At 59.7% G+C, this 95,942-nt stretch carries 104 protein-coding genes and 7 pseudogenes (1 of these 111 running past the window's edge); 62 read left to right on the top strand and 49 right to left on the bottom strand.

Annotation, left to right across the window (positions count from 1 at the left end; all coding sequences use genetic code 11):
• Window positions 1-127, bottom strand: a pseudogene (locus tag DDE77_RS19895) (IS3 family transposase); the annotation flags it as partial.
• 112 nt (window positions 128-239) lie between these two features.
• Here DDE77_RS19895 and istA point away from each other — a divergent pair.
• From istA to DDE77_RS19880, 5 genes and pseudogenes are all read left to right on the top strand, one after another.
• Window positions 240-1,737: pseudogene (gene istA / locus DDE77_RS11160) on the top strand (IS21 family transposase).
• Window positions 1,737-2,465 (top strand): IS21-like element helper ATPase IstB, encoded by a 729-nt coding sequence (istB, locus tag DDE77_RS11155; RefSeq protein ID WP_108397535.1) that lies wholly within the window; start codon window positions 1,737-1,739, stop codon window positions 2,463-2,465. Before istA ends, istB begins: the two are co-directional and overlap by 1 nt.
• A gap of 160 nt (window positions 2,466-2,625) precedes the next feature.
• The gene (locus DDE77_RS20290) at window positions 2,626-3,075 is read left to right on the top strand and encodes a ParB/Srx family N-terminal domain-containing protein (RefSeq protein WP_483863847.1); all 450 of its coding nucleotides are present in this window, start codon (window positions 2,626-2,628) and stop codon (window positions 3,073-3,075) included.
• Between the two features lie 275 nt (window positions 3,076-3,350).
• Window positions 3,351-3,518, top strand: coding sequence for a hypothetical protein (locus tag DDE77_RS19885; protein ID WP_245895168.1), 168 nt, complete (start codon window positions 3,351-3,353; stop codon window positions 3,516-3,518).
• Between the two features lie 138 nt (window positions 3,519-3,656).
• The gene (locus DDE77_RS19880) at window positions 3,657-3,902 is read left to right on the top strand and encodes a DNA methyltransferase (RefSeq protein WP_245895167.1); all 246 of its coding nucleotides are present in this window, start codon (window positions 3,657-3,659) and stop codon (window positions 3,900-3,902) included.
• Window positions 3,903-4,450: 548 nt separating this feature from the next.
• Here DDE77_RS19880 and otnC read toward each other — a convergent pair.
• The 12 genes from otnC to DDE77_RS11085 form a co-directional block, all read right to left on the bottom strand.
• Window positions 4,451-5,089 carry a 3-oxo-tetronate 4-phosphate decarboxylase gene (gene otnC / locus DDE77_RS11140; RefSeq protein WP_108397534.1) on the bottom strand — a complete coding sequence of 213 codons (639 nt, stop codon included), beginning with the start codon at window positions 5,087-5,089 and terminating at the stop codon, window positions 4,451-4,453.
• On the bottom strand, window positions 5,086-6,351 hold the full coding sequence (gene otnK, locus DDE77_RS11135) for a 3-oxo-tetronate kinase (RefSeq protein WP_108397533.1): 1,266 nt from the start codon (window positions 6,349-6,351) through the stop codon (window positions 5,086-5,088). Before otnK ends, otnC begins: the two co-directional genes overlap by 4 nt.
• Window positions 6,352-6,478: 127 nt before the next feature.
• Window positions 6,479-7,534, bottom strand: a complete 1,056-nt coding sequence (locus DDE77_RS11130) for a hypothetical protein (RefSeq protein WP_108397532.1) — start codon at window positions 7,532-7,534, stop codon at window positions 6,479-6,481.
• Window positions 7,535-7,594: 60 nt separating this feature from the next.
• On the bottom strand, window positions 7,595-8,551 hold the full coding sequence (locus DDE77_RS11125) for an aldose epimerase family protein (RefSeq protein ID WP_108397531.1): 957 nt from the start codon (window positions 8,549-8,551) through the stop codon (window positions 7,595-7,597).
• Window positions 8,552-8,554: 3 nt separating this feature from the next.
• Entirely contained in the window at window positions 8,555-9,628 is a 1,074-nt protein-coding gene (locus DDE77_RS11120) for an ABC transporter ATP-binding protein (RefSeq protein WP_108397530.1), read from the bottom strand.
• 29 nt (window positions 9,629-9,657) lie between these two features.
• A complete protein-coding gene (locus DDE77_RS11115; RefSeq protein ID WP_108397529.1) occupies window positions 9,658-10,761 on the bottom strand; it encodes a hypothetical protein in 1,104 nt (367 codons plus the stop codon).
• Window position 10,762: 1 nt separating this feature from the next.
• A complete protein-coding gene (locus DDE77_RS11110) occupies window positions 10,763-11,608 on the bottom strand; it encodes a sugar phosphate isomerase/epimerase family protein (RefSeq protein WP_108397528.1) in 846 nt (281 codons plus the stop codon).
• A complete protein-coding gene (locus tag DDE77_RS11105) occupies window positions 11,608-12,567 on the bottom strand; it encodes a sugar phosphate isomerase/epimerase family protein (RefSeq protein ID WP_108397527.1) in 960 nt (319 codons plus the stop codon). The genes DDE77_RS11110 and DDE77_RS11105 overlap by 1 nt, the downstream gene beginning before the upstream one ends.
• A 30-nt stretch (window positions 12,568-12,597) precedes the next feature.
• Window positions 12,598-13,500, bottom strand: coding sequence for a carbohydrate ABC transporter permease (locus DDE77_RS11100; RefSeq protein WP_108397526.1), 903 nt, complete (start codon window positions 13,498-13,500; stop codon window positions 12,598-12,600).
• Entirely contained in the window at window positions 13,500-14,351 is an 852-nt protein-coding gene (locus DDE77_RS11095; RefSeq protein WP_210204373.1) for a carbohydrate ABC transporter permease, read from the bottom strand. Before DDE77_RS11095 ends, DDE77_RS11100 begins: the two co-directional genes overlap by 1 nt.
• A 115-nt stretch (window positions 14,352-14,466) precedes the next feature.
• On the bottom strand, window positions 14,467-15,810 hold the full coding sequence (locus tag DDE77_RS11090; RefSeq protein ID WP_108397524.1) for an extracellular solute-binding protein: 1,344 nt from the start codon (window positions 15,808-15,810) through the stop codon (window positions 14,467-14,469).
• A gap of 37 nt (window positions 15,811-15,847) precedes the next feature.
• On the bottom strand, window positions 15,848-16,501 hold the full coding sequence (locus tag DDE77_RS11085) for a GntR family transcriptional regulator (RefSeq protein ID WP_170116506.1): 654 nt from the start codon (window positions 16,499-16,501) through the stop codon (window positions 15,848-15,850).
• Between the two features lie 338 nt (window positions 16,502-16,839).
• On the opposite strand from DDE77_RS11085, the gene DDE77_RS11080 reads away from it, so the two are divergent.
• From DDE77_RS11080 to DDE77_RS19870, 5 genes and pseudogenes are all read left to right on the top strand, one after another.
• Window positions 16,840-17,838: an SMP-30/gluconolactonase/LRE family protein gene (locus DDE77_RS11080; RefSeq protein ID WP_157959785.1), complete on the top strand. Its 999-nt coding sequence runs from the start codon at window positions 16,840-16,842 to the stop codon at window positions 17,836-17,838.
• Window positions 17,838-18,947: an isocitrate/isopropylmalate dehydrogenase family protein gene (locus DDE77_RS11075; RefSeq protein ID WP_108397521.1), complete on the top strand. Its 1,110-nt coding sequence runs from the start codon at window positions 17,838-17,840 to the stop codon at window positions 18,945-18,947. Before DDE77_RS11080 ends, DDE77_RS11075 begins: the two co-directional genes overlap by 1 nt.
• Window positions 18,948-18,949: 2 nt before the next feature.
• Window positions 18,950-19,972 carry a Gfo/Idh/MocA family protein gene (locus DDE77_RS11070; RefSeq protein WP_108397520.1) on the top strand — a complete coding sequence of 341 codons (1,023 nt, stop codon included), beginning with the start codon at window positions 18,950-18,952 and terminating at the stop codon, window positions 19,970-19,972.
• Window positions 19,932-20,180, top strand: a pseudogene (locus DDE77_RS20075) (GntR family transcriptional regulator); the annotation flags it as partial. The gene DDE77_RS11070 and the pseudogene DDE77_RS20075, both read left to right, overlap by 41 nt.
• A gap of 33 nt (window positions 20,181-20,213) precedes the next feature.
• Complete coding sequence (locus tag DDE77_RS19870; protein ID WP_245895176.1) at window positions 20,214-20,651, top strand: GntR family transcriptional regulator; 438 nt, start codon at window positions 20,214-20,216, stop codon at window positions 20,649-20,651.
• Here DDE77_RS19870 and DDE77_RS11060 read toward each other — a convergent pair.
• The 3 genes from DDE77_RS11060 to DDE77_RS11050 all read right to left on the bottom strand — a co-directional run bounded on the left by DDE77_RS11060 (window position 20,638) and on the right by DDE77_RS11050 (window position 22,475).
• On the bottom strand, window positions 20,638-20,946 hold the full coding sequence (locus tag DDE77_RS11060; RefSeq protein ID WP_245895165.1) for a putative quinol monooxygenase: 309 nt from the start codon (window positions 20,944-20,946) through the stop codon (window positions 20,638-20,640). The genes DDE77_RS19870 and DDE77_RS11060 overlap by 14 nt on opposite strands.
• Window positions 20,939-21,976 (bottom strand): hypothetical protein, encoded by a 1,038-nt coding sequence (locus DDE77_RS11055; protein ID WP_108397518.1) that lies wholly within the window; start codon window positions 21,974-21,976, stop codon window positions 20,939-20,941. Before DDE77_RS11055 ends, DDE77_RS11060 begins: the two co-directional genes overlap by 8 nt.
• Window positions 21,977-22,274: 298 nt before the next feature.
• Window positions 22,275-22,475 (bottom strand): hypothetical protein, encoded by a 201-nt coding sequence (locus DDE77_RS11050; protein ID WP_108397517.1) that lies wholly within the window; start codon window positions 22,473-22,475, stop codon window positions 22,275-22,277.
• 498 nt (window positions 22,476-22,973) lie between these two features.
• On the opposite strand from DDE77_RS11050, the gene DDE77_RS11045 reads away from it, so the two are divergent.
• From DDE77_RS11045 to DDE77_RS11015, 7 genes are all read left to right on the top strand, one after another.
• Window positions 22,974-23,375: a lysozyme inhibitor LprI family protein gene (locus tag DDE77_RS11045; RefSeq protein WP_157959784.1), complete on the top strand. Its 402-nt coding sequence runs from the start codon at window positions 22,974-22,976 to the stop codon at window positions 23,373-23,375.
• Window positions 23,375-24,325, top strand: coding sequence for a DUF3137 domain-containing protein (locus tag DDE77_RS11040; protein WP_108397515.1), 951 nt, complete (start codon window positions 23,375-23,377; stop codon window positions 24,323-24,325). The genes DDE77_RS11045 and DDE77_RS11040 overlap by 1 nt, the downstream gene beginning before the upstream one ends.
• A gap of 166 nt (window positions 24,326-24,491) precedes the next feature.
• The gene (locus tag DDE77_RS11035) at window positions 24,492-24,896 is read left to right on the top strand and encodes a hypothetical protein (protein ID WP_108397514.1); all 405 of its coding nucleotides are present in this window, start codon (window positions 24,492-24,494) and stop codon (window positions 24,894-24,896) included.
• Between the two features lie 69 nt (window positions 24,897-24,965).
• Window positions 24,966-25,274, top strand: a complete 309-nt coding sequence (locus DDE77_RS11030; protein ID WP_157959783.1) for a hypothetical protein — start codon at window positions 24,966-24,968, stop codon at window positions 25,272-25,274.
• Between the two features lie 43 nt (window positions 25,275-25,317).
• Window positions 25,318-25,914, top strand: a complete 597-nt coding sequence (locus tag DDE77_RS11025; RefSeq protein WP_108397512.1) for a hypothetical protein — start codon at window positions 25,318-25,320, stop codon at window positions 25,912-25,914.
• Window positions 25,915-26,188: 274 nt separating this feature from the next.
• Window positions 26,189-26,773, top strand: coding sequence for a hypothetical protein (locus DDE77_RS11020; protein WP_245895164.1), 585 nt, complete (start codon window positions 26,189-26,191; stop codon window positions 26,771-26,773).
• Window positions 26,770-27,495 carry a DUF5336 domain-containing protein gene (locus tag DDE77_RS11015; protein ID WP_108397511.1) on the top strand — a complete coding sequence of 242 codons (726 nt, stop codon included), beginning with the start codon at window positions 26,770-26,772 and terminating at the stop codon, window positions 27,493-27,495. Before DDE77_RS11020 ends, DDE77_RS11015 begins: the two co-directional genes overlap by 4 nt.
• On the opposite strand, the gene DDE77_RS11010 is transcribed toward DDE77_RS11015, so the two are convergent.
• Window positions 27,492-27,974: a hypothetical protein gene (locus DDE77_RS11010; protein ID WP_108397510.1), complete on the bottom strand. Its 483-nt coding sequence runs from the start codon at window positions 27,972-27,974 to the stop codon at window positions 27,492-27,494. The two genes, DDE77_RS11015 and DDE77_RS11010, sit on opposite strands and share 4 nt — an antisense overlap.
• Before the next feature lie 169 nt (window positions 27,975-28,143).
• On the opposite strand from DDE77_RS11010, the gene DDE77_RS11005 reads away from it, so the two are divergent.
• On the top strand, window positions 28,144-28,689 hold the full coding sequence (locus DDE77_RS11005) for a hypothetical protein (RefSeq protein WP_157959782.1): 546 nt from the start codon (window positions 28,144-28,146) through the stop codon (window positions 28,687-28,689).
• An 18-nt stretch (window positions 28,690-28,707) separates the two neighbouring features.
• Here the strand turns inward: DDE77_RS11005 and DDE77_RS11000 are convergent, their stop codons facing one another.
• Window positions 28,708-29,061 carry a hypothetical protein gene (locus DDE77_RS11000; RefSeq protein ID WP_157959781.1) on the bottom strand — a complete coding sequence of 118 codons (354 nt, stop codon included), beginning with the start codon at window positions 29,059-29,061 and terminating at the stop codon, window positions 28,708-28,710.
• A gap of 199 nt (window positions 29,062-29,260) precedes the next feature.
• On the opposite strand from DDE77_RS11000, the gene DDE77_RS10995 reads away from it, so the two are divergent.
• Both DDE77_RS10995 and DDE77_RS10990 read left to right on the top strand, forming a co-directional pair.
• Window positions 29,261-30,913 (top strand): hypothetical protein, encoded by a 1,653-nt coding sequence (locus DDE77_RS10995; protein WP_157959780.1) that lies wholly within the window; start codon window positions 29,261-29,263, stop codon window positions 30,911-30,913.
• The gene (locus DDE77_RS10990) at window positions 30,910-31,785 is read left to right on the top strand and encodes a hypothetical protein (RefSeq protein WP_157959779.1); all 876 of its coding nucleotides are present in this window, start codon (window positions 30,910-30,912) and stop codon (window positions 31,783-31,785) included. The genes DDE77_RS10995 and DDE77_RS10990 overlap by 4 nt, the downstream gene beginning before the upstream one ends.
• A gap of 5 nt (window positions 31,786-31,790) precedes the next feature.
• Here the strand turns inward: DDE77_RS10990 and DDE77_RS10985 are convergent, their stop codons facing one another.
• Together DDE77_RS10985 and DDE77_RS10980 are read right to left on the bottom strand one after the other, a co-directional pair.
• Window positions 31,791-32,498 carry a hypothetical protein gene (locus tag DDE77_RS10985; protein WP_108397505.1) on the bottom strand — a complete coding sequence of 236 codons (708 nt, stop codon included), beginning with the start codon at window positions 32,496-32,498 and terminating at the stop codon, window positions 31,791-31,793.
• Window positions 32,495-33,040, bottom strand: a complete 546-nt coding sequence (locus DDE77_RS10980) for an RNA polymerase sigma factor (protein WP_108397504.1) — start codon at window positions 33,038-33,040, stop codon at window positions 32,495-32,497. The genes DDE77_RS10985 and DDE77_RS10980 overlap by 4 nt, the downstream gene beginning before the upstream one ends.
• A gap of 258 nt (window positions 33,041-33,298) precedes the next feature.
• On the opposite strand from DDE77_RS10980, the gene DDE77_RS10975 reads away from it, so the two are divergent.
• The 8 genes from DDE77_RS10975 to DDE77_RS19450 all read left to right on the top strand — a co-directional run bounded on the left by DDE77_RS10975 (window position 33,299) and on the right by DDE77_RS19450 (window position 39,870).
• Entirely contained in the window at window positions 33,299-34,243 is a 945-nt protein-coding gene (locus DDE77_RS10975) for a hypothetical protein (RefSeq protein ID WP_108397503.1), read from the top strand.
• Window positions 34,244-34,333: 90 nt separating this feature from the next.
• The gene (locus DDE77_RS10970; RefSeq protein ID WP_108397502.1) at window positions 34,334-35,011 is read left to right on the top strand and encodes an ankyrin repeat domain-containing protein; all 678 of its coding nucleotides are present in this window, start codon (window positions 34,334-34,336) and stop codon (window positions 35,009-35,011) included.
• 270 nt (window positions 35,012-35,281) lie between these two features.
• Entirely contained in the window at window positions 35,282-35,755 is a 474-nt protein-coding gene (locus tag DDE77_RS10965; protein ID WP_157959777.1) for an SH3 domain-containing protein, read from the top strand.
• 167 nt (window positions 35,756-35,922) lie between these two features.
• On the top strand, window positions 35,923-36,135 hold the full coding sequence (locus tag DDE77_RS10960) for a hypothetical protein (RefSeq protein WP_108397500.1): 213 nt from the start codon (window positions 35,923-35,925) through the stop codon (window positions 36,133-36,135).
• A gap of 100 nt (window positions 36,136-36,235) precedes the next feature.
• Window positions 36,236-37,219 carry an HWE histidine kinase domain-containing protein gene (locus DDE77_RS10955; RefSeq protein ID WP_108397559.1) on the top strand — a complete coding sequence of 328 codons (984 nt, stop codon included), beginning with the start codon at window positions 36,236-36,238 and terminating at the stop codon, window positions 37,217-37,219.
• Between the two features lie 14 nt (window positions 37,220-37,233).
• The gene (locus DDE77_RS10950) at window positions 37,234-37,593 is read left to right on the top strand and encodes a response regulator (RefSeq protein ID WP_108397499.1); all 360 of its coding nucleotides are present in this window, start codon (window positions 37,234-37,236) and stop codon (window positions 37,591-37,593) included.
• 87 nt (window positions 37,594-37,680) lie between these two features.
• The gene (locus DDE77_RS10945) at window positions 37,681-39,609 is read left to right on the top strand and encodes a hybrid sensor histidine kinase/response regulator (protein ID WP_108397498.1); all 1,929 of its coding nucleotides are present in this window, start codon (window positions 37,681-37,683) and stop codon (window positions 39,607-39,609) included.
• 84 nt (window positions 39,610-39,693) lie between these two features.
• The gene (locus tag DDE77_RS19450; RefSeq protein WP_157959776.1) at window positions 39,694-39,870 is read left to right on the top strand and encodes a hypothetical protein; all 177 of its coding nucleotides are present in this window, start codon (window positions 39,694-39,696) and stop codon (window positions 39,868-39,870) included.
• A 56-nt stretch (window positions 39,871-39,926) separates the two neighbouring features.
• On the opposite strand, the gene DDE77_RS10940 is transcribed toward DDE77_RS19450, so the two are convergent.
• The 6 genes from DDE77_RS10940 to DDE77_RS19445 all read right to left on the bottom strand — a co-directional run bounded on the left by DDE77_RS10940 (window position 39,927) and on the right by DDE77_RS19445 (window position 43,676).
• A complete protein-coding gene (locus tag DDE77_RS10940; RefSeq protein WP_108397497.1) occupies window positions 39,927-40,235 on the bottom strand; it encodes a hypothetical protein in 309 nt (102 codons plus the stop codon).
• A gap of 150 nt (window positions 40,236-40,385) precedes the next feature.
• On the bottom strand, window positions 40,386-41,246 hold the full coding sequence (locus DDE77_RS10935; protein WP_157959775.1) for a carbohydrate kinase family protein: 861 nt from the start codon (window positions 41,244-41,246) through the stop codon (window positions 40,386-40,388).
• A gap of 156 nt (window positions 41,247-41,402) precedes the next feature.
• A complete protein-coding gene (locus DDE77_RS10930) occupies window positions 41,403-41,636 on the bottom strand; it encodes a hypothetical protein (protein WP_108397495.1) in 234 nt (77 codons plus the stop codon).
• A gap of 27 nt (window positions 41,637-41,663) precedes the next feature.
• Window positions 41,664-41,849, bottom strand: coding sequence for a hypothetical protein (locus tag DDE77_RS10925; protein WP_108397494.1), 186 nt, complete (start codon window positions 41,847-41,849; stop codon window positions 41,664-41,666).
• Between the two features lie 68 nt (window positions 41,850-41,917).
• Window positions 41,918-42,973, bottom strand: coding sequence for a glycoside hydrolase family 43 protein (locus tag DDE77_RS10920; protein WP_108397493.1), 1,056 nt, complete (start codon window positions 42,971-42,973; stop codon window positions 41,918-41,920).
• 199 nt (window positions 42,974-43,172) lie between these two features.
• Window positions 43,173-43,676: an SH3 domain-containing protein gene (locus DDE77_RS19445; RefSeq protein ID WP_170116505.1), complete on the bottom strand. Its 504-nt coding sequence runs from the start codon at window positions 43,674-43,676 to the stop codon at window positions 43,173-43,175.
• Between the two features lie 121 nt (window positions 43,677-43,797).
• On the opposite strand from DDE77_RS19445, the gene DDE77_RS10910 reads away from it, so the two are divergent.
• The 6 genes from DDE77_RS10910 to DDE77_RS10885 all read left to right on the top strand — a co-directional run bounded on the left by DDE77_RS10910 (window position 43,798) and on the right by DDE77_RS10885 (window position 47,394).
• Complete coding sequence (locus DDE77_RS10910; RefSeq protein WP_245895163.1) at window positions 43,798-44,397, top strand: DUF72 domain-containing protein; 600 nt, start codon at window positions 43,798-43,800, stop codon at window positions 44,395-44,397.
• A 43-nt stretch (window positions 44,398-44,440) separates the two neighbouring features.
• A complete protein-coding gene (locus DDE77_RS10905) occupies window positions 44,441-44,677 on the top strand; it encodes a hypothetical protein (protein ID WP_108397491.1) in 237 nt (78 codons plus the stop codon).
• Window positions 44,678-44,795: 118 nt separating this feature from the next.
• Window positions 44,796-44,972: a hypothetical protein gene (locus DDE77_RS10900; protein ID WP_157959773.1), complete on the top strand. Its 177-nt coding sequence runs from the start codon at window positions 44,796-44,798 to the stop codon at window positions 44,970-44,972.
• A gap of 120 nt (window positions 44,973-45,092) precedes the next feature.
• Window positions 45,093-45,749, top strand: coding sequence for a 5-oxoprolinase subunit B family protein (locus tag DDE77_RS10895; RefSeq protein WP_108397489.1), 657 nt, complete (start codon window positions 45,093-45,095; stop codon window positions 45,747-45,749).
• A complete protein-coding gene (locus tag DDE77_RS10890) occupies window positions 45,746-46,636 on the top strand; it encodes a 5-oxoprolinase subunit C family protein (protein WP_108397488.1) in 891 nt (296 codons plus the stop codon). Before DDE77_RS10895 ends, DDE77_RS10890 begins: the two co-directional genes overlap by 4 nt.
• Window positions 46,633-47,394 carry a 5-oxoprolinase subunit PxpA gene (locus DDE77_RS10885; protein WP_108397487.1) on the top strand — a complete coding sequence of 254 codons (762 nt, stop codon included), beginning with the start codon at window positions 46,633-46,635 and terminating at the stop codon, window positions 47,392-47,394. Before DDE77_RS10890 ends, DDE77_RS10885 begins: the two co-directional genes overlap by 4 nt.
• Here the strand turns inward: DDE77_RS10885 and DDE77_RS10880 are convergent.
• Window positions 47,391-48,185 (bottom strand): ion channel, encoded by a 795-nt coding sequence (locus DDE77_RS10880; RefSeq protein WP_170116504.1) that lies wholly within the window; start codon window positions 48,183-48,185, stop codon window positions 47,391-47,393. The two genes, DDE77_RS10885 and DDE77_RS10880, sit on opposite strands and share 4 nt — an antisense overlap.
• A gap of 183 nt (window positions 48,186-48,368) precedes the next feature.
• Between DDE77_RS10880 and DDE77_RS10875 the strand changes: the two genes are divergently transcribed.
• Both DDE77_RS10875 and DDE77_RS10870 read left to right on the top strand, forming a co-directional pair.
• Complete coding sequence (locus DDE77_RS10875; RefSeq protein WP_108397485.1) at window positions 48,369-49,112, top strand: glycosyltransferase family 2 protein; 744 nt, start codon at window positions 48,369-48,371, stop codon at window positions 49,110-49,112.
• A gap of 83 nt (window positions 49,113-49,195) precedes the next feature.
• Window positions 49,196-49,768, top strand: a complete 573-nt coding sequence (locus tag DDE77_RS10870) for a DUF2076 domain-containing protein (RefSeq protein WP_108397484.1) — start codon at window positions 49,196-49,198, stop codon at window positions 49,766-49,768.
• 2 nt (window positions 49,769-49,770) lie between these two features.
• Here the strand turns inward: DDE77_RS10870 and DDE77_RS10865 are convergent.
• Together DDE77_RS10865 and DDE77_RS10860 are read right to left on the bottom strand one after the other, a co-directional pair.
• A pseudogene (locus DDE77_RS10865) lies at window positions 49,771-50,133 on the bottom strand (cell wall hydrolase); the annotation flags it as partial.
• Between the two features lie 206 nt (window positions 50,134-50,339).
• Entirely contained in the window at window positions 50,340-50,666 is a 327-nt protein-coding gene (locus DDE77_RS10860; protein ID WP_108397483.1) for a hypothetical protein, read from the bottom strand.
• A 165-nt stretch (window positions 50,667-50,831) separates the two neighbouring features.
• On the opposite strand from DDE77_RS10860, the gene DDE77_RS10855 reads away from it, so the two are divergent.
• Entirely contained in the window at window positions 50,832-51,161 is a 330-nt protein-coding gene (locus DDE77_RS10855; protein ID WP_108397482.1) for a hypothetical protein, read from the top strand.
• On the opposite strand, the gene DDE77_RS10850 is transcribed toward DDE77_RS10855, so the two are convergent.
• Window positions 51,158-51,751 (bottom strand): 5'-methylthioadenosine/S-adenosylhomocysteine nucleosidase, encoded by a 594-nt coding sequence (locus DDE77_RS10850; protein ID WP_108397481.1) that lies wholly within the window; start codon window positions 51,749-51,751, stop codon window positions 51,158-51,160. The genes DDE77_RS10855 and DDE77_RS10850 overlap by 4 nt on opposite strands.
• A gap of 128 nt (window positions 51,752-51,879) precedes the next feature.
• On the opposite strand from DDE77_RS10850, the gene DDE77_RS10845 reads away from it, so the two are divergent.
• Window positions 51,880-52,179, top strand: coding sequence for a hypothetical protein (locus DDE77_RS10845; RefSeq protein ID WP_157959772.1), 300 nt, complete (start codon window positions 51,880-51,882; stop codon window positions 52,177-52,179).
• Here the strand turns inward: DDE77_RS10845 and DDE77_RS10840 are convergent.
• Complete coding sequence (locus DDE77_RS10840; RefSeq protein WP_108397479.1) at window positions 52,176-52,346, bottom strand: DUF2934 domain-containing protein; 171 nt, start codon at window positions 52,344-52,346, stop codon at window positions 52,176-52,178. The genes DDE77_RS10845 and DDE77_RS10840 overlap by 4 nt on opposite strands.
• Before the next feature lie 92 nt (window positions 52,347-52,438).
• Entirely contained in the window at window positions 52,439-53,662 is a 1,224-nt protein-coding gene (locus tag DDE77_RS10835) for an MFS transporter (protein WP_108397478.1), read from the bottom strand.
• Window positions 53,663-53,822: 160 nt separating this feature from the next.
• On the opposite strand from DDE77_RS10835, the gene DDE77_RS10830 reads away from it, so the two are divergent.
• From DDE77_RS10830 to DDE77_RS10820, 3 genes are read left to right on the top strand one after another with little or no spacing between them, the layout of a single operon-like run.
• Window positions 53,823-54,239, top strand: coding sequence for a GFA family protein (locus DDE77_RS10830; protein WP_108397477.1), 417 nt, complete (start codon window positions 53,823-53,825; stop codon window positions 54,237-54,239).
• Window positions 54,236-54,736 (top strand): transcription elongation factor GreA, encoded by a 501-nt coding sequence (greA, locus tag DDE77_RS10825; RefSeq protein ID WP_108397476.1) that lies wholly within the window; start codon window positions 54,236-54,238, stop codon window positions 54,734-54,736. Before DDE77_RS10830 ends, greA begins: the two co-directional genes overlap by 4 nt.
• On the top strand, window positions 54,729-55,310 hold the full coding sequence (locus tag DDE77_RS10820) for an SOS response-associated peptidase (RefSeq protein WP_108397475.1): 582 nt from the start codon (window positions 54,729-54,731) through the stop codon (window positions 55,308-55,310). Before greA ends, DDE77_RS10820 begins: the two co-directional genes overlap by 8 nt.
• 3 nt (window positions 55,311-55,313) lie before the next feature.
• Here DDE77_RS10820 and DDE77_RS10815 read toward each other — a convergent pair whose 3' ends face one another.
• Window positions 55,314-55,823, bottom strand: a complete 510-nt coding sequence (locus tag DDE77_RS10815) for an AAA family ATPase (RefSeq protein ID WP_108397474.1) — start codon at window positions 55,821-55,823, stop codon at window positions 55,314-55,316.
• An 880-nt stretch (window positions 55,824-56,703) separates the two neighbouring features.
• Between DDE77_RS10815 and DDE77_RS10810 the strand changes: the two genes are divergently transcribed.
• Window positions 56,704-57,129 (top strand): VOC family protein, encoded by a 426-nt coding sequence (locus DDE77_RS10810; protein ID WP_108397557.1) that lies wholly within the window; start codon window positions 56,704-56,706, stop codon window positions 57,127-57,129.
• Window positions 57,130-57,542: 413 nt separating this feature from the next.
• Here the strand turns inward: DDE77_RS10810 and DDE77_RS10805 are convergent, their stop codons facing one another.
• The 6 genes from DDE77_RS10805 to DDE77_RS10780 all read right to left on the bottom strand — a co-directional run bounded on the left by DDE77_RS10805 (window position 57,543) and on the right by DDE77_RS10780 (window position 63,562).
• Entirely contained in the window at window positions 57,543-57,731 is a 189-nt protein-coding gene (locus DDE77_RS10805; RefSeq protein ID WP_108397473.1) for a hypothetical protein, read from the bottom strand.
• 403 nt (window positions 57,732-58,134) lie between these two features.
• Window positions 58,135-58,380, bottom strand: coding sequence for a DUF6894 family protein (locus DDE77_RS10800; RefSeq protein WP_108397472.1), 246 nt, complete (start codon window positions 58,378-58,380; stop codon window positions 58,135-58,137).
• Between the two features lie 643 nt (window positions 58,381-59,023).
• Window positions 59,024-59,815, bottom strand: a complete 792-nt coding sequence (locus tag DDE77_RS10795) for an alpha/beta hydrolase (RefSeq protein WP_108397471.1) — start codon at window positions 59,813-59,815, stop codon at window positions 59,024-59,026.
• Window positions 59,815-61,287 carry an NAD-dependent succinate-semialdehyde dehydrogenase gene (locus DDE77_RS10790; protein ID WP_108397470.1) on the bottom strand — a complete coding sequence of 491 codons (1,473 nt, stop codon included), beginning with the start codon at window positions 61,285-61,287 and terminating at the stop codon, window positions 59,815-59,817. The genes DDE77_RS10795 and DDE77_RS10790 overlap by 1 nt, the downstream gene beginning before the upstream one ends.
• Window positions 61,288-61,304: 17 nt before the next feature.
• On the bottom strand, window positions 61,305-62,522 hold the full coding sequence (locus DDE77_RS10785; RefSeq protein WP_108397556.1) for an iron-containing alcohol dehydrogenase: 1,218 nt from the start codon (window positions 62,520-62,522) through the stop codon (window positions 61,305-61,307).
• Window positions 62,519-63,562 carry an Ldh family oxidoreductase gene (locus DDE77_RS10780; protein ID WP_108397469.1) on the bottom strand — a complete coding sequence of 348 codons (1,044 nt, stop codon included), beginning with the start codon at window positions 63,560-63,562 and terminating at the stop codon, window positions 62,519-62,521. Before DDE77_RS10780 ends, DDE77_RS10785 begins: the two co-directional genes overlap by 4 nt.
• 75 nt (window positions 63,563-63,637) lie before the next feature.
• Here DDE77_RS10780 and DDE77_RS10775 point away from each other — a divergent pair, with 75 nt between their 5' ends.
• Genes DDE77_RS10775 through DDE77_RS10755 form a run of 5 tightly spaced genes read left to right on the top strand, consistent with a single transcriptional unit; the run spans window position 63,638 to window position 68,570 of the window.
• Window positions 63,638-64,342 (top strand): GntR family transcriptional regulator, encoded by a 705-nt coding sequence (locus DDE77_RS10775; RefSeq protein ID WP_108397555.1) that lies wholly within the window; start codon window positions 63,638-63,640, stop codon window positions 64,340-64,342.
• Complete coding sequence (locus DDE77_RS10770) at window positions 64,339-65,904, top strand: sugar ABC transporter ATP-binding protein (protein WP_108397468.1); 1,566 nt, start codon at window positions 64,339-64,341, stop codon at window positions 65,902-65,904. The genes DDE77_RS10775 and DDE77_RS10770 overlap by 4 nt, the downstream gene beginning before the upstream one ends.
• The gene (locus tag DDE77_RS10765; RefSeq protein ID WP_108397467.1) at window positions 65,901-66,896 is read left to right on the top strand and encodes an ABC transporter permease; all 996 of its coding nucleotides are present in this window, start codon (window positions 65,901-65,903) and stop codon (window positions 66,894-66,896) included. The genes DDE77_RS10770 and DDE77_RS10765 overlap by 4 nt, the downstream gene beginning before the upstream one ends.
• 52 nt (window positions 66,897-66,948) lie before the next feature.
• Window positions 66,949-67,899: a substrate-binding domain-containing protein gene (locus DDE77_RS10760; protein ID WP_108397466.1), complete on the top strand. Its 951-nt coding sequence runs from the start codon at window positions 66,949-66,951 to the stop codon at window positions 67,897-67,899.
• Window positions 67,900-67,958: 59 nt separating this feature from the next.
• On the top strand, window positions 67,959-68,570 hold the full coding sequence (locus DDE77_RS10755; RefSeq protein ID WP_108397465.1) for a DJ-1/PfpI family protein: 612 nt from the start codon (window positions 67,959-67,961) through the stop codon (window positions 68,568-68,570).
• 273 nt (window positions 68,571-68,843) lie between these two features.
• Here the strand turns inward: DDE77_RS10755 and DDE77_RS10750 are convergent.
• A pseudogene (locus tag DDE77_RS10750) lies at window positions 68,844-69,188 on the bottom strand (tyrosine-type recombinase/integrase); the annotation flags it as partial.
• On the opposite strand from DDE77_RS10750, the pseudogene DDE77_RS10745 reads away from it, so the two are divergent.
• Window positions 69,148-69,547 (top strand): annotated as a pseudogene (locus DDE77_RS10745) (carboxyl transferase domain-containing protein); the annotation flags it as partial. The pseudogenes DDE77_RS10750 and DDE77_RS10745 sit on opposite strands and share 41 nt — an antisense overlap.
• 239 nt (window positions 69,548-69,786) lie before the next feature.
• Here the strand turns inward: DDE77_RS10745 and DDE77_RS10740 are convergent.
• Window positions 69,787-69,936 (bottom strand): annotated as a pseudogene (locus DDE77_RS10740) (VOC family protein); the annotation flags it as partial.
• A 273-nt stretch (window positions 69,937-70,209) separates the two neighbouring features.
• A complete protein-coding gene (locus tag DDE77_RS10735) occupies window positions 70,210-70,788 on the bottom strand; it encodes a carboxymuconolactone decarboxylase family protein (protein WP_108397554.1) in 579 nt (192 codons plus the stop codon).
• A gap of 332 nt (window positions 70,789-71,120) precedes the next feature.
• On the opposite strand from DDE77_RS10735, the gene DDE77_RS10730 reads away from it, so the two are divergent.
• On the top strand, window positions 71,121-71,513 hold the full coding sequence (locus DDE77_RS10730) for a PepSY domain-containing protein (protein ID WP_108397464.1): 393 nt from the start codon (window positions 71,121-71,123) through the stop codon (window positions 71,511-71,513).
• 277 nt (window positions 71,514-71,790) lie between these two features.
• The gene (locus DDE77_RS10725) at window positions 71,791-72,036 is read left to right on the top strand and encodes a hypothetical protein (protein ID WP_170116503.1); all 246 of its coding nucleotides are present in this window, start codon (window positions 71,791-71,793) and stop codon (window positions 72,034-72,036) included.
• Between the two features lie 271 nt (window positions 72,037-72,307).
• On the opposite strand, the gene DDE77_RS10720 is transcribed toward DDE77_RS10725, so the two are convergent.
• Window positions 72,308-76,021: a vitamin B12-dependent ribonucleotide reductase gene (locus DDE77_RS10720; protein ID WP_108397462.1), complete on the bottom strand. Its 3,714-nt coding sequence runs from the start codon at window positions 76,019-76,021 to the stop codon at window positions 72,308-72,310.
• 701 nt (window positions 76,022-76,722) lie between these two features.
• On the opposite strand from DDE77_RS10720, the gene DDE77_RS10715 reads away from it, so the two are divergent.
• Entirely contained in the window at window positions 76,723-77,106 is a 384-nt protein-coding gene (locus DDE77_RS10715; protein WP_108397461.1) for an NADH:ubiquinone oxidoreductase subunit NDUFA12, read from the top strand.
• Window positions 77,107-77,117: 11 nt separating this feature from the next.
• Window positions 77,118-77,525 (top strand): DUF2155 domain-containing protein, encoded by a 408-nt coding sequence (locus DDE77_RS10710; RefSeq protein ID WP_425430742.1) that lies wholly within the window; start codon window positions 77,118-77,120, stop codon window positions 77,523-77,525.
• Between the two features lie 390 nt (window positions 77,526-77,915).
• On the opposite strand, the gene uvrA is transcribed toward DDE77_RS10710, so the two are convergent.
• Window positions 77,916-80,810: an excinuclease ABC subunit UvrA gene (uvrA, locus tag DDE77_RS10705; protein ID WP_108397460.1), complete on the bottom strand. Its 2,895-nt coding sequence runs from the start codon at window positions 80,808-80,810 to the stop codon at window positions 77,916-77,918.
• A 469-nt stretch (window positions 80,811-81,279) separates the two neighbouring features.
• Here uvrA and ssb point away from each other — a divergent pair, with 469 nt between their 5' ends.
• On the top strand, window positions 81,280-81,792 hold the full coding sequence (gene ssb, locus DDE77_RS10700) for a single-stranded DNA-binding protein (RefSeq protein WP_108397459.1): 513 nt from the start codon (window positions 81,280-81,282) through the stop codon (window positions 81,790-81,792).
• A 132-nt stretch (window positions 81,793-81,924) separates the two neighbouring features.
• Here ssb and DDE77_RS10695 read toward each other — a convergent pair whose 3' ends face one another.
• From DDE77_RS10695 to DDE77_RS10685, 3 genes are all read right to left on the bottom strand, one after another.
• Window positions 81,925-82,455, bottom strand: coding sequence for a hypothetical protein (locus DDE77_RS10695; protein ID WP_108397458.1), 531 nt, complete (start codon window positions 82,453-82,455; stop codon window positions 81,925-81,927).
• Between the two features lie 182 nt (window positions 82,456-82,637).
• Window positions 82,638-85,025: an efflux RND transporter permease subunit gene (locus DDE77_RS10690; protein WP_108397457.1), complete on the bottom strand. Its 2,388-nt coding sequence runs from the start codon at window positions 85,023-85,025 to the stop codon at window positions 82,638-82,640.
• Window positions 85,026-85,174: 149 nt separating this feature from the next.
• Window positions 85,175-86,059: an NAD(P)H-binding protein gene (locus DDE77_RS10685; protein ID WP_108397456.1), complete on the bottom strand. Its 885-nt coding sequence runs from the start codon at window positions 86,057-86,059 to the stop codon at window positions 85,175-85,177.
• A gap of 139 nt (window positions 86,060-86,198) precedes the next feature.
• Between DDE77_RS10685 and DDE77_RS10680 the strand changes: the two genes are divergently transcribed.
• A complete protein-coding gene (locus DDE77_RS10680; RefSeq protein ID WP_108397455.1) occupies window positions 86,199-86,603 on the top strand; it encodes a winged helix-turn-helix transcriptional regulator in 405 nt (134 codons plus the stop codon).
• Window positions 86,604-86,840: 237 nt separating this feature from the next.
• Window positions 86,841-89,600 carry a DNA gyrase subunit A gene (gene gyrA / locus DDE77_RS10675; protein WP_281261300.1) on the top strand — a complete coding sequence of 920 codons (2,760 nt, stop codon included), beginning with the start codon at window positions 86,841-86,843 and terminating at the stop codon, window positions 89,598-89,600.
• A gap of 29 nt (window positions 89,601-89,629) precedes the next feature.
• On the opposite strand, the gene DDE77_RS10670 is transcribed toward gyrA, so the two are convergent.
• Window positions 89,630-90,115, bottom strand: coding sequence for a DUF805 domain-containing protein (locus DDE77_RS10670; RefSeq protein ID WP_108397454.1), 486 nt, complete (start codon window positions 90,113-90,115; stop codon window positions 89,630-89,632).
• A gap of 166 nt (window positions 90,116-90,281) precedes the next feature.
• Between DDE77_RS10670 and coaD the strand changes: the two genes are divergently transcribed.
• The 4 genes from coaD (at window position 90,282) to DDE77_RS10650 (ending at window position 92,545) form a co-directional block, all read left to right on the top strand.
• Complete coding sequence (gene coaD, locus DDE77_RS10665) at window positions 90,282-90,776, top strand: pantetheine-phosphate adenylyltransferase (RefSeq protein WP_245895162.1); 495 nt, start codon at window positions 90,282-90,284, stop codon at window positions 90,774-90,776.
• A complete protein-coding gene (locus DDE77_RS10660; RefSeq protein ID WP_108397453.1) occupies window positions 90,773-91,324 on the top strand; it encodes a peptidylprolyl isomerase in 552 nt (183 codons plus the stop codon). The genes coaD and DDE77_RS10660 overlap by 4 nt, the downstream gene beginning before the upstream one ends.
• 206 nt (window positions 91,325-91,530) lie before the next feature.
• The gene (locus DDE77_RS10655; protein WP_108397452.1) at window positions 91,531-92,010 is read left to right on the top strand and encodes a peptidylprolyl isomerase; all 480 of its coding nucleotides are present in this window, start codon (window positions 91,531-91,533) and stop codon (window positions 92,008-92,010) included.
• A gap of 85 nt (window positions 92,011-92,095) precedes the next feature.
• A complete protein-coding gene (locus tag DDE77_RS10650; RefSeq protein WP_108397451.1) occupies window positions 92,096-92,545 on the top strand; it encodes a DMT family transporter in 450 nt (149 codons plus the stop codon).
• Window positions 92,546-92,759: 214 nt separating this feature from the next.
• Here the strand turns inward: DDE77_RS10650 and uvsE are convergent, their stop codons facing one another.
• Window positions 92,760-93,794 (bottom strand): UV DNA damage repair endonuclease UvsE, encoded by a 1,035-nt coding sequence (gene uvsE, locus DDE77_RS10645; RefSeq protein ID WP_108397450.1) that lies wholly within the window; start codon window positions 93,792-93,794, stop codon window positions 92,760-92,762.
• Window positions 93,795-93,900: 106 nt separating this feature from the next.
• Here uvsE and queA point away from each other — a divergent pair, with 106 nt between their 5' ends.
• The 3 genes in view from queA to tgt are tightly spaced (at most 41 nt apart) and all read left to right on the top strand, a layout consistent with a single transcriptional unit that may run on beyond the window.
• Complete coding sequence (queA, locus tag DDE77_RS10640; RefSeq protein WP_108397449.1) at window positions 93,901-94,989, top strand: tRNA preQ1(34) S-adenosylmethionine ribosyltransferase-isomerase QueA; 1,089 nt, start codon at window positions 93,901-93,903, stop codon at window positions 94,987-94,989.
• Complete coding sequence (locus DDE77_RS10635; RefSeq protein ID WP_108397448.1) at window positions 94,986-95,612, top strand: exopolysaccharide biosynthesis protein; 627 nt, start codon at window positions 94,986-94,988, stop codon at window positions 95,610-95,612. The genes queA and DDE77_RS10635 overlap by 4 nt, the downstream gene beginning before the upstream one ends.
• 41 nt (window positions 95,613-95,653) lie before the next feature.
• On the top strand, window positions 95,654-95,942 hold the beginning of the coding sequence (tgt, locus tag DDE77_RS10630; RefSeq protein WP_108397447.1) for a tRNA guanosine(34) transglycosylase Tgt. Its footprint extends 863 nt past the window's final position; 289 of the gene's 1,152 nt are visible here — the first part of the coding sequence; its start codon is at window positions 95,654-95,656; its stop codon lies beyond the right edge, outside the window.

Below are 95,942 nucleotides of genomic sequence, written 5' to 3'. Positions count from 1 at the left end.
AGGTTGGATCTGGAGACGCCTAATGTTCTTGCTACGGCACTCATTGGGTATCGTCCTCGGGATTGCTCCACGACAGCAACGGCGAGGTCCGTTTTTTTGGGCGCGCGAGATCAAGGGCTTCCTTGAGTGTGTTTCGGCGTGCAAAATTGACCCCGTTATGGGGGTAATCGGCGTCTAATTTTGACCCCTTGGATTTGTTGATCAGACTGCCTGTTTTGGATTTGACGGGCGGTTGGGGGATGAAGGGCGTGGATACGATTGCACGGGTTCGTCGGGCATATTTCGTGCAAGGCAAGTCCATCAAGCAGATCGAGCGGGAGCTGCATGTTGCGCGCAACACGGTGCGCAAGATCATCCGGTCGGGTGAGACGCACTTTTCCTATGAACGAGAGAAGCAGCCGTTGCCGCGGATCGGTCCGTGGCAGGCTGAGTTGAACCGACTGCTGCTAGCCAACGAGGGGAAGGCCGCACGCGAGCGGCTGACGCTGATCCGGGTGTTCGAGGAACTGGCGGGCCTCGGCTACGAGGGTAGCTATGATGCGGTCCGGCGTTATGCCCGGAGCTGGAGCCAGGATCGCTCGGCCAATGTGGCTTCGGCGTTTGTGCCGCTGAGCTTTGCGCCTGGAGAAGCCTACCAGTTCGACTGGAGCCACGAGATCGTGCTGCTCAATGGCACGACGGTGACGATCAAGGTCGCCCATGTGCGGCTGTGCCATAGCCGGATGATGTTCGTTAGGGCCTGTCCGCGCGAGACCCAGGAGATGGTGTTCGACGCTCATGATCGGGCGTTTGCCTTCTTCAAGGGTGCCTGCACGCGCGGCATCTACGACAACATGAAGACGGCGGTCGAGACCATTTTCGTGGGCAAGGAGCGGGCCTACAATCGGCGCTTCCTGCAGATGTGCGGCCATCATCTGGTTGACCCCGTCGCCTGCACGCCAGCCTCGGGTTGGGAGAAGGGTCAGGTCGAGAACCAGGTCGGCCTGGTGCGGGAGCGCTTCTTTACGCCGCGTCTTCGGTTCCGGAGCTATGACGAGCTTAATGCCTGGCTGCTGGACAAGACCATTGCCTATGCCCGGGCACACCGGCATCCCGAGTTCCGCGACCGAACCATCTGGGAGGTGTTCGAATCCGAGCGGCCTGGTGACCTATGCCGGTGCCTTCGACGGCTTCCATGCTGTGACCGCCTCGGTCAGCAAGACCTGCCTGGTGCGGTTCGACAACAACAGATACTCGGTGGCAGCTCATGCTGTTGGCCGGCCGGTCGAGATCCGGGCCTATGCCGACCGCATCGAGTTGCGCCAGGATGGCCTCGTGGTGGGCGAGCATGCCCGCTCCTTCGGGCGTGACCAGACCATCTACGATCCCTGGCATTACGTCCCGGTACTGGCGCGCAAGCCGGGTGCCTGGCGCAATGGCGCGCCCTTCAAGGACTGGGTGCTGCCGGCCAGTATCGAGAAGATCCGGCGCCGGCTGCGCTCTGCAGACGATGGCGACCGGCAGATGGTGAGCATCCTCACCGCCGTGCTCAGCGATGGCCTGCCGGCGGTCGAGACCGCTTGTGCCGAAGCGGTGCGCGAGGGGGTCTGTTCCGCCGATATCGTGCTCAACATCCTGGCCCGGCAACGCGAACCCCGCAGCCCGGTCACCATCCTGAACACCCCACAGGCCCTTACGCTCCGCATCGAGCCGACGGCCGATTGTTCCCGCTATGACAGCCTGAGGAGGGCAATATGATGGAACGCTCCGAGATCCTGGCCACGATGAACGCGCTCAAGCTCTATGGCATGAAGAGTGCCTATGACGAGATCATCGCCACGGCCATAAAGCGTGAACATCAGCCCGAACGGATCGTCTCGGACCTGCTCACCTCCGAGATCGCCGAGAAGCAGGCGCGGTCCATCAAATACCAGATGACCATTGCCAAGCTGCCCCTGGCCAAGGACGTCGATGACTTCGTGTTCGACGATACCGGTATCAATGAGACCCTGGTGCGCGACCTGGCCGCCGGCAACTTCCTGACGACACAGCGCAACATCGTGCTGGTCGGGGGTACCGGAACAGGCAAGACCCATCTGGCCATCGCCATTGCTCGGGCCTGTATCCGCAATGGTGCGCGGGGCCGCTTCTTCAACGTCCTCGATCTGGTCAACAGGCTCGAGACCGAGACCCGGGCTGGCAAGCAAGGCCGCCTGGCCGAGTATATGGGCCGCAAGGACTTCATCATCCTCGATGAACTGGGCTATCTGCCCTTCGCCCAGTCAGGCGGCCAGTTGCTCTTCCATCTGGTCAGCCGCCTCTATGAGCAGACCTCGGTCATCGTCACCACCAATCTCACCTTCGGGGAATGGCCCTCAGTCTTCGGCGACGCCAAGATGACCACGGCGCTGCTCGACCGACTGACGCACCACTGCGATATCGTCGAGACCGGCAACGACAGCTGGCGCTTCAAGAACCGAGCCTGACCATCTCGCCTCGCGGGCCGAACGCCTGCGCAACCCTGACCAGCTCCGACGTCCGGCCCGCCCCCACAAAGATCACCAGGGGGTCAATATTGGATGCCGATAGGGGGTCAACGTTCCGTGCCGATTGACAGCCATTTAGCTGTCGTGTTAGACTCAACACATCACGCACACATATCCAAATAGCGCTGCCTGGCCTGCTGATCGCGTCGAGCGCCGCCTCGTCTCAGAGCTGCTCCCGTATGCACGAAATGCTCGGACCCACTCATCGGCGCAGGTCGCCAAGATTGCTGCCGCCAGCGAGGAGGGGGGCTGGACCAATCCGGTTCTGGTGGATGAGGGCGGCAGTATCATCGCTGGACATGGTCGGGTGCTGGCGGCCAAGAAGCTCGGGCTCACGGAAATTCCGGTGATGGTCGCATCCGGTTGGACCGAAGCGCAACGGCGCGCCTACGTGCTGGCCGACAATCGCCTGGCGCTTGATGCGAGCTGGGACGAAGACTTGCTCCGAAGCGAACTGGCGGACTTAGGTGAACTTGGTTTCGACCTGCCGCTGACTGGGTTCTCAGACGCAGAGCTTGGCAAGTTGATCCCGCGCGTAGAGGGAGGGTGATGCCGACCACATCCCGGCTGTACCTGTTGAGCCTGTCACCCGTGCTGGCGATCTGTGGATCCTGGGTGATCATCGCATCATCTGCGGCGACAGCACTGAACCAAACACCGTCGATCAGCTTCTTGATGGTGCCAAACCACACTTGATGGCGAACGGATCCTCCGTATGGCGTGGAGTACGATCCGGAGTGGCGCAACCGGGCAGGGGTGTCCACCACAGAGCGTCTGGGCAAAGTATAGAACGATCATCGGGCAGACTGGCGGGAAGCCTGGGCCTTGTTCCCGGGTGAAGTCGCCTATGTCTGGCATGCCGGCATCTACGCCACCATAGTAGCGGAGAGCCTGCTTGCCTCAGGGTTCACCCTGCGCTCACAGATCATCTGGGCCAAGCCGCGTCTGGTGCTCAGCAGCGGGCACTACCATTGTCAGCATGAACCCTGCTGATATGCAGTGCGCGAAGGCGGCCAGGGGCACTGGCAAGGGGCACGGGATCAGACGACCATTTGAGCCATAGATGGTGCTGGTGAGGACTTGGACACCAGCCATTCCACGCAGAAGCCGGTGGAGTGCATGCGGCGGCCAATGCAGAACAACAGCAAGCCTGGCGATGCAGTGTACGAGCCGTTCAATGGATCAGGTACCACCATCATTGCTGCGGAGCTGGAGAACCGCCGCTGCTATGCCGCAGAGCTGTCACCTGAGTATGTCGATGTGACCGTACTGCGCTGGCAGGCATTCACGGGCCGAGAAGCAAAGCTCAGCACCGGTCAGACCTTTGCCCAAGTCGCTGAAGGGCGTGGTGTAGAAACGGATGAGAGAGAGGCATGACAACCCGGGGCCGTCCATCCTATGAACCCACGGATAAGGAGCGTCGAGTGGTCGAGATGATGGCCGACTGGTCGATACCAGAGGAACGTGTCGCCAAGGTACTCGGCATTATCCCAAGACCTTGCGCAAGCAAATTGCCAAGGAGCTAGAGGTGGGTCATGCCAAGCTCGAGGCGCAGTTGGCGCAAAACTTGCTCCCGATTGCACGAGGTCATGACCGGCAGTCGCTCATCGCGACCATCTTCGCCCTGAAGTCACGCTTTGGCTGGGTAGAGGAGCTGCCCCCCGCTCGCGAGCAGCCGTTGGGCAAAAAAGAAGCGATGCTCGAGACAGCACAACGAGCGGTCAGCGGCAGTTCTAAGTTCGCACCACCTTGGCCGCCACCGTACTATCGTCACGGCAGAGCGTCTGACGAGGAAACGAACTAGCGCATCGGACGGCCCACGCGGCTTCGAAATGCCATCGTTTCGACAAGGAGCAGGACTTTGCCGTCGCAGAAGCTGGTTGATCGACTTAGTGCCGGTCGACCCGCAGATGTACCCTGATCGGCTAACAAGTCGGAGGGAAGCGCTGTTTGAGTTCTGTTACCTCAGCCGCGGTCAATGGGCGGTAGTCTTGTTCGCGCAGTAGTAAGAAGATTCTTGCCGTTTCTTCTAGCTCTTCGGCAGCGTAAACTGCGTCCTCCAGAGATGCTCCAGCAACCACAGACCCATGGTTAGCGAGCAGCACTGCATGATGCCGGGCTGCCAATTCTCGCACAGCATTTGCGAGCTTCGGATCTCCTGGCGGGAAGTACGGAACCAGCGGCAGCTTGCCAACCCGCATAACGTGATAGGCCGTCAAGGGTGGCAGAACGTTGCTGTGATCCAGTCCACAAAGGCAGCTCACGGCGACCGAATGAGTGGAATGAAGATGCACAATCGCCTTTGTACGCGGTCGCTCGCTGTACATGGCCATGTGCAGGAACGCTTCTTTGGTGGGCGCATCACCCGAAACATGGTGCCCAGCTTCATCCAACCGCGAAATGCGCGCGGGATCTATGGCCCCCATTGAAGACCCGGTTGGGGTCATCAACCAGCCATCATCGAGCCGAACGCTGATATTGCCAGTGGAGCCAAAGGTCAGGCCTCGTTGATAGATTGAACGCGCGAACCACGCGATTTGCTCGCGCTCTCGTGTATCGGTCATGGCAATAGGTCCAACGCATGCTCGAAAAACATGGGGCCTCCGAAATTTCCGCTCTTGAGGGACAGGGCCACAGGGCGTTCACCAATGGACTGTGTCCAAGGAACACCCGGCGCAATCAGCTGCCCTATTCGCAGCGCCTTGACGTCAAGGGCGGAAACCACAGCGCCAGATGTTTCGCCGCCGGCCACCACAAAGCGGCCAACACCCTGCTGGCGAAGGCCAAGGGCGATGTCGCTGATGGCCTGTTCCATCAGCGCGCCTGCGCGTTCACGACCATAGCGCGCTTGAGCTGCGGCAACAGCTTCGGGGTCTGCCGAACCATAGATCACTATAGGTGATTGTTCCGGCTGGGCTACCGCCCATTCTAGCGCGCTAGAGGCGACACTTTCACCGCGAGCAATGGCGTCGATGTCAAGTCGGTACGACGGCCAGAGGTCATGGGCACGTTGCAGCTGTTGGCGAGTAGCCTGGGAACAGCTGCCCGCAAGTATCGCCGCGCGTCCGGTTCCAGAGACGGTCTGGGGTGCAGCGTCGGATCGCAGCTTCCCGGCACGACGGAAATTGGCGGGCAACCCCATTGCGATGGCTGAACCGCCGGTTATGAGGGGATGATCATGAATGGCTTGGCCGAGCCCACGGAGGTCTTGGTCGGAGATGGCGTCAGTCACGGCATACCCGAACCCCGTATCACGTAAGCGTTCAAATTCCGCGCGAATAGCGGCAACGTCCTTGCCAACAATATCGTAGCGAACGAGGCCGACCTGATGCACCGATTGAGCCGCCATCAGAGCGACCAGATTGGAGCGACGCATGGGCGTTAGTGGGTGATCCTTCATCGGCGAGTCTTGCAATAATTGATCGCCGACAAACAAATGCCCTCGGAAGACCGTCCGCCCATTCGCCGGAAAAGCCGGGCAAACCACCGCGAGGTTTGAGCCAAGCGCTCGGCCAAGCGCATCCGCCACTGGCCCGATATTGCCTGCATCCGTTGAGTCAAAGGTCGAGCAGTACTTGAACAGAATCTGCTCCGCGCCGGCTGAGCGCAACGCCGAAAGCGATGCTAAAGATTCCTCCACGGCATCCTTTACTGGCGCCGTGCGTGTCTTGAGCGCAACGACGACCGCTGCAGCATCTCCTGCCAGCGAGATTGTTTCCGGGTTGGGTACGCCAATGAGCTGCACGACGGGCATGCCCTCGCGCGCAATGATGCTAGCAAGATCAGTCGCGCCTGTGAAATCGTCGGCGATAGCTCCCAAGAGCATGGTAGATCTCTCCCGCTTCAACTGGCGATCTGGGCGCCGGCTAAGAACATGTTTTCGAAAGCCAGCCAGCATGGTGTCTCATGTGCACGCCGGGCGTCTTTGCTAGATCGGCTGGTTCAAGCTGCGGTCACGCACCCGTCACCTCCTTGAGCCGCGAGAAGAATGCCCGTTTATGCGGCGTGTTGATCCCCCAGTTGATCGGCACAGTTTGAAACCCACTCAGCTCATCGAAGGAGTTTTCGCGCTCGCGTTCAAGCCAGTCGCACTTGGTCTGGGTTTCCCCACAGCCATAGCCTTGGTCGTAGTAACCCCAGCTGACACCGGCGTTCAGCGCAGCCTCGAAGCTGGCTACGTCAACACTGTCCTCGTTGCAGCAGATTGGACGCGGGTTGGCTGATATGTCCTCGTCGTTCTTGAACCCTACCAGTTCACGATAGAATTCATCGGCGTAGCTGTCGTTGCCGTGTGGCATGAGGAAATCACAGTACTTGTGCCATTCACCGTTTGGTTTGTGCTTCACGGGGTGGATCGATGTGCTGATAAGGAGCCGGCGTCCGTTCAGCGTCGTCGAGCGTGCCACATCCAAGAGTTCGTGAATGCGGCGTGACGACAGGATGTCTCGCTTCTGCTGGATCTCATTCTTGACATCGACCAGAATGTTGCGGTGCCCGGATTGGAGTAGCCAAGCCGTCAGGTTCTCCACCGCGGCGCGAACAGCGTTGTCATTATCGAAGCGCTGCTGCTTCCAATAAAAATAGTTGACGAAAACAACCATCCCTTGTTCGTCAGCGGCTTTGAGAATTTTAGCCAACCGATCAAGGTAGGGTTGCTTCAACGATCCATCCGGCCGAAAGGCGGTGTTGATGTAGTTCTCGAAAACCTCGGGGTAGTACATCGCGCCACCACCCTGCATACCAACGGTTACCCCCAGGAGGCCGTGTGCGCGATAGACGGGCAACATGTCGCAGAAGTCCTGCGTGTTCCGGTCTGGATCCCATACGCCGGTATCGGGATAGGACCAGTTGCGTCGGGTCGCCGGATTTTCGTCGTCGAATACCGCCTGGATCATGCGGCTATTCAGGAGCAGGCCCTCGATACGGCGCCCTTGGTGCTCTCGGCCCTGATAAGTCAGCTCGCCGTTGATCCGCCAATCGGTGCCGTCGATTTCAACTGTCGTGCTCAAAAACTCTTCCTATGGAGGATCTAGGTTCTGCGAAATTCGGCCACCGGTTCCAACGTGGCGTCAGAATGCGAAACGATATTCGGTTGTTTGTCGGTATGTCTGGTTAGCGGTGAGAATGGCGGACGGGAAGTGAGCGTGGTTCGGACTGTCCGGCCAATTTTGTGCTTCAAGGCACAGGCCGTGACCAGGGCCATAAAGTCGTCCATCTAGTCCTCTTTTACCGGGTTGTAGCTTGTAGCCGTCATAGAGATGCAAGCCAGCCTGAGTGGTCCAGACTTCCATCACGGGGCCGTCAGGCATGGATAAGCAAGCCGCAAAGGCCGGGCGATCGCGTGTTGAGGGGGCAAGGCAGTAGGTGTTGTTGAATCCTGGCGTTGGGCGATCATGACCGATCGGACGTTCGGCACGAAAATCGTATGGCGTGTTGGCGACCACAGCAATCTCGCCCGTTGGAATGAGGTCAGGCCTGGCAGGAAGATAGGTTTCGGCGGCAATCTCGAGACGATGGTCTGCAATATCGCCTCGGCCGGAGAAGTCGAAGTAGGGGTGGTGGCAAAGGTTCACTACCGTTTCCCTGTCGGCCTTTGCCTCGAACTCCAACCGGAGAGTTGCGTCGCCCGTAACACTATACCGGGCAGTCATCGCACAATTGCCCGGGTAGCCCTCGTGTCCATGGGGGCTCAGCAGGCTGAACGTGATGCTGCTTGGCGTTACCTCAGCCACGTGCCAGTCTTGTCGCGCAGTGCCCGTCGGGCCACCATGCAAATGATGCTCGCCCCCATTGCGCGGCAGGGTGAGAACGCTCTCCAATAGTTGCACGTGTCCCTTGGCTATGCGGTTGGCGTGACGCCCGATGACCGCGCCGGCATAATGGTCGCTATTCCGATAATCGTCGATGGTCTCGAAGCCGAGAACAAGCGAATAGGGCCATCGGGCGAGACGTAGATCCGTGAGGATTGCACCGTAGGATGTTAATCGAGCAGAGAGCTGTTCATTGCTGATGACGTAGCTGTCCATGGTTCACAGGCGCTTGCCTGTCGCCTTGCTGAAGAGATGTACGTGGAGAGGATCGATAGAAAGCATGATCCGCTCGCCAGGATTGACGTCTAGGCGCGCGCGGAAGAGTGCCAAGAATGCATGTCCTGCCGTGGTGACGTTAAGCAGGGTTTCCGTGCCAGTAGGCTCCACAACAATCACTTCGGCTTCCAGCGTCGATACTGAGTTGGGTCCGGCAATTGACAAGTGCTCGGGGCGGAATCCAAGCACCACTTCTTCGCCCGGCTTCGCCGGTGAAGCTTGGCTAAGGGGCAGGGCAAAGCCGCCGCTTACGAAGGTCGGCGCCCCATTGACCTCTTCGATCTGCCCTTCGAGCATGTTCATGGAGGGGGATCCGATGAAACGAGCTACGAAAAGGTTGGCTGGACGATCAAAGAGCTCCAGCGGAGCCCCCATCTGTTCAACGTTCCCGTCATGCATCACAACGATCCGGTCTGCCATTGTCATGGCCTCGACCTGGTCATGGGTCACATAAACAGTGGTGGTCTTGAGCCGCTGGTGCAGTGCCTTGATCTCGGATCGCATCTGCACTCGCAACTGGGCATCAAGGTTTGACAGCGGTTCGTCGAACAAGAACACCGCCGGATCGCGAACAATAGCGCGCCCCATGGCAACACGCTGGCGCTGCCCGCCAGAAAGTTGTGCCGGCTTGCGGAACAGAAGAGGGCGAAGTCCCAAGATGTCGGCGGCCTCACTGACTTTTTGTTCGATCTCGGCCTTGCTGCGGCCCGCAATCTTAAGGGAGAAGCCCATGTTCTCCGCTACGCTCATATGTGGGTAGAGCGCGTAGCTTTGGAACACCATGGCGATGTCCCGCTTCTTGGGTGGCAGGTCATTGACGACCATGTTGCCGATGGCGATGTCCCCTGACGTAATAGACTCCAGGCCTGCAATCATTCGCAGCAAAGTGGACTTTCCGCAGCCCGAAGGTCCGACAAGGATGACAAACTCGCCGTCGGGGATGTCGATGGACACACCGTGCAGAACTTCAAGTGACCCGTATGCTTTGCGGGCCTCGCGGATTTCAATGGAAGCCATGTTGTCGATCCTTGTCGGAGTAAGTGGGGTTAGCCCGCAGAGCCGGTGATCTCGGCTACCCGATTGAAGAACGCTTCTTTCTCGGGCGTAGAAATCCCCCAGTTCACCGGAGGTGATTGGAAGCCATCACGATAGTTGTTCTTGCCCTGGTCGTAGTAGCCCCACGGCACGTAATGGGGGAACGCCGCATCCATGTTGGCAACCAGCGTGGAATCTTCGTTGATGCAAATGGGCCGTGGGTTGTCGGTAAACAACTTGCTGGCCTTGATGGAGCGAATGACCTTGTCGATGCCGTCGGGATCAAGTCCATTGCCGTGGAACAGGATGAAGTCGCATGCTGCGAGCAGCTCTGTGACCTTGGTGCGACCAATGCGCTCGACAAGTTCGTTGCTGACAGGGTCACCATTTCCGCGGCGTTCTGGGAGGGGAACGCCTGCCTCCTGCCTGTAGGGCCAATTGGTAGTGCTGGCGGCTACCAGCAAGCGGCGGCCGTCCCGCTGCCTGGTCTTCACCAGGTTGACGAGTTCGTGCACACGAGAAGGCGTTAGAATTTCGTGTTCATAGAGCGGCACATCGCATTCGTTGTTGATCTCGACCATGACATTCTCGAGACCTGTGTCGAGCAGCCAGTCAGTGGCATTCTCGACGCCGCGGATGATCGCGGCCTCGTCGGCCATGTTCTCGTCCTGACCGAAATAATAATAACCCAACATGACGACGATCCTCTGGTCGTCGCATGCGCGTAGTACCTTCTCCAGCCGTTCAAGATACTTTGGCTTGAGGTCGCCCTGCGGCGTGAAGGCCGAGTTGATCCATGGCTGGGTCATCTCTGTGCCGGTGATCGGCATGCCACCTTGCAGATTCAGCGTAACAGCGCGGATGCCCTTGGCGTAGTAAGTCGGCAGTGCGGCGATAAACTCTTCCACGTTGCGATCCGCATCCCACCGCCCGGTGTCGGGATAGGCCCACTGCTGGATAGATTCGCTGTTCTCGTCGTCGAAAATTGCCTGTACCATGCGGGTGTTGAACAACAAACCCTCCACAGGCTTGCCCTGGAAAGTACGCCCTTTGTAGGTGGGCTCTCCGTTGATCAAGAACTTCTCGCCCGCGATGGTGACGCGCGTCTTGGACATCTCACACTCCCTTGTTGTTGTTTGAATTAATCATTGGGTGACGCACGGCCAGCTCTTTGGCCGCTGCTACACTTTGTTCGAGCCACGCCAGTTCCATTGCCTTGGTTGCAGCAAAGTCCCCTTGCCAAGGCAGCCAATGCTCAAGAATGGTGTTCACCTGCCGGCTGTGGCGTTCAAGTGCGTCGAACACGGTCGCCGGATCGAAGCGGCCCTGGCCAAGAGGGGTACCCACAAAGCTGCCGCCCACCCCGTGCGGATCAAGGGCAATGCGAAAGTCCTTGAGGTGCAAATTGACCGCAAATGGCGCGAGCAGGTCGATGGTGGTTAGAGGCCATTCCTGGCACGCTATGGAGTTAGCGACGTCCAAGCAGACGCCCAGAGTGTCGTTCGCAACGCTGGCAATGATATGAACCAAGCGCGGTGAGGGGAGATGGAAGTGGTTCTCGACCGCCAGGGTGACGCCTGCCGAACGGCATTCGTCCAGGAGGCGAGTGAACATCACTGCTATGGCGTCGTCCGATGCTGCCGACTCCTCAGCCGTCGGGGCGATACGCAGTAGCGAAACATCGAGCCTACGCGCGAGCTCCAAGTATTGACGCACAAGAGCCGGATCGCAGCCTGTCATTCCAAGTTCAAGAGTGATGCCGAGATCGCGAGATTGGCCCGCCAGGTCTTCGATTTCACGCTTGCCCAGTGTGTGAAGCGGCAAATTGTCTGCGAACTGCACAAGCTTAACGCCAAGCCTTGCCGCATGATCAAGGATATCGGCAGCCGAAATTGGTTGCTCGGGAACGCGATCCTTGATGCCGACGTGCCAGCGAAACGCGTAGCTACCGATCCCTAGCATCAGAGCAGTGCCCCGATGAGCTTGTTGAATGCACGGGCCGGGACGCCTTCGTCCTTGAGAGCGCTTAGTTCGTCGAAGCCGATCTTCTGGATCAGCTTGCCGATGTTTTCCATGATCTCGAAGGTGGCGGCGACAGCTTCCGCATTGTCGCCTGACCGTGTGAAAACGTCATAGGCAAACCAGCCATCCCACCCGAGCTTTTCAACATAGTAAAGCGTTTCGAGCGTTTCCCAGAAATTGACTGAGCCGGGGAGCATGTCCCAGTCTGCACCGCGATCGTTGTCATTGAAGTGAACATAGAAGAGCCGTCCGGCTGCGTGGGCGATGCACAGTTCGGCCGCTGGCGTCTCGCCAGCGATGAGGGCATGTCCGACGTCCATGGTAACGCCGAGATTGGGGGCGCCAACAACATCGCAGAAATGGAGCGTTCGACCCATGTTAGGGAGGACTATGCGGTTTCGAACTTCATAGGCCTTGTATTCAATGCTGATCTTGACGTCCGAACGGTAGGCGGTCGCTTCACGGAAGCACTCGGTAAGCCATTCCCACTGCTTGGCGTAGTCGACCTGAAACGCGTAGTCCCAGCCATCAATCAAGGGGCAGACCGACAGCATGTTAGCGCCCAGGTCCGCGGCCATGTCCATCCCGGACTTGAGGTACTCGACTGATCGTTGCCGGACAGCTGCGTCAGGATTGGTGAATGAGCCGTTCCGGAAGATGTCCTCGCCTTTGACGTTCACGTTCACGGCCGAGACAGCGAAACCGGATTTTTTAACGAGACCAACGTTTTCGCCCTTGTGGCCGAGATCTTGCGGATAAACGGGTTCTACGCCGTCCGTTCGAGCAATCGTGCGGGCAACATCCAAGCGCTCAGCTAAGCTGCGGGGCTTTTGATATTCATGGAACCGGTCGGCATATCGTCCGAGAGTGCCGAGCAGGATGGAATTGCGGAAGGCCATTGAAAAGAATCCTCGTGTGAAAGCAAGCAATCAGGTCTTGACTGAGCCAGCCGTGAGGCCGCCCACCAGCCAGCGCTGGACAAAGACGAAGACGACGAGAGCAGGGACAGTTGCCACGACGCACGCGGCCATGAAGGCATTGACATATTGGACGCCACCACCCTCCTGGGCGAAGTCGCCGATGCCGACCTGAATGGTCTTCATCTCACCCTGGTTGAGCAGCAGGCTGGCCCAAAGGAAGTCATTCCAGGCGTTAAGGAATGTGAAGATCGCGACGGCGGCAATGCCAGGCAGGCAGACTGGTAATATGACCCGCCAGAAGGCTTCAAAGTAGCCGCACCCGTCAATGAGGGCTGCTTCTTCAAGTTCGGGTGGCGCAGCGGATTCGAAGTAGCCACGCAACATGAGCACAGCAAAGGGCAGGGAGAAGCCTACGTAGGCGAGGATCAAGCCAACATAGCTGTTCAGCAATCCCATGTTCTGGATGAAGAAATAGATCGGGAACACGCGGGTGATTGCTGGGATGAGGTTGGTCAGCAGGATCAAGCCGAGGATGATGGTCGCGCCTGGGAAACGGAACCGAGCAAGCACGTAGGCGGCGGAGCAGGCGATGATGGTTGAGATGCCCGCGGCCGTCACAGAAACGAACAAGGAGTTCAGCACGTACCGCCACATCGGGATCAGCCGGTTGGCATTGGTGTAGGGGTGCGCGGTTGTTTCGGTTGGAAACCAGATCGGTGGTAGAACGCGGATTTCCTGGTTCGGCTGGAAGGAAGTCTTCAGCATCCAATAAACTGGCAGCAGGATGTAAAAGAGCAGTGCGATGGTGATCGCGATCACCAGGACGCGAGTGAACACATCACTCTTGTTGGCGAAGCTCAGTCGCTGAAAAAAGCCAGGTCGGCTGAGAGCGTTGGGTACGGCAATGGTCATCACGCGACCCTTTTCAGTTGGGAGCGCAGATAAAAAATCGAGATGAAGCCGGTCATGATGAAGATCATGCCACTCGCAGCAGAGGCGAGATCAAAGCGGTAGAAGGAAAAGGCCTGCTGGTATGAGTAGACGGCCATGATGTTGGTCAGGTTCTGTGGCCCACCGCCCGTCATGATGTAGTTGATCTCGAACGATCCCAATCCACCAATCACGAGCAAGGTTATGAGGATGGCCAAGACGGGGCGCAGCATCGGCAAGGTGACGTACCAGAACTTTTGCCAAAGGCTTGCGCCATCTACCTCGGCGGCTTCGTAGAGGCTGCGAGGGATCGACTGCAGGGCGGCAAGCAGAAAGATGACAGCGAAGGGCAGGCCATTCCAAACGCGCACTGCGACGATGGACATCATCGGGATGCTGAACGGCCCCCAAGTGGCGGAGTCCGTCAGCCAGCGAATATTGCTCGTGATAAGGCCGGCATCTTGCAGCAGGAAATTGATAGGGCTGCGATCAGTGTTTAGGAGCCACATCCAGATCGCGGAAGCGACCGCCGGGGGCACAAACCATGGTACGCAGACGAGCATGCGCATTGCCGTCCGGCCGCGATAGTTGGCGTTTAGAACCTGCGAGAGTAGAAGCCCAAAGCCGAGCGTAGCTGCAACCGCCAAGATGGTGAAGATGATGGTGTTGAACAGGGTTTGTACAAAACGCGGGTCCGAGAACACTTCGACATAATTGTCGAGCCCAACAAACGGCGTTCCAAATTGATTGATCCGCAGCAAATCGTATTCAACAAAGCTCATCCATAGCGAGAAGAGCATCGGGTAAATGCCCAACGCGGTGGTGATAAGCATGGCTGGCGCCACCATAAGGTAGCAAAAGAGGTACTTCTGTCTTGTCATGTCGCACCGATCAGGAAAGCGGTCGAAAGCGGCTGGGAGAGAAGTTCTCCCAGCCTTGCACCGAAGCTCAGCTGGCGTTGGCGCGGTCGAGTTCGGTTTGCATCCGAGCTTGTGCTTCGGTCACGGCCGCATCGATGTCTCCCCCACCAATCACGGTGTTGTAGACCAGGTCGTAGAGCACGGCCCCCGGCTCAGGCGAAGCGATGGCGTTCCACACCGCGCTTGGATGCTGCGAGGTGTGACCATAGTTGAGCGTTTCGGCCATGACTGCTTGCCAAGGCTTTTGGGTCCAGAGTTCCGAGGTCATGACCGACCGGCGCGGGCTGGCGGCACCGGTTACCTCGCTGATGCGCTCCATATTTTCTGGAGTGGACAGGAACTTGATCCAGTCGATGCAAGCGTCGACGTCCTTAGAGCCATAGAGAACGCCCCAATAACCAGCTCCCGAAAACGAGTCCCGTTCGCCCGTTGGTCCCGCCGGGTTGATCTCCAGCGCCCAAGTACCTTCTAGCTCGGGATAGTCACGGTCGAACTGTGAAGGCCAGGAATTATTCGTGCTCCCGACAATCGCCACCGTCCCAGACGTGAAGTCAGCGAGAGGATCGGCACTTTTCTCGAAGATCTCAGGTGAAGTGATTTTGTGTACGTGGACGAGGTCCTGCATGAACTTGAGCGTCGTGCGCATGGCATCATTGTCGATCGTTGCCGTGCGACCGTCCTCGGTCATCATCGCGCCGCCGGCTTGCCAATAGTATGGCATGAGGGTCTGGCCCGGATTGTTGTTGGCGCCGAGGGCAAAGCCCCACCGTGTGACATTCCCGTTTGCGTCGCGCTGGGTCAGCTTGAGGCCCTGCTCGACAATTTGCTCCCAATTGTCAGGGGGCGCATCGATGCCTGCCTCTTGCAAGAAGTCGGTACGGTACATCATAGGGCGAATGTCTACCCGCCATGGAATTCCGTAGAACTCGCCATTGCGGTGGACGTCGACAAGCGCGCCTTCGTAGAAGTCCTCCTCTAAGGTTGGCCACTGATCCTTGTACTGGGTGATTGGCATGGGACCGAACCGTCCGGCGCCGATGCCTGAAAAGGAGTGTAACCAGTACATGTCTGCACAGTCCGGCGCCGCGCCACCTTGTGCAACGGTCAACCAAGTATTGAACGCGACTGACCAGTTGATAACCTCAACCGAGACATTGATCCCGGATTGCTCGCGGAATTCCGACGTCAGGGTGTCGAACATATCCTGGTAGGCGAGGAGGTCACCCTGGGGTTGAGTCCAGAACGTAATGTCCTGCGCGTAGCCGCCCATGGCAGTGGTCGTGGTCAGCGCTGTTGCTAGAGCAAGGCTTGCTGCGCGGCGTGCGAGCAAGCGGAAAGGTGTCTTGGTAGTGTCGGCGGGTCGATGTGTCATAGTCTCCTCCCTTTTGGAAATCTGACAGTGCAGTTGGCTAGACGGCTTTATTCTCCGCACGAGCGCGCATGAGTGCGATCGTCTTTCGAATGTGAGTGAGCATTGCCTGCTCAGCTTTGTCGGCGTCCCGGGCTTCGAGCGCCTCAATTATTTCGATATGCTCCTGCAGTGTTTCAGCAGGGGGACGCAGCAGGCCTTGTGCCAGCGAAAGGCGCAACACGTCGCGCACGGCGTCGAGCTGACGCGTCAGGAAATCATTGCTCAGAAGCGTTGTTAGATAGTGGTGGAACTCCCGATCGGCCTCACGGTATGCGGACCAATCCTTGCTGTTGGGCTCTGGCATTGCGCTGGTGATCAATGAGCGAAGGTAAAGAGTGTGGCGCTGCTCAATTATTGACGCAACAAGCCGGCACGTGAGCCCCTCGAGAACCGCGCGCACTTCGAACAAGTCCGCGACCCTCTCAGGGCCAAACGACACCACTGTCGCTTCCCCACGCGGAGAGATCGTCACAAAGCCATCCCGCTCTAGACCGGCGATTGCGCTGCGCAGCGGAGTTCGGCTTACGCCCAATCGTTGGGCGAGTTCTTCCTGAACGAGCTTCTGGCCAGCGGCGATCTCCCCCTTCAAGATCAGGTCTCGTAGGGCTTTGTACCCATATTCTTCAAGCGTTTGAGCGCCCGTCGCAGACATATCGCAGTCTCCAATGCTTGGCTCTAGATCGCTTAAGAAGCATTTCCAGGCAGCAGCGTATACAGTGTATACAGTGGATACACAACTTGCGTCAATCGAGTTGCGGAACATTGGGCTGGCACTCACACAATGAGCTACATCCCGAACTATGCATGCATTAATTAATGCGTCAATGTGCTTCTATGGGTTGCAAAGCGCAAAAAACACGGCCAATCTCGTGTAGGGCTGCCGTCGAACGTTGCAGGAGTCGATTGACGCGCCCTAGGAGCGGCTGGATAACGCTGCAACTACGTATACGTTGTGAAGAGGGTGTTATGGGGGCAGGAACAGAGATCGTCTTGCTGGATCCAGCAAGGCTAAGTCGTATCGGCAACGGCTTGCGCCGGCCTGAATGTGTACTGTCGCACCGCTCTGGCTACCTCTTCTGTTCCGATTGGCGCGATAGCGGCGGGGTGTCCGTAATCAGTCCGGCTGGTGAGGTACGGCGACTCGCTATTGCTGACCGTCAGCTAGAATTGCGGCCGAACGGGATTGCCTTGGAACCGGATGGTTCTTTTATTTTGGCTCACTTGGGTACGACCGAGGGTGGCGCCTTTAGGCTCTATCCTGATGGATCCGTCGAGCCAGTGCTGACTTCGGTGGAAGACCTTCCGTTACCACCCAGCAATTTCCCGATCCGTGATGCCCATGGGCGCCTCTGGCTAACAGTCTCGACTCGTAAGTCACCTAGGTCGGACGACTATCGATCCTCTGCCAGTAGCGGCTTTATCGTCGTCCTGGATAAGAACGGGCCTCGTGTTGCCGCCGACAAACTCGGCTACACCAACGAGATCGCCTTTTCCGCAGACGGCCGGCACCTGTTCGTCAATGAAACATTCGCACGTCGACTAACCCGCTTCGATGTGGCGGCAGATGGCGAACTCAGCAATGCAACGCTGGTCTGGCAATTCAGCACCGGTGATTATCCGGACGGCCTCGTTCTTGACGAGCAAGGCGGCTTTTGGATCACGAGCATAGTTTCCAACCGCGTTATCCGGGTTTCCCCTGATGGCAGTTCCGCCGATCGGATCTTAGAAGACGCTGATCCAGGACACCTAGCTTGGACGGAAGCTGCCTACGTCTCGGGTAGCATGGGCCGTCCTCATTTAGACCAGCAGCCTGCGCCAACCCTGCGGAACATCTCTTCGCTCGCTTTTGGCGGACCTGAGCTCAAAACAGCCTATCTCGGCTGTCTACTCGGTCAAGAGCTGTTTGCTTTTACGTCGCCTTACGCTGGCCTGAGGCCGCTGCACTTCGATTTCGACATTTCCCCTATCCTGCAAGCTCTGGATTTCTGATGCCTAACATCCCATCCTTCAACATTGCTGTTCTCCCCGGAGATGGCATCGGAGCCGAGGTTATCTCACCTTGCCTCAGCGTGCTACAAGAGGCCATCGATAGGGCAGGTGGCGGGTTCGAGTTAACGTTCAACGAACTGCCTGCTGGTGCAGGTGAATATCAGCGCAACGGGGTTGCATTGCCCCAAGAAACAATGAGTGCTTGCCGGGAAGCCGATGCGATCTTGCTGGGTGCCATGGGTTGGCCTGAGGTGCGTTATCCGGATGGTACGGAGATAGCACCGCAGCTGGATCTACGAACCGAGCTCAAGCTTTTCGCCGGTGTGCGTCCGGCTCGCCTATTGCCAAGAATCAGCCCCGTCTTAGCCGATCCGCGCGCAGCAGCACTTGACTTCGTCATCATTCGCGAAAGTATCGAGGGTCTGTTTGCCTTGCGCGATGAAGGTGTTGTTACCGCGGACCGCGAGGCGCGGGACACAATGGTGATAACAAGAGATGTATGCGAGCCGCTATTTGACTTCTCATTTGATTATACAAGAAAGCGGGTTCAACGCGGCGGTAGCAATCGGCTGACCTGTGTTGACAAGGCTAATGTCTTCGCCAGCATGGCGTTCTTTCGAAAGATCTTCGATGAGCGGCATGAGGTTAACAGTGACGTGCAGGCTGACCATGCTTACGTTGATGCCACCGCGCTCAACCTGGTCCGCAGGCCCTGGGACTTCGACGTGATCGTCACTGAAAACATGTTTGGTGACATCTTGTCTGATTTGGCCGCCGGATTGATTGGCGGAATGGGTTTTGCACCATCGGCCGATATCGGCCTCGACCACGCTGTTTTCCAGCCCTGCCATGGATCAGCGCCGGACATCGCGGGCAAGGGGATGGCGAATCCAACCGCCACATTCTTGTCTGGCGCTATGATGTTGGAATGGCTGGCTGATAGACACAATTGTGCCCCGGCGAACAGTGCCGCCCAGATCCTCCGCAATGCTGTAGATGATGCATTCCGATCTGGTATCCGCCCGTTTGAGGTTGGTGGTCGAGATGGCACCGAGGCAGTCGCCTTGGCAGTTGCTGACGCGATCGGCGCGACTGCGAAGAGCGCCTAGCCGTGCTCAAGCTTTGTACTTTGGGCGCTGGGTACTTCAGTCAGTTCCACTACCGAGCTTGGCAGAGGATCAACGAGGTGCAACTGGTCGGTATATGCGACCGTGACGCGAACGCAGCGAACCGGGTTGGAGCAGGATTTCCATCGTCACGGACCTATGTCGAGCTCGAGGCGATGCTCGACACAGAACAACCCGATGTACTGGATGTCATTGTCCCGCCATCAGGGCATCTTCCGGCTATCCGGGCAGCTGCCGCTCGCGGCATTCATGTAATCTGCCAGAAGCCGTTCTGTGGAGCGCTAGCTGATGCGGAAGTAGCTGCAACGGTGGCGGCGCAGGCAAACATCACCTTGATCGTTCATGAGAACTTCCGCTTTCAACCTTGGTACAGCAAGCTGCACCAAATCCTTTCTAGCGGCGTGCTCGGCGAAGTCTACGGCGCCACATTTCGGCTCAGGCCAGGAGATGGGCAAGGAGATGAGGCCTATCTCGCGCGTCAACCCTATTTCAGGGACATGCCTCGCTTCATGGTTCACGAGACAGGCATACACTACGTGGATGTTTTTCGGTACCTGTTTGGGGAAGTGAAAGCTGTGACTGCCCGCCTCCGACGCATCAATCCAGTCATCGCTGGGGAAGACGCTGGGCTTGTTGTCTTGGAGATGATGGATGGCATAACAGCGGTGTTGGACGCTAACAGGCTTGCTGATCATCCGGCCAGCAACCGTCGGCGAACTTTGGGTGAGATGCTCGTCGAGACTGAGGCGGGAGCTGTCGCAATCACTGGCAACGGCGAGATATATCTCCGCAAGCACGGCGAGAATCTTGCCGAGCAAATCGATTATGAATGGCAAGATGTAGATTTCGGCGGAGATTGCGTCTATCGCACGCAAGTGGCTGCTATAAGGGCGTTGCTGGGGCAGGGCCCCCTGGTCAACACGGCAGCACAATATTTGGCAAACCTGTGCGTTGAAGAGGCGATTTATGAGTCCCACGAGCAGGGTCGAAGAATTGCCCTCAACTGATCAAACGTCATTGTCGGCTGATCGAGCTAATCAGGCCGACATCGCATATAACGCTCTCAAGCGGCTAATATTGGACGGAGCACTGCCGGCAGGCGCGCAGATGCTTGAGCAAGAGGCCGCGGTCCGTCTGAACATGAGCCGTACACCAGTACGAGAGGCAATGGTTCGACTGCGGCAGGAGGGGATGGTTGAGATCCGGCCTCGACACGGCATGCGTGTGCTGCCAGTGTCAGCACGCGATATGGCAGACATCTACGATGTTTTAACAGCGCTGGAGGGAATCGCAGCCGAAACCATTGCGAGGAACGGTGTCGCTGCCCGTCCTTTGGCTGCACTACGTTCCGCAGTTGCTGACATGGGCAAAGCGTTGGAAGCAGGTGACCTCAACCGATGGGCTGAGGCTGACGAGCACTTCCACTCTCAACTCGTGCAACTCAGCGGCAATTCCCGCCTGATCCAAATGGTAGCTCAACTTTGGGATCAAGCGCACCGCGCCCGCATGTTGACCTTGAAGTTGCGGCCTACCCCTACCAATTCAGTGACTGAGCACGCTGCACTAGTCGACGCCATCGCCAGTGGTGATCCTGTGGAGGCGCGCCGGATCCACGAAGATCATCGACGGCGCGCCGGTAAGATGCTTGTCGAACTATTGGAGCGCTTAGGCCTCACTCAGCTCTGAGCCGGTAGCGTCGAACATTTTTGCTCAAGATCAAGCCTGAAGTTCTCGCATCAAAGGATTTGTAGTGGGCTGACGCCAGGTGGGCTGAGAACGCGGCTTCATCGTCGTAGATCTCGTACAAAAAGATCCGGTTTGCGTCAGAAATGTCCACGCAAACATCGAACAGCCGGCATCCTGGTTCCTCTCTTAAGGAAGCCGCGGCGTTTTCGGCCATCAGCTTCATAAAGAGTGCTCGATCGCCGCCGATGACCAGGTCAACGGCGACGACCAACTTCTCATTTACCGCATTAGGCACCGGTAACTTCTTTCAGCAACTTGAAGAATGCCTTCTTGCGCACGCTGCTGATTGTCCAATCTACGGGAAGTGACTGGAACCCGTCTTCATACCGCTCACGGTTCATTCGGTAGTCGAAATAGCCCCATGAAACATCCTCACCAATCGCAGCCACAAAATTGTTGTCTGGCTTGTCGAAGTCAAAGTGATCATCTTCGTTGATCATAACAGGCATGGGCCGGTGATACTCCTGCGCCCTGTTCGCGCGTATCATTAATCGAACGCTGTCCGGATGATGCGTTCCGTTCCCGTGGAGCAGCAAGAAATCGGCGCTCGACATAATCTTTTGGTTGACAGGTTTTGGATGAGCTAGGCTCGTAGACACCATCAGCCGCTTGCTTGGCGTGTTGAACTTTCCGGCTGAATGCTCCTGCGCTAGCTTTATCAACTCATCCCCACGCGCGGCTTCAATATTGGGTTGAGCAAACGGGAGATCGACCTCATTGCCAATTTCAAGAAGTACATTGCGAGCGTCGTGTTCTGCGAGCCAATCGACGATGTTGATCACCGCCTTCCGTACCGCCTCCTCGCTAGTAAAGATGCGCGTCTGCTTCCAGTAGAAAAGCCCAAGAATTACTACCATGCCGAGCCGATCGCACTCATCGATCACTTGCTTGAGGCGGTCCAGCCAGGGCCGCTTGAGACTTCCATCGCCATTGAAGCCTGTAAGTACCCAGGGCTGGACCACACTGTAGCCCTGCGGGCTACCTGCCTGCATGTTAATCCCAATAGCGTCGAGGCCATGCGCGCGATAATCCTTCAGCGCAGACAGGAACTCACGGAGGTTGCGTTCAGCGCTAAACTCCTCACCGTCTGGATACATCCAAACTCCGCGGGTGCTCGGATTTTCGTCGTCTGACAAAGCCTGCACCATCCGCGAATTAAACAGGTGGCCCTCGATGGAGTGCCCATTCCACTCTCTGGATGCGTGAGTGGGCGAGCCATTAATCAGGAACTTAGTTCCCTCGATAGAGACGACAGTTCTGGTCACGACGATTCCCCTACTGAATGCAACAACGTATACGTTAAGGGATTTGACGAGTCTAGAATAGCCTAATTACCGCTGAGGCTAACTAGAACGACGTGAACATCACACCGGCGTCTAAAACAGTCACGAGCAGCTACCGGCTAGAAAAGTGTTGGAAGGTGGAGAATGTTGGATTTCAGTTCCTCTTTCTCCGCCACTCACTTAGCAGCGAACATTCTCAGAGCCGTAGGGCAGGGGTTTGAACCCCAGCTCTCGCGGGCCTTTGCGGCTGGACTTGGTGACTGCCGAAGGCGCGGTGACCTCAGGCTTCCTGCGGATCGATGCTTTCGACCGCCCGTTCCATGATGGCCACTTCGGTCTTCGCTTGACTGTAGCCGCCGGCTTGCCGGCGGACGACTACAAACCCGTCCTGTGCCAAATCAGCAGCAAGAGTGCCGAGGGATCGCTCGTCTTCAACAATCGAAGCACGGCCAGAGCGAAACGTGATCTTGTAAAGGTTCATGGTGTGCCTCGGTGTGCGTGGCCAGCAGCAGACGGCGTCTGCGCTTTGCCCGATGTTGGCTTCAAAGAAAAGCGCCCGCCTCGTGTGGAAACAAGGGGGCGCAGAATGCATGGGACGGAGGCCCTTAGGTTTGAATACGCCCGCTGGACGATATCCGCAATCATCCGCTCGGGGACTGGTTAACCCGTAAGCTGCTCGGTCCAGTTACCCCCGTGATCCAATTATGCCCTGTATGGACGATCGTGATCAGAACAACAGTGGGCGTCCATCGGTGACCAGCATGCGCATCGGCCACGCTGCCAACGTTGCCATGCACAATCCGGCTCCATAGGCGTGCAGCGCTCGCCAAGCCATCGGGCTCGGAGAAGTTGGGCAGCGGCGAGCCAGGCGAAATTCACGGGACTGGGGGCGAATTTGCTGTGCACCAAGCATGCAGCAGCGGCATGCGTCCTACTCTTGTGGAGGCTCCGAGCGCCGTGGATGCCCAGGGAACATTTCATGAAAATCTTTGCTGCCGCCGTGATCATCCTGTTCCTTGCTGGCCTTGGCTCCTCCCTGCGTGCTGCCGACAGCGAGCACGACGCCTGTATGGCAGAAAGCGGCGGCGTGACAGTCGCCATGCTGGACTGCATCGGCACAGCTATTGATCGCGTGCAAGCCGAATTGGACACCATGCTCGGGCAACACCGCCCGCAGCTGACGCCCGAACAAGCAAGCGCCGTGAAGGCGGCACAGCACGATTGGCAGGTCTATCGGCAATCGAGTTGCGACACCGAAGCGAAGCTGTGGGGCGACGGCAGCTTTACGGCTGTGGTACATTCTGATTGCTGGCTGGAACTGACCCGCGAGCGGCTAGAATGGCTGCAGATTGTGTTGGCCGATGGGGACCAGGGTGTTTGATGTCGCAACCAGGTGCAGGAACTGAAAGATTAGACCAGACGACACGGCAGGCAGAGCGAACGCCGGCAAGTGGGCTGCAGCGCAAGGAGATCGAGGCCCTTCTGCGCGTGGCGGAGCCGCGTCGCATACAGGCCCTGTCCGCCAGCCTCAATCTGGCGGGCGGCACTTTCCTTGTCCTGCTTGGACATCTGGAAGGGATGGTTCTCCCGCCAGTTGTCGCGGCGCTCGGCGCTTGGGGCGTGTGGCGGCTGGCTCAACGGCTCTGGCGCGATCTTGCTATTGCCGTATTGGCGCCGGCGATTGGCGAACGGTGGGGACAAGTCGGTTTTGCCAGCGGCTGGGGCGCGGTCGAGATCGATAAATGGCTCGGTGACCTGTTCAGCGACAAAGGCATGCGTGTCGTCGCGTGGCAGAGCCATGGCCGTTATCGCGAGATCGGTTATCGCTTGACCGAGTCCACGATCTGGCGGCGGGGCCAGTCAGGACAGCGCATCACCCATGTCATGCAGGTGGAGATCGCAGTCCCACGATCATTTTCTGGATATTTGCACTTGATGCCCCAGGCAGGCTTTGCCAGCAAGGTGGACAATCTGCTTCGGCAGGTGACGGGCAGTTCGGAGCAAAGGCAGCAGATCGATCCTGAGTTCGATGCTGTCTTCGACACCATTGCCAGCCAGAATGCCTCTATCGACACCTTGCTGACGCCTGAGTTTCGTCGCGCCATGCTGGCCCTGGCTGCGCGCCATCCGCAAACATATCTGACCGCGCGCTTTGAACATGGCTGGTTTAGCCTACGCTTGCCTATTCCCCATCTGGTCTTTGCCGGGACCAGCCTTATCAGGCCGCTACCCGACATGGCGGACGATGCGGATGCTCTTTGGTGGGATCTGACCGTACCGCACCGGTTGATTGATGCGTTGGCAGGCAATCACGACGGCGCTTTGCGCTAAGGCACCTCGCCTGTTGTTCGCGATCGACGACCATCTCTTTGTCGCAGGCGGGGGATCGTGATTGGGCTAGGGCGGCAAATACCGAGACACATAAACTCGTCTCTCCACCAACAACAGCGCCCAATCGCGCGTCTCACCTGAAAAGACAACTCAAGGGAGTAGAACCATGCGCCTTACTGCCGCCGCTGCCATCTTGCTGATGGCCAGTGTTCCCGTCCTTACTCAAGGCGTCGAGCCGCTACGGAATTCTCTAGCGAAATTGCCGGGTACGGTGCTGAACACCCCCGCTGCGATCCAGTTCAGCTTCGTGGACATGGCGGCGCTCCATGAGTTGGCCGGCGCCGAGGGGCTCAACCGGACCGTGCTGGCGCGCGCTATGGTCGGCGGCATGGTCCCGCCCTATAATACGCTGCAGACGCACGCCGCCGACGCCTGGAACGAGAAGTCATTTGTTGACCCTAAGGACCTGCGCTACCTTGCAGGCTTCGGCGACGCTCCCACGTTCCAGGCCTTGTTCGATGCCTACCTTCGCCGTGACTTCACAGTCGTGCAGATCGGCAGGGCGTCGTGACCGCGGGCGGCGCGTTCTGGCGGTCCAGCCGAGCGTCGCCGACGGGGGGGTGGGCGTGGCCAGTCCCGGTTGGTCCAAACGCTGCTGGTCCTGCCGCCACTGCTGGCGGCGATGGCAGCGATGCCGTTGCTGCTGATGTGGATCATGGGCGCGTCAGCCTTTGCCGGCACAGTGGATGAGGCTATCTTCGGCGTCGGCCTCTCCGCGCTAATCCTTTATCCGTCCGCCTGTCTTGCCCTCGCCACGCTGCAGGGGCTGAGCGCCTGGATGAAATGGCCATTGGTGAACCTGTTCCACTCCCTCATCTGGCTGTGCCTAGCAGCCTCTATCGGCACCATGAGCTACATACTGATGGTACTCGATCCCTTCGGGGTCTGAGAGCGCCCGCCCGTCCGCCTTCGCATTCTAAGGAGAATCTAAGATGAACCCGCTGCGCGTCGCCGCTGCCGCTTTGGTGCTGGTGTCCGTCTCGGAGGCCGCTGCCTCCGAGCTTATTGCCGAGCAGATCGACAGGGTTGCTCCGCTTGTTGCGACCGGAGAATTGCAGCAATTAGGCGGCCCAGCGGCCGCATCCGAAATCGTCGCAAGCCTTGCTGGTCGCTGGTTCACGCTGAACAACACCATTCGGAATTGGAAACTGGAAGATCGCGCGTCCCGGGAAAGCCTGGCGCGCAGCATCGAGCGGCTGTGCGCTGACGACTGGGAGAACATAGTCACCTATTCCGTGACCGGCCCTGATCGAGTCCATATCGATCAGCGCTCACCAACAGGCGAGGACCACGGTTCGTTCGACCTGGTGGCCGTCGATGGTGGACGCATGTTCAGCACCGTCCTTGAGGAGGACTACATCCTCTCCATTTATGGGCTGGAAGATGCGCCCCAGGATCAGCAGCAGAAAGCACTGGCCGAAATGAAAGCCGCGCTCGAGGCCGGTCAGGAGATTTGGCTCCCGGGGGCGGATGTCATGGTCATCAGAACCGCAGACGAGATCGAGGTCTGGGGCCGCTGCCCGGAGTAGTGGTTGCCTGCGCTTGAATAGCCTAACCCCGGAATAGCGCATGCGACGTCATAGCAGCCCCGGTACGCTTTTTACGCGATGAGGCAATCAGATAGCTGGCAAGATTTCGGAACGCAGTGCGAACATGGCCTCGTCTCCTCGGGAGCGTCCATATTGAGACGCAATGCCGACCCCCTCTATTGGTCCTGCTGGGAAAAGAAAGAAAAGACCTGGCCTTGGCCAATACTATGGCGCCAGATTGCGTCTTATTCACAGAACCAGCTTGGAGGCCATCTTGCGACCAATCCCCACAACCATCTGTGCTGCGGCTATTGCCGCCTTGATGTTGATGCCCAGCTCTGCTCAGTCCGACCTGCTCAATGTGCCCGGCCCGATTTTCTTCCAAGGCGAGGACTACGCTCTGGCGTGGACCTCGCAACCATCTGAAAACTACTTCAAGCAGGAATATGTGCCGGCAGGCCAGCAGGTCGAGACCTACCAGGACATGATCCTGGTCGAGGCCGTCAGCGGTGCTCTTACCCCGATGGATGCAGCCACATCGCAGATCCAGTCGCTCGAATCCCGCAAGGGCGTGGACCCGGTGCTCAACTACGACCTGATGCGAAACGACGCGACAGGGGAGGTGCTGCTTGATTTTCTGATCAGCGATCTTGAGGCTGATCCGGTGATCGTGGAGTGGAATGCCTACCGCTATCAGGCACTCGGGGATGGAGAAGGGGTCGCCCTCGTCGGTATCAGCCGTCGCGGTTATGGCCAGGAGGGCGCCACGAGCTTCATGAGCGGCCTCGGTGCCATGCGCAGCGAGGCGATAAACGCACTGGCCAACTTGTCCTTTCCTGCAGTGAGTATCGCTCCATGACTTCAGCCTTCTCTCTTCGGAGCCTCAAAACCCCGATTATCGCACTCGCCCTGGGGCTGGTGCCCTTCTTCTTGTTTGTCGGCAGTTCGCAGACCGTGACGGTCAATGGGACGGTGGTCCGGGATGAGCAGTTCAATTTCCTTGGTGCGATTCTGGCGCTTGCCGGCATGGTCCTGGCCGGTCGAACCTTGCTCGCCCGAGGCCACGAGGCGCTGGCGGGCAAGGCTGTCGCGGGTCTGGCCGTGCTGGTCTGCCTGCTGCAGCTGGCGGCATCCTTCGACCTGGTGCGGCCGGCGGACTGGTTCAACCCCGATTCGGATCTGCCGCCACTGGCCTACTCCAGCCTCAGCGAGGCCAACCGCAACCTGGTCGCAAACATTGTCGAACGTGGCGACGTGGAAGATGTCGCACGCGACCTTCGGGCCCGCAGCCGGTCAGCGCTCGACCTGGCGCACCGGCACATGGCCTATGCCGATGTCTGTCACGATGGTCGCTACCGGGTCGACTATGACGAGATAAAGGAGCTGTTTGCCGTGCTGCCGCAGGAGCAGCAGGCAGAAATTCTCGCCAATGCCGAAGAAGTGCGCCGGCCCAATCCTACGGCCGAAGACTGCTCGGCGCGCATGACGAGCTTTTCCATGGTGGAAATGGTGGATGACATCAACCGACAGAAGGACATGATGGCGGTCCTGCGAGACGGCTATTTGGAGCTGACGCGCTAACGCTCCGCACCAGCTTTGATCTCACCGATCTCATTTGCCAGCGCGTAGAAATGCTGGCGGATTTCTTCGCAACGCCCGAGCAAGTTCCTGTCGCGCCGGCGATCAAAGGCAGAACCCAGGGTCTCGATGATCTCGCCCGTTCTGGTCTGATAGCTGTAATAGCGAAAGCCGCGGCAATAGCCGGTGCCTTCGACGGGACGGTCGCAGCTCAGATAGGTGTTGCCCTCCACATAGGCCGGGCGGACGCCGCAGCGGAAGCCATTGGCGTTCAACACGGCGGCCTGCTGCTCGAAACCGGCCTCGATCGGCACGAAGCGGGCAAAGACCTCGGTCAGCTTGTTCTCGTTGGCTTCCTCAAGCAGCGCCTCCACCAGTTCGCCCGTGGCGAGAGGCTCCTCGTGCAGAACCAAGCCATAGAACCCCGCGCCGACGAGCCCGACGCCCGCCACGGCCACTATGGTCAGCACTGTCTTGCGCATCGCCGCTGTTCCTTTTGACGTTTCCTGATCATTTGACGATCGCCAGAACCGATAATTGGTCTTTATCGAACACCAGCACGATTGCATGGCCAAGGCCAAGTTTTGACTAGACCCAGTCGTCTATTGGGTAGCGAACCACTCCTCCCGCCCGTGCAAGGACAGGACCAGCATGACCACATCATACCACTTCAATTGGCCAATCATTCGTGCCGGGATCGCCAGCCTCGGAATGGCCCTTTGTTTGCCCATAATTCCTACTTCTGCCCAGACAGGGTTGGAGCAGCGAGAAAGCCATCACGCCGCGGCCGTCTTCGCAGAGAAGGTGGAAGCACTTATCGCTGACCTGCCAGTCGAACGCGAGCGCTTCGACGTCCGGATAAATCGCTGCCAGGGTGCACGGGGCGAGATGCGCGGCGACATCTATGCGGTGTGGGTTGGCGTCCGCCTCTCGGCCGGAAAGGGTGATGCGGCTGGCGTGCTCACTAATGTGGTGGCTGATTGGCGGCAGCGTGGCTGGGAAATCTTTAGGGATCGCGTGCTGGACAATGGCGGCGTCAACATCGCGGCCGTGGATCCCGCAAGCGGGGAGAGCCATAGCCTCGATTCCGGCTTCAAACGCGATCCTCACCGCTACATCGTCGGCTATTTCAGCACGCCCTGTCTCCAGGACCCCTCCGGCGCAGCCCCGTTCGGTTCCGTGCAGCTGGAACAGTAAGTTGGTGGAAACTCAAGCTTAGCAAGGCCCGAGGATCTCGGCTACTTCAAGAACACCTTGCCGGAAGCGCCCGCTGATCAGCGTGCAATGCTCGCGGTAATTTTCGCGAATATGGGCACGATCCTCGCTCACGCCACGCAGGGGAGGGGGCATGTCGCCGCTCCAAAGCGTCTTATGCGGAGCGATAGGTTGATCGGCGGGCATGACCCCGTTCCAGGGGCAAGGCTCCTGGTAACAAAGGATGTTGGTCTTCCCGACCTTTAATTCGGTAAAGCCGCCAATCTGGGCGGAAGCAAAGCCGTCCGCCAGGGCCGCCGGGGCGGTGAAGAGGCAGCAGACCGCCGCGAAAAGGGTGAGGAGGTGACGTGTCATGGCGCAAATCCCTGAAGGTTCCGATGCAAGTAAGACGAGTTGGCTCGGGTCAGTATTGGCCAGGACGCGGCTATATCTTTTCGCTTTCGAGCCCAAGAGCAGGGGGAAGAGCAGCGTCATAAGGTTGTCTATTTGAAGAAACCGATGAAGACTCGACGCGCGCGAAAGACAGCTCGATAAACGCCGGGAGGGATGCACATTGTCCGTATCTACAACTTTCCCCTGCTACTCGGCCGCATTGGTGCGGCACCAGCGGAAGCCTACGATCCGGATTGCCAGCGCTGCGCTCGCCCTACTCTTCGCGCTCGGGCCTGCACAGGCGGATGACGCCACGGAATACGCCGAGTTGATGGGGAATACCGTAACATCCGTCACTAAGGCACGGGCTATTGTGGATGTCTGCGACGAGAGCTTCCCCGACGGCAGGGTAGCGCGAAGCGACTTTATGGCGGGCTGGGCGCATGTGGTGGACCTGCAGGCATATGACCGAGTCCTGGCCGCCGCCATCGCCGCTTACGACGGCCTTGGCGCGGAGCTCGACGCCTATGCGGTGAGCGCTCGGGAAGAAGTCGCCATCGCAATCCAAGCAGATGCCTCGCCGTGCCACGATCTGGCGCAGGAACTGAATGAGGAGATGTTTGACCTCGCCAGCTCCATTCGCAGCCTCGTCCGGGATGCCGAGGACTTCGGCATCAAGCTTGCCGAAGCCCCCGCGCCCACCTTTAAAGCCCACGAGCTTGGAGTCATGCCCCTCGCGACGCTATGGACACGCTCCCTCGCAGTGATGGAAGCCGTCGGCACCAGGGTCGGCGCCGAGGACAACCGTCATCTCAGGGAGGCGCGCGAAGAATATCTTCTCCGATGGCTGGAAGCTCAGGGCGAATTGCATCTGCGCGGTCGCATCGTCTCGAAAGACGAGTTGCGCGAGTGGCGTGGTGACTGGCAGTCGAGCCTCGAGGCGAGCTGCAGCGACTTCGCCACGGAACAGGACAAAGACCTGTTCGCTGCCGGCCTCGGTACCGATGTGGTGATCACCGGATCACCACGCTGGGTACTGGAACAGCGCGTCGGTGGCATCATCAATCTCGGCGATTGCCGTATTTCCAACGCCAAGCCCACCGATGCGGAACCTGCCATCGACGACAGTGCCGGCCTCATGCTCCGCCCGCTGGAGTTCGCCGAAGCGTTCGCCGGTCTCAATGCTGGCCTCGCCATGGACCAAGTCGATCGCGTGCTCTACGCGGCCGACTTCGCCAACCGTATCGACGGGTTTGGTAACGGCTATATCGATCGACAGGAGGACATCTATGTGCTGCTGCGGGATGGCACGGCTTACCGCCATGAGTGGGATTTTGCCTTTACGGACCTGAACGTAGATCTCTCGCGGCAGCGCGAACCGGAGCGCTGGTTCACCTGGTCCGATCACTGGGGCAAAGTCATGCTGGTCCGGACCGGCGGCCTCGACCAGGGCGAGGAGATCAATCTGTCGGAAGCACAACGCCTGGTGCCAATGCCCGCCAATCAGCGGCTGGAGGGCGCCTTCTACTATCTGCAAATAGCCAGTGGCGGTGCGCGCAGCGACCGCGAATATGTGTTCAGCCGCGACGGCACCGTCACCCATACGCGTGGCGGTTTCATTGCCGGCAATTTCGCCGGCTCCTTCATCACTGTGGTGCCCGGCGACGAAGAGCCTCAGCGCCTGACGTACCGTTTCGAGGACTTCACCATGATCATCGACGGTCGGGACGGGCAGGAGCGGCACTTCTTCGCGATGATCGACGGCGGCGATCCCGCAGCGCCCGAAGAATTGCTGATCCGCGGTCAGGTCTATTGGGAGCGCGAGGAGGAGTGACGCAGCAGGACGGGGGATCCGGCATCATAAACCAACGCTGGAACATGGTTACGGAGGTGAGTCATGGCAGTGGTGGTAACCGAGCACGGCAACCGCACCGAAATCATCCAGCGCCCGAGCTCACCCCCGGTACGATCGGGCGGCAAGCACTGCTGGTCTCCGTGTGCCTCGCCGCCGCGTGCATTGCCTTGCTTGGAACTGGGGTCATGCTTTCGGGGCAGCAAGCATCTACCTCGGTTCCTCCTGCAGAATTCTGGATCGGCGCTGCGATCATGGTCTGCGGGTTCGTGGTCCTCTTCGTCGCCGCTCTATACGAAATGTCGAATGCGCTGCCGCGGCGGATCACCATTCTGCCGGGCAGCATCAGCGTCAAATCCGCGACCCCGCTGCCCTTTTCATTCGAGCTTGCCCGAGACAAGAAGGGCGGTCCGGCAGCCGAGGTGCATCATCGCACGCACAAGAATTATGGTGTGAATGAAAATTCTACCGGCGGCTACGCAACGATCAGGAGCCGCAAGTCCTATGTGCGCCTGGGCACACGGTTCATAGGGCCGCTGGACAACGGGGATGCCAAGGCCTTGGTAGCCGCTATAAACGCCGTCCTGCGCAAGGGCGCGTCATCAGATCAGCGCTTCACCGATGTTGTGGTGTATCGAAGCCAACAATTCACCCTTGGTATCGACAACGAGACCGGCGCTCACTACTTGTCGACGCTCATCACCAAGGACGGACGGCACCACCTCGCCGAATACGAAGCGTACTTTCGCATCGCTCCGGATGAATTCACGCGCTTTCGTGACGATCCGGCCTCTGCGGCAGTGTTCATTGCCACCTGCCGCCGAAACGGAAATCGCGATCGCCTGATCGGTTAGCCTGTCTAGCTGCCGGAAACCGCTGCTGCGAGGCGCTGTTCGACCTCAGCGGCATCGGCTGCGTCCCAGATTTGACGGCTGAGTGCGGCCGACACTTCAAATCCGAACCTCGTTTCGACGAAGGCATCCCAACGCTGCAAATCCCCAAAGCCGGAGCGTACCGCCAGCACCTGCTGGCCATCCCACTCCGCCAACACGGCATCGAAGATGCTGACTGCTTCGGCGGCCCCTTTGCGCCCTTCCAGCAATTGCTGTTCGAGTCCCTGCTCATCGACATGGTAGAGCGCAAAGCGATCATCGGCATTGCGCACTCCCAGCCGCAACTCGCCGTTCGTGTAAGGCTCAAGGTCAACGATCATGTCGAGATCGAGCGGCTGCACGCCCTGGGGCGGGACCATCATCTCGGTACGAATCGGTCCAGTCTGCACCGGTTCGGGCTCAGGAGCCAGGGGCGTCATCAGGAAGGCCGGCGAGAGCACGAGCGCCAAAACACAAGCGGTGGAGACAAGTCCAGCTCCAAGAATCGCCTCCATCCAGGTGCGCCCAAAAAAGACGCGCCGCCCCGGCTTATGGCTGCCGGGCATCCGCACGGGTTGGCGGGCAAAAAGCTGCTGTGCCGCGGCTATGGTTTCCTGTACGTGGCCGGGTGAGGGCTCCGGAATGCGATCGGGGGGAAGCTGGCTGAGCGGATCGTGTGACACGGGCTGGTTCATAGCAGATCCCTCAGTGCCTTGCGCGCATTGTGCAGGTGCCAGGCCACAGTTACCTTCTTGCATGACATGATGCGAGCAGCCTCTTCCTGGCTGAGCTCTTCCCCGTGCACCAGGATAACGGCGTCGCGCTGCTTTTCGGGGAGGGAGCGCACAACCGACCAGATGTCCTCGACAGGTCGCTGCGCATCCTGCTCAGCATTCACATGTTCAGACGCCAGGACGGCTGCGCCATCGACCAGCCTCTTGCGGCGCCCTTGCGCGCGCAGAAAATCGCGCGCCACGTTCATGGTGACCCGGTATAGCCAGCTAGTGAAGCTCGCGCGGTGATCGAAACTGGAGAGGCTCGTGGCGAGCCGCAGGCACACGGTCTGCGTGACGTCCTCGGCATCGCTCTTGTGACCCAGCACGCGGAAGGCGACTCGGAAGATGAAATGGTATTGCGAAGTGATAAGTCGGTTGAACGCCTGCTGGTCACCGCGCTGCGACCGGACAACTAACTCTTCGACATCCGGGCCGTCAGCTACCGCCGCTTCCTTTAGCAAGGTAACCTCACTGGTTACTCGAAAATTCTGTTCACATCGGCGACATCATAACGGAAGTGGCCAGCATGCAAACCCACATCGTCGTCCCTCGCAAGCAGACCCTCCCTCCGCCTCCGCTTATACACACTCTTGGTTCAAGATCGGCATCGCGCTCCCTGCTGCACCAAGAATAGTGCCGTGCCGTTCGTCTCCTATCTAACAGCCCGCAACTAGGCCTCGCCCACAACGACATTGCCGCCAATCCTGGAGCCAGAACTTATGAAGATCAGGACTTTCCTTGCAGTTTGCTTCTGGGCGGCCAATCTGACCGGCGCGAGCGGTTCGCTGGTCGCATCTGAGTGGGAGGGCAGCACCAATGCCCTGTGCCGTAGTCTCATCGAGCAACGAGACCATGCTCTGTTTGAGGACGGCCAGAAGGCCGCTGTAGCAATCATCAGCGCTCTAGTACGGTCCGAGAGCCTGCCCGAAGCGGCTGAGAAGCCTCAGCTCATCGATGTCCTTCAGCGTCAGCGGAACGATCTGGCGACGACCCATGCAGCCATGGTTGACCGGTCTGCGCGGGAGCCGGAATTGGCTGCGGAGTGGCACCTGTTTCTTACCATAGGTGCCGGCGAGATCGATCTGCTTGATAGGCGTATAGAGGCACTCATCTCGGGGCGCTTCGAGCCCCACCGGCTCAAGCGCGATGCAGCAACGGACCCCCAGGTGCTGGAGCAGGCCCTTTTCGCCCTAGGCTTCTTGGGCCGGGATTGCGAGCTGGTCTTCTCGAGCCCCGGGGTGCCGCCTGTTCGGGCCGAGTTCATCAACGCTGCGGCGCGGGTCTGCGCGCAGATCCTGGATCGCCGTGCCGCGCGCTACCTGGATGACACCACGATCATCATGCGGAGTGCGCTCGCCCGCGGCGAAGTCGATGGTGATCGCGCGCCCTTGCTGGCCGCGGCAAAAGCTCTGCACGCCGAGTGGCAGCAAACGGCTGAAGCCTTCAGGACCATCGATACGGCAGCTGTACCGGATGCAGCGCTATGGCGAGAGTTCCTGCGCCAGCTGACCGCCATTGCTGAAGGACACGCCGCCCGCGTCGCGGCGCTCGAAAGCGGCGACGCGGAACAGCTGGCGAGCGCATTCCGCCCCACGCCTTTGCTGAACGTCACGCCTGAGGACCTCGGGCTGTACCAGACCGACTGCCGGACGGTGACATTCTGATGCCGGCCGGATGCAACCGCACTTAGCTTCAATGGCGCAGCTCTCCACATTGGAGCTGTGGTCAAATATGATGCTGCCAGGAGAGCAAGGATGCCTGGTTGGTTCCGCTTGATAGTTCTCAAGCCGATGGTCTTCATACTCCTCCTGTCCTTCGTTGCAGGGTGGGTATCTGAGATGTTGCCCCGGGCGCCCGCCACCAGTGCTCCATTGCCTGCGACGCAGGAGGGTCTCGACGCCGAACTGCCGAAGGCGGTCCTCCAGGAAAACGTGGCGGAAGTCGAGGCTTTGCTGGCTGCCGGCGCAGATCCGCATTGGATAGACCCCAGCGGCAAGACGGCCGTCCACCGCGCCGCTTTTGCCGACAATCTGAAGCTGCTCGAGATCATGATTGCGCACGGCGCTGATCCCAATGTACTCGACCTCACCAGGTCGACCCCGATTGACGACGCCATGCTATCGCGGTCTTATCCATTGGAGAAGCTCGAAATGCTGTTGGCGGCCGGTGCGGACCCTAACGCCACGGGGCCGAATGGCGACACACCGCTGATCACCGCTGCTCGCGTCAACAATGGCCGGGCCATCCTGATCCTCCTGGACGCTGGTGCCTCTCCTCACGCCACGACGACAACGGGCGGGACCTTCCAAGGCTTTTATTTCGGCTACAACACCACCATCCTCAGTGAGCGTGGCTTGGCGGCACGCCGTGATGTCGCCGCGTGGCTACGGGAGCACGACATTCCCCTGGAAGCGGGCGTTACGGTGGAATAGCTGCGCTTGCCGTAGCCTAGCGTACCACAAGACATTTTCGGCGAGCCACACAGTAGTGACTTTGAAGGCATCAGTTCGACCGCGCCATCCTGACCGATCCCAACGGGCAATCGGTGCCTTTCAAGGCCATCTCACGCGCTTGGTCCTGCCAGCGTTCGCCCATCCCTCCTGCGATGAACGGTGATCCAAACAGCGGTTCAGCTTCGGTTCATGCGATCTGGTGCTTTATGCAGGCATTGGTTTTGCAGCCGTTCATTCAAGGAGACTAGCATGCAGCTCAACAAGAAAATCCTCAAGGCCGGTCTCGCCGGGGCAGCCCTGTTCGCATCGGCTGGAGCTGCAATGGCGGCTCCCGGCTTTGCCACCACCAACGTCAATGTCCGCTCAGGTCCTGGCACCAATTATGCAGCGATCGATACCCTGCGCCGCGGAGAACGCGTCGAAGTCGAAGGCTGCCGCGGCGGCTGGTGCTATGTCACAAAGGCCGGGCCGGACGGCTGGGTTTCGGTGAACTACCTCAATGCAGCGCGCGCCGCATCTCGCCCCGTGATCCGCTTCCAGCTCGATTTCGGCAACCCACCACGCTTTGAAGCACCCCGCCATCGCGGCCCGCAGCGTGACTGGGACCGCCACCATCGCAACGACCGCGACTGGGATCGCCGCGACCGCGACGGGCGTGGCCGTGACTGGGACGGCCGTGGTCGTGGTGGTCGCGACTGGGACGACCGGGACGGCCGCCGCTAACAAGCAAAGACTTGCAACATCCGAAGGCCCGCCACAGCGGGCCTTCTTTTTCGAGCGGCTCCAAGCGTTAGCAAATTCTTAGCCATAACTGACCGAGCTAGGCCCATCGGACGAACTTTCACGCTTGCCGGGAAGTTTGTGTTCCATTCGGGAAGGAGCGGCGGGCAATGTCGGCTAAACCCTATATTCTTGTGAGCAGTGGCGGGCGGTGGTGGATCTCGTTTGGATCGTCGCGCCACGGGCCATTCATATCCAAGCAGATTGCGATCGACGCGGCCATCCGGCTGGCCAGGGTGGACTTTGCAGTGGGGCGGCCTGCACGCGTGCTGCTGGACGACAAGGACGGCCGCCAGTCCGTGCTCTACGACTCCAGCCACTAACCCGCTTCGGCTCCAGCCGCAACGTCCAATGTTTCTGGCCTCCCCGGGCCCCGTGCGGTAAGTGTGCGGGGTAAAGACACGCGGGGGCGCTGCCGATATCATGATGCTGGAAGATCTTTATCGGCTGCTGCGCAGTGGGCATGTCCAAACGCAGGGCATTGTTGACACGCTGCGGGAGCCGCTGATCGTCCTCGATCAAAACTTTTGCGTAGTGACAGCTAACCCTGCCTTTTTCGAAGTTTTCCGCGTCGACCGGGAGGAAACCCTGGGGCAGTCGCTGTTTGAGCTGGGCAGTGGGCAGTGGGACATAGCCGATCTCAAATCATTGCTGTCCGACGTGGTGCCTAAGTCCGCGGCCATCGTGGGCTATGAAGTTGCCCATGTTTTTCCCAATATCGGCGAGCGCATCATGCTCGTGAGCGCGCGCCGGCTATGGCATCCCGACCACAGCAGTACACAGATGCTGATCGTGTTCGAGGACGTTACCGACCGCCGGCAGGAGATTGCCGCCAAGGACATCCTCCTCTCCGAAACGCGCCACCGCATGAAGAACCTTCTTGCAGTTGTGCGATCGCTCGCGACCCAGACGCAGGCTGAAGGCCGAACAGGCGAAGAATATCGCGACGCGTTCCTGGGGCGTCTGGAAGCGATGCTCAGCGCCCAGGACATGTCGCTGTCCAATACCGACGAAACAGACATCGCCATGATCCTCAACAACATCCTGCAATGGCAGGACAGGGATCGGCTTGTTGTGCTGCAAGGGCCATCTTTCCGCGTGCCAATGGCACAGGTCGGGCCGCTATCGATGATCGTGCATGAGCTGACCACCAATGCCGTTAAGCATGGCGCACTCTCCAACGACATCGGCAAGGTACACATAAGTTGGACAGTCGAACCGCACGAGGGGCATGGGCGTTTGGCGCTCGACTGGCGGGAAGAAGGCGGCCCGCATGTTTCCGCTCCAAGCCGACGCGGCTTCGGGACGGATCTGGTTGAGTTCAGTGCCAGCTCGATGATGGGCGAAGCTGTTCTTGATTATTATCCATCGGGTTTGCACGTGCGCTTGACGCTGCCAGCCCTCTGATTGGGCAAGGCAGGATGGGTAGGACGCACAAGGTCCTTGTGGTTGAAGACGAATTCCTGATCGCCATGGAACTGCGCCGCACGCTGACGGAAGCGGGCTATGACGTGGTCGGACCAGTTGCGAGCGTCTCGGATGCCCTCTCGCTGTTGCAGCAGTCCCATCCCGATGCCTGTGTGCTGGACGTAAACTTGCGCGGCCAAACAGCCTGCCCGATTGCCGAGGTTTTGCGGAGCATGAAGGTGCCGTTCGTGCTTTCAACGGCCTATTCGCAGAACGAGATCGACACGCACGCCGCGCTTGCCGGCGCCTCGAACATTGGCAAACCCGCACCACGGCAAGACCTGCTCCAGGCCGTAGCCGAGTTGGTGGGATGAGATTAATTGGTTCTGGGGCCTTAAAGGTGGAACTTCTTTCAAGTTCAGGTGTTTCATGGTGTCGCCTTCTGGCGAACCGGGGACCCAATGCACCGTTCCGATCCATATGAAGCATCAGTCACGGCTGATGGACGATACCGCCTGCTGGTGGAATCCATTGATGATTACGCGATCTATATGTTGGATCCGCAAGGCAATGTGGCCAATTGGAACGCAGGGGCGCAGCGCTTCAAGGGCTACACCCCCCAGGAAATAATCGGACAGAATTTTTCCCGTTTCTATACGGACAAGGATCGCTTCGCAGGCGCCCCGCAGCGCAATCTCTCTATTGCCGCCAAGCAAGGACGCTTCGAGGAAGAGGGCTGGCGGGTCCGCAAGGATGGCACCACGTTCTGGGCCAATGTCGTTATCGACCGTATCCTCGATGAACAGGGCAATCTGGTAGGTTTCGCCAAGATCACGCGGGACCTTACGGAGCGCAAGCAAAGGGACGATGCCCTGCGCGCCAGCGAGGAACAGTTCCGGCTGCTAGTCAAAAGCGTTACCGATTATGCCATCTACATGCTTGATCCCGAAGGGCATGTGGCGAGCTGGAATGCGGGGGCCGGGCGCATCAAGGGTTTTGAGGAAAGCGAAATCTTGGGGCGGCATTTTTCCGAGTTCTACACAGAAGAAGAGCGCGCCGCCGGCGAGCCGGAACGCAATCTCGAGATCGCCAGGAAAGCTGGCACGGTGGAGCGGGAAGGCTGGCGCGTCCGCAAGGACAAAAGCCGCTTCTGGGCCCATGTCGTCATTGATGCCATCCGGAACGACAAGGGTGAACTGGTTGGCTTTGCCAAGGTCACCCGCGATATTTCCGAGCGGCGCAAGGCCCAGGAAGAGCTTGAGGCCGCGCGTGAGGCCTTGTTCCAGGCCCAGAAGATGGAGGCGATTGGCCAACTCACGGGCGGCATTGCCCATGACTTCAACAATCTCCTCATGGCTGTCCTCGGCAGCCTCGAGATTGTCAGCAAGCGCTTGCCGCCCGATCCGAAGATCACCCCCTTTATCGAGAATGCCGTGCAGGGCGCACAACGCGGTGCCGCGCTGACGCAGCGCATGCTGGCGTTCGCCCGCCGGCAGGATCTGCAGATGGGCGCCGTCGACGTCAGCGATACCGTCCGCGGCATGGGCGAAATACTTGATCGCGCCTTGGGCCCATCCATCCTTGTCTCGACAAGGCTTCCGGCAGACCTGCCACACGCCAAGACCGACAAGGCGCAGCTGGAATCGGCCCTGCTCAACCTTGCCGTGAACGCGCGCGACGCCATGCCTGCTGGCGGCCCACTGCTTATTTCGGCTGACTACCGCACGCTTGCCGCCACATCGGCCAATCGCCTCAGGGCCGGCGGCTATGTCGTCCTGTCGGTTGCCGACCGCGGCGAAGGCATGGACGAGGAAACCCTCGCAAGAGCCACCGAACCTTTTTTCACCACCAAGGGCGTCGGTAAGGGAACGGGCCTTGGCCTCTCCATGGTTCACGGGCTGGCAGAGCAATCGGGCGGCCGGCTCCTGATGTCCAGCCAACCGGGCTTGGGCACAACGGCAGAACTCTGGCTGCCTGTTTCGGCTGAGGACATGCCAAAGCAGCCGATCGAGTGGGAAAAACCGGCCGACCATGTGTTCGTGCCCAAGCGCATCCTGGTAGTCGACGACGATCCATTGGTGCTCATGAACACGGTCGCCCTTAGCGAAGAACTGGGGCACGAGGTTCTCGAAGCCATGTCCGGCACAGAAGCGCTTGGGGTTCTACGCGCCGAGCCCGTCGACATCGTCATCACCGATTATGCCATGCCGCGCATGACGGGCGGCGAACTCGCCCAGGCAATTGCCCGGGATTGGCCTAATGTCCGGGTCATCGTTGCCACGGGCTATGCGGAAATTCCCGATGATTATCAGGTGGATCTATCCCGGCTCAGCAAACCCTTCCGGCTGCATGATCTCAAGGAAGCCATCGAAGGTGTCTTGAGGACTTAGAACCAGCAGAAGGCCGCTCCGGTTTTTCCTGGAACGCGGCGCCGGCCAGAAGTGTTGGTTTGTGCTTACCGCAGGAGCTTGAATATGTCCCAGTCGCCCAAAGAGCCAAAGCATCAGCAGCCCGAAAAACAAGGCGGCGACGAAGGCCTGCCACCCGCCGGTCCCCATGCCGAGCCTGATCTGACCGATATGGAAAAAACCCCGGGTACGGGATCCCTGCCAGACGACACGAATATCGAGGGCGATGTCGGGCCCGATTAAGCGCCCAATAGCCCGCGCGGGGAAGAAACATCAACTTCGAGGCAGGACGCTCGCCCTTAGTCCATCCGGACAGGCACCGAGTTCAACCCGTGCTCATAGAGCCGCAACGTTGCCTCGACATCCTCGATCTGCTGGTTAAAGCCCTGGTCCACAGCGTCGGCCTGCTTGCGCAATTGCTCCAGGCGGGCCGTCAACTCGAACTTCTCGCTTTCGAGTTCCTTGACGATCTGGCTTAGCCGGCTCCGATGCGCAGAAACGCGATGCACCGTCAGCGAGGCTTCCTTGGTGTTTTCCGTCGCCACCACGGCATTATCCGGCTTGGCTGCATCGTGGGTGTTCAATTCGTTGTTGGCTTGCATGGCCATGGATTCCTCCACACTTGCTTGTCGCTCCGAAACGAACGGCTCGGCATTGGTTGTGGATAAAAACGCTAAATGCTGCCAGTACCAAGCTTTTCCGGCTGTTTAGCTTAAGCGTGAAGGTAAACCGGTAAGGTTGACGGCGATGAGTGCAGCTCAGCTGGCGCTGTCGCCCACCAGGGCAAGCTCTCCTTCCGCCACAAGGGCAGACCTTTCGCGCAGCCAGCGGGACACAAATGCCGAGGCGCGCCGACCAGCTTCGGCAGCCGCATGACCGCCGAGCCGCGCATCGATGTAGGAGGCGAAATAAACGTCTCCGCAGCCGACCTTGTCCGTGGCATCGATCGGTCGCTCGGCGATATGGGCGATTCCATCCGGCGAGATCACGATCGATCCCCTCGACCCGATGGTGAGAGCGATCTCTTCAACACCCAGCCGCCCGAATGCGGCCTTGAGCTCTTCGGCCTCGTCGGTGCCAAACAGCCACAGGGCCTCTGCCGAGGTCACCTTCACAACATCCACGAGCGCGAGAATGGCATGTGCCGCCTCCCTGTTGCGCTCTGTCGGTTCGCGCCGCGTAATGCCTTGTGCGTCCAAAAACACCTGTTTTCCCGATGCCCGGGCAGCCTCAAAGCAATCAGCGCCGATGTCGTTAGGCGTGAGGGGCGCGAAATATACAGCTTGCCCCTGTAGCGAAGCAAGGTCCGCTGAGGTGATCGGATCGCCCTCGGCGGCCAATCTGGGCTCGCCGATCTCCCCATCCGCTTCGGTGAATTCGAACGTCGTGCTTAGCCGGGCAGGGCGCGTTTCAACGTTCCGCCCAATTGCTTCGAGCGCCGCCGTAACCACATGGTCTGCCGGATTATACTTGGTGATGATGTGGCAAGAGCGGCCGAGCGCCGAAAAAGTCGCCCCTGCGTAGTGCGGAACGCCGCCTGCCCGCAGCAGTACGCTGCCGTCAGCGCCATGCACGCGATCAACGCAACAATGTCCAACAAGTGTAACGGAGCGGGACATAGGGGCGTCTCTCTCAATAAAAACCAGATCGGCAGTATGCACGCACTTGCTGATGACTCTGTGTCCACACCGGACCGGGTGAACAACAAAGGGCATTTCTGGCTTTACCCCGATATGGCGCAATCTGCCAACCCAATGTGCAGGCAACACATTCGGCTAGCGGCTAGTTCTTCGAAACCAGTGGAAAAGAAGGAGCGAGAACATCGCGCTTGCCTGGCCGAGCACAAGGCAAAGGCCAAGCGCCCACGCAAAGGCTTCAGGCGCCGCCGATAGCGATACCCACAAGGGGCCGGATCGATCAAGGTTCAAGACTGTGCCCGTAAAGACACCCAGAGCGGCAATGCCGAGAAGCGCCACTGACAGAAAAGCGAAGCCAAACGCCAGGATCATGCCATTCGCGGCTTCGGATGTGGACGATTACCAGTCCCGCAGATCGCTGGTCCTGGGTGCGCGGCGCACTTCTTGTCTCTTGGGGCTGATCAGGGTTCCGGCGCTCATGAAAATTGCAACCAGGAGCCCCCCGATCAATCCCATGGCGAGATTATCGATCAGCAAACCGATCGCGGCACCAAGTGACACTCCGAAGGCAATCCACATGCTCATTTCAGCCTCCTCGAAGCTTTGATCCTCCTAAACGCTTAACGAGCATTAACCGGTTGCCTTGTCTCCTATCACTTTCCCTTGTCAAAGAACTGCAGGCTCCAGCCGATGTCCATGTTTTTACCTGAACCATACGCAACATCGGGCACCCACCGATAAAGCCCCGCATACCATTTACGCGCTGCCCAGAAATCGGCTGGCTCTTCCGCGGCGGGAACGCCATGAAAAAGAAACGGCCTCAACTCCTCGGGCGCAAGTGGCGGCTCATCCTGCCCGTTGCGGAGAATAAAGCTATGGTGGCCAACTCCTTTTGCCTCAACCGCAAGATTGGCCCCTTCGGCAAGTGTCTCTCCATTGGCCCCAAACAGGCACCCGTCTGACTTCGACCATGCTGCCGGGTCGAGCGGATCGCCACCCGACCGTAGCCGCAGATCGGCAAGGCAGTAGTTCGGCCCCCATGATCCATTCGCCGAATAAACAATGTGCAATTGCCCCGCAGGATCGATGATCGGCTGCGGACCTTCATTGATGGCGGGCGTTTCCCCCGCAACGTTCTCCCAAGGCTGGTCGGGCGAACTGATTACCACTCGCGGCCCCTCCACCTCGCCTTGGCTATTGAGCCGCGCGATAAAGATGTCCTGCTGCACATCCTCATCGCCCTGCCAGCCCGACCAGATGAAGTAATCTGCGCCGTTGAAACTATAGGGAATGCCATCGATGGCCCATTTATCTTCCGGAAGCGAAATCTCGACGGCGTCGCCATAGCCCTCAGCCGCCTCGGTGGACTCGATGCGATACATCCTGTGGTCGCTGCCGATCCCAGCCGTGAAATAAACCTCGTAGCGCCCCTGGCGGAAAATGATCTCGGGCGCCCAAACCTCCCCCAGCCGCTCCCTGTCCGACCAGATGCGCACCGGCCGGACCTCCGCAAGCCCCTCCAGAGACTCGGCAATCCGGACCAGCAGCATACGCCCATTGCGCGATTCCACCGCCACATAGCCGTTGCTCGTTTCGATCACACTCGGATCGGCGCTGCGAATACCGGTGTCGCCGGTAAAAACCTGCGCCTGCGCTGCCCCTCCGGCCAGCACAACGAGGGCAGCAATGCGAATGGCTGGAAAAAGCATGATCCTCTCCGACGCGGCTTTATGCGAGCCTGACGGAATCGGATGGAAAATGCCAGTAGGAGGAAGTTGGGCAGAGAAAGGCTTGAGGGAGCGGTTCGGCCTGCGACGGCGACCGCTCCCTCCAGGCTCCCCTCAAACCCGGCCCGTATTTGTCCTAACGACTGCTAATATCTCGCACACCACCCGTATGGGTGGGCCCTTACTGCCCTGACAAATATTGGCGGTTCGCCCAGCCCTCATAGCCATCGACGCGCACCTTCTGCCAAGAGCCGGTGCTGTAGGGCAGGAACGCTATCCCGCACTGATCCGGCGCAAGCCACGTGAGAACACGGGAGCTCGGAGACGGATAAGCTCGCAGATTGAGCTTGTCGTTCCGCTGCACCCCCGTCACACAATACCGGGCCGGCGAAACCATAGAAAGGTACCGGCTATGAACCCAGCCGGCATCGTGCCCATCTTCTGCCGGACACCACGCGCCCTTGCAGGGGCCGGTCACCACAATCCCGCACCGCCCATAAGGCAGCGTCATCACTACCCGGCTGCTGGCATTGGGCTTGGCGCGCACATTGAGCACGTCCGAAGTTCGAACATTGACCACGCAATGTTCTTCACCTTGGACCACCTGCGCCGAAGCCGCACCCACGCCCAGCAAGGACGCGAAGCTGGCCGCGCAGGCAAACAGGATAGTAGCTGGAATGCGCATGAATATCTCTCCTCTTCCTTGCTTTTTACACCACCCGGCTGAACCGGGCCTGAACGCAATTAGTGGAACAACACCACACCTCGCGCTATTGCCTACAAGATCCATCAGTGAGCAAACCGGATTGAACACACCCCTGGTCGGAACCGCAGGCTGGAGCGTTGATCGGAGCCTTGAGCGCTTCGACGGAGAGGGCACTGCCCTTGAGCGCTATGCAAGTGTCTTTCGGGCGGTGGAAATCAACTCCAGCTTCTATCGCCGCCACCGCCCATCCACCTGGCAGCGCTGGCATGACGCCGTTCCCGACCAATTCCGCTTTTCGGTGAAGCTGCCCAAAACCATCACCCATGAACGCCAGCTCACCGACAGTGCAGGTGAGCTCGACCTCTTCTTTGGTGACATCGAACCGCGCCACATCAGCTGGGCTCACGAAGAAGCCTTCCGCCTCCTCGAGCAATTCAGTATCGGGCGCGTCTATGCCGATCCTCAGAAGCCTGAACTGCAGTTCGCTCCCACACCGGGAAGGCCCTGCTATTTACGGCTCCATGGCTCGCCAAAAATCTACTATTCGCCTTATTCCGACGAGAGCCTTGCCCAATATGCGCGCCTGCTCGCGGCGCACCCAGGCTCCTGGTGCATCTTCGACAACACCGCATCAGGCGCGGCAATCCGGGATGCCCTTAAGCTGCTGGATCTGTCCCTCGCTGGCCTTGGCGGCCATTGAGTGATAGTGCCTGCGCCAACTGCAACACAATTCGGAACCCAAATTGAGCCGGAAAGAATTCGAAGCATCGCGCATGCGCCGGTTGAAGCGACTTGCGGGGCGCTACGGCCTTACCATCCTGACCGCGGAAAAGCTCACGGCCAAGCAGGGCAAGGGCGGACACGCCTTGCGCGATGATGAGAGTTTCAAGGTAATCTTTGGCCACAACCCTCTGCCGTTCACGGCGACGCTGGACGATATCGAAGCTTATCTCGACAAGCTCGAAGCGGACGAAGAGTAAGCGAGGCTGTCCTGTCTGCCAATCGCCCTTCTGCGGCCCCTACAACAATTTGCATTATTTATTCCGTAACGTGAATCGCCGCACACTCACTGCATTGGCTAACTTGGAGGCGCGTATTGTGTTCACTCTAATCAACGCCGACGCAGAAGACGACGACGCCGAAATCACCGATCCCCAGGAAATCGCAGAATTGTTTGCTGCCATTGCCGCCGTTGCCATTGAGGCAATTGGGGCAGGGCAGGCCCGGCAATTGTTTGATGCCGTGGTTGAACAGGACGGCAAAGACCCCAACTGACCCAGACCTTCGTTTCCGCAGGCCCCATCTGGCTGGTGACCGGCAAACGGTCGCCGGCATAAGGGACTGTCCGGGAGAGGTTCGGCAGAACTGCGGCATGCCTTGGCCAGGGAGGCTGTCATGACTGGCCCCTCCACGATCAAGCCCGCGATCGTGCCGCTTGGCGACACTTCCGTGCTGGTCCGGTTCGACAGCAAGCTTTCCGAGGCCGCCAACCAGGCCGCCATCGCCCTCGCCGCTGTGCTGGATCAAAGCCACATCCTCGGCGTTCAGGAAGTCGTGCCGAACCTTGTTTCGGTGCTCCTGCGCTACGATCCTACCTTAACCAGCTACGCTAGCCTTGCGGGCGAACTGCGGCTCATATTGTTCGGGCTGGACAAAACCGGCGCGCCCGGACGAGCCTGGACCATTCCCATTGCCTTCGACGGACCCGATCTGGGCGACGTTGCCCAGGCTCTGGGCCTCTCAGTCCCGCAATTCATCGCCGCGCACAACCGGCACCCCCTTCGCGTCCTCACCACCGGCTTCGCACCCGGCTTTGTTTACTGCGGCCTCCACGAGCCAGCTCTCGTTCTGCCGCGCCGCCCGACGGTCCGGCCATCCGTCCCCGCCGGGAGCATATTGTTTGCGGCCGGACAGACCGCCATAACAGCAACGGAAATGCCCACAGGCTGGCACCTGATCGGCCAAACCAGCTTCAAGAACTTCGACCAGGCCATTATGCCGCCAACTCATCTGCGCGCCGGCGATTTGATCCACTTCGAGCCTTTGCCATGAGCGCAGTTCTTCGCATCGACAAGGCCGGTCCGATGACCACAATCCAGGACGGTGGCCGCTTCGGCATGTTGCGCCACGGCCTCAGCGCCTCGGGCCCCATGGACAGGGGCGCTTTCCTGCGGGCCGGGCAGGGTGGCATAGGCGCCATCGAGCTGACCCGGGCGCAATTCGAACTCACAGTCACCAGCGGACAGTGCCGCATCGGTTATGCCGGGGGTCTGTTCACCATCGCGCTCAACGGCGAGCCTCATCCCTGGCCCGGCACGATGACCCTGCAGTCGGGAGATCGCGTGTCCATCGCGCCCGGCGCTTCCGGAAATTACGGTTATCTCCGCTTCAGCAAGGATATCGCGCTCCCCATGGTGCTCGGCAGCCTCTCCACCAGCACGCGAGCGCGTCTGGGTGGCCTAGAAGGACGAGCCTTGCGCGCCGGCGATGTTTTGCAACTCGCGCTCACAGCAAACGACCCCGCAAAACCAACCGGCTTGGACGCGGTCGAGGGCCCGATCCGGTTCTGCTGGGGCCTGCATGCCGAACTGTTCGGCCCCGCCGTCCGCAAGCGCTTCGAGCACGAGTCTTTCCTTGTTTCCGCAAGCATGGACCGCATGGGCGTGCGGCTCGAGGATCCTCAGAGCGTATTTGGCTCAGCCAACAATCTCTCACTTGTGTCCGACGCCGTTGTCCCCGGCGACATACAGATCCTGGGCGATGGAACGCCCATCGTGCTGATGCGCGATCACCAACCCACCGGCGGCTATCCGCGTATCGCCACCATCATTTCCGCCGATCTCGATAGATTCGCTCAAATGCGCCCGGGCACCGCAATTGCCTTCCGGTCGGTCAGTGTGGAACATGCCCATCGACTGTTGCGGAGCGGCCTTGCATGACCTCAATCGATCTCAACGCTGATCTTGGCGAGGGTATGGGCACCGACGACGATCTCCTGCAGATCGTTTCCAGCGCATCGATCGCCTGTGGCGGCCATGCCGGCGATGCGCCGACGATCCGGCATATCCTCAAGGTCTGCAAGGCCCGGGGCGTGCGGGCGGGTGCACATCCAGGCTATGCCGATCCGAAACGCTTTGGCCGCTTTCGAGTGGTCATGCCGCTCGACCAATTGCTGGGGCAGATCCGCAGCCAGCTGTTCCTGGTGCGATTCATCGCCGATGAAGTCGGCATGCCGCTGTCCTATGTGAAGCTGCACGGCGCCTTGGCCAACCAGACCGCCGAAGAGCTTGCCTTTGCCATCGGCATCTTTGCCACCATTCAGGCCATGGACCCAAAGATAGCGGTTCTTGCGCTCGACAACAGCCAGCAGGTTCGTGCCGCGCGCGCCGTTGGTCTGCCGCTTGTCCGCGAAGCCTATGCCGACCGCGCCTATACCGCTGATGGCCTGCTGGTGCCACGATCCCAGCCCGGTTCGGTGATCCACGACGTAGACGCAGTCATCGAGCGCTGCCTGCGCCTCGCCAAATCAGGCGAGATCGTTGCGAACGATGGCACGATTCTCAAATCCTCCGCCCGCTCCATTTGCCTTCATGGCGATACACCCGGCGCCGTCGATCTTGCGCGCGATGTCCGGGATGCACTGGAAGCCGACGGCATCGAAATAAAGGCTCAGGAGCCCGAGCCTCCCTCCCTCTAGTCCGCACCGCTATCGGGTATGTTGAGGATATGCCCACACGCCTTGCAGTGCACGGCGTCTGGATCATGGCGCTGCAGACCGCACTGGGGGCAGGGAAATTGCACCTTTGTTGGCCGGAAAATGGATTGCGCCAGCCGGACAAACAGCGAAATGCCGATGATCATGATCAGGATGGACGCCAGCTTTCCGCCGGTGCCGGGCAGGGTAATATCGCCAAAGCCCGTCGTTGTGACGGTCGTCACCGTGAAATAAAGCGCATCCACATAGCTAGCGATTGAATCGCCGCCCCTGTCAGCAAAGGCGGTGTACACAAAGCCCGTCACCACAAACAGAAACACCAGCAGGTTGATAACTGCCTGCACCGTCTCCTGATACGCGCCAAGTCCGTGCTTGCGCAGGGGCCGCCAGATGGCATTGCGCCGCGTCAGGGTCCACAACCGCAAGATGCGCAGGAAGCCCAGATTGACCAGCCAGGTCGGTGCCAGCAACGTCGCAAGGATGAAGATGTCGAGGATGATCGCAGGCTGCCGCACCCAGCGCAGCATATCCGTCGAGGCAAGGGCGCGCGCCACCAGATCAATCGTCAGCAGGGCCGCGATCGAATAGTCCAGCCACAGAAACGCCGGTTGGTCGCGCAGGAGCGGCGTAGCTATGAAAAAGCCGATGATCGCCAGATCCAGGATCAGCACCGCATACTGAAATCGCTGCGCGCCGGGCGAATGGCTGTGATACAGCAGCCGCAATTTGGAGCGCAGACGGCCAAAGCGGGTTTCAGGAGTAATGACGTTCACCGAATTGCTGCCGTTCCATGCCGATATGGTCTTGCTTGCCAGCCGCCAAAGGCAAGCGCAAGGGGCAGTTCCGGTGGGAACGCCGATGATCGGCCCTCTAACCCATCGATTATTCCCCGGCTCTGTTGATGTCTGCCCATTGTGCCGCTATTGGCTGCACACCCGGCACCAAACGAGGGCACAATGAAACTGGCATTTGTTATTCCGGCCTACAACGAAGAAGCGCTGATCGGAAAGTGCTTGCAATCCGTCGTGGCCGAGATCGCGCGCTCCGGCGCCGATGCCGACATCATCGTCGTCAACAATGCGTCCACGGACCGCACTGGCGAGATCGCCCGCAGCTTTCCCACTGTACGGGTGGTCGATGAACCCAAGAAGGGGCTCGTCAATGCGCGAGACGCCGGCTTTGCTGCGAGCGTCGGCTATGACCTGATCGCCAACATCGACAGCGACACCATTGTTCCCGAGGGCTGGCTCGATACAGTGTTCAGCGAATTCAAGCGGGACAGCAATCTCGTCTGCCTCAGCGGCCCATACATCTACTACGACATGCACCCCTGGAACCGCTTCATGGTCGGTGCTTTTTATGGGCTTACCTACCTCATCTATATCGTCAATCGCTTCATCCTGCGCGTCGGCTCGGTGGTGCAGGGTGGCAATTTCGTGTTCAAGCGCGCGGCCTGGGAGCAGGTCGGCGGCTATGACCGCTCCATCGTTTTCTTTGGTGAAGACACGGACGTGGCCGTGCGGCTCTCCAAGGTCGGCGGGGTCAAATGGACCTTCAAGCTCAAGATGAAAACATCTGGTCGCCGCCTTGAAAAAGAAGGTGTTTTCCGCACCGCGGGGACCTACACGCTCAACTTCTTTTGGGTCACCTTCCGCGGCAAGCCTGTCACCAAAACCCACACCGATATCCGTCCCGACTAGGCTTCGGTTTCCCTGATCCATTGCAACGAAGTCCGTTTGCTCCCATTTCCGTGGGAGCAGCCAATGCTTTTTGGAGTGGAGCCATGCCGAACCAGGATGATCGTAGCGCGATAGACGGCTTGTTTGATCGCATCGAGGATGTTGCCCGCAACAGCCAACCGCGTGACCGCGACGCCGAGATCCATATTCAGGAACGCCTGGCGCAATATCCGCCGGCGCCCTACTACATGGCGCAGACCATCATCATGCAGGAAGAAGCCCTGCGCCAGGCGCGGGCCCGCATCGAACAACTCGAATCGCAGGGTCAGCAGCGCGGCGGCGGCTTCATGGGTGGCCGTTTCGGCGGCAGCGAGCCGGAGCCCTATCAGCCGCCACGCCGCCGCGGTCCCTGGGACCGTGGCTCCGACCTTGACGAACGCCCACGCCAGGGCGGCGGTGGCTTCCTGGCAGGCGCGGCTCAGACAGCCCTGGGCGTCACCGGCGGCGTGCTCCTGGGCAGCGCCATTGCCGGCATGTTCACCGGCGGCGCCAATGCCGAGGAATTCAATCCCGATGCAGCCTCAGCGGAAGCGGCCGACACCGGCGTCGAGGACGCCGAACTGAGCGGCGAAGACTTCGGCGGAGGCGGCGACTTCGACTTCGGCGGCGATTTCTAGTACTTTTCGTAGAACTCGTTGCCGCCCGCTTCGAGCACATAGTGCATGTTGTTGTAGGGGAAGCGCAGCCCGGCCGTATGGAAGTGCTGGGCATTGCGCACACCCGGGTGCCGCGCACCGCGCAGGACCTGGTCGGCCGTTTGCGAGGCAAGGACGGCTCCACTATCCGTCATCCGTCGCGTCAGCACGCCCTGGGCAAACTGATTCTTCTGCCCGACGACGCCGCACACCGTTTTGGGATAGCGGCTATCGGCCTTGCGGTTCATCACCACCGTCCCCACAGCCAGCATGCCCTCGGTGCTCGAACGGTTCGACTCAAAGTACATGGCGCGCATGAGGCATTCTTTTTCGCTCATCTGCGCCATGCCAAAGTTCAGCCCAAGAAAGCTGCACCCGCCCAGGGAGCTCGCCGCGACAACAAGCGCCGCCGCGCGCAGGATCGCCTTGGTGGTAAATTGCATCGGGCCATCTCCGGTCTGTTGCTTTCGTGCAATGCAAACCGAAATTGCCTCAATAGGCTTAAGGAAAGTGTGACCCGAAAGGTTAGCAGTCTGCTAACGCCAAAAGGCTGTTAGTCACGCGTGAGAAGCAGCGTCGAGAGCAGGGCGATGGTGCCAAGCGCTACCACCACTGGCACCGGATTATCCTGCACAACCTTGCCCGCAACGCTTGCTTGCTTGGACAAATTCCGCGCCACAACCTTGCCGCCCTGGTGAACTTCGCGCGCCAGCGCCAGGGCATTGTGATGGACATCCTCAAAGGTATCCCCACCATAGTGCTTGACCGCAGACCTTACCGATTCAAGCTCTTTTCGCAGCAGCGCGATCTGGTCGGACAAGTTGTCCAACATATCAGCAGGGTCGACGTGCTTGCTATACTGCCGCAAGAAAAGGGCCATGGTGACGCTCCATTGTGTTGTACCGGGTCAACTCAACTTTGGCGTCCAGGGTTCCTGAAAAGTGGGGTTCCGGGCTCCTCACTCAGTTTACGGGCTGTATGCACTTGGCGATTATCTTGTTAGTTCCTAAATGCATCTTGCGTCACGCGATCCAGGGGACCGCTTATGTCTAAGAGCCGACAACGACTGAACCGCCAGTTCGAGCGCTTGCAGCGCCGAATACCGGCGTTCGCCGCCAATTGGCTCGAGCGGCTGCGCCGCCCGGAAGCTCGCCTGATCCGGATCCCGCTGGGTGTCTTGCTGGTGCTGGGCGGCATTTTCAGCTTCCTGCCGGTGCTTGGCATTTGGATGCTGCCCCTTGGACTTCTGCTTCTCGCCGTAGACCTCGTTTTCCTGCAAGGTCCCGTCAATCTCGCCATCGTGCGTGGCGGGCGGAAATGGACCACCTGGAGGCGAGCCCGCCGCGACAAGAAGGCCGCGGCACAGCACCGCTAGACTTCTCCACGCGCATGAGCGGCTTCGATCAGATCGATCGTAGCCGCAAGTTTTTGGTCTATGATATCGAGGTATTGCGTCCAGTCGGCCAACTCTTCGAGCTCGGTAACGCCGTCGGATATGCCGCGAAGCGCCAGAAGGGGTACGCCGAACGCCTGGCAGGCGCGGAGAACGGCATAGGTCTCCATGTCCACCATATCCGCGTCAATTCCCTTATAGGCCGATCCGGAAACGACATTGGCTCCGCTCGAAAGTGTTGCCGTGGGCAGGCCCGCAATGGTCGGCAGTTGCAGAACGGCCGGCAGATCCAGCAGCGGCGTTTGCCCTTTGGGAAATCCAAGCGCCGACGCATCCATGTCCCGATAGGACACGCTGCTCGCCTGATAGATCCCGCATTGTTCCAGATGGCGCGATCCAGCGGACCCCAAGGATACTACAAGCGAGGGCGATTCCGGGCGGCGCTCCGACAAAGCCAGCGTCGTGGCGATAGCGGCTTCCACCGGCCCGACGCCGATCATCATTGGTTGGATGCGGCCGCGCAGACACGGGCCATATTCGGCCGGAGCGGCCATAAGGTAAAGGATGGTCATGCCGCAACGCCTACCACGAATTATTCGCTTGCGCTCCAGCAGCATTACCAATTCGGTAAGGGGATGGTGACAGTCTCATAGCAGCGGCAGGGCGTGCCGCAGCAACCAGGAAAGTGCAGGAAAACCAAGTGCGTTTCGCAGTAGTCGAGGGCGGCAGGGAATGGACCGAGCCAAGGCGGCAGGGTCCCACTTCAGTTCAGACGAATGTGCTGGTCGAGGATGTTGAAGCCGAAGCCAATCGCCGCCTGCGCCTGGCTAAACTCAACGAATGGCGCACGCGCGAATTCATCACCGGCCATCCCATGCCGCATCATATCCGGCATTATGCGCTGCAGGTCGGTTTTGCAGCAGAGGCGATCTCGCGGCTGTCGCCCATCCCTCAAGATTTCGACAGCGATGTTTACTGGCCGCGAGCGCTCGATCTCTAGGCAGCCTTCTTGACGCGGGTGGTCCGCTTGCGAGCTGGCTTGATGGTCTTGGCAGCAGCACTGGCCAGTTCCCCAAGGGCCTTGAACCAGTAGTTCTGGTCCTGGCCTGCGGGGCAACCGTCGGCTTCCCAGAGCTCATACGCACGGCGTTTGATCTGATCTTCCATCTCATTCTCCTGGTTTGAGGCCCTGCAGCCTGAGCCGGTATGGTTTACATTTGGTGAACATCAGCCGTTTAGCCCGGGCAAGCAGGTGCCTGCTAAGCGGGCTGCAGCCGCCCCCTGTCGGGCAGGCTGGGTGCTGTCGGCTTGGGGAAAGTGAGCGCCACAGCGGCAGCGGCCAGTCCGATCGCGGCAGAGCTGACATAAAGCCAGTGGTAGTCGCCGAAAGTGTCAAAGATCCAGCCACCGCCTAGCGGGCCAAACGCCATGCCGATGCTCGAAGTCATGGTTATGCCGCCCAGCACGGTGCCCATGACATGGGGCCCGAAATAGTCGCGCGCCAGCACCGCATAGAGCGGCATGACACCGCCATAGGCCATGCCCAGAACGGCGGCGAGCATGTAGAAGTCGGTGAGCTGGGTCACATAGATATAGGTGTAGATGCCAGCGGCCTGCAGAACCAGGCCCGCAATGATGATGCGCTTGACCCCAAGCCGATCCGCCAGAACGCCGAAGATGACACGGCCGAACAGCCCCGCCACCCCTTCCACGCTGTAGATGCTGGCAGCTGCCAGCGCTGAGGCGCCACACAACATGGCATAGCTCACCGTGTGGAAGATCGGCCCGGAATGGGCGCCGCAGCACAAAAAGAACGTTGCTGCGAGCACAATGAACTGCGGCTTGCGGATCACCGAACCAATCCCCGAACGCGCCGGCAGCGGCGCAGGCGCATCTTCAGGCTGTGGCGCGGGGGCTGCCTCTGGCGCCCGCCGGATCAGAAAAGTCAGGGGTATGATGATGGCCGAAGCGCCGATGGCAATCATCAGCATGGCCGTGCGCCAGCCATGAGCTGAGATCAGGACGCTGGCAAAGGGCGTGACCACCATTGGCGCAACGCCACCGCCAATCGAGACCAGCGACACAGCAAGGCTTCGGTGCTTGTCGAACCAGCCAATGGTCGTCGCCATAAGCGGGGCAAAGAACGCGCCACCCGCACCCCCCACCAGTCCGCCATAGGCGATCTGGAACAGCACGAGATTGCTGGCGCGGCTGGAGATAAACAGGCCAAGGCCCAGCATGACGGCGGCAATAAGAACCACTGGCCGGGCGCCGATGCGATCGCTCAGCGTTCCCCAGGCAAAGCCGGCAAAGCCCATCACAAGGAAGCCGATGGTCATGGCTGCTGAAATGCCCGCACGCGACCAGCCGGTTTCATCGGCCATGGGCTGCAGGTAAACGGGCAGCGCGAACATCGACCCCGCCGCCACACAGGTGATGACAGCGCCTGCCGCCACGATAACCCATCCGTAATGCCGTTCCATGTGCTGCCCCTCCAGCCTCGTTCAATCTAGCATAGACGAGTGGGTGTGCTGCAATCCGACAGCTGATCGAGCTTTTCTTCGGGCCGCGGCACCAGGTGGCCGCCTATACGCGGCCGCGCAGGACGAGGTAGGATGGTGAAAGGCGCCGGGAGGAACAGGCATGGAACAGGTGAGCGGCGGATGCCTTTGCGGCAAGGTGCGGCTTGTGGCCAAAGGGCAGCCCTATCGCGTGGGGATCTGCCATTGCATGGATTGCCGCAAGCACCATGGCGCCTTGTTTTCCGCCGCCGCGATCTTCCCCGCCCATGCCGTGAGCGTCGAGGGCGGAACACATCATTTCGGCGAGCGTCACTTCTGCCCCCGCTGCGGTTCTTCGGTCTTTGCTCGCAGCGGCGACGAGGTGGAGGTACATTTAGGAGCGCTCGACGAACCGAACTGCTTTGTTCCTCAATACGAGAATTGGACAATCCGGCGTGAAACCTGGCTCCCACCATTCTCCGGCATGAACCACTACGTCAGGGATCGCGAGGCAAGCGGGCGCGTTGAAAAAGCGATAGGCAGCGGAGCAAACGAGTGAGCGTAGCTTTTACAAAGGAAGATTCGGCCCAAACAGCTTCCGAAACCCTGCTTCCCGACCGGCCCATTCCTGCAGGGCCCAACCTTGTGACGCCCGGCGGCCTTGAGGCGCTTCAGCGCCAGCTAGCGGAGGCACAGGCTGCATATGACCAGGCCATGCGCATTGAGGACATCAACGAAAAGCGCCGCCAGGCCGCCAATCCGCTGCGTGACATTCGCTATTTCGCCGACCGCCTCCGTTCGGCGCAAGTGGTGGCGTCGCCCGCGGGCAATGACGCAGTCACCTTCGGCACCACCGTCACATTCACGCGCGACGACGGCCGGGTACAGTCGTACCGCCTTGTGGGCGAGGACGAGGCTGATCCCAAAGCCGGCACCATCTCGTTCAGCTCGCCCATTGCCCGGGCACTGATGGGCAAGGGAGTAGGTGACCTCGTGAGCGTCGGCACCCAGGAGCTCGAAATCACCGCCATCGGGGTGCCGTGTAACGATGTGTAACGACTACGAACAGCATGTGACCCATGCCCAATACACCAGGGCGATCGAGGCGCTTGAACTGGCAGCCGGTGACAACAGCGCCCTGATCCGGGCTGACGACATCCGGATCGGTGACATGGGGCCAGTGCTTCGCGCCGGGGGCAATGGCGTCGAACTGGTGCTGATGCGCTTCGGCTTCCCGCCCCCGCGCCCCAAGGCCGGGCCCATCTTCAACTTCAAGTCCGATGGCCGCCACTTCGCCGACTCGCGCCGCTGCGTAGTGGTCCTGTCGGGCTTTTTTGAATTCACCGGCAGCAAATACCCGAAGACCAAGCACCGTTTTGGCCTCAAGGACTCACCCATTATGGGCATTGCCGGCCTTTGGAGCCAAGACGAGGACGGCGCACTCAGCTTCACCATGCTGACCACCGAGCCAGGCCCGGACATAGCCCCCATCCACAACCGGCAGGTCTGCGTGCTCCGCCCGGAACACTGGGCCGCCTGGTTGTTTTTGACCCAACCTGAGGAAGAATTGCTTCGCCCCTTGCCCGCCGGCTCGCTGGTGGTGGACGTGGTTCGCGAAGGGCGCGATTAGGCACTAGCGGCAGCGATCAAGGATAGCGTCCACCACGTGCTCAATCGGCTCGGTGGCATCGATGCGAATGCCTTGGCGGGGAATATCCTCCTCGCTCGCATGAAGATGCAGCACAAAGGCGCGCTCATCCGGCCTGCCGCCAAACTCATCCTCTGGTCGGTTCAAAAGCCGCTGGTTCAGAGTTTCCCCGTCCACATCAAGGACGAACACCTTGTCGAACAGATCAAGGAAGTCGGCCCAATTGCGAGAGCCACCACAAAAGAACGTCTCCATTCGGCTTTTGTCGGCAACAATCGCCCGCACCTTGCCAACGTTCCAGATATGATGCCCCTGCCGCCACTCCAGCGTCGCATCTGGCGGCAGCTCCACCGGCTCACCCGTCCGCGGATCGCCCCGATAGGCAAGCACCCGATCCCCATGCACCACATTGTAACCGCGCCGCTCCAGCGCCTCGGCAACACTGGTCTTGCCGGATCCAGACACACCTTCAATGAGATAGTTGCGGATGGCCATTGGTTCAGACCGCCGTTGTTGTCGCACAATCAACCGTGTGCTGCGGCGGGCCTATATGCAAGACCTGCCTCGTCTACGATCTCATCATCCATGAAGCGCGAAGAGGCCCGAAACCGGACCTCTTCTCTGTCACATCAACGATGGAGGATGGACCTCAGCTACACCCCGCCGCCGTCCCATACTAATAAGCAAAGGATGGAAAATCTTCCAGCCTCATCAGGTGGTCGGTACTCAGCATATATGCCAACAGGTATTCCGAGTTGATCCAAACCACAATTGCAGGGGCCGTACTCGGTGGAGATGGAGATGGAGACGGGGGCAGGGTTCGGGTAAGTAGGGCTCGTATATATGGACCAACTCAACTCTGCTGCCGGACTGACAACGTCTGTAACCACAAGCGTGCGACGGCGCCTTGAAGGCGCGCTCTCGCGAGCGTCTGCCATATTGTTAAAAAACGATGGGGAGCTGGAGCGCTTCAGTGAGAGGAGCCCGCACAAGGGCGCTTCTTTAGCCGCCCAGCTCAGATTGCTCAACTGAGCGGTGTGGGCGACCGAGCTGATCTAACGGGCGTGGCACTGGTCACGCCTTACCATCCGGAACGCGCCTCTTGCGTAACCAGTTCATCCAAGCGCCCCTTAGCTCGAGCGACTGCTTACGACCCCATCTCTGTCATTGGTTGTTGAAGTAGACTTACCCAAAAAGCGAACCTTCCTCGTTGACGCTGAGCGTTCACAGCTCTAACCTTTTCTGGTCTGAAACAGGTTAGGTTCGGAAAGGTTGGCCCGGCCCCCGTTCCAACGGGTCCTTCCGTTACTCCGGTAACGGCCCAAGACTATCAAGGCGCTTGCATCTTGCAGGCGCCGGTAGAAAGGGTATGGATATGAAACCTCGGATTTCCGTTATCACGCTTGGCGTCGCCGACCTCGAACAATCGCTTACCTTCTATCGTGATGGGCTCGGCCTGCCAACTGAGGGTATTGTGGGCCGCGAGTTCGAGCATGGCGCTGTCGCCTTTTTCGATCTGTCTGGCGGGCTTAAACTTGCGATTTGGGCTCAGGACGATATCGCTCACGATACTGGTCTGCCCAAGCAACCGGTATCTTCGACAGCCATCACTATCGGACAAAATGTTTTGCAACGCGAAGAGGTCGACAAGACGTTGGAGGCGGCGCAGCAAGCGGGTGCAGAGATTATCAAGGCGCCTCAGGACACCTTTTATGGCGGCTACGCTGGGTACTTCCGCGATCCAAACGGGCATATGTGGGAGATAGTCTGGAATCCACAGATGCTCCCGGCAGAAGACTGACAATCGCTACTAGCGTATGGGCTTCGGATGCCCATGAGCGAATCCAAGCTGTCTGCGCTTAGCCAGCATCCCGTACAAGTCGGCCCACGTCTACGGGCGACACTCGCTTGCTACCAATGCCATGTCTGATGGCATGACGTGAAAACCGCGATGGGCCGTGTTTGGGAAACCGAGGTCCACATGCGAAACGCCGGTTGTCTGGTCGCTGACGCCTTCAACCAGGTTTCCGGAGGACTGCAAGCTTGTCAGTAGCGCATACGCCTGTCAGCTATCCGTAAGCCGCCAGAGCCTATGCTATTGGTACTAAGGTCCTAAGCCTTGGTCAGCACCCGGCCCTCTGTCTGCTCAAAACCGGTGGCCGGGTGCTCGCTTTTCCAGTTATCCACCCTGTGATGATTGAGCCTGTGTTCTTCTCAGTGGATGGTTGGTTTGTCCGGCGCCATATCCAACGCCATGCTCGACAGCAATGCAGCAAGCTCTGCGGCCGCAAACTCGTCCAGTGGTCCGCATTGCACGTGCCGGCCGTTCCGCTTGTCCACGACCTGCCAATGGCGGCCCGTTTGCACGGCCTCGAATACTTCAAGCACCATTGCGTCGTTCATCTCTGTGCTCCCGCAAGTAATCTGACGCGGCAATACAGACTCGCAATCCGCTGAGAGGTATGCTCAGCCTGCAGTTCCTAATTATTGGTTAATGACTGGCCTTGGCGGCTATTTTGGGGCCAGCAAGGCGGGGCCGGATCAACGGAGCTGGCGATACTCTGCGGCCGCAGTACCGGCAGCGAGGCGCAATGGCCCCCCCCAAGTGATCAGTACGGGCGCAGAAAGCGAGAAGTCTCAGCTAAGGTCCATCTGCCTTGTAGCCGCTATGCTCGTCCGCATATTTAATTTGCCGAGCTAGCTTATGGGCTCTTGGTGACACCCGGTCCACCTGCGTCCAAACAGGGGCCGGATGTTCGTTTATAAGCCACACATTTGAGCTGCAAGGACGATGTGCGGTTCAGCGTCAGTCCAGTCGGAGTGGCTGAACGGCAAAGGTCAGCACCAACTGAAGCACCGCGCCACCTTCGCTATTCCTTACCCACATTGTAATGTTCCGCTGCGGAGCGCCGCCCGGAAGATAGTCTTTGGCCCAGTCCAGCAGAGCCCGGGTGCTCTCATCACGAGCAGCCTGATCATCCGGGAACTCCGGCTCCTCATCATCGTGCACTGTCTCGGCACCATCGTCGATGTCAAAGAAGTATAGCGGCATAGGATCGATCCTTTGTCGCCAAACGACTTACACAAAGATTGGTGCCTCTTTCATCTGTTTGACCTTGAACGCCCGCTTGGCACCAATCTGCTTTCCAACGTTCCAGGCCGGTCCTCCTGTAGCCGCAGGATCATAGTGTGAGATACACTTAAGATTTTCTCTTGGCCGAACCGGCCGCAGGAGCAACGATTATGGCAGGTCAAGCTGCAATAGATTGCGGCACCTAATCTCTATCAAAGCAGGGGCAGCCCTCGGCCCCGTTTCTGTCGATCTTGCTCGTTGCGCCAGATCTCCAAAGCGGTCATTCTGTCGACAGGTAATTGACCATCATTTCATTAATATGCCGCTCGTTGGTCATTCCGCCGCGCTGGCCGCCCATGCCATCAGCACAGGCCTTGCAGGCATTCCTGGCCCTGAGCGCCTGCCGGCCTTGGCAGGCCCCATGCGAGCAATTGTTGCCAAGGTTTAGAGCACCTTTTTCGGGCCACCACCAACGATGTTTGCCTTGGTGTTTGTCACGCGTCACCCGTCGTCATGATCGTTTCTTTCGCACACCCGTCTGGGCCAGAGCAGTTCCCCGCCAAGGATTAGCACGGCCTGGTTAAAGCCCACCGCCTTTAGGATACAATAGCAAAAGCTGGCGTCAGGAACAGGTGGCGAGGAGAGCCTTTCCTGTCTCCGTGCCTGGGTCGCCCAAATCAAGCGCGACGCTCATGTGATTGCCGCCACTGACTGAGGTGAGCTGCGTTTTGGTTATTTGGGCAAGCTGCTGCGCCTGAGTGTGGAACGGCTCTGTTTCGTGTTCGCCGACAAGGATGCGCACCGATCCTGTTGGCTGGATCGGCCGGCGCAGGGGGGAGAAGCGGGCAGCTTCTTCTTCGGTAAGGCCGATTTCGGGTTGCAGGAATGAGTGGCGCAGCGGCTCGAGTTCATAGATGCCGCTGAGGAGGAGGCTGCTGACCGGTTGCGGTCGGTCGGTTTCGGCAAGCAGCAGCGCGCCGAGATGGCCGCCGGCTGAATGGCCGGAGATTGAGAGCCGCGTGCCATCGCCACCAAAGCTTGTGGCATTGCTCGCGAGCCAGTCAAAGGCAAGCTTGACCTGCTGGACGATGGTCTCCATGCGCACGCTGGGCATGAGGGAATAGTCCATGATGGCTGCAATGGCGCCGGCTTGCGTGACAGTGTCGGCAACAAAGGAGAAGTCGGTTTTGCCGAACATGCGCCAATAGCCACCATGGATGAACAGGTGGACTGGCGCTAGCGCCGCAAGATCGGAGGGGAAGAACAAGTCGAGGCGCTCGTCCTTTCCCAGGCCATAGGCAATATCGAGCTGTGCACGCAGCCTGGACCTGGTGGCTGCACTGCGCTCCGTATATTTCGCCACATAGGCGTCGAAATCGGCCACGTGTTCGCGTGTGCGGAACAGATCAGCCATCAGAACGCGGTCGCGATGTATTTAGGCTCCATGAATTCGGCGATGCCGTGGATGCCGCCTTCGCGGCCAAGCCCGCTTTGCTTGACGCCACCAAAGGGGGCTGCCGGATCGGAAACAAGACCGCGATTAAGGGCGATCATGCCGGCTTCCACCTTTCCTGCGATCGCAAGACCACGCTTGAGATCTTGCGTAAAGATATAGGCAGCAAGGCCGTATTCAGTGTCATTGGCCAGCGCGACGGCTTCATCTTCGTTGGTGAAGCGATAGAGCGGGGCGACGGGGCCAAAGATTTCTTCCTGCGCCATGGCGGCAGAAGGCGGCACGTCCACCAGAACGGTGGGCGGATAGAAAAAGCCTGTGCCCTCTGGGCGTTCGCCGCCCACCAGAATGCGAGCGCCCTTGCCCAGGGCATCGGTGACCAATGTATCGATCTTATCCACGGCCTTTTTTGTGATCATGGGGCCACATGCAGTGGCCGGGTCGGTGCCGGGACCGACGCGGAGCGCCGCCATGCGGTTTGCCAGACCCTCGGCAAAGCGGTCATAGATCCCATCCTGCACGATAAAGCGGTTGGCGGCGGTGCAGGCTTCGCCGGCATTGCGCATCTTGGCGACCATGGCGCCATCAAGGGCTGCTTCTAGATCCGCATCATCGAAGACGATGAAGGGTGCATTGCCACCCAGCTCCATGGAGCAACTGAGGACCGTCTTGGCGGCTTCGGTCAGGAGCGTCCGGCCAACACCAGTCGAGCCGGTAAACGAGAGTTTGCGCACTCGAGCGTCGTTGAGCATGGTGGCTGTGACAGGACCCGGTCTTGTCGTGGTGATGACGTTGACCACGCCCGCGGGAACGCCAGCTTCGGCATAAAGATCTGCCAGGGCATAGGCTGTCAGCGGGGTTTCGCTCGCAGGCTTGAGCACCACAGTGCAGCCCGCGGCCAGAGCCGGGGCGATCTTGCGGGTGGCCATTGCGGCTGGGAAATTCCACGGAGTGATCAGCACAGCGATGCCGATGGGCTCCATATCGACCAGGATACGATTGCTGCCTGAGGGCGCAACGCGATATTCCCCGCCGATACGCACAGCTTCTTCGGCATACCAGCGGAAGAATTCGGCGGCATATGTAACCTCGCCACGGGCATCGCTCAGCGCCTTGCCGTTTTCGAGCGAGATCAGTGTTGCAAGCTCCTCGATGCGCTCGAGCATGAGCTTATGGCACCGAAGGAGGATCTCGGCGCGCTGCCGGGGTGGGGTTGTGCGCCAACCCTGTGCCGCGGCCGCAGCCGCATCGACTGCCAGCGTCGCCTGCGCTTCGCTTGCGTCAGGAACTTCGGCAAGAACTTGTTCAGTGGAGGGATCAACAACCGGAATGCCTGAGCCACCAATCCATTGGCCCCCGATATAAAGGCCTTTGGCGTAGTGGGAACAGTCAAGTGAGTTGGCAGTCGGAGGCAACACGGAAGCGAGGGTCATGGCGGTTTCTTTCGAGATCAGGATGCGTGCTGGAGGGTGCCGGTGAAGGCCGCTCCGAGGAGGCGTTCCATGGCAGCTGCATCAAGGGGGCGCGGATTGTTGTCGATGAGGCGGCCGATGGTCAGCGCCTGTTCGCCCGTCCAACCCAGCTTGGCTTCTTCCAGGCCAAGCAGCTTGAGCGAGACTGGAATGCCGATACGCTCAAACAACGACCTGACCCGCTCAATCGCTGCATCGGCGAGCGCTGCCTCGTCCGTTGCTGTAGCGCCAAGGGCTCGGCCAATTGCGGCGAGTTCCGCGCTGGCGTGGGAGCGGTTATAGGTCATGACATAGGGCAGCATGCAGGCAACGCCCAGGCCATGGGCCGTATGGGTCAAGGTGCCGATGGGATATTGGATGGCGTGGGCAGCGGCAGTGCCTGCGGTTCCAAACGCCATGCCGGCGCACAGGGCGCCCATCATGACATCGGAGCGCGCATCGATAGCGCCGGGTTCGCAATAGGCTCTTTCAAGGCTGCGCCCCAGAAGTTCGATGGCCAGCAGAGCGAAATGGTCGGTCAGAGCGCTTTTGCCGACAAAGACACGTTCTTGCGCCAGATTGGGGCTGGGCTCGCGGCGCACTGCGGTGAACGCCTCGATGGCGTGGGTGAGGGCGTCGGCGCCAGCAATTGCGGTCAGGCCCGCTGGGCATGTCAGGGTCAGTTCCGGATCGCATATGGCAGCGGAAGGAATAAGGTGGGCGCTGGAAATGCCGACCTTCATGGCCCGATCGGGATCCGAGAGAACGGCTACGGGCGTTACCTCGGAGCCAGTGCCGGCCGTGGTGGGGACGGCAATCATCGGCAGGGTCGGACCGGGGACTTTGCCCTCACCGTAATACTGGTCGGGCGAGCCCCCATGGCGGAGCAGCAGCGCAACTGTCTTGGCAAGATCAAGACAGCTGCCACCGCCAATGCCGACCACCAGATCTGGCGCAAAGGATCGCGCTGCATCGGCCACCTTGGTGCAAGAATCGCGGGGAACATCGGGCTCAACCGAGGAATCGACCAGAACCGTCAGCCCCTCGGCCTCGAGCAGGGCGACCATCTCGGCAAACACGGGTTCACCGGCGAGACGTGCGTCGGTACAAATAAGAGCGCGTTGGCCAAGGCGGCTGGCCACTTTGCCAAGGGCATGACGTTGCCCCACTCCGAACAGGACCTCGCGCGGCAATCGAAGGGCTGCGAATAGGCTCATGGCTGGCATTCCTGAAGAGGGAGAGGGCGTGAAAGGTTTTTGGGCAATCGGTCTATTAGGGCAGACCAGAGGGCGTCGTTGACATCAAAGCCCTCCGCAAGAGCGGCCTTGCGGCGGCGCCCTGAGCCATCGCCAGGAATAGTCACGGGGCGCGTTGGATCGGCTGCTGGACTGGCGCGCAGGGCGGAAAGATAGTCCGCGGTCCGGCGCATCTGCTCGGATGGATTGGACGTATCGATGATGATGAAGATGTCGCCCTTGTTGGCGACATGCTGGGTGTCGAGCGTGCCATGGACTTCGGGCGCAAAGGCCGAGCCCACAAGGCTGGCAACCAGCAGCTCGAAGGCAAGGCCCAAGCCATAGCCCTTTGCATCGCCAAATGGTGCAATTGAACCGCGCTTGGCCTGTTCGGCATCCGTGGTGGGGCGGCCATCTTCATCCAAAGCCCAACCTGCGGGGAGGGGAGCGCCGCGCAGCGCGTGATCATGGATCTTGCCCATGGAAACCAGGCTCGTGGCGAGATCGAGCACGAAGGGTTCGCCAGCCGTAGGGATGCCGATTGCGACCGGATTGGTGCCAAGCATGGCGCGCGTGCCGCCAAAGGGGTGGACCAGTGCCTCGCTGGTTGAAAGGGCGATGCAGATCTTCCCCTTGCGGGCGACATGCTCGACATAAACCGCCAGCATGCCGAGGTGATTGGAATTGCTGACCGAGGCAAAGGCGATGCCGCTTTCGTCGATGCGGTCAAGCAGCGCTTCAATGGCACTGAATGCAATGACCGGCCCCAGGCCGCGCGCGCCGTTCACATGCAATTCCCCTGTCCTACGCCAGGTCAGAACGCCACTCGAGCGCGGCTCGGCCAGTCCATTGTTGATCCGATCAAGCAGGCGCGGCAGCCGCTGCAATCCGTGGGACGGGTGCCCACGAAGCTCAGCGCCGACCAGGGTCTCTGCCTGGATGGCAGCATGGTCGGCGGGCGCACCAGCGGCCACCAGCAATGAAACCGCAACCTCCTCTGCCTGATCCGCCAACACTCTCATCGAAAATCCTATACGATATCGTATTGCATGGCTGCGAACATCGTGTTAGCCAATGGTTATTGTCAAGAGGAAAAGATGGCCAAAGAGCTTCCGACAGCACAGAGCACCAGCGCTGAACCGGTGTCGGCAATCCAGCGCCACAGCCTTGCCACCGAAGTCTATGAAACGGTGTTCTCCCAGCTTATGGCGCTTAAGATTGCGCCGGGTTCTCGAATCACCGTTGATAACCTTGCGCGCGAGTTGCGGGTGTCGCAGACGCCAATTCGTGAAGCGCTCAGCCGCCTAGAGGCAGAGGGGCTCGTCAACAAGACGCATCTGGTTGGCTACAGCGCCGCTCCGCAGATCACCGCCAAGCAATTTGCTGATCTTTATGAGCTGCGTCTGCTGCTCGAGCCCGATGCAGCGCGACGTGCCGTTGCCCGGCTGGATGGGGAAACAGTGGCCGAGCTCACCGAAGCTGCGGGTGTCATGGCCCGCCGCGCGAAGTCGGGTGACGAGCGGGCGCGCTACTCCCAATTTGCTCGCCAGGACGCCGTGTTCCACGACATGATCATGAAGGTGGCTGGCAATGAGCTGATCCGCGACACGCTCAACCACCAGCATGTGCACTTCCATATTTTCCGCCTGATGTTCCATTCGCGCGTGACCGAGGAAGCGCTGGCCGAACATGAGGCTATCGTCAGCGCTTTTGAAGCGCGTGACGCTGCCGCGGCCGAAAAGGCCATGCGTGTACACATCGAACGCTCTCGCGATCGCCTTCTGCCGGTGTTCGACGAATGAGCGCGGCCGAGCTGATGGTCGAGCCTGCTCCGGAAACTGGAGCCGCGAGCCCCTTGATGCGGCTGTCGGGGCTGAGCAAGGCCTATGGCTCCGTGACCGTTCTGTCGGATGTCAATCTCGATATCTGCGCGGGGGAGATCCACGCCATCATCGGCGAAAATGGTGCGGGGAAGTCGACATTGATGCGGCTGATTTCGGGCCATGTGCGGCCGACAGCAGGCACCATCCAGCTGGGTGGAAATGAGGTTTCGTTCTCCAAGCCGACCGAGGCGGAGCATGCCGGCATTGCGCTGGTGCACCAGGAAATTCTCTTGGCCGATGGGCTGACCGTCACGGAAAACCTGTTTCTTGGTCGCGAGCAGACGCGTAATGGCGTTGTCGATGACCGGGCCATGGAGCGGATCGCTGCAGAGCGCTTGCGGGAGCTGGGTTGCACAGCATCGCCGCGCGACCTTGTTGGACGCCTCCCGATTGCACAACGCCAATTAGTGCAGATTGCTCGTGCGCTTCTTGAGGATCATCGCCTAGTGATCTTCGACGAACCAACCGCCGTCCTCACCACCACGGAAGTGGACACGCTGCTTCGCATCGTGCGCAGCCTGCGCGATCGCGGCGTGGCGGTGCTTTATATCTCCCACCGTCTCAACGAGGTAGAGGCGCTGGCCGACCGCATCACGGTGCTTCGCGATGGCAAGATGATCGGGACCTATGAGGCTTCAGCGCTAGCGCAGGAAGACATGGCTCGGCTGATGGTCGGGCGCGAGCTCTCCATGCTTTATCCGCCCAAGCGTGGGACTTCCACTCAGCCGCCGATCCTGGAGATCGAACATCTCAGCGTTCCCGGCTATGTTGCCGATGCCTCGCTTGTCGCGCGGACAGGCGAAGTGCTTGGCCTTGGCGGCATGATCGGGGCAGGGCGGACCGAACTTTTTGAGGGCCTCTTGGGTCTTCGTCCTGCGAAGGTCGCCCAGGTGCGTGTCGACGGCAAGGCCGTGCGCATTCGTTCCGTTGCGGATGGTGTCGAGGCCGGCATTGGCTATCTTACTGAGGATCGCAAGGGGAAAGGGCTGCTGCTGCGCGAGCGCCTGGCACCGAACTTGGTTCTGACGGCGCTCTCAAGAATTTATCGCAAGCCCTATATCGAACGAAAGCTTGAGACTGGCGAGCTAGACCGCGCCGTGGGCGAATACGACATCCGAGTCCGCAGCAAGCGCCTGGAAGCTGGCCAATTGTCCGGCGGTAACCAGCAAAAACTGCTCCTTGCCAAGATCATGATGCTCGATCCAAAGGTCGTCATCATCGATGAGCCCACCAGGGGCATCGATATCGGCAACAAGAGCCAGATCTATTCATTCATCGATGCGCTGATCCGCGCGGGCAAGGCCTGCATCGTGATCTCGTCGGAACTGCAGGAATTGGTGGGGCTCTGTGACCGCATCCTCGTGATGCGCGCGGGCAGCATCGTTGCCGAGTTCTCGGGGGAAGAAATCACCGAGGAAGCAGTCGTTCTGGCAGCAACAAGCGGCAAAGCAAAAGCCGTGGCAGGAGGAGAATTGCAATGACCGATATCACCGCACCGCCTGTGCGAGAGCCGCTGCTCCAGCGCATCAACTGGGTTGATATCGGTCCCTTCGTGGCGCTGGTCATCCTTGCCGTGGCGGGTGTGTTGATCAATCCCGATTTTCTTTCGGCGACCAACATCACCAATGTCGTAACCCGCTCGGCCTTTATCGCCATTATTGCCGTGGGTGCGACCTTCGTTATTTCTTCCGGTGGGCTGGACCTGTCGGTCGGTTCGATGACGGCTTTCGTCACCGGCATCATGATCATGTTCATGAACAGCCTCGTGCCCAGCATGGGGGCCAATGCGATTATCGCCGGCATGGCGTTGGTGTTGTGTGTCGGCGCTCTTGCCGGCCTGTTCAACGGCCTGATCGTCACCGTGGGCAAGATCGAGCCCTTTATCGTGACCCTTGGCACGATGGGCATTTTCCGTGCCCTCATTACCTTCATGTCTGACGGTGGCAATATCCCCCTGGACCGCAGCCTGCGCGAGCCATTTCGCCCAGTCTATTATGGCAATTTCATTGGCTTCCCAATCCCGATCCTGGTGTCCATTGTTGTCGCATTGATCGGCGCCTTTATTCTCTACAAAACCAAGTTCGGTCGCCGCTGTGCTGCCGTCGGCGCAAACGAGGACGTCGCGCGCTTCTCCGGTATTTCCGTTGGTCGGGTTCGCACCCTAGCCTTCGTTATCCAGGGCATCTGCGTTGCCATTGCCGCAATCTGCTATGTGCCGCGCCTTGGCGCCGCTACCCCCACAACCGGTCAGCTGTGGGAGCTGCAGGTGATTACGGCCGTCGTTATCGGTGGCACGGCCCTTCGTGGCGGCAAGGGGCGCATCTGGGGCACGGTTGCGGGCGCTGTCATCCTCGAGATGATCGCCAACCTCATGGTGCTGTCCAACTTCATCTCCGAATACCTCGTCGCCGCGGTGCAAGGCGTCATCATCATCATTGCCATGCTCGTGCAGAGGTTCTCCAAGCAGCCGTGACTGGACCTCACGGCCTGCACAATCTTCAGGTCCATTTCTGGGAGGAAATTGAATGCTAAAACGAAATCTGTTGGCCGCTGTGGCGCTCTCGAGCGTTCTGGTTGCGGTGCCGGCCTTTGCTCAGGACAAGAAGGTCATCGCCGTTTCCGTTCCCGCGGCCACACATGGCTGGACGGGTGGCGTTGTCTACCACGCCCAGAAGGCCGCCGAAGAGATCCAGGCTGCTTTCCCGAACATCGAAGTGGTTGTGAAGACATCACCCTCGGCTTCGGCACAGGTGAGCGCGCTGGAGGACCTCACCGCCTCTGGCGATCTCGATGCCCTCGTTATCCTGCCGTTTTCGTCTGACGAATTGACGGGTCCGGTGCAGTCAGTGGCTGACGCAGGCACCTTCATCACCGTGGTCGACCGTGGCCTGACCGACCCAGAAATCCAGGATCTTTACGTTGCCGGCGACAACATTGCAGTGGGTTCCACCACCGCGAAGTTCCTCGTGGACAAGCTTGGCGGCAAGGGTGACGTTGTGGTGCTGCGCGGCATTCCCACCGTGATCGACGACGAGCGCATCCAGGGCTTTCAGGAGGGGCTCGAAGGGAGCGATATCAACGTTCTCGATATCCAGTATGCCAATTGGAACAGCGACGAGGCTTTCAGCCTGATGCAGGACTATTTGGCAAAGTATCCGCATATCGACGCGGTCTGGGCCAATGATGACGATATGCTTCTGGGCGTTCTGGAAGCCATCGAGCAGTCCGGCCGCACCGAGATCAAGTATGCTCTAGGCGGCAATGGCATGAAGGAAATTATCGAGAAGGTCATGGCTGGCGATCCCATGACCCCGATCGAAACACCTTACCCACCATCCATGATCAAGACGGCGATCTACATGACCGCTGCCCAGTTCAACGGCCAGGCGCCGGTTCGTGGCACCGTCAAGCTCGACGCGCCCTTGATCACCCAGGAAAACGCTGAAGAATACTACTTCCCAGACTCTCCGTTCTGATTGCCTAATGGGCCGCGCCCAGGCGCGGTCCACCCTTGCTTTGTTTTGGAGACCCTAAAATGCCCGGCAAAAAGATCCTCATGCTTTGCGGTGAGTTCACCGAAGAATACGAGATTTTCGTCTACCAGCAGGCGATGGAAGCGGTCGGTCACACCGTTCACGTCGTGTGCCCCGACAAAAAGGCTGGCGAGGTTATTGCGACATCGCTGCACGATTTTGAAGGCCACCAGACCTATACCGAGAAGATGGGGCACTATGCCCTGATCAACAAAACCTTCAGCGAAGTTCGGGTCGACGAATATCACGCCGTCTACGCTGCGGGCGGCCGCGGCCCTGAATATATCCGCACGGACAAGCGCGTGCAGGAGATGGTGCGCCACTTCCACGAAGCCAAAAAGCCGATTTTCACTATCTGCCATGGCGTGCAGATCCTGGTTGCCGTCGATGGCGTGGTGCGTGGCAAGAAAGTTGCGGCGCTTGGCGCATGTGAGCCCGAGGTAACGCTTGCGGGCGGAACCTATATCGATCTCTCGCCTACCGAAGCCTATGTGGATGGCACCATGGTTTCGGCGAAGGGCTGGACTGCTCTGGCTGCTTTCATCCGCGAGTGCTTGAAGGTCCTCGGGACCGAAATCCGCCACAGCGACGACATCAACGAAAAAGCGGCCTAAGGGTCATCAGCATGGCCGGCCCCCAACCGCCGGCCATGTGCCAGAGCCTGCTGGATATTAAAAGCAAGGGTTGCCTCCGGGCGTGAGTCAGCTACTCCGACTTCAGTGCGAAGAGCAGACAGTCCGCTAACTAGCCCGTTCTTACGGACAGGACTCGCCTGTGAAGGGCAGGGTAGGGGGCGTTGGCGGCTCTGCCTGAACTGGACAAAGCCGCGTCGTTCAGATCTCCGTTGCTTCAGATAGCGAGAGTGCATCGTCTACATGGACACCCCGTTACCGCACCGTGTTCTCGATCTTGCTATGCCCGAGCAGTATCTGAATAGCATGAAGGTTCCACGTGGCCTTGTAGATGATCGACGCCTTGGTTCGGCGCAGGGTATGGGTGCCATATTCCTGCGGTGTCAGACCGATGGCAGTGACCCGTTCGTCAACCAGCCGCGCATATTGACGCGTGCTCAGGTGGCGATCAGCGTTGACGCGGCTCGGAAACGCGAAGTCATCGACCGTGCCGCGTCGTCTCTCAAGCCAGGTAAGCAGGCTAGCTCTTGTGTCTAAGGTGATCTAAAACTGAACAGGTCTGCCCGTCTTCTGCTGGATCACCATCGATCGGGACCAGATTGTCGGCCGGAGCGGGACTGCGAGGCGGGCAAGCGCATCGACCCAGCACGCCAAGGGCAAGTTGATTGGCGAAACGCTGATCCCCGGCGATGGCGTGGTGACCGTCTAGGGCACTGTCGAAGGGCAGCTGGTAAACGTCTTCCAAAATTTCACCGTCTTCGGCGGCTTGCCGTCGGAAAAACTCGGGCCGAAGAGATCCGAGGGGTCATGGATCCGGCCGTCCGGACCTGCGTGCCCGTGATTGAAATTGATGACAATGGCGGTGCGCGCATTAAGGAGGGCGTGGCGTCGCTGGGTGGCTATACCATGTATTTTGGCGAAACGTGCAGGCTTCGGGCGCCATCCCGCAGATCCTAGTGAACCCGAGGAGCTTTTCCTTGCGGCAGATATCTTCCGCGTTGGGACGTTGTCGCTAGGTTGTGTAACTCTAGTTTGCCACAACGTCGACGGACGGGCAGCTTTCAGGAAATCGTTGCGGGTGGAGAAACGGCGTGAATGGGGCGCATTCCAGCTGGAAGCTTCCATTCCTTTGTGCGCTGGATGTGCCGAGGGCCGCACCCTTCGGCCTACGTTGGAATCAACTGTACACCCGTGGCTTCATCATGAGGCGAATGCCATCATGGCTGTAGACCAGCCTGCCGCCTGCATCCATCTCGCCGCGGCTTCCTTTCAACGCTAAGAAAGTTGCGTCATAGAAGATCCGAGCTCGCTCAAGGTTGTTGCTGCCAACCATGACGTGTGTGAACATTTTCTTCTCCGACGGTGGACGGCTGATGTTGATGCCAGACCGCTGGGAAAAACACCAGTTTTCACCAAGTTCGAAGAGCGACAAGTTACATCATCGTCGTTGTCCGGCCTTGGGATTCGTTGAGGTCGCAGAACGGGTGATTGAGGGAATTGCGGATTGGCTGCTAACGGCCCCCAGCCCACACAAGATCAAGCAGGGGAAGTCTGCTTTTGAATGCCGAGCTACTGAAGTCTGAGCAGCAAGGATGGGGCGCATGGCAGAAGACCCTTTTGGCTAGTAACCACCCACCGACAATTCACTGCGAACGCTCGGATCATCATCCAAAAATTCGGGCTCAGCCACAGCTCCAATGGCGTCGAAATAACGGCTAAGGAAGTTCCGGAAGGAGGAGGCTAGCGCAATGTCCGCGATGTTAAGGTCAGTAAGACCTACGGCACGAAGCGCGTCGATATCCGCTTGGGTGATGCGCGAGGCGTCCACCGTGATCTGCTCGGCATAGGCTAGCATGGCAACTTGCTGGTTAGTGAGCCCGGCATTACGGTAGTTCCGGTGCACAGCCAGTGTCTGTTCGCGCTCAATCATACCCGACAACGCCTTGAAGTAGACGTGAGAGCAATAGCTTGAGGGCACATGCTTGGCCACGATCAGGGTTATCAGGCGAAAGTTGACGAGCCCCAGAGAAAACCCGTCTCTTATTCGATGCAGCAAATTCTCGACAGGCGACAAGATATCAGGTCTAGCTGACCAGCATTGGGTTGCCTGCATGACCCGTCCCATCGATGCCACTTCATTGGCATAGATCAAGGCTATCTCACCCTCAGCCTCGGTCGGCTCCACAGTCCGTACAAACATCGCCATCTCCCACCGCGTGTGCGTTGCAGAGATACTCGCTCTGCTGAGTTCCTATGGAAAGAGGTGCCAATCGGATTAGTCCACACGTTTTCTTCTGAACAGCACGTCTGCTGCCGGGATCTTCTTGAGAGTACTCGAACGGCTGCAATGGGGCGCGAGGCTGTCTATACTCTTTCTCCCAGGCAGAGCACAGGACTACTCTCAACTTCCGGATCTTTGTAGGATCGTGCAACTTGCCAGGAGTATTGCCCTAACGGTAAAGACGCCCGCGGTGGTCAAGTGAGGTCATCGGCGAACAACTAACGCCGAAACAACCTCAAAGGAAAGACACCATGTTCCGCAACGTCACTGCCACCTCTATCGCTCTTGTTCTGTTGTCCTCTGCAGCTGCCGCATCTGAAAACTCGGAAGAAGATCCCAACATCCACGGCCGCTCAGTTGCGGCGATCACTGCTAATCTGGCCGAACACCACGGTATCAACGCAGACCGCGTTGAAGCCTGGGGCGACAAGATCATCGTCCATATCAGCGACGAGAATGGTGCCAATCGCGTATTATACCTGAACAAGGACACTCTGCGCCCACTTACCCATGCGCCTGCCGTTGCATCACGTCTCGATGTGATTGAAGTTCAGCCTGCTAGTCTGGCTCGCTGGGCCGATGAGTCTGCCCGCTCTCTGCTCGATAGTGACGACGATGGCTCCAACTCCTCCTCAGCCTTTTAAGCCGACGTTCATCTCGTCTCGCATCATCTGGACGGCCTGAGGTCTCGCAAGAGATCCAGGTCGTCCAATGCGTTCGCCCATCCTCTGATCGACAGCAAGGACTTAGCCCCCCAGTGCCGCAATACCGGCTGAACAACTTTCGGCACATCAACTTAGCTCCGCTTTGAAGTAGGATCGTGCAAGTGATTGGGAGTTTGATGATAACGTTGGGGTCAAGCGGGGAGCTTAGATGGTGTCGAGGCGATCAGGGGATCGCACCACATCAAAGGAATACACCATGAAGACCGTTATGATCACCGGCAGCTCTTCGGGCTATGGTTTGGAAACCAGGGTGTTCAACACCAACACCTTCGGCGTCGAGGCCATGACGCAGGCCAGCCATCCCAACGACGTCACGGGTGTAGGCTTCAAAGTTGGTTACGACAGCGCTTCTCAGTTTAGCCGCGAGTATTGCCGGTACTTTGGTGCCGCACCCAGCCAGGATGCTCAGAAATTGCGGTCGCTTACTGCAACGCTTGCCTAGGGGCATGCTTCTTGGCCAGCATTCGCGAGCTGCCTGCGTCCGCTTCTAGGTGAAACAGTTGCTTGGCTGAACGACGGGATGAGGCGCAAAGAGAACGCCGAAGCTGCGAGTGCTCCAGAGACAACTCTAGCCGATGGTATGATGAAAAAGCCCCAGTTTCCCGGGGCTTTTTTGTTCAACTAACTTTTGAGGCGAACTGACAGCGACTTTGAGTGCGCACAAATCAGACTTTTGACCATCCTTATGGGGCGATCACATCAACTCGGAATACTCAAGAGCACCCCGTCGTCGTCCCGCACGTGTCGCACTTCAAGCACGTTCCGTTCCGCACCATCGTGAAGTTATGGCACTCGGTGCACTGGTCGCCCGTGTAGCCCTTCATCTGAGCTTCGGCCCTGAGGAGCCCCGCGTCCTTTGCCGTTGGTGGGCTGGGGATGGGGTTGAGCTCGGCAGCCGGGAAAGCCGCCGGGGCGAGTTGGGGCTCTTGCTTGAGCGCCGTGGCTGTGCGCAGCGCTGTTACAGTAGAGGTGCTGGCAGCCTGGGGCGGAGTGTACTGGTGATCGCCCGAGACGATCATCAGCGACTTGTTAGCCACCCGGCCGCGCGTCATGCCGCGAGACACGAAGCGCTCGGCAGGAACCGGGGCAGGGGTCGACGGGGAAGCCGTGCGCGCAGCCTGCTCCTCGGTAACACCGCCCGACAGGGAGGTTGGTGAAGCCGGAGCCACATGGGCGAGGTCATCCCGGTCTAGATAGGATACGGCCAGTTCGCGGAACACGTAGTCGAGGATCGACGTCGCGTTCTTGATCCGGTCATTGCCCATGACCATGCCGGCGGGCTCGAAGCGCGTGAAGGTGAATGCCTCCACATATTCGTCCAGCGGCACGCCATACTGCAGACCCAGCGAGATCGCGATGGCGAAATTGTTCATCATGGCGCGGAAGGCAGCGCCTTCCTTGTGCATGTCGATGAAGATCTCGCCCAGGCGACCATCGTCATATTCGCCGGTACGCACATAGACCTTGTGGCCGCCAACGATCGCCTTCTGGGTATATCCCTTGCGGCGGTCGGGCATCTTTTCGCGCTCACGCACACGTTCGACGATCCGCTCCACGATCTTTTCGGCAACCACCGGCACGCGGGCATCCACGGGCATGGCATTGAGCGCTTCGACATGATCATCCTCATCCTCGTCATCGGCCGCAGCCAAGACGGACGAATTGAGCGGCTGGGAAAGCTTGGAGCCATCGCGGTAAAGCGCGTTGGCCTTGAGCGCCAGGCGCCAGGACAGCATGTAGGCTTCCTTGGCTTCTTCCACGGTTGCGTCGTTGGGCATGTTGATGGTCTTGCTGATCGCGCCCGAGATGAAGGGCTGGGCGGCAGCCATCATCAGGATGTGTGACTCCACCGACAGGTAGCGCTTGCCGATCTTGCCGCATGGCGTGGCGCAGTCGAACACCGGCAGGTGCTCTTCCCGAAGGTGTGGGGCGCCTTCCAGCGTCATGGCGCCGCAAACATGGATATTGGCGGCCTCGATGTCCTTCTTGGAGAAACCAAGGAACGGCAGCAGCTCGAACGAGAAGTCATTGAGCTGTTCGTCAGTGACACCGAGGGACTTCAGGAAGTCGGCACCTAGTGTCCACTGGTTGAACACGAACTTGATGTCGAAAGCCGAAGCCATGCCCTTGTTGAGCGCCTCGATCTTGTCGTCCGTAAAGCCCTTGGCGCGCAGCGTCGAAGGGTTGATGCCCGGTGCCTGGTTCAAATTGCCATGGCCCACCGCATAGGCTTCCATTTCGGCGATCTGCGATTCCGAATAGCCCAGCGTGCGCAGGGCAGGGGGAACGGCACGGTTGATGATCTTGAAGTAACCACCACCGGCGAGCTTCTTGAACTTTACCAGTGCAAAGTCGGGCTCGATGCCGGTCGTGTCGCAATCCATGACAAGGCCGATCGTGCCGGTCGGCGCGATAACGGAAACCTGTGCGTTACGATAACCGTGCTTTTCGCCTAGGGCGAGCGCATTGTCCCACGCGACCTTGGCGCGTTCGCTGAGGTTTGCATCTATCAGCGAACCGTGGTCCAGCGGCACCGGATTGATGGACAGCCCCTCATAGCCCTGCGCATTGCCATGGGCGGCATTGCGATGGTTCCGGATCACGCGCAGCATGTGCTTGGCGTTGCGCTTGTAATCCTTGAATGGCCCAAGTTCCCTAGCCATCTCAGCCGACGTCGCATAGGAAACGCCGGTCATGATGGCCGTCACGGCGCCCGCAATGGCGCGGCCCTCGGCCGAGTCATAGGGAATGCCCGAGGTCATCAGGAAGCCGCCGATATTGGCGTAGCCGATGCCCAGGGTGCGATATTCGAACGAGCGCTCTGCAATCGCCTTGGATGGGAACTGCGCCATCATCACCGAGATTTCGAGCACGACCGTCCAGAGGCGTACCGTGTGCTCATAAGCAGCCGTGTTGAACGAGCCATCCTGGTTGCGATAGGGCAGCAAGTTCACCGAAGCGAGGTTGCACGCCGTATCGTCAAGGAACATGTATTCCGAGCAGGGGTTCGACGCATTGATTGGACCGGCTTCGGGCGAGGTATGCCACTCATTGATCGTCGTGTGGTACTGGATGCCGGGATCGGCTGAAGCCCATGCTGCGTAACCAACCTGTTCCCAAAGATCGCGCGCCTTGAGCGTCTTGGTCACTTTGCCATTGGAACGCGCCTTGAGATCCCAATCGCTGTCGTTTTCGACGGCGCGCAGGAAGTCGTCAGTGACGCGGACTGAATTGTTGGAGTTCTGGCCCGAAACGGTGAGGTAGGCCTCACTGTCCCAATCGGTGTCGTAGACCGGGAACTCGATGTCGGTATAGCCCTGCTTGGCGAACTGGATCACGCGGAAGATGTAGTTCTCCGGCACCAGCGCCTTCTTGGCGGCGCGCACTTCACGCTTGAGAGCCGGGTTCTTGGCCACGTCAAAGCAATCGTCGCCCGAACCTTCGCAGTTCACGGCGGCCTTCATGATGGCCTTGAGGTGCTTGGAAACGACCTTGGAACCGGTCACGAGCGCCGCGACCTTCTGCTCTTCCTTGACCTTCCAGTTGATGTATTCCTCAACGTCGGGATGGTCGATATCGAGCACCACCATCTTGGCCGCACGACGCGTCGTGCCGCCCGACTTGATCGCCCCGGCAGCACGGTCGCCGATCTTGAGGAAGCTCATCAGGCCCGACGACTTGCCGCCGCCAGAGAGCTTTTCGCCCGAGCCGCGCAGGGCCGAGAAATTGGTGCCCGTGCCCGAACCGTACTTGAACAGGCGCGCCTCGCGCACCCAAAGGTCCATGATGCCGTTCTCGTTGACGAGATCGTCATTCACCGACTGGATGAAGCAGGCATGCGGCTGGGGATGCTCGTAGGAGCTCTTGGACGACACCAGCTTATGGGTGAAGGGGTCGACATAGAAGTGGCCCTGGCCGGGGCCATCAATGCCATAGGCCCAGTGCAGCCCCGTGTTGAACCATTGCGGCGAGTTCGGCGCCACGCGCTGCGTTGCCAGCATGAAGGCAAGTTCATCGCGGAAGGCGAGGGCGTCTTCTTCTGAGACGAAATAGCCGCCCTTCCAGCCCCAATAGGTCCAGGTGCCGGCCAGGCGATCAAACACCTGGCGCGAATCCATTTCCGAGCCATAGCGCTCGCCCTCGGGCAGCTTGGCCAGTTCCGCCTCGTCGGGCACGGAGCGCCACAGCCAGGAAGGAACCGAGTTCTCTTCCACCTTCTTGAGCGCCTTGGCGACGCCAGCCTTGCGGAAATATTTCTGCGCGATGATGTCGGCAGCTACCTGCGACCAGGTGGCGGGCACGGCAATGTCTTCGAGCTTGAACACCACCGAGCCATCGGGATTGCGGATTTCGCTGGTGGCCGAGCGGAACTCGATAGTGGCGTAACGGTCCTGGTCGGCGGACGTGAAACGACGTTCAATGCGCATAGGAAAGAATCCTGAACTGTAGAGGCGATGCCCATCTGGGCTTGAGCTAACAATGCGCCGAACTGCGCGGCGAGCAATCTGACCTATTCTGGCACAGGCGAGACGAGATTCCTTTTTCTCATCTTTGACCCCGGTAAAGCGTGCAGGTCCCTAACCCAATATAGTGCTGCAAAACCACTAGGGCTAGTGTCTTTGCACGCTACTTACCCCTACAAATGGTAAGAATTCCGCGGCTTTGATGCCGGTTAATACCAATATGAGCCAGCTAGGACTTCCTTCCTAGGCTGCTCTTAAGCATTCATCAACAGGTTTGAGGGTTCCCGTCACCGGCGTGTCACTAAAGGATTTCCAGCGCTCCGATGGCCATTCCAAGACCTTAATGAAGTCAATGCGCTAATCCGATTCGAGGATTGTCAATCAGAGAAATTTTGGGGAGCATTGCCCTGAAATAATTTTCTCTTCTTGGGGCGTGTGGATAACGCCTACAACTACGCAGCCAGCGAGCAGTTGGCGAGCCATCCTTGCAGTCCACCAAACAGGCAGGGGCGGAGTCGAGCAAGCCTTGGCCGAAGCGTTAAGGAAACCTTGGTGTTCATAGCCCCTGTGGCGGGCACTTAGGCCTAGGCTCATGTGCGCTCACGTGCTAAACCCCCCGCAGATCGTGAGTTCGACAGCGGAATCGACAATTGGCCAAGACTGGTATGAAGCAGTTCCTTACAGAAATCTTCTCCTGGTGGAGCGGCCAAACCTGGGGCACGCGGCTGTGGATCTGGCGCTTTGGCGAGTTCGTCGGCACCGACGAAAACGGCAACCGCTACTACCAGGACAAGAAGCGCAACCGTCGCTACGTCACCTATGCAGGCGACGCTGACGCATCCACGATTGGCACGGGCTGGCATGGTTGGATCCACCACCGCACGGATGTGATCCCCACCCAGGATAAATATGTGCCACGTGCTTGGGAAAAGCCCCGCGAGCGCAATCTGACTGGCACGGCGCAGGCTTATCGCCCCGAGGGGAGCCTCCTCAACAAGGGCGAGCGCCCACGCGTGACCGGCGACTACGAAGCCTGGTCACCCGAATAAGGGCAGACGCATTGCCCGTCTTCCGGTTCCTCAAGCTGCTATCTTTAGCGGCCGTGCTCTGCTGTGCGGCGCCCGCCTGGGCGCAGCCCATCGCCAATCCGGTGGCGACCTTTGCTGGGCTCGACAAGATCACGGGGCGCATCACGCGTTTTGACGTCTACATCGATGAAACCGTCCTGTTCGGCGCCCTGGAGATCACCCCTCGCGCCTGCTACAGCCGCCCGCCTACCGTAACCCAGCGAGTTTCTTCTTTCCTGGAAGTCGATCAGCGCAGCCTCACCGGCACTTCCAAGCGCATCTTCACCGGCTGGATGTTTGCCGACAGCCCGGCGCTCAACGCCGTGGACCACGCGGTCTATGATGTATGGCTTATTGAATGCAAAACCAGCACGGACGTGCCTCCACCGGACGCGCGCTAGCAGACCCCGCGCCGACCGCGCGCGCAACACCGCCTAAAGCCTAGGAATTTCACGGTGAGATTGTCGAACCGAGAGGTTGAGTGGTGTAGGATCGAGCTATGCCCTCTTCATTCAAGGGGCTCAGGATGAGAGCTGCTGGGGTGAAGGCAATCGCCTTCCGCAGGGTGATAGAAAGATTACCCTATAAGCCTCAACCTTGGTGGCCTCGCGACCTACGGCGCCCCTACGATCACCCCAAAAGCGCGACTTGTAACTCGACCTTCCTGAGACCTCATGGTGAGCCTGTCGAACCGCGAGGTCGCGCGAGTGGAGTACTGCGCGCCACTCCCTCGTCCTTTCATAAGCCCAAGATCAGTGAGCCACGATAGCATGGTGTTTGTGGAGCGCCGGCTACTCCGCTGCCCTCGTCGCATAATGCGGCCGACGCTCCATTACTTCCTTCAAGAACTTGCCCGTATAGGACCGCGGATTGGCCGCCACATCTTCCGGCCTTCCGATGGCAACCACTTCGCCGCCATTGTCACCGCCCTCGGGCCCAAGATCGATCACCCAATCGGCCGTCTTGATGACTTCGAGATTATGCTCGATCACGATCACTGTGTTGCCGCCTTCGACAAGTTCCTGCAGCACTTCGAGCAGCTTTGCCACGTCGTGAAAATGTAGCCCCGTCGTGGGCTCGTCCAGCATGTAGAGCGTCCGGCCAGTTGCTCGCTTGCTCAACTCCTTGGAGAGCTTCACTCGCTGCGCCTCACCACCCGACAAGGTATTGGCCGGCTGTCCCACCTTCACATAGCCCAAGCCCACGCGCTGCAGGGTCAGGAACTTGTCGCGGATCGTGGGCACGGCCGAGAAGAAGTCCACAGCCTCATCGATGGTCATGTCGAGCACGTCCGAAATGGACTTGCCCTTGAACTGTACCTCAAGCGTTTCGCGGTTGTAGCGCTTGCCCTTGCATACATCGCAGGTGACATAAACGTCGGGCAGGAAGTGCATCTCGATCTTGAGCACACCGTCGCCTTCGCACTTCTCGCAGCGCCCGCCCTTGACGTTGAAGCTGAACCGCCCCGGCCCATAACCGCGGGTTTTTGCTTCTGGCAGGCCAGCGAACCACTCGCGCAGCGGCGTAAAGGCGCCCGTATAGGTCGCAGGGTTCGACCGCGGGGTACGGCCAATCGGTGATTGGTCGATGTCGATGACCTTGTCGAGGAACTCAAGCCCCGTCAGCGATTCATGAGGGGCAGGAACCACGCGCGCGCCGTTCAGCCGCCGGGCGATCGCCTGGTACATAGTGTCGATCATCAAGGTCGACTTGCCGCCACCGGACACACCGGTAATTGCCACGAACATGCCAAGCGGCACATCCACCGACACATTCTTGAGATTGTTGCCTGTCGCGCCCTTGATGCTGAGCGCCTTGCCAATCTTGCCCTGCCGCCGCTCGCTCGGCAGCGGAATGCCCATCCGCCCGGATAGGTATTTGCCCGTCAGCGAATCCGGATGGTTCAGGATTTGCTCCGGTGTGCCCTCGGCCACGATATGACCGCCATGCACACCCGCACCCGGGCCGATGTCCACCACATAGTCCGCCGTCAATATGGCATCCTCGTCGTGCTCCACGACGATAACGGTGTTACCGATGTCTCGCAGCCGCTGCAGGGTTTCGAGCAGGCGCGCATTGTCACGCTGATGCAAACCGATTGAGGGCTCATCGAGCACATAGAGCACCCCCGTAAGCCCCGAGCCGATCTGGCTCGCCAAACGAATACGCTGGGATTCACCGCCCGAAAGCGTGCCTGAATTGCGTGACATGGAGAGGTAGTCTAGCCCCACATCGATCAGGAACTTCAGCCGCTCGTTGATTTCCTTAAGGATGCGCTCGCCGATCAGCTTCTGGTTCGGCGTGAACTTGGCCGGCAATTGAGCAAACCACTCTGCCGTATTGCGGATCGACTTTTCGGTTACGTGCCCGATGTGCAGCCCGTCGATTTTGACCGCGAGGGCCTCGGGCTTGAGCCGGTAGCCGCCGCAGGCCACGCAGGGCTTGGCCGACATGTACTTCTCGATCTCCTCGCGCATGCCCGCGCTTTCGGTTTCCTTGTAGCGCCGCTCAAGGTTGCCGATCACGCCTTCAAATGCCTTTGTGGTCTTGTACTGCCGCAGACCGTCGTCATAAACGAAGTCGACCTGCGTCTTGCCTGTGCCGAACAGCACCGCGTGCTGCACTTCAAAGGGCAACTCGTTCCAAGCTGTGCCCGTGGAAGCGCCATATTGCTTCACCACGGCCTGCAAGGTCTGCTGGTAATAAGGCGCCGATGTCTTGGCCCAGGGCAAGACCGCACCGTCGCGTATGGATAGGGTGGGGTCGGGCACGACCTGGTCCGGGTCGATCTTCTGCTCGGTTCCGAGCCCATCACAGACTGGGCAGGCGCCGAACGGGTTGTTGAACGAAAATAGGCGCGGCTCCACCTCGGCAATGGTGAAGCCTGAAACCGGGCAGGCGAACTTCTCGGAGAATGTGACTTGAACGGGAGTGCCGTCCTCGTTCTTCTGATCCGCGAACTCGACCAGCGCAATGCCATCGGCAAGCTTCAGCGCCGTCTCGAAACTCTCGGCCAGACGGCCGGATATGTCGGGCCCGACCACCACGCGATCCACGACCACTTCGATGTCGTGCTTGAACTTCTTGTCGAGCGCAGGTGCGTCCTCGATCTCGTGGTATTCACCGTCGATCTTGACGCGCTGGAACCCCTTGCGCATCAGATCGGCCAATTCCTTCTTGTACTCACCCTTGCGGCCGCGCGCGATCGGCGCCAGCAAGTAAAGGCGCGTGCCCTCCGGCATTTCAAGCACTTTGTCGACCATCTGCGACACGGTCTGCGACTCGATTGGCAGCCCAGTTGCGGGCGAGTAGGGGACGCCTACGCGAGCAAATAAAAGACGCAGATAGTCGTAGATCTCCGTTACCGTACCCACGGTGGAGCGCGGATTGCGGCCCGTGGTCTTCTGCTCAATGGAGATCGCAGGGGATAGCCCCTCGATATGCTCCACATCGGGCTTCTGCATCATCTCAAGGAACTGACGCGCATAGGCGGAGAGCGACTCCACATAGCGTCGCTGCCCTTCGGCATAGATGGTGTCGAACGCCAGCGAAGATTTACCGGAGCCCGACAGACCCGTCATCACGATAAGGGAGTCGCGCGGCAGGCGAATGTCGATGCCCTTGAGATTATGTTCACGTGCGCCACGGACGACGAGTTCACGGTTCTGGCTGGGTTTGGCAGTCATTATTTCAGTCCATGGCTCAGGCGCCGAAAGCAGGCGCCGCGACAAAGTCGATAGCTTGTCGGGAAGGCCACACAAATAGGCATCACCCGCTCACGCCGCAAGCAGCCCCGATGCATGGCGGCCCGGCAGCTCGTCATTTTCCCGTTACGTTACACCTGTGGGCAGTACGACTCTACACCGGGAACATAAGCGGAACAAGTCTGCACCGAGTCAAGTTACCATTTGCACCGGCGCCATACCCTAGGCAGCTGTTGATTGGGGTAGGGCTCCTGACAATCCGTGTCAGCAGTACCAGCTTTTCCGCCGCCTTGACTCACCGCTATCGCGAACATAGGGTGAACGCAAGTCCTGTTCACAACCTCATATCACACAAGCATCGAACCGGACGGCGGCGTAAAGTGCAGCCGCTATGTAAGTGAGCGTTTGCGTGGGGCCATTGCCCAGCAAACTGAATTCAAAGGAAGACGCTATGGCAGGCAGTGTGAACAAGGTGATCCTGGTCGGCAATCTGGGTGCCGATCCAGAAGTGCGCAATCTCCCGAGTGGAGGCAAGGTGGTGAACCTGTCCATTGCCACTTCGGAGAGCTGGAAAGACAGGAACACGGGCGAGCGGCGCGAAAAAACCGAATGGCACCGTGTCGTTATATTTTCCGAAGGTCTGACCCGTGTGGCAGAAAGCTATCTGCGCAAGGGTAGCAAGGTCTACATCGAGGGCCAGCTTCAGACCCGCAAATGGCAGGACCAGTCTGGCCAGGACAAATATTCCACCGAAATCGTGCTGCAGGGCTTCAACAGCAATCTCACCCTGCTGGATGGCCGAGGTGGTGACAATGACGGCGCCTCTAGCGGCGGCGGCTACGGCAATGAAAGCGGCGGCTTCCGAGGCGCGCGCGACAACGGTGGTGCTGGTGGCGGACGTCGTCCCTCTGCCAACGCTCCGGCCTTCGAGCCTGGCGGGATGGACGATGATATCCCGTTCTGAGGCTTCGCTGACAGCCATATTGCGGGGGCGCTTCGGCGTCCCCACGTGTCTATGAAACTAAGCTATTTGAAGAGACTGGTTGCTTTCAGGCAGCCAAGCTTCAGGCTAGAAAGCCTGAAGCAGCAGCGCTAACTATTGCCGCGTGAACGGAACTTCGGCGCGCAAATTATCGCCGGTTTCCACATACACCACTTCGAACACGACGCCGATGTCGTCGTCGCGCAGGCTGATCTGGGCCGAGATGTTGAGGTCCTTGCCCTCTTCGTCCTGATCGCGTTCGCGCAGATTGAAGACAAGGCCACTGCCGCGCTTCTGGCCCACGGCTGTCCCGGTAAAGGTCGCATTAGAGCTCATGGCGGCTTCATAGCGCTTGCTTGCCTCGATATAGGCAATGGTGCCGGCCACTGAAAGCTGGTTACCCGCCAGCGTACAGCGGCCATTATAATTGACCTTGTCGGCATTGCCTTGCGTCAGGGACAAGCGGCATACGACCGTTTCCCGATTGGCCCCAACCAGCGTGCCGCGCCCGCGCCATTCACCAATATAGGATTTCAGCAGCGCCACATCTGCCGGGGCGGCAAAGGCCGGAGCGACACTGCCACCGGCCGCAAAAACTACGCCCGCCACCGCAACTGCGCGCGACAGGTGTCCAAAAAAGCTCATGGCCCTAGGCCTCCAACGAAAAATGCCCCTCGGCAACATACCGCCCACCCCGATACCACAACCCTTCGCCTGCCGGGCTAGTACGCAGCAATTTGATCGCTTGTTCCCCGCCCCTCCAGACGAGAATCAGCGCTGCTCATCTAAGCAATGGCGCCGGGGAGCGACAAGCAATGTTGCGCGCATTACTTGCCTGCAACAACAGGATCGGGAGCATCGCCCGTGTGGGTGTCGCCCGTAGGATCGTCCGGCGTCGCCTCATGGTCGGCCGTCCGCACCCGAATATTGCCGAGCGGGTGGAAGAACTTGCCGCCAGCGGCCAGAAGAGCGGGCAGGATAAACAGATCCCCAACTACCGCAAAGGCGAGGGTGGACACAAACAGCATGCCAAACAGTGCCACCTGAGGCAGTTCCGAGAAGGTCACGATGATGACCCCGGAACAAAGAATGATAGTGGTTGCGACAATGGCGCCCCCGATCCGGTCCAGCGTGTGCTTGACCGCCTCCATGTGCGGACGGCCTTCTTCGCGGCGCGAATGGAGGTAGTGCGACAGGAAGTGCACCGTGTCATCCACCGCAATACCGAAGGCGATCGTAAGCGCGATAACCGTGGTCAATTGCAGCCCCTGGCCGGTGAAATAGAGCCAGGCTTCCGTGCCCAGCACCGGGAAGAGGTTCGGAATGGCCGATGCCAGCGCCACGCGGAAGGATTGGAATGCAAACCCGATCAGGCCCAGATTGACCAGCACCGAAATGGTCAGATCCAGTTGCAGCCCGGTGACGATCTGGTCCGTGGCAAAAGTGGTCAGCACGCGGAAGCCACCGATCTGCGCCTGGCTGACTCCCGCAGCCTTGAGGTCCGCATCTATATCGGTCACTAGCTGGCGCAAATCTTCGGAGTCGATGATGGTTGGCATGAAACCGGTGACCAGCGCCTGGCTGCCATCATCCGTCACGAAGCGCCGCTTCATAAACGGACCAACGGCGTCCAGCACCTCTTCGCGGGTGAACCCGCTCTCGGTATAATTGGTGAGGCTCGCGGCCGAGATGACCTTGTTCTCCCCCAGGTGCTTCTCGACAATTTCGTGTACCGCCCGCACGGTTTCGAAGTCCCTTGGACCCACATTGGGGTCCATCTCGACCAGCGGCACACGGATATAGAAGGGGGCTACGCCGCCCACGCCCGCATCGATGCTCTCGGCAGCGGTCAGCGCCGTTGAGTCCTTCGCCACGAAATCCTGGAACGAGAAATGGGGCTTGATCAGGAAATAGGGGATGAAAAGCAGGATCGTCACGGCTATGGCAGCAATGGAAACCTGCCGGCCGAACCGGCTGGCCAGGAACCAGGCGATCGGCAGCGGTGCCGTTAGCACCAAGCTGGAGCGCTTGGGCGGCTTGAAGCCAAGGCGAATGGCAAGCTTGAGCAGCAGCGGCAAGAACGTCATTAGGCACACAAACAGCAAAAACGTGCCGATCGAACCCGCAATCGAGAACTCGCGAATGCCTTGGCCGGGCGTCAGGGAGAGCGAGGCGAAGCTGACAAAGGTAGTGAGCATGGTCAGGGCCGAGGCGGGCCCCACCAGCTTGACGGTGGCATCCACCGCCTTGTTGGGCTCCATCCCATCGCGCCAATACGCCAGCCAGTTGAAAACAAAGAACATGGCTTCTGCAAAGGAGATCACCAGCACCAGCGTCGTGACGATAATGGTGAGGAAGGAGAACGAGCCGAAAAACAGCAGGATGATACCCATGGACCAGAGCACCGCCAGGAACGGCGTCGCCGCCACCAACAGCGCGCCGGCAATGGAGCGCAGCGCCAGCAGCGCCAGGAGCGAGCCGAGCCCGAAACCCCAAACGGTGAACTTGACCTGATCATTAACCGCAGCACCAAGCATCTCGGTCGACCACACCGGTGGGCCGGTCAGCTCGATGCTGATGTTCTCGTCCTCGTAAGGCGCAATGGTTTCGCGCAGGCTCGCGATCATCGCCTTGGTGCCATTCTCCTTGGTCAGTTCCTGGTTGGGGAACATGATCAGCACCACGCCCGAAAGATCGGGCGTGATAAGGTTGCGCATCATTGGATCGTTCTGCTGCAGATCGCTAAGCGCACGCGCAACATCGCCGAAATTGTCCATGCCCTCGGGCACGGCCGGCACGGTGCCGCCATTGCCGTCCGGCTTGCGTAGGGTGAAAGGCGACATGGTGCCCACGGCATAGTCGTTGAGCTCCAGATCGAACGCTAGTTCGCGCACGCGCTCCAGCGTTTCGGGCTCAGTCAGGCGCGGCGAGTTGACCAGCACATAGATGTCGTTCTCGAACGTGCCGAAGGTGGAGGAAAGCTCCTCATAGGCATCGTAATGCTCACCTGAATGGGCATAAACCCGCAGCAAATCGCCATCCACATTGGCTCGCGGCATCTGCGATGCCGCCAGGATCGTCACGACGAGCACCGCCATGGCGATCAGGCGCGGATAGCGCAAAGTGGTCAGCCCGATATATTCGAGCCCGAAGCCAATCGACCGGTCATAGGCAAATCGCGCCCACAGGCGCTGGAAAAAGGAACCACCAGACAAAGGCCACCGACTCCGGAACGAAGATGCGAGATTGCCGCGATTTCTACGGTGTTGCTCTCCCTGCGTCCAGCGATCGCATCTGTTTGCGCCCTTGTGTAGCAAGATTGCCCGCTGGCGCGGCCCCGACGATGACCGGGACCGCGTGAGCGTCAGCTGACCAAAGCAGAGCGATTGTCTTCGAGAAAGTTGGCGAGCGAATGCGGCTTGCGGCCTGAATAGCGCTCTACAATGTTGGTGACGACACCATGATAGCCCAGCACTGCGTCGATCTGAAATGCGACGAGCACATCAGCGAAATCCCCAGGCAGTCCAGCGGCCACCATGCCCGCGGCAAGTTCATCAGGCGTCACGGCAATGCTGGTCACCGGCTTGCCGCTAAGTTTGGATAAAAGCGCGGTACGCTCGGTATTGGTTACGGCTGCAGGTCCGGTAACGTCCTCAATGGCTTTGCCACTCGCAAGAAGCAGCGCACCAGCTGCAGTGCGGGCCGCATCGGCGCGCGTCACATAGGCCGTACCCCGATCCCCCACGAGCCCGAACAACTGCCCTGAGGCTACAATCTGCGCCACACCGGCCAGATTGTTCTCGGCATACATGTGATTGCGCAAAATGGTGAAGTCGAGCCCGCTCCCGGCGATCGCCAGTTCGGTTGCAAAGTGTTCCTGAAGAATGGTCCGGGCATCGGCATTGGGCCGCGCTGCCGGAGCAGAGGTATAGATGATGTGCTTTATACCCACGGCCTTAGCGGCATCAATCGCGGCCGTCTGCTGGGCGATGCGCTTGCCGATCCCGTCCGTGCTGACCATCAGCATGCGATCGATGCCCGCAAATGCCTGGGCAAGGCTCCCCGCCTCATCGAAATCAACCCGCCGCACTTCGACGCCTCTGTCCCGCAGGTCGGCCAGCTTGTCCGGTTCGCGCGTTCCCGCGACGATCTTCGTCGCGCCACGAGCAAGAAGCTCCTCGACAGCAATGCGGCCAAAGTGGCCACTGGCACCGGTTACGAGCAGGGACTGATCCTTGAAGTCGGGCATGATTGACTCTCCTGTGAAACCCTCCTTGCAGTAGTTGCCACCGGAGAGTAGGTCTCGATTAGAGAGTGCTTTCTAGAGAGACTCGCCGTCAGGCGAAAGGAGGCACTTCCGCCGCCTAAAGGCACCCGGAGGTAACCCCATGTTGTCCGAAACCGATCAGGCATCCGCCGTCGTCCAGTGCTGGAACGAAAAAATAGGCGGGCCGCTCAGCAATTGCCCGGTGCGCGACGTGCTCGACAAGATTTCCGACAAATGGAGCATGCTGCTGGTCATGACCCTTGCTTCCGGGCCCCGCCGTTTCAATCAGCTGCGCCGTGAGGTGCCCGACATTTCCCAAAAGATGCTGACCCAAACTTTGCGCGATCTGCAGCGCGACGGCATGGTGGAACGCGAAGTATTCGACACCAAGCCACCTTCCGTTGAATACCGCCTGACCGATCTCGGCCGCTCCATCATCATCCCCTTCGGCCACCTCGTGACCTGGGCCAACCAGAACCACGGGCACATCAACAAGGCTCGCACAACCTTTGACAGCGCGGCTTAGCCGCTAGGCTTCAATCACTAACGAGGGCCTCAGGATGAGCCTGGGGAACCATACGGCAGAGCGAGGGGAGACAGTGCTGCCACAGTCTTGTTCTTCCACAAGCTCAGGATGAAGCCTCCCCGACGCTGAGCCCGGGCGGCTCTCAGCCTCCACACAGGGGCCCATGAGCACCAGATTAGCAATTTGGGCCGAGATCACCTATATATCGGCTAACCAAATCAACCAAGAATCACCCCAGTGAGCGATACGACAAGCAACGGCAACGGCGCGCTGCCGCCATCCGACATTTCAGCGATTTCCATCACCGACGAGATGCGCAAGTCCTATCTCGATTACGCCATGAGCGTGATCGTGAGCCGGGCACTGCCGGATGTGCGCGACGGGCTCAAGCCCGTTCACCGCCGCATCCTCTTTTCGATGAGCGAGAACGGTTACGAATACAACAAGCCCTATCGCAAATCCGCCCGTGTCGTGGGTGACGTGATCGGTAAGTATCACCCCCACGGCGATAGCGCCGTCTATATGGCTCTTGTGCGCATGGCGCAGGATTTCTCCATGGGCGAAATGCTTGTGGAAGGGCAGGGGAACTTCGGCTCGGTCGACGGCGATATGCCCGCGGCGATGCGTTATACCGAAGTGCGCATGCAGCGCATCACCAACTCCCTCCTTGATGATCTCGACAAGGACACGGTGGATTTCCGGGACAACTATGACGGCTCCGAAAAGGAACCGACGGTTCTGCCCGCGCGCTTCCCGAACATGCTGGTGAATGGCGGTGGCGGCATTGCCGTTGGCATGGCGACCAATATCCCGACCCACAACCTCGGCGAAACCATCGACGCAGCGCTCCTGCTGCTTGATGACCCACAGACACCCGCCGAGCAATTGCTTGAAGCTCTGCCAGGCCCCGACTTCCCAACGGGCGGCATCATCTTGGGCCGTGCCGGCATTCGCCAGGCCTATGAAACGGGCCGCGGCTCCGTCCTTGTCCGCGGTCGAGTGGCTGTCGAGGAGATCCGCAAGGAGCGCGAGGCTCTCGTCATCACCGAGCTGCCGTATCAGGTGAACAAGGCCGCCATGGTCGAAAAGATCGCCGAACTAGTGCGCGACAAGCGCATCGAGGGCATCGCCGACATGCGCGACGAATCCTCGCGCGAGGGCATGCGCGTCGTCATCGAAATCAAGCGCGACGCCCTGGCTGACGTCGTTCTCAACCAGCTTTATCGCTTCACGGCGCTGCAATCCTCCTTCGGCTGCAACTTTGTTGCGCTCAATGGCGGCAAGCCGCAGCTGATGAATTTGCGTGAAATGCTGCAGGCTTTCATCGATTTCCGCCACGAAGTGGTTACGCGCCGTGCCCGGTTCCTCCTCAATAAGGCCCGAGATCGCGCTCACATCTTGGTCGGCCTCGCCATTGCCGTTGCCAATATCGACGAAGTCATCGCCCTGATCCGGACGGCGCCCGATCCGGCGACTGCCCGCGAGCAGTTGATGACGCGTCACTGGCCGGCGCAGGACGTCGCCCCATTGATCAAGCTGATCGATGATCCGCGCCACCGTATCAACGAAGACGGCACCTTCATGCTCTCCGAAGAGCAAGCCCGCGCCATCCTCGAACTGCGCCTGGCTCGCCTAACCGCTCTTGGCCGCGACGAAATCGGTGACGAACTGAACGGGTTGGGCAAGGAGATCGAGGACTATCTCGATATCCTGCGCTCGCGCGAACGCGTCGTGGAAATCATCCGCAACGAGCTCACCGAGATCAAGGACCAGTTCGCAACGCCGCGCCGCACAGAGATTTCCGCCGTAGTCGGCGACTTCGACGATGAAGACCTGATCGCTCGCGAGGACATGGTCGTTACTGTGTCGCACGAGGGCTACATCAAGCGGGTACCGCTTTCGACCTATCGCGCGCAGAACCGCGGCGGCAAGGGCCGCTCTGGCATGGCCACGCGCGACGAAGATTTCGTGTCCCGCCTCTTTGTGGCCAATACCCACACGCCCGTTCTGTTCTTCACCAGCCGCGGCATCGCCTATAAGCTCAAGGTTTGGCGCCTCCCGTTGGCCCAGGCCAATTCGCGCGGCAAGGCGTTGATCAATATCCTGCCCCTGGAACAGGGCGAGCGTATCACCACCATCATGCCCTTGCCCGAGGACGAGGCTAGCTGGGCCAATCTCGACATCATGTTCGCGACGACACGCGGCACGGTTCGCCGCAATTCGCTCGCTGACTTCGTCGAAGTGCGCCAGAACGGCAAAATTGCCATGAAGCTCGATGAGGGCGACCAGATCGTCGGCGTCGAAACTGCCAATGCCCACGACGACGTCCTCCTGACCACCGCCATGGGCCAGGCCATCCGCTTCCCGGTCGATGACGTCCGCGTCTTCAAGGGCCGTGATTCCATGGGCGTGCGCGGCATCCAGCTGGCCAAGGATGACGTCGTCATCTCCATGGCCATCATCAACCACTCCGATGCGACGGCCGAAGAACGCGCCGCTTACCTCAAGATGAGTCGTGCCGTGCGCGGTGAAGGTGCCGAAGACGACGCGGGCTCCGATGAGGCCGATGTTGTCGCCGGCGAACTGCCGCAGGAGCGCTATGCTCAGATGAGCGCCACCGAGCAGTTCATTCTGACCCTGTCGGAAAACGGTTATGGCAAGCGCACCTCCAGCCACGAATACCGGATCACCGGACGCGGCGGCAAAGGCATTGTGGCCATGGCGGTCAACAAGCGCAATGGCAAGCTGGTCGCCAGCTTCCCCGTGGCGGACGATGACCAGATCATGCTGATCAGCAATGGCGGGCAGACCATTCGCCTACCGGTCGGTGGCGACAAGCCGATCCGCATCGTGTCGCGCGGCTCGCAAGGCGTAATCGTCTTTGACACCGCCGAAGGCGAAAAGGTCGTCTCCGTCGAGCACATCAGCGAGCCCGAGAACGAAGACGAGCTGCCACCGCCAGAGGCGCCCGAGGCACCACCGGCGACTGAAGAATAAAAAAGGGGCGCTCGGCGCCCCTTTTTCATTCAGATAAACCGGCCTTCCCTAGGTGGCCTGCTCGGACGCCCGCTGATCGCCCTGGCCGCACCGCTTCCCATCCGGACACCCTCGGGAATGGTCATGTAGCGCTTGGGCGCTGCTGGCTTGATCCTGCTGGGTGTAGGCTCGTCATAATAATTGCCATCGCCTTTGGAGGGCAAGCACGCCCAGTATAGCAGGACCAGGGGGCCGAAGACCGGCACGAAAAACAACAGATACCAGGCCCCGGACCGGCCGATATCGTGCAGGCGGCGAATGTGCAGCGTCACCGAGGGTACGAGATGTACAAGGGCTGCAAACAGCGTCAGCGTCGGGGCAGGGCGCTCGGGATCAAACCCGCCCAGTGCAACATCGCCCGCCACCGCAGCAGCCGTCATCATGGACTGCACCACAAAGAACAGCCAATATTGCGCCCGTGTGCTGGTACCTGAAATCTCGAAGTAGCGCAGCATACCGTCGAGGTAAGATCGCATCCTTTGCCCCTGTGGATGTAGTTGTTTCCAGAATTACTTGGCAAAGCTGTTTTTTCGCTGCTGCAATTATCTTGCATTTTAGCAATTGGGCTAATGCTCGCCCTCAGCTTGCCACGGCCTGCTACCCGTGACAAAAACCTGATCAACAACAAGGGGGAGGGGCGTCGTGGCTGATCTGGTGGGCTTTTACCCAGGCTCGTTTGACCCGGTGACCAATGGGCATCTGGACGTCATAGAACGCGCTTGCAAGCTGGTGGATACCCTCGTGGTGGCTGTGGGCATCAACCCGGGCAAGAAAACTCCGCTATTCGCCCATGCTGACCGGCTCGCCATTCTAGAACAGGTGCTGGCACCCGTCGGCAAGCGCACCGACACCGAGTTCCGCGTCGTCGATTTCTCCGGGCTCATGGTCAATGCCGCCCGGGAAAACGGCGCCAAGCTGATCATTCGCGGCCTGCGCGACACCACCGACTACAATTACGAAATGCAGATGGTCGGCATGAACGCTCAGATGGCGCCGGACCTGCAAACCGTTTTCCTGCCCTCCAGCCCACCGGTTCGGCATATCTCGGCCACATTGGTGCGCCAAATCGCTGAAATGGGCGGTGATATTTCCGCCTTCGTCCCGCAAATCGTTCTGAAGGCCCTCAAGAACAAATGATCTCCATAACTCGTCGCCTGTTTGGCGCCCTTGTCATCGGTGCCGCTGCCCTGAGCGCCGCACCTGCCTTCGCCCAAACCGGCACGCCGCATCTGATCCTGACCCTTGAAGACGGCGTAGTCGATATCGAACTGCTGCCCGCCCTTGCGCCTAAGCATGTCGAGCGCATCGTAACCCTTACGAACGAAAGCTTCTACAACGGTGTCGTTTTCCACCGCGTGATCGAGGGCTTCATGGCTCAGACGGGCGATCCGACTGGCACCGGCATGGGCGGCTCCGAACTTCCCGATGTGGAAGCCGAGTTCAACAGCGAAAGCTTTCAGCCCGGCATCGTGGGCGGCGCCCGCTCGCAGGACCCCAACTCTTTCAACTCACAGTTCTTCATCACCACGGGCGACGCCAGCTTCCTTGATGGCCAATACACCGTCTTCGGCAAGGTCGTGTCCGGCATGGATGCGGTAAACGCTATCGAAAAAGGCCCTGCCGAACAGAACGGCCAGGTCGCCAACCCCGACAAGATCGTCGAAGCCAAGATCGAGTATAAGTAGCCAGTTTTATCAACATTCCACGATGTCATCCCGGCGAAGGCCGGGATCCATCCTGAGGTGTCTGGTCTTGGTGCAATGGTGAAAACATCTCAAGATGGACCCCGTCCTCCGCCTGGGTGACACCGTGTCTGTTGCCCGTCCAGTAGTTGCACCCACCGCCCAATCACACTAAACCCGCCCCATAATCGAACAGAGAGACCAAGCACATGGCCGAATACGCCGATCCGGAAAACACCCTCGTCATCGAAACTACCAAGGGCAATGTCGTAATCGAGATGCGCCCAGATCTGGCGCCAAACCACGTCGCTCACATCAAGAAGCTGGCACGTGAAGGCTTCTATGATGGCATCGTGTTCCACCGCGTTATCGAGGGCTTCATGGCCCAGACCGGCTGCCCCGATGGCCGTGGCACAGGCGGTTCGAAGTACCCGAACCTCAAGCAGGAATTCAACAACGAGCCCCACGTGCGTGGCACCGCCTCCATGGCCCGCGCCCAGAGCCCGGATTCGGCCAATTCGCAGTTCTTCATCTGCTTCACCGACGCGCCCTTCCTCAACAAGCAGTACACTGTTTGGGGCAAGGTCATCGAAGGCATGGAAAATGTCGACCAGATCAAGCGCGGCGAGCCCGTGATCAATCCCGACAAGATGCTTTCGGTCAAAGTCGCCGCCGACATCGCGGCCTGAGAATCGTCAGTCTAGAAATACAGAACCCCCGGGCATATCCCCGGGGGTTCTTTTTGCCTGTCACTCAAAGGAGCCGCGCTTGCGCATGGACGTCATCTTGTGGACCCTGATGGGCATCGTCGCAGGCGCCTGCATCGCCACCCAGGCGCCCATCAACGCCCAGCTTGGCCGCAGCCTCAACGTGCCCATCGCGGCGGCCGGCGTATCCTTCGTCGCCGGTGCGATCCTCCTCTGGATCATCGCCTTCATCTACAGCGCGGCAAGCTCCACCCCGATCAACTTCGGCGCTCCCGCACCGTGGACCTTTGTCGCCGGCGGTGTCCTCGGCGCGTTCTACGTCTTTTCCAACATCATGCTTACCCCCATGCTCGGCGCTGCCGCCGTCATGGCGCTTTCTGTAGCCGGCCAGCTCATCGGGGGCATGTTCCTCGACAAGATTGGCTTCATGGGCATGGCCGTCCGCGAAATCTCCCTCGGCCGCATAGCCGGCGCCATGCTCCTTGTTACCGGCGCGTTGATGATCCGCCTGCTCTGATCAGCTAACGGCCCCGATCTCACCCTACCGTCATTGCCCGGCTCGTCCGGGCAATCCATCTCGGCATCGGCCAGGCTGCGGTAGGATCACCGGCACAAGCCAGGTGATGACGCCGGTACAGGGTAATTTCGGGCAGACCAACAATCCCTCAGTCGACACCTCCCCCTTTCAGGGGGAGGATCGAGGTGGGGGTGCTTGGTTCCGCACCCCAAGCTTACCCCTCCACCTCCAGCACCCCGGCTTCTTCCGCCTCCAGCTCAGCCTGTGCGTCCGCCCCCAGTCCAAACCGCGCCGCCACATCCGGCGCATAGCGCACCAGATCCGGCCTCAGCTTTATCAGCGCCAGGTCCTTCACCTTCGCCTCCAGCATCACATCGAACTCAAGCCCAGCCGCCACCCGCATGAAGGTGATGAACTCAAACGGATTGACGAAGTCGGCATGACCCGTCCAAACCGGCGCCGCATTCACCGTCACAGGCTTTTTCGTCTTGCGATCCTTGCGCACCAGCTGCCGCATCTCGGTCCGGGGCGATGAGAAATGCACCTTCGGCCGCACACCTTCCGGCCACGTCCGCAACACCGCTTCCAGCGTCTGCCGCATGTCGGCGCCTTCCGGATTCAGGCACCAGAAATGCTGATGATCGAAGATCAGCCGCACACCCGTATGCTCGTGAATCCACAGCACATCCGCCGCTGAAAACCTTAGATCATCATGCTCCAGCACCAGCCGCCGCCGCACTGGCTCGGGCAGGGTCGGCCACGTCTCGACCCAACGCGCGCGCGCCCTTTCCTTGTCCTCGTAGACACCACCCACATGCACCACCAGAACGGCTTCTGGCCCCAGCTCCATCAAATCCAGCATCTCCGCCTGAGAGGCGAGATCCCATGTGCTCTTGCGCACCAGCTCCGGATCCGGACTATTAAGGACGATGAACTGGCTGGGGTGGAACGACAGCCGCAAACCCTGCGCCTTGGCCCGCGCACCAATGGCAGCCAGGTCAGCCGCGCTGTCGCGCACCATGGAATGAAATTGCGGCATATCCGGATGCGTCGCATAGGGCGCCAGATCCGACGACATGCGGTACATGTTGATCTTGTGCTTGCCCAGATAGTCGAAAATGGCGTCGAGATAGCCCAGCGAAACCTTGAGATGCGGCTCGCTGGTTGAGCGGCGCGCATCGTGGCTTTTCAGCTCGGGATTGCCCATGATCTTGACAGGCACGCCCAGCCGCAGCGGTACTTCATTCATGCTGACCTCCGGCTAGCGCAATGCGCCGCGGGCGCCCGCCGTTCCCGCATAGGCGGCTTGCCACCCACCCATTCCACAGGCGCCATCGCCGTGCTAACGACGCCCCATGCGCGTTTCTGATTTCGACTTCGACCTGCCCGAGAACCTCATCGCCCTTCATCCGGCCGAGCCGCGTGATTCAGCGCGCCTGCTGCTGGTCGACCCCGAAAAGGGTCTCTCGGATCTCCATATCCCCGATCTGCTGAACCTGCTGCAGGCAGGCGACGTCCTCGTTGTCAATGACACCCGCGTACTCCCCGCCGAGCTGCGCGGCACGCGCATCCGAGGTGAAAACCGCGCCGGCGTGTCCTTCAACCTTCATAAGCGCGTGGACGCCCACACATGGCGCGCCTTCGCCCGCCCGGCCAAGAAACTGGCGCTGCTGGACGATCTGGAACTGGGCAATGGCGAGTCCGGCACGCTCAAGGCTCGCGTATCGGGCAAGGGTGACACCGGCGAAGTCACCCTTGAATTCGAACTTGGCGGCGCCCAGCTCGATGAGGCCATCAAGTCCCACGGCGCCATGCCGCTGCCGCCCTATATCGGCGCCAAGCGCGACGTTGAAGACCGCGACCTCATCGATTACCAGACCGTCTATGCTGCCAATGACGGCGCCGTGGCTGCGCCCACCGCTGGCCTTCACTTCACGCAAAGCCTGCTCCAGCAAATCTCCGACAAGGGCATCGCCATCGAGCGCGTCACCTTGCATGTCGGGGCAGGGACCTTCCTCCCCATGAAGGCAGAAGACACCGAAGACCACGTCATGCATTCCGAATGGGGCGAGCTGACGCAAGCCACTGTCGAACGCATCAACGCCCGCCGGGCCGCTGGCGGCCGTGTCATCGCAGTCGGCACCACGAGCCTGCGCCTCCTCGAAACCGCCTCTCGCGCCACCGGCACCTTGCAGCCCTTTATCGGCGATACGGACATCTTCATCACCCCCGGCTTCCGCTTCCACACCGTGGATGCCCTGATGACCAATTTCCACCTGCCCAAATCGACGCTTTTCATGCTTGTCAGTGCTTTTGCCGGCATGGACGTGATGAAAAGCGCCTACGCGCACGCGATACAAAACGGTTACCGGTTCTACTCCTATGGCGACTCGTCGCTGCTGCTGCGGGCACCCCAGCCGGCGGACGACGGGCGCGACCCTTGACGACCCAGGGAACCCCCGTCACCCGTTACGCCGCCCGCATCGCCACAGCCTTGCAGCGCGCCGCCGAAGGTGACCAGTCCCACCTGACACTCTCTGGGCTGATCGTCATGCTCGGCCCAAGGGCCCACCGGCTGCTCTTGCTGGTGGTTTCGCTCTTCAACATGGTCCCCGGCCCACCAGGCTATGGCGGCACCATCGCCTGGACCACGATCCTCATCGCCATTGCCATGCTGCTGGGCCGGCCGATCCGCCTGCCGCCCATCATCGGTAACCGCAAACTCCGGCTCAACCTGCTGCTCAAGGCAAGCGAGCAGGTGGTGCGCGTCACCGCCATTCTTGCCCGCTTCTCGCGTCCGCGCCTTCGCTGGATGACCAGCGGCGCCGCCAATCTCCCCTATGCGATCTTCGTCATCGTGGTGGGTTTGGTCATGGTCTTTCCCGTGCCCCTGATCAACGCCATCCCCAATGTCGGCCTTTGCATCATCGCCTTTTCCATGCTCAACCGCGACGGCGTGGGCGTGATCATTGGCGTGCTGGCGAGCCTGGTCGGCCTCATGATCGCCGGTGCGATCATCCTCGGCGCCTTCCATCTGGGCACCATGGCGCTGGGCGGACTGCCCTGAAGTGGTGACACGGGCCCTCGGGACGGTTATGACGCTGCCCCATGAACGCCCAAACCTCCGCCCCCGACAAACTCGTCACCTTCACCCTGTCCGCTACCGATGGCATGGCGCGACGCGGCCGCATCGATACGCCACGTGGCGACATCCAGACGCCTGCCTTCATGCCCGTGGGTACGGCAGGCACGGTCAAGGCTATGTATCCCGAGCAGGTGCGCGAAACTGGCGCCGATATTCTCCTGGGCAACACCTACCATCTGATGCTCCGCCCCGGCGCCGAGCGCGTGGCCTCCCAGGGCGGCTTGCATGACTTCATGGATTGGCAGCGCCCAA

It is taken from the genome of Devosia submarina, assembly GCF_003056345.1.
Lineage (GTDB): Bacteria > Pseudomonadota > Alphaproteobacteria > Rhizobiales > Devosiaceae > Devosia > Devosia submarina.
This window is presented reverse-complemented; position numbering and strand designations above follow the sequence as displayed.

Excerpts from the sequence above, each read along its gene's own strand:
- DDE77_RS11005 (WP_157959782.1), top strand. The coding sequence starts at position 28,144 with ATGACCACATCATACCACTTCAATTGGCCAATCATTCGTGCCGGGATC.
- DDE77_RS10965 (WP_157959777.1), top strand. The coding sequence starts at position 35,282 with ATGCAGCTCAACAAGAAAATCCTCAAGGCCGGTCTCGCCGGGGCAGCC.
- DDE77_RS10960 (WP_108397500.1), top strand. The coding sequence starts at position 35,923 with ATGTCGGCTAAACCCTATATTCTTGTGAGCAGTGGCGGGCGGTGGTGG.
- DDE77_RS10935 (WP_157959775.1), bottom strand. The coding sequence starts at position 41,246 with ATGTCCCGCTCCGTTACACTTGTTGGACATTGTTGCGTTGATCGCGTG.
- DDE77_RS11115 (WP_108397529.1), bottom strand. The coding sequence starts at position 10,761 with ATGTCCAAGACGCGCGTCACCATCGCGGGCGAGAAGTTCTTGATCAAC.
- DDE77_RS10680 (WP_108397455.1), top strand. The coding sequence starts at position 86,199 with ATGTTGTCCGAAACCGATCAGGCATCCGCCGTCGTCCAGTGCTGGAAC.
- DDE77_RS10810 (WP_108397557.1), top strand. The coding sequence starts at position 56,704 with ATGAAACCTCGGATTTCCGTTATCACGCTTGGCGTCGCCGACCTCGAA.
- DDE77_RS10805 (WP_108397473.1), bottom strand. The coding sequence starts at position 57,731 with ATGAACGACGCAATGGTGCTTGAAGTATTCGAGGCCGTGCAAACGGGC.
- DDE77_RS10930 (WP_108397495.1), bottom strand. The coding sequence starts at position 41,636 with ATGATCCTGGCGTTTGGCTTCGCTTTTCTGTCAGTGGCGCTTCTCGGC.
- DDE77_RS10820 (WP_108397475.1), top strand. The coding sequence starts at position 54,729 with ATGTGTAACGACTACGAACAGCATGTGACCCATGCCCAATACACCAGG.
- DDE77_RS19880 (WP_245895167.1), top strand. The coding sequence starts at position 3,657 with ATGCAGAACAACAGCAAGCCTGGCGATGCAGTGTACGAGCCGTTCAAT.
- DDE77_RS10650 (WP_108397451.1), top strand. The coding sequence starts at position 92,096 with ATGGACGTCATCTTGTGGACCCTGATGGGCATCGTCGCAGGCGCCTGC.
- uvrA (WP_108397460.1), bottom strand. The coding sequence starts at position 80,810 with ATGACTGCCAAACCCAGCCAGAACCGTGAACTCGTCGTCCGTGGCGCA.
- DDE77_RS10790 (WP_108397470.1), bottom strand. The coding sequence starts at position 61,287 with ATGACCCTCGCTTCCGTGTTGCCTCCGACTGCCAACTCACTTGACTGT.
- DDE77_RS11085 (WP_170116506.1), bottom strand. The coding sequence starts at position 16,501 with ATGTCTGCGACGGGCGCTCAAACGCTTGAAGAATATGGGTACAAAGCC.
- DDE77_RS10730 (WP_108397464.1), top strand. The coding sequence starts at position 71,121 with ATGTTCCGCAACGTCACTGCCACCTCTATCGCTCTTGTTCTGTTGTCC.
- istB (WP_108397535.1), top strand. The coding sequence starts at position 1,737 with ATGGAACGCTCCGAGATCCTGGCCACGATGAACGCGCTCAAGCTCTAT.
- uvsE (WP_108397450.1), bottom strand. The coding sequence starts at position 93,794 with ATGAATGAAGTACCGCTGCGGCTGGGCGTGCCTGTCAAGATCATGGGC.
- DDE77_RS10775 (WP_108397555.1), top strand. The coding sequence starts at position 63,638 with ATGGCCAAAGAGCTTCCGACAGCACAGAGCACCAGCGCTGAACCGGTG.
- DDE77_RS10870 (WP_108397484.1), top strand. The coding sequence starts at position 49,196 with ATGCCGAACCAGGATGATCGTAGCGCGATAGACGGCTTGTTTGATCGC.
- DDE77_RS10920 (WP_108397493.1), bottom strand. The coding sequence starts at position 42,973 with ATGCTTTTTCCAGCCATTCGCATTGCTGCCCTCGTTGTGCTGGCCGGA.
- DDE77_RS11050 (WP_108397517.1), bottom strand. The coding sequence starts at position 22,475 with ATGAACCTTTACAAGATCACGTTTCGCTCTGGCCGTGCTTCGATTGTT.
- DDE77_RS11025 (WP_108397512.1), top strand. The coding sequence starts at position 25,318 with ATGAACCCGCTGCGCGTCGCCGCTGCCGCTTTGGTGCTGGTGTCCGTC.
- DDE77_RS10840 (WP_108397479.1), bottom strand. The coding sequence starts at position 52,346 with ATGGAAGATCAGATCAAACGCCGTGCGTATGAGCTCTGGGAAGCCGAC.
- DDE77_RS11075 (WP_108397521.1), top strand. The coding sequence starts at position 17,838 with ATGCCTAACATCCCATCCTTCAACATTGCTGTTCTCCCCGGAGATGGC.
- DDE77_RS10835 (WP_108397478.1), bottom strand. The coding sequence starts at position 53,662 with ATGGAACGGCATTACGGATGGGTTATCGTGGCGGCAGGCGCTGTCATC.
- DDE77_RS10815 (WP_108397474.1), bottom strand. The coding sequence starts at position 55,823 with ATGGCCATCCGCAACTATCTCATTGAAGGTGTGTCTGGATCCGGCAAG.
- DDE77_RS10720 (WP_108397462.1), bottom strand. The coding sequence starts at position 76,021 with ATGCGCATTGAACGTCGTTTCACGTCCGCCGACCAGGACCGTTACGCC.
- DDE77_RS11095 (WP_210204373.1), bottom strand. The coding sequence starts at position 14,351 with ATGCTTATCACCACCGCGTTGGGCATTTACCCGATGCTCTTCTCGCTA.
- DDE77_RS10655 (WP_108397452.1), top strand. The coding sequence starts at position 91,531 with ATGGCCGAATACGCCGATCCGGAAAACACCCTCGTCATCGAAACTACC.
- DDE77_RS11015 (WP_108397511.1), top strand. The coding sequence starts at position 26,770 with ATGACTTCAGCCTTCTCTCTTCGGAGCCTCAAAACCCCGATTATCGCA.
- DDE77_RS10890 (WP_108397488.1), top strand. The coding sequence starts at position 45,746 with ATGAGCGCAGTTCTTCGCATCGACAAGGCCGGTCCGATGACCACAATC.
- DDE77_RS10785 (WP_108397556.1), bottom strand. The coding sequence starts at position 62,522 with ATGAGCCTATTCGCAGCCCTTCGATTGCCGCGCGAGGTCCTGTTCGGA.
- DDE77_RS19445 (WP_170116505.1), bottom strand. The coding sequence starts at position 43,676 with ATGCGCATTCCAGCTACTATCCTGTTTGCCTGCGCGGCCAGCTTCGCG.
- DDE77_RS11125 (WP_108397531.1), bottom strand. The coding sequence starts at position 8,551 with ATGGACAGCTACGTCATCAGCAATGAACAGCTCTCTGCTCGATTAACA.
- DDE77_RS11105 (WP_108397527.1), bottom strand. The coding sequence starts at position 12,567 with ATGGCCTTCCGCAATTCCATCCTGCTCGGCACTCTCGGACGATATGCC.
- DDE77_RS11045 (WP_157959784.1), top strand. The coding sequence starts at position 22,974 with ATGAAAATCTTTGCTGCCGCCGTGATCATCCTGTTCCTTGCTGGCCTT.
- DDE77_RS10800 (WP_108397472.1), bottom strand. The coding sequence starts at position 58,380 with ATGCCGCTATACTTCTTTGACATCGACGATGGTGCCGAGACAGTGCAC.
- queA (WP_108397449.1), top strand. The coding sequence starts at position 93,901 with ATGCGCGTTTCTGATTTCGACTTCGACCTGCCCGAGAACCTCATCGCC.
- DDE77_RS10695 (WP_108397458.1), bottom strand. The coding sequence starts at position 82,455 with ATGAGCTTTTTTGGACACCTGTCGCGCGCAGTTGCGGTGGCGGGCGTA.
- DDE77_RS11100 (WP_108397526.1), bottom strand. The coding sequence starts at position 13,500 with ATGACCATTGCCGTACCCAACGCTCTCAGCCGACCTGGCTTTTTTCAG.
- DDE77_RS10735 (WP_108397554.1), bottom strand. The coding sequence starts at position 70,788 with ATGTTTGTACGGACTGTGGAGCCGACCGAGGCTGAGGGTGAGATAGCC.
- DDE77_RS11035 (WP_108397514.1), top strand. The coding sequence starts at position 24,492 with ATGCGCCTTACTGCCGCCGCTGCCATCTTGCTGATGGCCAGTGTTCCC.
- DDE77_RS19870 (WP_245895176.1), top strand. The coding sequence starts at position 20,214 with ATGGCAGACATCTACGATGTTTTAACAGCGCTGGAGGGAATCGCAGCC.
- DDE77_RS11090 (WP_108397524.1), bottom strand. The coding sequence starts at position 15,810 with ATGACACATCGACCCGCCGACACTACCAAGACACCTTTCCGCTTGCTC.
- DDE77_RS10670 (WP_108397454.1), bottom strand. The coding sequence starts at position 90,115 with ATGCGATCTTACCTCGACGGTATGCTGCGCTACTTCGAGATTTCAGGT.
- DDE77_RS11010 (WP_108397510.1), bottom strand. The coding sequence starts at position 27,974 with ATGCGCAAGACAGTGCTGACCATAGTGGCCGTGGCGGGCGTCGGGCTC.
- DDE77_RS10855 (WP_108397482.1), top strand. The coding sequence starts at position 50,832 with ATGTCTAAGAGCCGACAACGACTGAACCGCCAGTTCGAGCGCTTGCAG.
- DDE77_RS10950 (WP_108397499.1), top strand. The coding sequence starts at position 37,234 with ATGGGTAGGACGCACAAGGTCCTTGTGGTTGAAGACGAATTCCTGATC.
- DDE77_RS11120 (WP_108397530.1), bottom strand. The coding sequence starts at position 9,628 with ATGGCTTCCATTGAAATCCGCGAGGCCCGCAAAGCATACGGGTCACTT.
- DDE77_RS11110 (WP_108397528.1), bottom strand. The coding sequence starts at position 11,608 with ATGCTAGGGATCGGTAGCTACGCGTTTCGCTGGCACGTCGGCATCAAG.
- DDE77_RS10725 (WP_170116503.1), top strand. The coding sequence starts at position 71,791 with ATGAAGACCGTTATGATCACCGGCAGCTCTTCGGGCTATGGTTTGGAA.
- DDE77_RS10780 (WP_108397469.1), bottom strand. The coding sequence starts at position 63,562 with ATGAGAGTGTTGGCGGATCAGGCAGAGGAGGTTGCGGTTTCATTGCTG.
- DDE77_RS10850 (WP_108397481.1), bottom strand. The coding sequence starts at position 51,751 with ATGACCATCCTTTACCTTATGGCCGCTCCGGCCGAATATGGCCCGTGT.
- DDE77_RS19450 (WP_157959776.1), top strand. The coding sequence starts at position 39,694 with ATGTCCCAGTCGCCCAAAGAGCCAAAGCATCAGCAGCCCGAAAAACAA.
- DDE77_RS10895 (WP_108397489.1), top strand. The coding sequence starts at position 45,093 with ATGACTGGCCCCTCCACGATCAAGCCCGCGATCGTGCCGCTTGGCGAC.
- DDE77_RS10975 (WP_108397503.1), top strand. The coding sequence starts at position 33,299 with ATGAAGATCAGGACTTTCCTTGCAGTTTGCTTCTGGGCGGCCAATCTG.
- DDE77_RS10860 (WP_108397483.1), bottom strand. The coding sequence starts at position 50,666 with ATGGCCCTTTTCTTGCGGCAGTATAGCAAGCACGTCGACCCTGCTGAT.
- DDE77_RS10715 (WP_108397461.1), top strand. The coding sequence starts at position 76,723 with ATGAAGCAGTTCCTTACAGAAATCTTCTCCTGGTGGAGCGGCCAAACC.
- otnC (WP_108397534.1), bottom strand. The coding sequence starts at position 5,089 with ATGACCGATACACGAGAGCGCGAGCAAATCGCGTGGTTCGCGCGTTCA.
- DDE77_RS10970 (WP_108397502.1), top strand. The coding sequence starts at position 34,334 with ATGCCTGGTTGGTTCCGCTTGATAGTTCTCAAGCCGATGGTCTTCATA.
- DDE77_RS10945 (WP_108397498.1), top strand. The coding sequence starts at position 37,681 with ATGCACCGTTCCGATCCATATGAAGCATCAGTCACGGCTGATGGACGA.
- DDE77_RS10955 (WP_108397559.1), top strand. The coding sequence starts at position 36,236 with ATGATGCTGGAAGATCTTTATCGGCTGCTGCGCAGTGGGCATGTCCAA.
- DDE77_RS10925 (WP_108397494.1), bottom strand. The coding sequence starts at position 41,849 with ATGAGCATGTGGATTGCCTTCGGAGTGTCACTTGGTGCCGCGATCGGT.
- DDE77_RS10685 (WP_108397456.1), bottom strand. The coding sequence starts at position 86,059 with ATGCCCGACTTCAAGGATCAGTCCCTGCTCGTAACCGGTGCCAGTGGC.
- DDE77_RS10660 (WP_108397453.1), top strand. The coding sequence starts at position 90,773 with ATGATCTCCATAACTCGTCGCCTGTTTGGCGCCCTTGTCATCGGTGCC.
- DDE77_RS10755 (WP_108397465.1), top strand. The coding sequence starts at position 67,959 with ATGCCCGGCAAAAAGATCCTCATGCTTTGCGGTGAGTTCACCGAAGAA.
- DDE77_RS10875 (WP_108397485.1), top strand. The coding sequence starts at position 48,369 with ATGAAACTGGCATTTGTTATTCCGGCCTACAACGAAGAAGCGCTGATC.
- otnK (WP_108397533.1), bottom strand. The coding sequence starts at position 6,351 with ATGCTCTTGGGAGCTATCGCCGACGATTTCACAGGCGCGACTGATCTT.
- DDE77_RS10770 (WP_108397468.1), top strand. The coding sequence starts at position 64,339 with ATGAGCGCGGCCGAGCTGATGGTCGAGCCTGCTCCGGAAACTGGAGCC.
- DDE77_RS10830 (WP_108397477.1), top strand. The coding sequence starts at position 53,823 with ATGGAACAGGTGAGCGGCGGATGCCTTTGCGGCAAGGTGCGGCTTGTG.
- DDE77_RS10765 (WP_108397467.1), top strand. The coding sequence starts at position 65,901 with ATGACCGATATCACCGCACCGCCTGTGCGAGAGCCGCTGCTCCAGCGC.
- DDE77_RS10795 (WP_108397471.1), bottom strand. The coding sequence starts at position 59,815 with ATGGCTGATCTGTTCCGCACACGCGAACACGTGGCCGATTTCGACGCC.
- DDE77_RS10760 (WP_108397466.1), top strand. The coding sequence starts at position 66,949 with ATGCTAAAACGAAATCTGTTGGCCGCTGTGGCGCTCTCGAGCGTTCTG.
- ssb (WP_108397459.1), top strand. The coding sequence starts at position 81,280 with ATGGCAGGCAGTGTGAACAAGGTGATCCTGGTCGGCAATCTGGGTGCC.
- DDE77_RS10940 (WP_108397497.1), bottom strand. The coding sequence starts at position 40,235 with ATGGCCATGCAAGCCAACAACGAATTGAACACCCACGATGCAGCCAAG.
- DDE77_RS10985 (WP_108397505.1), bottom strand. The coding sequence starts at position 32,498 with ATGAACCAGCCCGTGTCACACGATCCGCTCAGCCAGCTTCCCCCCGAT.
- DDE77_RS11000 (WP_157959781.1), bottom strand. The coding sequence starts at position 29,061 with ATGACACGTCACCTCCTCACCCTTTTCGCGGCGGTCTGCTGCCTCTTC.
- DDE77_RS10885 (WP_108397487.1), top strand. The coding sequence starts at position 46,633 with ATGACCTCAATCGATCTCAACGCTGATCTTGGCGAGGGTATGGGCACC.
- DDE77_RS11040 (WP_108397515.1), top strand. The coding sequence starts at position 23,375 with ATGTCGCAACCAGGTGCAGGAACTGAAAGATTAGACCAGACGACACGG.